The organism is Alcanivorax nanhaiticus (assembly GCF_000756665.1).
GTDB lineage: Bacteria > Pseudomonadota > Gammaproteobacteria > Pseudomonadales > Alcanivoracaceae > Alcanivorax > Alcanivorax nanhaiticus.
This window is the reverse complement of the sequence record NZ_ARXV01000007.1, coordinates 1-115,343: the sequence shown is the minus strand read 5'-3', so window position 1 is coordinate 115,343 and position 115,343 is coordinate 1. Positions and strand designations below refer to the sequence as shown.

Below are 115,343 nucleotides of genomic sequence, written 5' to 3'. Positions count from 1 at the left end.
TACGCAATGCCAGCCGGTTGATCAGCGGTCTCGCCCCCATGCTGCCCTGGTTTCTGCTCTGGTTTGCCCTCACCCAGTTGCACCCTTTTCTGAATAGTCCATCCACACGAGTGCTGCATTGGCTACTGCCGTTCGCGTACCTATATGTCATTTATGGCCTGCTCACACTGATCGGTGAGTGGTTAATTAGCCGGGTGGCCCAGAGTGCAGGCACCTACCTGAGCGCCGAACAAACCCGCCAGATTCTGACGCATTCACGCAACACCGCACGTTGGCTGATGCCGATCTGGTTCCTGGTTCTTGCCGTATGGGAAATTCTGGGACCGTCACTGGTATACAGCCTGCTTCTCATTTTTCTGGCCATCAGCCTGTTCCGGGCACTGGGTCATTTGCTGTCTCTGCGCAGCAAAGATTACCTGCTTTGCCTCCAGGCAATTCTTCCCTCCTACCTGGATCCAACCGCGGAGCGTCTGCTCACGCCGCGGCTTTTCTGGCTGTTTGCGCCACTTCTGCTTCCTATTGCGCTTATCAGTTTTCTCACCAACTTTATCAACCAGGTATTAACCGATTTCGACTGGTATACCCGCCTCAAGGCTCGCTGGTTCCGACTGCGAACCCGTATCGCCACAGAAGAAAATGACGACACAGAAGGCAGCCAAAACGACGTTCCCGTCAAGGAACACTACGAACGCTGGTTTGCCCAGGATGTTCCGGAAGGCACCACACTGCCCTTTATCAACACCGGGCTTGTGGCCGCCATGGAAAAGAATATCCAGCGCTGGCATGAGAACAAGACAGACGAAAATTCGCTGGTAGTGGCCGGAGGCAAAGGCAGCGGCAAGACCATTTCTATTGGCAAGCTTCAACAAACCCTGGCAGACAGCTGCAGTGAGCTGGAAGTCAAAACGCTCAAAGTACCGGCCAAAACCTGTGAGCCAGAGGCTATCCTGTCGCTGGTCGGCGACGCGCTCGGTACTGATCTCAGCGAACACGGCCCGGCAGCTCTGGTCAAAACTGACGAAAACCGTAAACCCGTGCTACTGGTACTTGATGACGCCCAGAACTTCTTCCTTGCCCGACAGGGAGGCCTGGAAGGATGGCGAACCGTTCTCAGCCTGGTCAATGCCAAACTGGACCATGTTTTCTGGTTGCTGATGATCAATAGCCAGAGCTGGGCCTACCTCTGTAACGTGTTTGGCAGGGAGTACCAGTTCCGCAATGTGGTACGCGTCAAACACTGGGCCCAGTCTGATATACGCTCACTGATTCTTTCCCGTAATCACCTTAGCGGCTATCAGGTACGCTACGATGAAGTATTACTGTCATCCCGCGGGCCAGAAGCTGGCAATGTCCGCAACGCCGAACAACGTTATTTCAGCTTGTTGTGGGATGCCTGCCGAGGAAATCCCATGGTCGCGTTGCGACTGTGGCTGACCTCCATCAAGGTTCAGGGCAAGCAGGTAACCGTAGGCTTGCCCATGCCACCCGCGTCAGGTGTGCTCGATACCATGGGGGAGAATGCCCTGTTCGTTTATGCGGCCATTACCACTCATGGGGACCTGACCAGCAGTGAAATCAGTGAGGTTACCTGCCTGCCAGAAAATGTGGTTCGCTTTGCCCTCAAGGGGGGCCAGGACGCAGGCTTCCTGCAACGCGCTGAAGACGGCCGCTATCGCCTGGTACCCCTGTGGTATCAGCCGGTGATCAGTTATCTGACAAGGAAGAATTTGCTCAATGAATGATGGCAATATCGTCAACGATCTGGCGGTGGTAGTTGAGCTATTCAACATCTACGCCCTGGTGCTGCTGTTTATTGGCGGCTTCGTGTTATGGGCCCTGAACTGGGGTATCAGCAAGGCCAGCCAGAAGATCACCGAAAAGCTGCCCACGCGCCGCTTCCTGATTCTGCAGATCACCACCCTGATCGGCTTTGTGCTCTATACCGTGGGCACCATTGCCCTGGTAGTAGGGGTACTGCAACCACCAAAAGAATTCATGCTGGCCGCCGGCGGCTCGATTGCGGTCGCTCTTGGTTTCGCTCTAAAGGATATTGCCGCCTCGCTGGTCGCGGGCTTGTTGCTGCTTTTCGACCGCCCCTTCCGGGTAGGCGACAGGGTCAGCTTTGATAACGTTTACGGGGAAATCATTTCCATCGGCTTGCGTACAGTACGACTGCAAACGCTGGACGACAATCTGGTCACCATTCCCAACTCCCGGTTTATTACCGACGTTGTCGCCTCCGGCAACGCCGGCGAACTGGACATGATGGTCGTCACCGATTTCCACGTGGGTCTGGAAGCAAACTTGCAAGAAGCCAAAGCGATAATAGAGGAAGTGATTTTCACCAGCCGATTCGCCTATCTGAAAAAGCCGGTCACCTTTGCCATCGAGGAAGTCGAGGTGGGCTACCGTCTGGCGATCCGTTTACGGGCCAAGGCTTATGTGCTGGACGTGCATTACGAAAAAGCCTTCCAGAGCGATATCGTGGTGCGAGTTTCCAAACGATTTGCTGAAGCTGGCGTCATTCGCCCAGCCTGAACCAAAAGCATTTTTCGCCACAGAGATCACCGGCACACAGAGTTTAAATACCCTGTTTTCCCTTTGCCTCGGTGCACTCAGTGATCTCTGTGGTAAAAATCGTCTTCGGGAGTTTAGCGCCCGGATTTTTTCTGTTTTTCCAGCAGAGCCTCAACCTCTTCCCGCGGCAGGTAATCCAGGTCCCAATGATTGGTGAAAGTTTCCTTGAGACGACGGCGTCCACGATGCAAATTTTCCGGCGTATCGCCCTCATGGGCCGGATGGTATTCCTGATGATCGGGCTCAGAGGGAACGTCCTCTGAGCGTGCAGAAGAAGGAAACAATCGCCGCTTCAGTGATGTTAACCAACCCATAACCACCTCCACATACTACCTTGATACAACAGTAGCACGGGGGGCGTGAACGCTGCATTGCCATGCGCCCGAAACAGATGGAAGGGAAAGATCAGGCCACCAGATCCGGGCGATCCATCATGTTGGCAAGACGAATCAAGGCTCGCTGGCGCAGGTGTTTGCTATCCCGTTTTGACGGATGGAAGTCGCGCTTGTAATAGGCCAGGTAAGACTTGCCAAGTTTTCGCAACCAACCTGGATTTCCCATCAACCAGTTGAAGCCATTTCGTACCGATTTCCAGTCAGTGGGATCATCCATTTCATTACGCAGCTGCCAGTAGTGGACGAAAGTGAAACCAATAAATTCCACCGTGGTAAACGCCATCTCTGAACTGCGCACCCAATAGCTATCCACCTGATCCTTGTAGACATCAAAGGCCACCGACTTGTGCTCGCTTTCTTCAATGGCATGCCATAACCACAGCGGCACCATTCGCTCATCCATGCCCTTGATGAATTCCGGATGCTCGAGAATCATTTCTGCCAACATGGCGGTGAAGTGCTCCAGCGCACAGGTCTTGGCCAACTGCCGTTCCGGGGTCAGCCATTTCGCCAGGAACTTCATGCCATCCTTCACAAAGGCATCCACTTTGCGTGCAGGCACGCCCTTGGATTCCATAAAGTCATTAAACGCATCATGCTCATTGCCATGATGTGCTTCCTGGCCAATAAATCCCTTTACCTGCTCTCGCAGCAACGGATCCTGGATATTTTTCTGAAAATGACGAACGGAGCGAACAAAGAATCGCTCACCTTCAGGGAAGGTACATGACAGCGAGGTCAGCAGAATCGACTTGAATTGGTCGTTATCGAACCAGTACACCGGTATGGAGGGATCAAATTCAAAATCCATCCGGCGGGGCTGAATATCGCTCTGGTTGATTTTTTTCTTGGCTGACGCATGCGTGGTGACGTGGGCGGTCATAGGTTTTCTCCTGTCGTCCGCCCAATATGTGGCAGCCATTGATGGTACGCTAGTGCAGGTTGTGCCATTTTCGGTCACTCACCTGGCTCAATGGCCCGCTCTCAGCAACACCGCCTGGTCCCGCCCCTGCCCTTTGGCGCAGTAAAGTGCCTCATCCGCCTCGCGCATCAACGCAGAGGAGGATAGCGGCTGCCCGGGCAGCCAGCTGGCCGCCCCGATAGACAGCGTGACAGGCACCCATGTTGATGCCTCTCCTGCACTTTGGGCGCGCTTGTTGGCGCTTCGCAAGGCCGTCACCAGACGCCAGGCCACATCCTCAGCCCCCCTGTGATCGGTGTTGGGCAGTAACACGGCGAATTCCTCGCCGCCGATTCTGGCTACCTGATCCCCCTTGCGAACCAGCGAGGCCGTCAGCAGAGAGGCCACCGCACACAACACCTTGTCTCCCGCTTCGTGGCCGTAGTTGTCATTGATCTGTTTGAAAAAATCCAGGTCGATCAACAATAGCGAAAACGGAAAGGCATTTTGCCTGGATTCCTTGCACAGCTGGTCAAGCCACAGGTCAAAAGCACGGCGGTTGGCGATCCCGGTCAGCGGATCCTGGCTGGCTTGCGATAAGGCAACGCGGGCGGTTTCCCGGGCCCGGACATAATTGCGCTGCAAGGAGGCTTCGCGGCGGCGACTCTCGGAAAGACGACTCATGCCGCCCACCGCCAGATCCCGGGGAAACAATTCGACCAGGTAACAATCCTGCCATTCATCACCATGGCAAACCCGGGAGCTGGCCGGATAGTAGTCCGCCAGAGCACCCACCAACCGAGTGGTCAAATGGGCGCAGTGTCGATTACGGCGTACCGCCTTGAGAAAGGCAAGCTGATCGCTGGCCAGCAGGGCAGCGATGTGCGCGGGCTCCTCCCCCTGTAACAAAGCGCGGGCATGGGCATTTATGACCTTGATCCGACCCTCTCCATCCATCAACACAACCGGCAGGGAGATCGCATTCAGAATGGCAAGGCATTCCCGGGTGACCATCTCAGCCATCCGCCGAAAAATATTCGCGCCCCGAGGCCCCTTCCTCAGGGGTTAAACTAACGGTCACCCGACACTGGGAATCGCCATGGGCTATGGCTTCGGTGATTTCCACTCGTGCATATCCGGTATTTTCCGCTGCAATCACGCCAAAGACATTGGACGTCATCATGCACAGGGCAGGCCTGCCCTCCACATAGCGACCAAAAGGACAGCGCCAATTGCCCAGAACAATGCGTTCCTCATCCTGCTCAATGACGTAGAAATCACCGCCAATACGGCGTTTGAGATCCACCATCACCGCACTGATTTGATTCTTGTCGAGCCCCGATACATTTAGCGCAGAGCGATAGCTGGCATTGATCTCATCACCAATTTTCTGGCCGACAATGGAAACCAGCCCTTCTGCCTGCTCCAACCCGGCCACATCCTGTATCGACTCGGCCAGATAGCCGAGCAACTCACGCAGAAAGCGATCTCCATTAAGCGGGATCCGGGCGTTTTTGATCTCATCCATGATCGCTCCTCCCCGGGCACGTTGCCCTGAAGGTTCTCCAGCACCATGCCGGCCATATGTGACATGTGTCACACTATCCCGATTCTGAATGAAAGAGGCCCGAAAAACGCCGAACCGTTGCCAATAATGGATGAATTACCTTCGGCTAGCGCCGAAACAGGCGGGCATGAATCTCACCGGCCAGCTTCTCCCGATGCAACTGCCAGTTATCCGGTACCGCTGGGACCGCCCCCTGACGACGGGACTCCACATAGATCCAGGCCTCATCCGACAACCAGCCACGGGCTTCAAGGTCGGCACAGGCCGGCTCCGCCAGCCCCAGGTCGTAAGGCGGATCCACAAACACCAAATCAAAGGGGTCAGCAGGCTGCTGCAGCCATCGCAGGGCATCTTCCGTCTGCACAACCAGACGCTCACCGAACAGCGGCTGCAATTGCCGCTGCAAATCCGCTGCACGATCCCTTTTCTTCTCGATCAATACCGCTTGCGCGGCCCCGCGACTGAGTGCTTCGGCACCCAGCACGCCGGAACCGGCGAACAGATCCAGCACCCGCAAGCCGGGCAGCTCAAACTGCAGCCAGTTGAACAGGGTCTCGCGCAACCGATCCGAGGACGGCCGCAGATCGCCACCATGATCCACAAACTGCAGCCGTAGCCCTCGCTGCTCTCCGCCGATAATGCGCACCTGGCCTTTACTGACAGGGCTGTTTGTCCGGCCCTTATTCTTCGCCACGGCTTGCCTCGTTAGCGACCGTCACCGCCCCGCTATCCTCACCTCCCTCCGCAGGCAAATCTGCCACCGGCACAATCTCAGGTGCTTGCGGACCGATGCTGACGATAGCCAGATTGCCGGCGTCGAGAGTGCGCTGGAAGGCCAGACGAATATCTTCGGCTGTCACCTCACGGACCTGCTGACTGAACTGTTGCAGGTAATCCAGCGGCAAATCGTAGAAGCCAATGGCCCCCAGCTGGCCAATGATGTCACTGTTATCAGCCGTGCCCAGTGCAAAACTGCCAAGGATGCTGGTTTTGGCTTCCTCAAGCTGCGTATCCGTGGGGCCCTGCTGCACAAACTGGTCAATCAGTGACAGGGTCAGGCTAAGCGCCTGATCCGCGTTCTCGCTGGCAGTTTTGAAAGAGACCTTGAACGGCCCGCCTGATGCCATGGCAGAAAAGCCACTGCCAATGCCGTACACGTAGCCGCGCTTCTGGCGCACCTCATCGGTCAGAATGGAGGCGAAGCCGCCACCGCCCAGCACCATATTGCCCACATACAGGGCCACATGATCCGGGTTGCCGCGCCAGGTGCTTTGATTGCCCAGCAAGATGCTGGTCTGGGCAGACGGGAAGGTAATGTGCTCTCGCTGACGCTGCTCCAGAGGCCGGGCGCGATCCAGCTTTGCGGCACCGGGGCCGGCCGGCAAGGCCTGGCTGATCTGGCTGGCGATGGCCTCGGCCTGCTGCCGATCGACTGCCCCCACCATGGCAATCACCGCATTCCCTGCAGCATAGTAGGTCTGATAGAACTGCTGCAGCTGGCTTCTCTGGATCGGCGGCAGGCTCTCCAGGGCGCCCCCGCTGGCCCCACCGTAGGGATGCCCTTTGTACAGCGTTGCCATGAACGCTTTTTCTACCTGCGGGCCAGGCACCTGCTGCTGCATGCGCAGCCCTTGCAGCATCTGGGTACGAATCCGCTCCAGCGCCTCTTGCGGGAAAGACGGCGTACCGATTACCTGACCAAACAGCGCCAGCACCGGATCACGAAACTCCGGATCGGATAACGTGCGCAGGCTGATAATCCCCATGTCACGGTAGCTACTGGAGGAAAACGCTGCACCACGATCTTCAAAACCACGGGCAATATCATCCACATTCAGGTTGTCTGCCCCTTCACCCAGCAACGCACTGGTCAGGGACGCCAGCCCCTCCACGCCATCATCACGGGCACTGCCCGCATCCATGACCAGACGGATATCCAGCATGGGCAGCGCATCGCTGGGCACAAACAACACCTTTGCCCCTTCTGCGGTCTGCCAGGACTGAATATCCAGTACCGGTGCCCCCGGCTCACTGGCCGCCACCTGCGCTTCAGTGGTGGGAAAATCTGCCGAGGGTTTCAGCGAGGCACAGGCGCCCAGCAACACCACAGACACCACTGTGACTGCACGAATCAACAACCCGCTACACCACATCACGCCTTGCGTTGCGCTGTGCTTTTCGAAACTCGTTACTCGCAACTCGCGACTCATTTTTCTTCCCCCTGCTCCGGCTGCACATGACCCACTGCCAACCGCTCCGGCACCAGCCATTCCTGCGCCACTCGCTGCACATCTTCCGCTGTCACCTTTGACAACTCTTCAGCAAACCGTTCTGACAAGTCCAGATCCAGGCCGAGGGTGCTGAGCGTACCCAGCTCCATGGCCTGCCCCATAACGGAATCTTTCTCATAAACCTGGCTAGCCAGCACGCCTGCACGCACACGTGCCATTTCAGCCTCGCTGGGCAAGGTGGTCTGAAGTTTTTCTATCTGTTCGCGAAGCCCTGCCTCCACTTGATCCAGGGTGACACCCGGATTCGGCGCGGCCTGAATCGTAAAGGTGCCATTACCACGCTGAATCCCGCTGTAGGACGCTCCTGCACCGGCAACCAGCTTCTGCCCACGCACCAGATCCGTTTCGATACGCGCGCTCATACCGCCATCCAGCACACCCGCCAGCATGGTCAGGGCGTAGAAATCCCGCTTGTCTTCTGCAGTCACCAGGGACGGTACGTTGTACATCATGAACAGGGTAGGGACCTTCACCGGCAAGGCCAGATCCAGGCGACGCTCTCCGGCGGGAGGGTTGATCGTCTGTCGGGGGCGTGGCGGCGTGTGGCCTGCCGGCAATTCGGCAAAGAAACGCTCCACCAGAGGCTCGACCTGCTCACGGGTCACATCGCCAGCGATCACCAGCGTCGCATTGCCCGGCACATAAAAGCGCTGGAACCAGCTACGCGCCTGCTCCGGCTGCAACTGAGCCAGTAACGAACGCCAACCGATCACCGGGTGGGCGTAACCCGTGCCAGGACGGGCAATCGCCTGAAATTTTTCCCATGCCAGCGCGGTGGGACTGTCATCGGTACGCATGCGGCGCTCTTCCAGCACCACCTGCAACTCTCGATGAAACTCCTCATCCTCGATCTTGAGGTTGGCCAGTCGATCCGCCTCCAACTCCAGCGCCAGCGGCAACCGGGACACTTCATACTGCTGGTAATAGCCGGTGTAGTCATAACTGGTAAAGGCATTAGAGAGGCCACCATAGCGGGCCACCAGCTTGGAAAAATCCCCCGGCCCCAACCGCTCGGTTCCCTTGAACATCATGTGCTCCAGCACATGGGCAAGGCCGGTTTCATAGGGCGCCTCATCGATACTGCCGGCCTTGAACCACACCATGACCGTGACCACGGGAGCGCGATGATCCTCGCGCACCAGCACCTTGAGACCGTTATCCAGGGTAAAACTGTGGGTCGGCAACGCCGCCCCGGCCACACCCGCCCACAGGGCCAGCAGAGAGCCCAACATCCATTTTTTCATCTTGTATCCCATCGTTATACGCGCCAGCAAAAGCCTGAGCAGCCCCCGGAAAACACCATCAAGGCAGCCCCTCCCTTTACCTTTTGGCCCCGGAGGGGGCGAGCCAGCCTGAAAGACTGGGCATGCAAGGAGTTATTCAGAGGCTCCCTAAGTGTTAGGATAGCCACCCCGCTCGCCCGGCGAGCGGCCAACCTGCAAGCAGGCGCCCTTTTCTTTTTGCCGGCATAGCATACCTGCACTTGCAGCCCGATTGTTGAGGAAGGGATGACGTTTCCCTTCACCAGTGGATACGACTGATCATGAGCGACGAAGTTTCCCGCGACGACGATAACAACCCGCAGGAACCGAAAAAAACCGGTTTCTGGAAGCGTATGTTTGTGGGGGTAGAGGAAGAAACCACCCCGGAGAATCCGCAGACCAGCGAACCCGCCACGGTCACAGAGCCACCCGCTGCGGTCGAACCGCCGCCGGCCCCTGAAGCCACTCCGGCACCCGCCCCCGCAGAAACCGCGCCGGTGGCAGCCACCCCTGAGAACAATGACGATGGTGGCAACTTCTGGACCCGCATGAAGCAGGGCATGAGCAAGACTCGCAAGGGCCTGGGCAAGGGGCTTGCAGATCTTCTGGTGGGTGCCAAGGAAATCGATGACGAGATTTTCGAAGAAATCGAGACCCAGCTACTGGTAGCCGATGTGGGCGTGGAAGCCACTGACGTGATTATTGAGGCGCTCACCGACCAGGTCAGCCGTGAAGAGCTGGTGGACGCCGACGCTCTGTACGAGTCACTGCAGAATGAATTGCGCAAACTGCTGGTGCCAGTGGACCAGCCGCTGGAAATCGACGCCAACAAGAAGCCTTACGTGATTCTGATGGTAGGCGTAAACGGGGTCGGCAAGACCACCACCATCGGCAAGCTGGCCTGCCGCTTCAAGGCCGAAGGCAAGAACGTGATGCTGGCTGCCGGCGACACTTTCCGCGCTGCGGCAGTAGAGCAGCTGCAGGTGTGGGGCGAGCGCAACGACATTCCCGTGGTCGCCCAGCATACCGGTGCGGACTCAGCCTCGGTGGTCTATGACGCGGTGCAGGCAGCCCAGTCCCGCAACGCCGACGTGCTGATCGCCGACACCGCCGGCCGTCTGCACACCCGCGGCAACCTGATGGACGAACTGACCAAGGTCACCCGGGTGATGAAGAAACTGATCCCGGATGCCCCCCACGAAGTCCTGCTGGTACTGGACGCCGGCACCGGCCAGAATGCTATCCAGCAAGCCGAGCAGTTCCGTGATGCCGCCGGCGTGACAGGGTTGGCACTCACCAAGCTCGACGGCACCGCCAAAGGCGGTATCCTGTTTGCCTTGGCCAAACGTACTGGTTTGCCGATTCGTTTTATCGGTGTAGGGGAACGCCTGGAAGACCTGCGACCATTCCACGCAGAAGAATTCGTCCAGGCGCTGTTTGAAGATGTGACGGGGTAAAACCAGTTTCGAGTGACGAGTGACGAGTTGCGAAGAGCGAAAATCCTTTGCCTTTCGAGACTTTCAACTCGCTACTCGAAACTAAAGCGGTTGCCCCCCTGCCACGCCCAGAATAAACACGACGTTCTTGCACAAGGACTTCCATGATTCAGTTCGACCGGGTCAGCAAACGCTACCCGAATGGCAAAGACGCACTCAGCAAGGTGAGCTTTACCCTCCCTGCCGGGCAGCTCACTTTTCTCACCGGACACTCCGGGGCGGGCAAGTCGACCCTGTTGAAACTGATCATGATGATCGAACGCCCCACCCAGGGGCAGGTGTTCGTGGACAACCAGAACCTGAACGGCTTTGGCAATCGTCATATCCCCCTGCTGCGCCGCAAGATCGGCATGGTGCATCAGAATCACCAACTGCTGTTCGACCGCAGCGTGTTCGAGAACGTCGCCCTGCCGCTGATCATTGCCGGTTATTCCCGCGCCGATATAGGCAAACGGGTGCGTGCCGCGCTGGACAAGGTCGGCCTGCTGGAAAAAGAGAATCTCAACCCGATCATGCTCTCCGGCGGGGAACAGCAACGCGTGGGGATTGCCCGTGCCGTGGTCAACAAGCCGCCGCTGCTGCTGGCCGACGAACCCACCGGCAACCTGGACCCGGCCCTGTCCGAGGAAATCATGGACCTGTTCCAGGATTTCGCCCGTGTCGGCGTGGCCGTCCTGATTGCCACCCATGACCTGAGCCTGATCGCCCGCTACAACCACCGTCTGCTGACCCTGCGCGAAGGGCGCTTGATTCACGATGGCGATGAAGGGGAAATGCATGGCTCGTAACGCGACCCCAATCAAACCTCAGCGTCAGAGAACAGAGAAACCCCGCCGGGTCGCAGGTGCCCAGAGCGCCAACACCTCCCTGGCGGATCGCTTCCGCAGCTGGCGAGCCCATCACCGCGATTCATTCCGGGATGCACTGCAGCGGCTTAATGCCAGTCGTGCCAGCAGCGCCATGACCATTCTGGTGATTGCCATCGCCCTGTCATTACCTGCTGGCCTGGCGGTGCTGCTGGACAATGCCCGGGCTATCACCCGTGGCTGGGATGGCAATGCACACCTTTCTGTATTCCTGGAAATGGAGGTCAGTGAACAGCGCCAGCAGGAACTCGCCCGCGAATGGCTGAAGATTGATCATATTGAAAGCACCAAGGTCATTACCCGCCAGCAGGCCCTTGAAGAGTTTCAGGCCCTTTCCGGTTTCGGTGACGTACTCCAGGCCTTACCGGATAACCCGTTACCGCCACTGATCGTGGTATTCCCGGACAGTACCGACCCGGTCACGTTGCGTGCGCTGGAAAATCGCCTGGCAGGGCAAGATCAGGTGGATCTGGTACAACTGGATGTGGAATGGGTGCGTCGTCTGCATGCCTTGATCGAACTGGGTGAACGCCTGATTTCCGCCCTGACGCTGGCGCTGGCCGCGGCCGTGGTACTGGTAGTGGTCAACACCATTCGCCTGGGCATCGAAAGTCGCCGGGATGAAATCATGGTGGTGAAGATTGTCGGTGGCACCGACGGTTTCGTACGCCGCCCCTTCTTGTACACCGGCTTCAGCTACGGTTTTGCTGGCGGTCTGGTCGCCGTGATCCTGGTGCAGAGCGCTCTGTGGTGGCTGGGGGGGCCCATTGATGAATTGCTCAGCCTCTATAATAGTGATGACTCACTTACTTCCATGGCCGCATCCAGCCTGATCATCATGCCGTTATTCAGTGGCACACTGGGGCTGCTGGGCGCTTGGCTTGCTGTCGGGCGGCACTTGGGCGAGATCGAGCCGAATTTCTAACGGCAGTAGCGAGTTGCGAGTAACGAGTTTCGAAAGACAAACCTCTTAATCTGCGGGGTTTGCGATTTTCGAAACTCGTTACTCGCAACTCGTATTGTCAGCCCCTCTTGTTGCGGAACTTACCCTGCCCCGGGAACTCATATCTGGTGACTGCCCGCAGTCGATTCTGCAGCCCGGTTCACAGCCTGTTCACCAAACCCCGCTATGCTCGGTATACCCATCAAATGAGTCGATTAAAGGGAACTTTTCTGCCTATTAGCACTCTATGAATTCGAGTGCTAATATCGAGTACAGAATGGAATTACAGATGGTCTTCACGAGGAGACATTGCGCATGACTAACCCTTCAAACCCCGCACAGGCGCTCACTCTGGCGGTACCAGGCAATGACCTGGATGCCTACATGCGAGCCGTTAATGCCGTGCCGGTGCTCAGCGCAGACGACGAACAACAGCTGGCCGAGCGCCTCTACTACGAACAGGATCTGGATGCTGCCCGGAATCTGGTACTGGCCCATCTTCGCTTCGTGGTACACATCGCCCGCAGCTACAGCGGCTATGGCCTGCCCCTGGGTGATCTGGTGCAGGAAGGTAATGTAGGGCTGATGAAAGCGGTCAAACGTTTCGACCCTACCAAGGGCGTACGCCTGGTGAGCTTCGCAGTGCACTGGATCAAGGCCGAGATTCACGAGTACGTAATCAAGAACTGGCGCATCGTGAAAGTGGCTACCACCAAGGCCCAGCGCAAGCTGTTCTTTAATCTGCGCGGCCAGAAGAAACGTCTGGGCCGGCTGACGCTGGAAGAAGCACAGCGGGTAGCGGACGATCTGGGTGTCACCGCCGAACAGGTGAAGGAAATGGAAGGTCGTCTGGGCGCTTATGACGCCAGCTTTGACGGCCCCGCCAACGATGACGAAGACAGCACCGTAGTATCTCCTGCTGCGTACCTGCACAGCGACAACAGCGACCCCGCTGACCTGATCGCCGAACAGGATCAGCAAGATCGGGAAACTCGCCAGCTGGGCTCCGCGCTGATGGCACTGGACGACCGCAGCCGTGACATCCTGGAACGCCGCTGGCTGGCGGACCAGAAGTCCACCCTGCAGGAACTGGCTGACGAGTATGGTGTGTCTGCCGAGCGCATTCGTCAGCTGGAAAACAACGCCATCAAGAAGCTGCGCAACGCCATGGCGGCATAACCAACGCCGCAAGCAACAGGCAACAAATAAAAAGCCCCTCCTGGAGGGGCTTTTTTGCGTCGGCAAAGCACTCGCTATACCCCGCTGTGAGAGCGAGCCTGGGCGAGGTAATCCGTTTCGAGTCACGAGAAGCGAGTTTCGAAAACCAACACATCCAACCCGGAAAGGTTTTGCCTTTGACTTTCGAAACTCGCTTCTCGTACCTCGCCACAGCCCCCCACTGCTCCCCCCCGGAAAACCAGTCCCCTGTCGCAACGAAGGTACCCCGCACCCCTGATATTCCGGTACACTGTGCAACCCGAGGCGGCACCTGTTCTGACCGCCACTGCGGAGCCCTGAATGAAAATCCTGCTTGTTCTTGGCGCCATCAACGGCGCGCTGGCCGTGATCCTAGGCGCCTTTGGTGCCCATGGCCTGAAAGCCCGTGTGGATGAATCCCTGCTGGCCACCTGGGCCACCGCCAGTGAATATCACTTCTACCATGCGCTTGCCCTGTTACTCACCGGCTTGCTGGCCAAGACATTCGGTGCTTCCAGCATGATCGCCGCCGGCTGGGTGATATTTGCTGGCATGCTGGTATTCAGTGGTAGCCTGTACATACTGGTACTCAGCGGACAGAAGTGGCTTGGCGCCATTACCCCGCTGGGCGGTACTGCCCTGATCATTGGCTGGCTGATGCTGGCCTGGTCCCTTTTCAAACACGCTTGATCAAGATCATGAAACTCACCGTAAATGGCGATACGCTCACCCTGACCGGCACCACCGTTGCCGATCTGGTGGCCCAGCTGGAACTCACCGGCCGCCGTCTGGCAGTAGAAGTGAATCGGGAGATCATCCCCAAGAGCCAGCATGGCGACTTCACCCTGAACGACAATGACGTGGTGGAAATTGTCCACGCCATCGGTGGAGGCTGATTGCCCCGGTCTGCTCTACCGTTACTGAAAGACTGTTAACCACCCACCGAATTGATAGAGGCCAGAATGTCCGATCTGCTCACCATTGCCGGAAAAACCTACTCCTCCCGCCTGCTGATCGGCACCGGCAAGTACAAGGATTTTGACGAAACCCGCGACGCCATCGAAACCAGCGGCGCAGAGATTGTCACCGTGGCCATTCGCCGTACCAATATTGGCCAGAACGCCGGCGAACCCAACCTGCTGGATTACATAACCCCGGACAAGTACACCATCCTGCCCAACACCGCCGGATGTTACACGGCCGAAGAAGCCGTGCGCTGCTGCAAGCTGGCCCGGGAACTGCTGGATGGTCATGACCTGGTAAAACTGGAAGTGCTGGGTGACCAGAAAACCCTGTACCCGCACATTCCCCACACCCTCACCGCTGCCCGCGAACTGATCGACGACGGCTTCAAGGTGATGGTTTACACCAACGACGACCCCATCGTGGCAAAAGAACTGGAAGACATGGGCTGCGTTGCGGTGATGCCGCTGGGTTCCCTGATCGGTTCCGGTCTGGGCATCCTCAACCCGCACAACATCCGCCTGATCATGGAAGAAGCCCAGGTGCCGATCATCGTCGACGCCGGCGTGGGCACCGCCTCCGATGCCGCCATCGCCATGGAAATGGGCTGTGACGGGGTACTGCTTAACTCCGCCGTGGCTCATGCCCAGAAACCGGTTCTGATGGCCTCCGCCATGAAGAAAGCCATCGAAGCCGGCCGCGAATCCTTCCTCGCCGGCCGCATGCCGCGCAAGGCCTACGCCTCAGCCTCTTCACCGCTGGACGGGCTGAGCAGATAAAAGACGCCTGACGAGTTACGAGTTACGAGTTACAAATATCAAAATCCAAACCAGGCTCCACAAGGCTGGTTGCCTTTCGAAACTCGTGTCTCGCAACTCGCTTCTTGCCCTTACTGTCGCTCGGATCGCTTGCCGCCAAGCTGCCACAGCAACCTCTTGATCCGGCCTTCCGCACAGCGGCAAAAAAAAGGCACTGCCGGGGGAGGTCAGTGCCAGGGGTAAGTATTGGGGAAGAGTGATCTTCCATGAAAAGTATCAGGCCCACCCAATGAACAGCGCGTGAACAGGCCTTTTGTGCGCTTTCTGCTACAATCGCGACCCAATACCTGAGTACTCCGCAGTGCGGAGTACTGGTCTAGACAGCGGTTTCATGGTCCGTCTCCATGGCTGCGAGCCTTCCACTTTCAACATGTAGCTGAATTTCCCATGCTCGATTTCATCAAACAGGACAAGGACCCGGAAACCGGCAAGGTCATGCGCAAAGTCCGCAGCTTTGTGCTGCGCGAAGGTCGCCTGACCACCGGACAGCGCAACGCCCTGGACACACTCTGGCCCACCTTTGGACTGGAGCGGGATCAGGGCATGCTGGATCCGCAAACGGTTTTCGGTCGCGATGCAGAGCGGGTACTGGAAATCGGTTACGGCATGGGCCAATCCCTGGCAGCCATGGCCAAGGCAGATCCGGACAAGGATTTTATCGGTATCGAGGTCCACCGACCCGGAGTCGGGGCATTACTGATGGAGATAGAACAACAGGGGCTCTCCAACCTGCGCAGTTATTGTGATGATGCAGTAGAAATTCTCGAGCTATGCATCCCGGATAACAGCCTGTCGCGGGTGCAGTTGTATTTTCCTGATCCCTGGCACAAGAAGAAGCACCACAAACGTCGCATTGTTCAACCCGCCTGGGTAGAACGGGTACGCCAGAAACTGCAACCGGGTGGCATTCTGCACATGGCGACTGATTGGGAAAACTATGCCGAGCACATGATGGAGATCATGCAGGACGCGGAGGGCTTCACCAATCAGGCGGGCACCGGCCAATTTTCTCCGCGTCCGGCCTGGCGGCCCGAGACCAAATTCGAACGTCGCGGCGAAAAACTGGGGCACGGCGTCTGGGATTTGTTGTTTGAAAAGCGGCTTTAACCCGATGAGCGGGCCATATACCCCATATTGGGTATTGCCGCCCCAAGGATCGGCTGGTATCAATTAGGCAGTACTGAAATGGGAACAACTTCACACTTCGGTATACAAAATCCAGCATTTATTACTGAAAGGGAACGACAATGATCGAATTCAAAGACGACATCGAAGCCGAACTGAACTCCGCCAAAGCCATCGACGAGCAGGCTGAGCAAACCGTAGACAGCAAACTGCTGGAAAGCGTTTTCACCCCGGTAATGGGCAGCGAAAATGCTTACTGCAAAAACCAGTCTCGCAATATCGCTTGTAACTAAGCAATTGTCTGACGACCAGCAGGCACCCTTTCCGGGTGCCTGCTTGTTTTCTGCCAACGGCCCATGCTCGCCTATCGCCTGATCAGGGAAACCCTGCAATCCCATCTTGCGGCTTCCGCATCCACGCTGTCACTGCTAGGCGTATCCCGTGTCATTCAGGCCTGTATTCCCATTTTGTTTGCCACCCTTGTGGCACGATTTGAACAGCAGCAAGGCACAGATGTGGCTTTGTGGCTGCTGGCCGGTTATGTCCTGGCCTCATTATTCGTGGTGGTTGCAGACGAGGCTCGCCTTGTCCTTTTCCTGCCCTTGATACAACGCACCCAGCAACGCTTCCTGAGCCTGGCGCTCACCGCCTTGCATGCCAAGACCAACGGATTTCATTCCCGTCATGCCTCGCCGAAACTGACCCAGATGATGACCCGCGCCGCGTGGAGCCTGGAGTCCCTGAGCAGCGTGGCGCTATTCAACCTCCTACCCAATGCCCTGTTCTGCCTGATCGCCGCCATTGTGCTGGGCGTGACCCAAAGCCTGGCCTTCGCCGCTATTCTGATCCTCACACTGTTTGTCTATGTGCGCTTCACCATCCACATGGCGCAAAAGCAGAAAACGCTCTACGCAAACCGGATCAGAACCGATAACGATGTCCATGCCGTGATCGGCGACAGCCTCGCCAACTATGAAGTAGTGCAGCAGTTCGATAACGCGGCCAGCGAACGCCAGCGACTTGAAGACAGGCAGTCCCTGATGCATCGCGACTGGCAGCTGCAGCAACGGCACCTGTCCCGGAGCAAGGTCATCCAGTCCCTCATTGTCCATACCGGGCTGGGGATGATGCTTTACCTGACAGTGCGGGACATACAGGCCAATCAGGCTGGCGTCGCGGACCTGGTAATGGTCAACATGTACATGCTTCAGGTATTCACCCCACTGCAGGCCGTAGGGCTGCTGTACACCGCCTTCATCCAGTCCCGCTCGGATATCCAGAATCTTGAGGAATTGGGCCTTGAGCCAGCTCGGGAAAGCGAGAGCACAACCGCAGCGCCCCGCACCCGCCTTTCCCTGGATCAGGTCTGCGTGGTGAGTCCGGAAGGAGAGACCCTGCTCGATGCTGTAAGCCTGGATATCCCGGTGGGCAGCACCGTTGCCATTATCGGCCAGAGCGGTGCCGGCAAGTCCATGCTGATGAAAGTGCTGGGCGGACTGATTCGCCCTGATGCAGGCACACTACGCTATGACGGCGAACCGGTGGATGAGGCCAGCAGGCAGCATCACACCCTCTACGTGTCGCAGCGCACGGGCATTTTTGATGACACCCTGGACTACAACATCCGCTTTGCGGACGCCGACTGCAGCGCAGACAGACTCAGTGAGGCCGTTCAGGCCAGCCAGCTGGAACCGGTGATCGCCCAGCGGGAAACAGGACTGGCTACGCCCTGTGGCGAAGGAGGAGAACTCCTTTCCGGCGGGGAGCGCCAGCGGGTAGCCCTCGCCAGAGCATGGTTAAGCCACAAACCCATCCTGATTCTGGATGAAGCCACCTCCCAACTGGATCGTCTTAATGAAAGCCTGATCCTGGAGAACGTGCACCAGCGTCATGCCAGCATCACCCGTTTTATCATTACCCACCGACTGGACAGCATCGTCAGTGCGGACTGGATCATCCTGCTGGAACGAGGCCGTCTGGTAGCTCAGGGCTCCCATGACACCCTGATGGAACAATCCACCCTTTACCGAACCCTGCGCGATAATCAGGAACACCCTGCTTCGCCCTCCGGAAGCCGGACGCATGCAATCTGATACCTTCAAGCACACCCTTGCCGCCCGTTCCTTGTCTCTTGCTGACCATCTCTCCGGGGAGTTCCTGCACCCGACATCTGGCGAGGCAGCAATGCAAATCGCACAGCGACGCCTGACCCGGTGGAAGGAGGTGCTTAATCGTTTCCAGCCAGACAGCCTGCACAAGCGTCTGGCATGGGATCACATTGCACTGGATGAGCCCACACTGCTGGAGCGTCTACGCCCCGGCACCCTCAAGGAGAACGCCCCCCTTCCCGCCTGGCTGGACACTGCCTGGGCGCTGCAACACTGCCTGCAACAGGGAACAACCTCATCCGACAACCAGGGCTACCTGCAGCGCGATGACCCCATTCCGTTCGAACACCTTTTTGTCCCCCTGATTGCGCAGCAGAATGCCCAACTCGTGCAGGAATGCCCGGAGTGGACGGCACAGCTTTCGGAAGGTGCCCGGAACACCTTGTGCCGGGATTTGCTCAGTCGCCTGTCCGCAGTGCTGGGTCGCTGTCTTGAGCATGAATTTTCCCTGTTCCGGGTAAGTCAGCAGCAGGGTTCCGGCACCGACGGCAATGCCCTTTACCAGACGTTCATCCAGAATCTGGTCAACGGTGACATCGCACCGTTTTTGCTCAAGTACGCCTACGCCACCCGGCTGGCCAGCCTGAGTCTGACTCAATGGCAATGTGCCCAACGTCGCTTTGCCAGACACCTGTCAGAAGACAGGGCGGCACTGGCCAGCCAGTTTGGCCTGCCGAAAACCGGCCCGGTCTGCGCGGTCAGCACCGGCCTGTCGGACCGACACCATGGTGGCCTGACCGTGATCCGCACCGAATTTGCCGATGGCAACACGGTTTACTACAAGCCCCGCGGCATGGCACTGGAAAGTCGCGCCGCCGATCTGATGAGCCTGCTGGACCCTGGTCTGAAATCCATGGTGCCCGCCGTGTTAAGTCGTGACGATCATGGCTGGGCCAAAGAGGTGGTGGCCAACCCGGGCGACCCGGAACCCTATTACCACCAGGCAGGCAAAGTGGTTTTTGCGGCCTGGGTGTTTGCCGGCACAGATCTGCATGATGAAAATGTCTTGCCGTCATCACAGGGCCCGGTGGTGATTGATGCCGAAATGCTCGCCTCTCCCCTGCCGCTTTTCGAGAATGGCCCGGCAGCAGGCAAACCAGGGAAAAGCCTCTACAACCGGGCAGAGGACAACACTGTCCTGCGCTCATCATTGCTGCCCAGCTGGGAATCCTACGGCAACGATACGCTTGTCCAGATCAGCGGCATGTCCGCTGGCAAACAGTACCAAACCGGCCTGAAGACCTCAGGGTGGAGCCAGATCAACACCGACAGGATGGCTCTGAAATCCGAGTGGGTCTGCGTCGAAAATGCCACCCAGATCGCCTCACTGCCCGAGCCCTCGGACTATACCAACGCCGTTATTGAGGGCTTCCAGTCACTGGTAGATCCTGCCCGCGCCCTCGCCGCCCAACCCGCCTGGCACAACGCTCTCGCCACACAGCTTGCCGATTGCGAGGTCCGCTTTCTGGTTCGGGATACCAGCCTGTACACCTCACTGGAATACGCCATCCGTCATCCTCGCCATTCGCTGACCACCCTGGATGCCGAGATTGAGCAGGAGTGTCTGGCGTCGACCTTCCTGAGTCATGACACCTGTCCGCATGTGTGGCCGTTTCTGGAGGAAGAGAAGCGCGCGTTGCAGCAAGGCGATGTACCCCACTTTACCGCCAGGGCCGACAGCACAGACTGGGTATCCCCTGACGGTGACACCGTTGCCATTTTTTCCAGTTCCGGCCTGGACACGATCCGCGAGCGTTTTGCCGAGCTCGATGACAGCAATATTGCCTTCCAGCTCGGATTGATCCGCACCAGCCTGTTCACCACCAGAGAGCCCTCCCCATCACTGAACCGTACGGCAGGCATCACTGATGCGCCGCTACAGGCCGCTACCCGCATCGGCGATATGCTGTTGCAGATGGCATGGTCAGAAGGGGAAGCAGGGCAACTCAACTGGGCTGCCCCGCAATCACAAGGTCCCAATACGCCGCGCACGGTGCGCAAGCTTGGCTACAGTATGTATAACGGCCTGGCCGGCCTTGGCCTGTTTTTCGCGGCGCTTGCCAGAAACACAGGGGCCGAGCGTTTTCTGGATGCCAGCAAGAGCAGCTTCGCCCATCTGCAAACACTGGCCGGCGACTGGCACCACGAAATCGATGACCAGCACGGCGCCTGCCTGGGACGCAGCTCGGTTCTGTTTACGCTTGATCACGCGTCCAGGCTCACTGAAGACACCGCCTTGATCCAGATCCGGGATACCCTCCTGACCCCGCTACTCGACGGCACCGTCAAACCGAACCAGGCCAACGATATGGACTGGATTGCCGGTGTCGCGGGCCGCAGCGCAGCCCTGGATCGCTGGCTCACGAATCAGGACCGACAACATAGCGCGCAGAGCCTGCTCCAACACTTTGTCGCCTACGATCAGCCTTCTCTGCTGGCGGGGTGGCCATCCACCCCCTCAGCGCAACCTGCCGACTTCCAGAGCGGTGCCGGGCACGGTATTGCCGGCCCCATGTTGCGCCTGTGCCAACTGGCAAGCCAGGACAGCAGCATCCGTGACGACGCCACCATCAAAGCGACACTGGAAACCTGTCGCCGTTTTCTGCAATCACTCTGGGTGGCTGACAAGAGCAACTGGCGCATCGCCGCCGCCCCGGAATCCAGGTCCGACATCGACGGCTGGGCCCATGGGCCATATGGCATCGTTCTCGCCCTGCAGGCACATGAGGCGCTTTATGGCAGCACCAACCCACAGCGGGAGGCAGTGATCGAGCGCCTGTACCAACGCGACCTGATGCAGTGGGATCACCTTCCCATGGGTAACTGCGGACTGATCGAGCTGTGGCTGAATCTGGGTAAAGCCGAGCAGGCCGCCGCCCTGGCCCAGAGGATGCTGGACAGACAACGCTCAATACAGCGCTGGGCAATCCCCGGGGGAGAGCTGATGAAACCGGGCATGATGACGGGTCTGGCCGGTATCGGTTATACCCTGCTAAGGCTGGAAAGCGGTGAGCAGCTTCCCTCACTGCTGACCATGCAATAAGGTAACGGCCCATGCAGGACTATCTGACTTATTCCCCTGACCAGCTACTGGTATCCATCCACATTCCCAAATGTGGCGGCACCAGTTTCACCCGCTGCCTGGAAAGCTACTTCAACGACCGGCTGCACCTGCACTATCCAGACGAACCGGACAATCCCGGCCCCCCGGAAAAAACCGCATTAACAGAAAACGCCTGCGTGCATGGCCACTTCTTCCATCATCGCTGGCCCATCGGCGCACTGGATTATTATCCCGATGCCCGTCAGTTCATTACCCTGCTGCGTGATCCGTTCGAAATGACCCTGTCCGGCTATTACTTCCAACGTCGCCTGGGCGACCTTGGTGACGTTCCCGTCACCCGGTATCTGGATGAACAACTGCAATCCCATCGGCTACTCAATTTCCTTGGGCTTCCCTTTGACCTGTGGAAAAGCACTAGCGCTGAAATCCAGCAGTGGCTCAGCCAACGTTTTCTGTTCATTGGCATTACCGAACGATTTGAAGAATCCGTGCAATTGTTAAGCCGCAAGCTGAACCGCCCCATGCCCGCCATCACCGTGGAAAATGCCAGCCCGCGCACTGATGACGATCTGGACATGAGCGCCTATCGGCAAGCCTTTCAGCAGCGCTATTCTCGCGAATATGCCCTGTACCACTACGCCAACCAGAGACTGACACAGGAGCTGGAGGGATGAAGATCAATCTGGATCAGGCCACCGAACATTTGCGACGCGATGGCGTCGTCATCTTTCCCGGCCTGTATGCTGATCAGTGTGAACCCCTGATGCAGGAACACAAACGCTGTTTTTCAGCGCCCCTCAAAGGTGCTGAACTGGCACCGCCCATGGAGGGAGAGCAGATCCTGCCGGCCCGAGCCGTTGACCTGCCGGAAAACGGATTGCACACCCTGCATCAATGCCTCTTCGCAAACTGGTTTCATGAGCTTGGCAGTCGTTATTTTCGCAGCCCCATCGCCAGCAACCAGTTTGCCTCCATCTGCTACGACACCCCCAAACGTCACCTGGATGGCCCCGGTAATCATCACACCCACTGGGACCCAACCCTGTCACTGCGACTGATGATTCTGATCTCCGACGCCAGCGTAGAAAATGGTGCCATCGAAGTGAAACGCGGCACCCATTACCGCAACCATGCAACACGGCTGCAGCTCTGGGAAAACCACATCGAGTATCAGGATCCTTGCCCCTGTGCTGGAGAAGAACTGCCCTTCACCCCCATTGAAGGACGGGCCGGCACTGCCATCGTTTTCGATGTGTCGCTGACTCACCGCAAGGGCATCGTTGGCCCCGGACAGGATCGCCGCGTTGCGTTTTCTCACGTTCATTCGCCACTGGCGCAATACCAGCAGGCTGGCCAGTCTCTGGCAGACGTTCCAGCCTCCCTGCATTGGCCACATGGAACTCCCCTATGATTACTGACGAACAAAAACTGAATCGGCTGAAACAACTGGCCAGCTTCGCGGACTGGCTGCACCCGGAAGAATTATCGCTCTCTGCCTTTGGTGGCAATCATCAGCATGCCTGTTTTCTGGAACACGAAAGCGTGATCAGCGATACCTTCCAGCCATTCAACCTGTTGATGGGCCGCAACAGCTATTACCAGTGCAGCACCCAGATGCCCAGCAATCTTGTCGTCGGGCGAAGCACTTCCATCAGCGCTCTGGCCACTCTTGGCTCTGTGAGCCATAACGTTAATCAGCTCACCACCGGCATGCTGAATCTGAAAGAGGAGATGGGTGGCGAGATGACCGCCGAGGAAATCTATCAGAGCGGCGTCTATCCCACTGTCATCGGCAGCGACGTGTGGATTGGACACAATGTGGTCGTCCTGCAAGGCGTCTGTGTTGGCCATGGGGCCTGCATTGCTGCAGGCGCTATCGTGACCGAGAACGTACCGCCATTCGCCATTGTCGGCGGCGTGCCGGCCAAGGTAATCAAATACCGTTTCGATGAGGCCACTCGCCATGCACTATTGGCCAGCCGCTGGTGGGAATTACCACAAGATATTACCCGCACCCTGCCCCGAAATGATGTCGCCGCCGCCATCGCTATCGCCAATGACTACTGGAAAACGTCGAGCAGGTAACCGGCCCATGCACACTGAACAACAGCGATTTCTCCAGGCCATTCGTGACAGCGAAGTGATTCACGCCCCGTTTCCCCATGCGTCTATTGATGGGGGCCTCTCCGGGGCGTTCCTGCAAACACTATACGCACACCTCCCCGCACCGCAGGAGTTCAACGATGAGGGTTATGGACTAAAGACTTTCCAGATATGGGATGAAAGCGAGGAACTACTCAACTGGCGACCCGCTGAGCGCCACTTCTGGCAGGACTGCAATGCGGCACTGTTCAGTGAAGAGGTGGCTGAGGCTATCCACACGCTCTTCAGACCGGCCATGGAAAACCTCTATCGCGACCTGTTTTCCAGCCCGGAATCACAGCTCGCCAAAGTGGAGCTACAGCCCTGGTCTACCAGTGGCGCTCTCAACATCCGCGCACCCGGCAACTGCCTGCCCACGCACATGGACTGGCCCAACCGGCTGTACAGCCTGATTCTGTATCTGGACCCGGATCAGCATTTTCAGGAAGACTGGGGAACCCGGCTATTCCATGGCCCAAAGATCTGCGGCCCGCAGGGGGTGGAGGTGATGGCCAAACGGGCCAGGGATCATGTCCGCGATTGCACCGCTGAGGCCTCCACATTGGTGCCGTTCAAACCTGGCAGGGTCACCATTTTCATGAACACGCCCTGGTCCTATCACGGTGCCAATGTGGCGGCCAATGCCGCCGGATCACGCTGGTGCCTGGTCAAAGGCATCAACATGACACTGGCCGCCACCGAACAGCTTTTTGGGCTTCCTCCAGAACTCCGCTAACAAACGACCAGACGGCGACTCAGACATCATCCAGCAACAGCGCACTAACGACCCCAGTTGCCGCCAGCACACCCAGCACCAGCAATGCCCAGTCATTGCCCAGCGTTGCCACCGCCGCGCTAAATGCCCCTACCACCAACAGCAGCACGCCAATGACCGTATTGCTCACCGACGTATAGTCGGTTCGTTTGGTCCCGCCGGCCATATCCACCAGATAGGTTTTACGTCCAATGCGAATCCCCGCATGGGCAATGGCAAGTACGAAATAGGCCACCGGGAATAGCCAATGCAGCCAGGACACTTCCGGTGCCCACAGGGCAAACGCACCGGCAAGCATGCAGATCATCGCTGCCAGCCCCCCGCCCCGAATCATCACGTTGCGGCTTGAGGTATCCGCCATATATCCCCAGAAGGTAGCGCTCACGGTACTGGCCAGGCTGGAAGCAAGAACAAAGCTACCCAGCAGCAAAGGCAATGAGGATTGATCCTGTGCCAGCAGTACCAGAAACGGCGAAGCCAAAGATGACGACATCAGTAATGCGCGAGTAACCACAAAGCGGCGAAAAGGCACATCGGTTTTCAGCAGACGCAAACTGGCCAACGCCTCGCGGAACGCATTATGGCCACCCTCGCTGGCCCCGGGGTATTCATCCACCGTGAGAAACACCCAGGCAGCCGCGAGCCAGGCCACTCCCGCTCCTGCCAAAAGCGCAGTGTAAAATGCCCGACCGGGATCTGCATCGCCATGGAAGATCAGTAACGACAGCGCGAAGGTGATCCCCCCTGAGAGCGTCGCAGACAGTCCGGTCAAACGCCCCCGGCGGGCTTTGGGAATGCATTTGCCCTGCACGTCCTTCATGGCCACGGAACAGAAGCCCCGGCTGATACTGAACAGGATCAACAGGCCAATAATCGCCATACCCGCCTGCATCCCTTCCAGCCACCACACAGCCACGGCCATGCCCAGTACTGCCACCCCCTGTAACGCGGCCCCCAACACCCAAAACCCTTTTCGCACGGGATAGCGACGCACCCATGCCCCAATCATCAGCTGCGGGATAAGCGAGCCCGATTCGCGAATGGGAACCAAAAACCCGACCAACCAGGCGGGAGCCCCCACTGCCGTGATCAACCAGGCAAGCACCGTCTTCGGATTGATGAGCAGGTCGCCCATCTTGGTGAGCGCATTGGCAGTAATGATCCGGAAAAAATTGCCGGGGACTTCTCGACAGGCTTCCTCGCTAATGTCCTTGCAGGTACGGGCATCCTCATCGTTAGCCACCTGAGCGTACAACCGGTCCAGTAATTCACGATTTGCCATCTTTCACCTGTTGCTGATCATGTTTTGATCAATTCTTCACTTGTCCACGCCTAGCGTGATGGCATCTATTACGAAGGAGGGAATCGCGTATGTACAGGATCTACTATCTCGTCCCCACTCTTCAGCAGGTACGCAATGCTATTGGCCGACTTGACGATGCCGGCTTTGGCGGAGACCGGGTGCATGTCATGGCCCGTGATAACGGCGAACTGGAACGCCTCGGAATCAATAGTACTACCCCCTGGGAAGATACCGATCTGATGGCGGATGGTTACAGCGGTGCGACCCGTGGTTTCATGATTGGCCTGATTGCAGGCTATGCCGTGGCGTTTGCAGATCCCTGGGGTACTGATGCCCATTTGGGCATCTGGGCGCTCACCGCGCTTTTCTTTACCTGCTTTGGTGCCTGGGTTGGCGGCTTGCGGGGTATTTCTCACCCCAATCACCACCTGCTGCCCTATATCCGGTCGGTAAGAAGTGGCAACTACCTGCTTATTATCGATGTAGACCGGAAGGTACAACGCAATCAGGTCCATCGTGCACTGGATGACTACATCGATATCCGCCAGCACCACGAAGAAGCCGACTACAGCCCGCTAACCTGAGATAACACCACCTTCTCGCCGGTGGCCGATTGCACGGCCACCGGACGGGCTTTAGACTTTGCGGCAACAGACGCAAGCGAGTCATCATGCCGCAACAGATTCCTGCCGATTCCGTCGGACTGGTCGAGCCGAAAAACCATCATTTCGATACTCCACTCGAACTGGAGTGCGGGCGCACGCTGCCGGCCTACGACCTGGTGTACGAAACCTATGGCACCTTGAACAGCAATGCTTCCAATGCAGTGCTGATCTGTCATGCCCTGTCCGGTCATCACCACGCTGCCGGCTACCACAGTATGGCCGACAAGCGTCCCGGCTGGTGGGATACCTGTATTGGCCCTGGAAAGGTCATCGATACCAACCGTTTCTTCGTGGTGTGCCTGAACAATCTGGGCGGTTGCCATGGCTCCTCCGGCCCGTCCTCCATCAATCCGGAGACGGGACAGCCCTGGGGCCCGGATTTCCCCATGATGACCATCAAGGACTGGGTCAACAGCCAGGTCCGGCTGGCCGATGTACTGGGCATCCAGCGCTGGGCGGCTGTGATTGGCGGCAGCATGGGTGGTATGCAGGCCCTGCAATGGTCAATCGATTATCCCGAGCGGCTCAGCCATTGCGTGGTGATTGCGGCGGCGCCCAAACTGTCGGCACAGAATATTGCCTTCAATGAAGTGGCCCGCCAGTCGATCCTGACCGATCCGAATTTCCATGGTGGTCGCTATTACCTCCACGATACCTACCCTCGTCAGGGCCTGATTCTGGCGCGCATGGTCGGACATATCACTTATCTCAGTGACGACGCCATGCGCATGAAGTTCGGCCGCGACCTGCGTGCCGGGCGCTTTCATTACGGGTTTGACGTTGAATTCCAGGTAGAGTCCTACCTGCGCCATCAGGGCGAGGTGTTTTCGCGCAACTTCGACGCCAACACCTACCTGCTGATGACCAAGGCGCTGGATTACTTCGATCCGGCCCGGGAATTCGAAGACAACCTGGAAACCGCGCTGGCCCAGCCCAGCTGCAAGTTCCTGGTCATGTCCTTCACCTCGGATTGGCGCTTTGCGCCGGAGCGCAGCCGCGAAATTGTTGACGGCCTGGTACATGCCGGCCGCGACGTGAGCTATGCGGAAATCGACACCCCCAAGGGGCATGACGCCTTCCTGCTGGATATCCCTGAATACGTAAAGCTGTTCGGTGCCTATATGCATCGGGTCGCCAATGAAGTGGAGAACAGCATCAACAGTGTGGAGAACACCAATGCGTGATGACCTGCAACTGATCAGCGACTGGATTCCACAAGGTGCCACCCTGCTCGATCTGGGCTGCGGTGACGGCACCCTGCTGGCCTGGCTGGGCGAGCACAAGCAAACCCGTGGCTATGGCCTGGAGATCAATCAGGACAACCTGGCCGCCTGCTTTGAGAAAGGCGTCAATGTACTGGAACAGGATCTCGATGCCGGCCTTGGCAATTTTCAGGATGGCCGATTTGATTATGTGGTGATGACCCAGGCACTGCAGGCCGTTCTGCGCCCCGACCAGATCCTTAACGAAATGGTGCGGGTCGGCCGTGAGGCCATTATCACCTTCCCGAATTTCGGCCACTGGTGGGTAAGAAGCTACCTGGCACTGAGGGGCCGCATGCCGGTATCTTCCACATTGCCCTACGAATGGTACAACACCCCCAACATCCACTTGTGTACCGTGCAGGACTTCGAAACCCACTGCTACAAACACAATGTGCGCATCCTTGAACGTCAGGTAATCAACCGTCACCACCGCAGCGGCTTCCTCGCCAAACTGTGGCCAAACCTGTTCGGGGAGATCGCAATCTACCGGGTCAAAGCATAACGACAGCTACGAGCTACGAGCTACGAGCTACGAGCTACGAGCTACGAGCTACGAGCTACGAGCTACGAGCTACGAGCTACGAGCTACGAGCTACGAGCTACGAGCTACGAGCTACGAGCTACGAGCTACGAGCTACGAGCTACGAGCTACGAGCTACGAGCTACGAGCTACGAGCTACGAGCTACGAGCTACGAGCTACGAGCTACGAGCTACGAGCTACGAGCTACGAGCTACGAGCTACGAGCTACGAGCTACGAGCTACGAGCTACGAGCTACGAGCTACGAGCTACGAGCTACGAGCTACGAGCTAAACAGTTAGACAACGAAGAGTCGGGAATTTGAGTTCCCGATTTCTGTTTTCCTCGTAGCTCGTAGCTCGACGCTCGCAGCTCACGACGTCAGGAGTTACCCATGGAAAAAATCGTCCTTGCCTCCGGCAACAAGAAAAAACTCGCTGAACTGCAGAACCTGTTAATGCCGCTGAATATCGAAGTGGTAGCCCAGAGCGAGTTTGACGTACCGGAAGCGGATGAGACCGGCACCACTTTTGTGGAGAACGCCATCATCAAGGCTCGCAACGCCTGCAAGCACACAGGCCTGCCTGCCATTGCGGATGATTCCGGTATTCAGGTTTCCGCCCTGAGAGGCGCTCCCGGCGTGTTTTCTGCCCGCTTTGCCGGTGTGGATGCCAGCGATGACAAGAACAACAAGCTATTGGTTGAACTGCTCTCCGACATGCCCGACGTGAATCGTGATGCCCGCTACGTGGCCGTACTGGTGCTCATGCAGCACGAGGACGACGCCACGCCCATCATTTGCCAGGGCACCTGGGAAGGAGAAATTGTGCTGGAACCGCAAGGTGATCAAGGCTTCGGTTACGACCCCCACTTCCTGGTACCGGAAAAAGGCTGCACCGCCGCCCAACTCCCCCCTCAAGAAAAGAACGCCATCAGTCACCGAGGCAAGGCAATGGCGGTGCTATTGGAGCAGTTGAACAGTGAACAGCGCCATCAGTCACCGAGGCAAGGCAATGGCGGTGCTATTGGAGCAGTTGAACAGTGAACAGTTGAACAGTGAACAGTGAACAGTGAAGGCTGCCCGGCCGGCATATCACGTCAAGAATCTTGCTGCATTTTCTCTGTTTTTTAACGCATGAGGCCGCACCCAAATCGGGGCGCGGCCTCATGCATTGACGTCACAACAACGTGCTATCGCGCCACTGTTAACTATTCACTGTTAACTATTAACTGCCTTTGCGCGCCAACCAGCGGTCCAGCGCATTGGCGAATCGCCCCTTGTCCTGTGCTGAAAAACTCTTCGGCCCGCCAGTTTCCATACCCGCCGAGCGCATCTCTTCCATGAAATCCCGCATATTGAGACGCTCCCGCACGGTGTCCTTGTCCAGCCAGTGCCCCCGAGGCGTTACCGCTTCGCACCCCTTGGCCACCACCTCGGCAGCCAGCGGAATATCCTGTGTCACCACCAGATCCCCGGCTTCGCAGCGCTGTACAATTTCATTGTCCGCCACATCAAAACCCTGCCCCACCTGAATGGCACGAATCAGCGCCGAACGCGGCACCGCAATCGGCTGATTGGCCACCAGCGTACAGGGCACCTGCACCCGCTGCGCGGCCTTGAACAACACTTCCTTAATCGGCCGAGGACAGGCGTCGGCATCAACCCAGATATGCATAAAAGACAATGAACAGTTAACAGTGAACAGCGAAGGCAAAACACACACTTCGCCTGGACGGTTTGCTACCATACCGCAAGCCGGTGAATTTAGCTGTTCACTGTTCACTATTCACTGTTAACTGATACCCATGCCTCCCCTCTCCCTCTACATCCACACCCCCTGGTGCGTGCGCAAGTGCCCCTACTGCGATTTCAATTCCCATGAGCGGGGAGAACTACCCGAGCAGGCCTATCTGGAAGCACTACTGCTCGATCTGGAGAAGGATCTTCTCATCACCGGTGAACGCACCGTGGAAACCATCTTCATTGGCGGTGGCACCCCCAGCCTGATGTCAGCGGATTTTTATCAGCAGCTGTTTGCCGGTATCCGGGCCCGGCTCCCGCTCGCTGACAAGGCTGAAATCACGCTGGAAGCCAACCCCGGCACCACCGAAGCGGCCCGCTTCGAAGGGTTTCGTGCCGCCGGGATCAACCGGCTCTCCATTGGTGTGCAAAGCTTCAACGATGGTCACCTGCAAGCCCTGGGACGCATTCACGATGCCCAGGCCGCCATCACCGCGGCGAATCAAGCTCGATCAGCGGGGTTTGATAACCTGAATCTGGACATCATGCACGCACTGCCCGCTCAAACCCCTGAGCAGGCTATCGCTGATCTGGAACAGGCTATCGCCCTCAAACCCACACATTTGAGTTGGTATGAGCTAACCATTGAACCCAACACGGTCTTCTACCGGTCCCCTCCCTCGCAGCCGGACAGCGACAGCATGGCTGACACCGAGCAAGCGGGCTTTGCCCTGCTGAATCAGGCCGGGTTCGAGCGTTACGAAATTTCGGCATTTTCCCAACCCGGCATGGCCTGTCGTCATAACATGAACTATTGGCAATTTGGTGATTACCTTGGCATCGGTGCCGGCGCCCACAGCAAGCTATCCAGCCATGACACGCATGGCAATCTGGTCATTACTCGCTACCAGAAAACCCGTAAGCCAGAGGACTATCTGGCCGCACCGGCCCAGGCCCGCCGTAACCCACAGTTTATAGATGGCAAAGACCGGCTCTTTGAGGCGCTGCTCAATGGCCTTCGGCTGGTGGATGGAATCTCGTTACAAACCCTGAAACGAACTACCGGCCTGAATCCGGCACAATGGTCCCCTCAACTTGCTCCATTGCAGCAACAGGGGCTACTAACAACTAACGATGAGCGGCTTCGATGTACGCCGAACGGCCTACAACATCTTAACGGCGTGCTGGAAACCCTAGCCGAGACATTGTAAAACGGGGGCATAAGGCTCACGCTAGCAACCAGACGAATCAGGGATAGAAGAAACACACATGATCAAAACACGAAGCGGCCGGGAACAGGCCCTCGCTGAACGGGAAAAACTCTTTATCGAAGCCACCCGCCAGCAACTTTGCAATGAAGGGCTTCTCGGGATTCAGATGGCAGCCATCGCCCGCAGCTGCAACTTCGCCACCGGCACCCTCTATCACCATTTCGCCTCCAAGGAAGACCTGCTCATTGCCGTATGCACCGAGCTGACAGGCACGCGGCGTGAATATTTCCGCCGTGTGGTCGAGTCCGATCTGAATACCCGCGACAAAATGGTCGGCTTTGCGGTGGCATATACCCTGTTTGCCCAGCATCACCCTGAACATTTCCGCCTTGAGCAGTATGTAATGACCGAAGTAGTCTGGCAGGCTTCCTCCACCCATCGCCGGGAACAACTGATGGAAGCGACCATGCCTATCGGGCGCATGGTGGAAGAAGTGGTCAGCGCCGCCATCGCCCAGGGCGATCTGGAAAGTCATGATCATGCCCCTCTCACTTTCAGCTCAGGCCAATGGGCCATGAGCATGGGCATGCATACCCTGATCCACGCGGAAGGGGTGCTGGACATGTACGCACTGAACGACCCCTACCGGATGCTGCTGCGCCACATTCAATTACAACTGAATGGCATGAACTGGCAGCCACTGGTTGAGCAACCGTTTGATGACGCAGCGCTCGACAGCAAGGTGCGCCAACTTTGCGAGTCCCTGTTTGGGGATTTATGCAGCGAACACAGTTGCATCAAGTTGGAAAGACGCAAGGTTGAAGCGGAGTAGCCGGACACCATCTCCGGTGCCGCCAGAAACGAAAACGCCCTGCTTGGCAGGGCGTTTTCGTTTCTACAATCGTTTCTCTTGTGCAACCGTAGCGACTTGACGTCACATTACTCAGTGGTCGCGACCGCCTCTTCCGGCTCTTCCTTGGTCGCCTTTTCCGCTTTCAGACTTTCGTGCTGAGCCGGGGTACAACCCAGGCAGCGGATGAAGGTGCTCTTGCCAGGATTCAGCACCAGTACCTCACCGGCTTCCCCGATATTGCCGCCTAGCAAGCTGAACGGCGAGGTGACCAGCCACAGGCCGGCACCAACCACGGTTGAGGCAAACAGCACCGGACGCGCGATCAGTGAATCCGCGATCATCGCAATTTCCCCCGGACGATCCTGTGCCGAAGAGCCTGCTACTGCCGGCAACGGTGCCACAGCAGTGAGCATCATGGCGGAGGCGAGAACAGATGCCAGTACCGGGCGCTTTGCTCGCTTCATGGTCAGTCCCTCTTAGAAGTTCTTATAGTTAAAGTATCGCTGACATTGTTTCAGCTAAGTCGTTAATATTCCGACAATTGCATCACAATCTACACCTTTGCAGTCAACCCGGCAACACGCAAATTGGTCATTCCCTGATCAGCGCTGGCATTGTGGGCAATAACTGGTACTGCGCTGACCATGGCGGTCAGCCTTAAGCAAGGCCTTGCACTTCAAACAGGGCTGGCCCGCCCGCCCATAGACACTCAGTGACTGGGCAAAATACCCTGGCTGACCATCCGCTTTGGTAAAGTCCTTCAGCGTTGTCCCGCCCGCCTCAATAGCTTTGGCCAACACCGTCTTGATGGCATCCGCGAATCGCTCATAGCGCTCCCGGGAAATTTTCCCGGCCGCCCGCGAAGGATGAATACCCGCCAGGAACAGGCTTTCCTGGGCGTAGATATTCCCCACGCCCACCACTGTGGCGTTATCCATGATAAAGCTCTTCACCGCCACCTTTCGGCCCCGGGAACGCTCGAACAACCATTCGCCATTGAACTCATCATCAAGCGGCTCCGGCCCCAGCTTCGCCAGCAGCCCGTGAGCCTCGCCGGCGGGCTCAAACAACACGGTGCCAAAACGGCGCGGATCGTTAAAGCGCAGCACCTTGCCACTGCCCAATCGCAAATCCACATGATCGTGCTTACGTAGCGGCACCGTTTCATCGACCACCCTCAAGGTGCCGGACATACCCAGATGAATCAGCAGCTCGCCGCCATCCAGTTCGATCAACAGATACTTGGCCCGCCGCCGCAGCCCCAGCACCCGGCTATCCTTCAGCGTCAGCAACGCCTCACTCACCGGCCACCGCAGACGCCGCTCACGCACCACAACATCACGCAGCGTCTGGCCTTCAAGGTGAGGCCGAATGCCTCGCAATGTGGTTTCTACTTCGGGTAATTCGGGCATGGGAAAAAGCAGTGAACAGTTAATAGTTAACAGTGGATAGTTAAAATCCACTCGCTTCCGGTATGGTAGCACCAGCGGGCATCGACGTTGCCCCTGTTTTCGCTGTTCACTATTCACTATTAACTGTTCACTGATATGCCTCTCACTCACTGGCTCGGCGTCGATACCGGCGGCACCTTTACCGATTTTGTTTTGCTTGGCGACGGTGAGCCGCGCATTCACAAGGTGCTTTCCACTCCCTCCGCCCCTGAGCAAGCCATCTTGCAGGGTATTAGAGAGCTGGGGCTGACAAGTGCCATGGCGGACGGCGCGCTGGCGATTGTGCACGGCACCACGGTGGCCACCAATGCTGCCCTGGAGGGCAAGGGTGCCCACACCGTGTTCGTCACCAACGCCGGCATTGAGGACATGCTACGTATTGGCCGCCAGAATCGGGCCGAGCTGTACAACCTGACGCCCGCGCCGGCCAACCCCACCCTCACACAATTACCCTGCGAGGGTGTTCAGTGCCGCCTGGATTCGGAAGGCAATATCATCCAGCCTCTGAGTGATACCGCGCTGGAAGACCTTATCGACCGCATCCAGGCCCTGCAGCCGGAATCTGTGGCTATCTGCCTGTTGTTCGCCTACCTCAACGGTCAGCAGGAGCAGCGCATTGCCGATGCCTTAGAACAATCGGGCCTGACCGTCAGCACCTCACACCGCATTATCCCCACCCGCGGCGAATACGAACGCGGCATGGCGACGTGGCTGAACGCCTGGCTATCACCCAAGGTGGCGGCCTACTTGCAGCGACTCGAAAACGCCACTGCCCCTGCCCCGCTTGCCATCATGCAGTCCAATGGCGGCACCATAGCTGCCAACCAGGCACGGGAGCTGGCCGTCAACCTGCTCCTGTCCGGCCCTGCCGGCGGATTGGCCGCCGCCCAACGGCTGGGAGAACAACTGCAGCAACGCCGATTGATGACCTTCGACATGGGCGGCACGTCCACCGATGTGGCACTGCTGGATGGCGAAATCCGTCTTACCCAGCACGGCCATATCGGCCCTTACCCGGTGGCGGTGCCCATGGTGGACATGCACACCATCGGCGCTGGAGGCGGCTCACTGGCCTATGTAGATGAAGCCGGTCTGCTGCATGTGGGCCCGGAATCGGCCGGGGCAGACCCTGGACCCGCCAGCTATGGACGCGGCGGACGGCAGGTCACGGTAACCGATGCCAATGTGGTCTTGGGGCGGCTGCAGCCGGATTTCGCCTTGGGAGGCTCCCTGACTCTGGACGTGGCTGCTGCCGAGCAAGCCATGGCCACCCTCGGCTCGCAGCTGGGGATGGATGCACAGGCGGCAGCGGAAGGTGTGCTCGCGCTGGCCAACGAGCACATGACCCAGGCCCTGCGGGTGATCTCCATCCAGAAAGGCCATGATCCAGAAGACTTTGCGCTAATGAGTTTTGGTGGTGCCGGGGGGTTACATGTATGCGCCCTGGCCGACAATCTCGGCATGCACAGGGCCATCGTCCCGCAGCGCGCCGGGGTGCTGTCCGCAGAGGGACTGGTATATGCGCCGCGCAAGCGGGAGTTGCTCAAGGCCCTGCCGCCAGCCCTGTCCGATAGCACCTGCCAGAACGAAATCCTGACCCTGCAGCAGCAAGGGTTGAGTGAATTACAGGCGGAGGGCGTCCCCTCCGGGCAAGTTCACTTCCAGGTCTATCTGGACATGTGCTACCGGGGGCAATCCTCGGTACTGCAAATCCCCTGGCATGATGACAGCAATGCACGTGTACAGGCCTTCCACCGGGCCCATGAGCAGCGTTTTGGGCATCGCCTGGGCCTCCCCGTGCAACAGGTCAACCTGCGCGTCCAGTGTCTGGCGGAGCAGCACACCCCCGCCCCTCCAACCCTGCCCGAACAGGAGGGGACAGCAGTGAGACACGCCAAACTACCGGGAATTGCCAGCAAGGTAAGGATTTACCAACGCTCCGATCTGGGCAGCAATCAACGGCTCAGTGGGCCCGCACTGATCGTCGAAGCCGTGGGTACCACCTGGCTGGCACCAGGCTGGACCACCCAGGTCAGCCCGCAAGGCCACCTGCTACTGGAACGCCAAATCAGCAACCCCTGACACCTTGCCAGATGCGGCGGTTCCGCCGTGATGTACCCTGCGCGCTCCGCGCACGGCCCGGATACGGAACCCCGCAACTACCGCTTATCCGCCCCCGGCCAACTTCTGATCCGAAAGTCCGAATTTGACCCATCTGGCGTCTTCTTACCGTCACCACGACTGGGCACAATAGCCTTTCCGAATTCTATGTGTACAAATCTGATGCTTGATTACATTGAACACGGCCTGCTGGCCCCGAGTCTGGGCGCACTGGTGCTGATTACTCTTGCCATGACCCACGCCACCATCGTTAGCGTGACGGTCTATCTGCACCGCTATTCCGCTCACCGGGCGCTGGAACTGAGCCCCATCCTGAAACATTTCTTCCGCCTCTGGCTGTGGCTGAGCACAGGCCAGAACACCCTGGAATGGACCGCTATCCACCGCAAACACCACGCCAAGTGCGAGACGGAAGAAGACCCGCACAGCCCACAGGTGAAAGGTATCAAGAAGGTCCTGCGTGAAGGGGCCGAACTGTACCGTGAAGAAGCCGAAAACGAAGAAACCCTGAAGAAGTATGGTGCAGGCTGCCCGGACGACTGGATTGAGCGCAACGTCTACTCCCGCTTCCCCATGGGCGGCGTGGCCCTGATGGCCGTGATCGACCTGATGTTGTTCGGGGTGTACGGCATCACCATCTGGGCAGTGCAAATGATGTGGATTCCGGTATTTGCTGCCGGCGTTATCAACGGCATCGGCCACTATTGGGGTTACCGCAACTTTGAATGCGCCGACGCCAGCCGCAACATTTCGCCCTGGGGCATCCTGATTGGCGGTGAAGAACTGCATAACAACCACCACACCTACCCGAACTCCGCCAAGCTGTCCGTCCGCCGTTTCGAGTTTGATGCTGGCTGGGCATGGATCCGTTTGTTCGAAATGCTCGGGCTGGCCAAGGTAAAGAAAGTGGCGCCCAAGCCCATCATCGATCGGGAGGCCAAAGGGATCGATCTGGAGGCATTACGTGGTGTCATGCAACACCGCTTCCAGGTCATGGCCAATTACCGCAAGACAGTGATTGCCCCCGTATTCAAGCAGGAACAAGAGCGTGCCTGTGAAGCCACCCGGGACCTCTATGCTCGCGCCAAAGCCCTGTTCCACAAAGACCTGTCGCTGATCAAACCCAAGCAGCAGGAACGTCTGGCCAACCTGACCCAGAGCAACGAAACCCTGGAAGCCATTTATCAGTACCGCCTGCGCCTTCAGGATATCTGGTCGCAGACCAGCCGCAACTCGGCAGAGATGGTCGAAGCCCTTGAGCAGTGGTACCACGATGCCCGCGAGTCTGGCATCGCTGCCTTGCAGGACTTCGCCGACCAGCTTACCCGCTACCGGCACGCAGCAGCGTGACCACGGATTGAAACCTGCAAAAAAACGGCCGCTCCAGCGGCCGTTTTTTTTGGCCACTCTGCGGCTGCTACACTATTCACGCAACATGCGGCACGCAAAGATCAAAAGCGAATTCACCACAGAGGGGACAGAGCTCACTGAGGGAGGCTGCGGAGTGTTGTTCTTGCGGCAGGAGCCCCATCTTAGGGGCAAATCTGGAAGACTGACCTCGCGGAGGTGCGAACCGAGAGCAGCGAAACGACCGAAGGGAGATCCTTCTTCAGGGATCTGTCGAGCCCGGGAACTTTCCGGATTTCTTCATCCCACCCAGCGTAGCTTGTAGCCAATCAGTTCCCCGCCACGACAGGGACATTCTCGATCACTTGACTGCCGCCCTGAGTCGCGCTGGAGAGTGTAACAGTAACACCGCCAAGCCCAACCCCCAGCGCCTCCAGCAGCGGGTTTATCAACGCTGTTGCAAGCCCTTCAACCACGTCACCCAACACACTTTCGAGCAGGTTTTCCAGCGGCCCCAGAAGCACACCCACCGGCAAGGTCCCGGCCTCAACATTGCTGAGACTCACATCCAGATCCAGTCCACCAATGCCGTCCCCGGTGTCCGCATACACATCGTTGCTGCAACCGCTCACCGCATCACAGTACAGCGGATAATCATCACTGATGACCACATTGCGCTCCGTGACACCGGGCACTTCCCCGCTCACCTGCACATCCGCTTCCAGCACGGTGATGGGCAACAGCACGCCGCTCAGCACCGTAAGCGACACCGATTGCGGGACCACCTCGCCGTTATCCGGATCAATCGTGCCTGACCCCAGCCGCGCAATACTTCGCTCCAGATCCAGAATTACCGCCACATCATTACGCGTGCCGGTGGCACAACGGGCACCCACAAAAGCGCCTTCCGCCCCTCCGGCGTTCACTGCCAGCGGCAATGACAGAGTGGCGACGTTGACCAGACCAAGGGGTAATAATTCTATCTCGGCATTCAGCCTCAAGCTCACATCAGGGGAATAGAAGCGGGTACGCCAGTTGCCATCCGCATCCTGACGGGCAGGCCCCACCACCACTCGGGGCGGCTCACCAACGCGCAGATCCGTGGTCGCCACAACATTGGCGAGGCCAGTATTGAGATTCAAATCCAGTGGCACACCCAGGAAGCCACCCGCCGCATCCTGCTGGGTCTCGGCTACATTCAGCACCAGACTGATCAGCATGTCATACAGGGGGAACTGGCTATCCGTCGGCACCTGGGTCCCCTCCACCACATCCAGCACCTCGCTGACTTGCACGGTACTGATGCCATTGGCAGCCAGCAGATCATCCAACACCTGCCCGACCGGGGAAGCCACACCGGCCACATCACGCAAGCCTGCTGCAAGCTCCTGGCCGTCCAGTGTCAGCAGCTCAGCCACATCTGCCACCCCTACCGCAGTCAGCAATTCACCCAGCTCTACCGTGGTATTGCGCAAGCTGCTCAAGTCAGTGGGGTCCAGGACATAGGCGGGATCACCCAGCACAGCGCCCAGAAGGGAACCGACTACGCCGGCATCAACACTGGCAGTGCTGCCTGCGGCACTCAGTGTCGCGGTCACTTCCTTGCGCGCAGCGGCATTCACTGTGATATCAATGCTGCCGAAAACGCTCTCCGGCAATAACAGTGAGATCGGCTCGCTGCGGCTGTAGGACACCAATACCGCATTGCTCTCTTCGATAAAATTGACTGGGCGAAACCCCAGGACATTGGTGTTCGCTGCCGCCTCGATAACTCCGGTACTGATGGTGAGTGCGTCTGCCTCCGCACTGAAGCCCTGAGCCTGAGCTGCCGCCAGTGCCCGCTGACTAATCAGGGCGGTAGACGGTGCCAGCCCACCACAACTTTGCGTCGCTGAGGCCCCAGCTTGAGCCGCCACATTCACCTGCGCCTGCATCTCCCCGCGCAGGCTATAGAGACGAGCCCCATCCAGAGCCATCACGGACAGGATAATTACCACCAACAGCAGCATGGGGGTGATGATGGTCAGCGCCCCTCGCTGATGGCGGCGCTCAGTTGTCGTCCCGAGTCTGCTCACCGAAGCTTTCCGGAATGGCGGTACGGAAGGAATCCGCCAGACGACGCTGGCTATCCACATAAAGGGGTGCAGACAACTCACTCTCCCCGGCAGGGCGCGAGTGACGCTGCTGATTCAGCAGCCAGTCTGTCTCGGTGCGTGGCGGTTTGCTGGCCACCTGATCAGATACGCCAAAGGCATAGTGTTCTTTCGGTGCTTCCGCCAATGCCACCAGCGGCAAGGCCAGACCCACCCAGATCCATCCTGTTTTCATCGCTCTCTCCTATTCCTTCACCCTGCCAAACTGCTGCTGCAGCGCTTTGGCATAGTTCAGTTCATCTTCGGAAAAGCCATAATCCAATTTCAACGCTTCCAGCCCCTGCTCGTCACCCGTCAACAGATAGGCCACCGCCACATTCTGACGAACCGGGCCCTGACCATTGGCCAGCTCCAGTGCCGTGCGCAGCTCAAAGGCCGCCTCCTGATAGCGACCCACCAGCAACAGGGCATAACCGTAATCGTTACGCACCTGCGCCGAAGCCGGGGCCAGACTACGCGCAGCCTCCAAATGTGCGAGGGCCGCATTCACCTGATTGCGCTTGAGCAGCACCATCCCCAGGCCATGCCGGCTTCGACCATCCTCACACTCCTCCACCATATCCCGGAACACCTGCTCCGCCGCATCCAGCTTGCCAGCAGAGGCCAGCAACTGGCCATAACGGAGCCAGTAATCGATCGCGTTCATCGGCTTGCTTTCCAGCCGAGCCAATGCCGCATGATTACGCCCTTTCGCCATCAACGTATCGATCATCTCCAGATCTACACGCTGCTCGGGCTGCAACGCTTCCTGGCAAGCAATATCGCTGGTATCCACCGCATCGACAGAGGTCGGTTCCGTGGGCTGACTGGCACAGCCCCCCAACATCGCCACCGCTACCCACACCCAGCCTCGCATTGGCATCATTCCCGTTCCCTTCCAGTCTTTTCTATTAACTAACGTGCCAGCGCATCAGCAATGGACATCACTGCTGGCCCGCCGATCAGAATAAACAATGCCGGCAGCATGAATGCCATCATCACCACCGTCATTTTGGCTCCAATCCGGTTTGTCTCTTCCCGGATACGGTTACGTTCCACGTTCTGGGCTTCCGCAATAATCTGATCCAGGCTGTTCGATACCCCGGAGCCCAGCAAACTGCTCTGTTTCATCAGCACCACATAACTGCGCAGCACAGGAATCCGCTTGTTCTCACCCAGTTCATCCAGTGCCTGACTGCGCTCAGCACCGGACTGCATAAGACGATTGAATCGGTCAATCCGCGGGATCAATACCGGCAGCAGCGGCCGCCCCTGCACACCGATAATGCGCATCACCCGCTCCAGTGACAGCCCCGCCTCCATCAGCATGCGGGTCATGTGACACAGCTCCACAGCTTCCAGGTTCTGACGCATCTCCGCGTGCGCCCCCATGCTGCGAATGGTGCGCCGGGGCAGAATAAACCCGGCCACCGAAATCAGCACACCGCCCACCGCACCAAAGAACAGAAAGCCCACCAGGGCCACCAACACCGGCAGCACCCAACAGGCCAGCAGATAGATCACCTGGGACTGCTCGCGACTCTTGCCCATACCGACCATGGCCTGACGAATTTCCTGATAGTCGCTGGCCGCCAGGGATGATTCCGTCAGTGCAGCGGACAGCTTCCATAACCAGAAACGCCCACTTTCATTTTCACCACTACGGCTACCCTTTTCACTCAAACGCTCACTGACCCGAGCCTGCAGTTCCCAATGTCGGGCACGAAACAGCAGCCAGACAGACAGCGCCGCCAGCACCAGCGCCAACAGCAGCCAGACACTATTCACGGCCCACCCCCTGCACCATGCGCCAGATCACTATCACCCCCAGCCCTTGCAGAATACCCGCCACGATCAACATGGTATGGCCAGTATCCGTGTGTAACAGGACCTCAGCATACTTCTCGTTGATCAGCATCATGTAGGCCGCCATGCCCAGGGGCAACAAGGTAAAGGCGCCGGCAGTAAAGCGGGTTTCGGCGGTGGACGCCATGAACTCACGGCGCAGTTCCTGCTGTGAGCGCAGCGAGCTGGCCACCTGTTGCAGCACCGGCCGCACCGATGAACCAAACCGGGAAGACGTGCGCAATGCGATGGATACCATCACCAGAGACGGCACCTGATAAAGGCGGGAAAAGTCATCGAACAGACCGGTGTAATCACGGCCCGCATCAATGGCGCTGCGCAGGCGAAATGTCAGGGGGGCGAATACCGTGGGCGCATCATTGAATGATTCCTGCAGCGAGGCTTCCAGCGAGCGCCCCGCATCCATATAGCGCAGGGTGGAATCCATAATGCCGGGCAGAGATTCAAAAATGGTGCGGCGTTGCTGCTGGAAACGAAAACGCCAATACAACCAGGCGCTGGCGATGATCAGGGCCAACACTACTAGCGAGGGAATCACCCCGCTACTGGCCAATACCAGCGCCACGAGAATAAAGGTTACCACCGCCAGCAACGTCAGCTGGACTCGGGAAAGTCTGATATCCGCTCGCAGCAGCACTCTATCCAGCGGGCTGCTGGCCACTTTTGCCATGGCCGGCTCTACAGCGATTTCGGTACGCTGCTGTAAACGTTGGCGCACCCGATCATTGAGCAACACTTTCTGCCGCCGACGAAACCACAACACCTGCACCAGCACCGTCATCACCGCGATGATGCCCAATGTTTGGGCCATGCCGAGCAACGCCACGGCACTCATGCTTCACTCCGGTAGAGATAATCCAGGTTGTACTGCTCGTCCTCAGTAGGCGACAGCGACACCACCTCACTAACCCGACGGCGGCCGTCCGGTAAACGCTCCAGCTGGATAATCACATCGAGTGCCGAACCAATCAGACGACCGATAGCCTTTTCACTGGCCTCATAGCCGCTTACTGCCAGCAGGGTCTCAATCCGCACCAGCGCATCGCGGGTACTGTTGGCGTGAATGGTACTCATGGAGCCTTCGTGGCCGGTGTTCATGGCCTGCAGCAGTTCGATGATTTCGTTGGAACGCACCTCGCCCAGAATTACCCGATCAGGGCGCATTCGCAGGGAATTGATCACCAGCTCGCGAGCGGTGACCTTGCCTTTCCCCTCGGTATTCGCCGGGCGAGTTTCCAGTGACACCACATGGGGGTGGTTAAGCACCAGCTCGGCAGAATCCTCGATGGTAAGGATGCGCTCTTCCCTCGGGATGTACTGGCTGATCAGGTTGAGCATGGTGGTTTTACCGGTACCGGTACCGCCACTGATGATGATATTGCGACGGGTTTCCACCGCCTTGATCAGAGTATCGAGACAAGCCTGAGTCAGCGATCCAGAGCGGATCATCTCTTCGGCACTAAGGTGGTTACGGGTAAACTTACGAATGCTGATGCTGGGGCCATTCAGTGCCAGTGGCGGGATGATGGCATTGACCCGCGAGCCATCTGGCAGACGGGCATCCACCATTGGGCTGGCTTCATCCAGGCGCCGTCCCAAGGGAGCCAGCATGCGCCGAATTACCCGGATCACATGATCATCATTGATAAAACGGACCTGCGCTTTCTGCAGCACACCCGCCACTTCAATAAAGACGTTGTCCGGCCCATTTACCAGAATATCGTTGATACGCGGATCTGCCAGCAAGGGTTCCAGTGGACCAAAGCCCAGCACTTCATCCAGCGTATCCTTGACCAGTTGATTCAGATCCTGAGTCGACAGCGGCACCCGGTTCAGGGCGATATGCTGACCCACCGCACTGCGGATAAATTCAGACAATAGCTCGCGGTTGGCATTGCTGACCTCAATGCCTTCCTCATCCAGCCGCTCTACCACCCAGCGATGGGCACGATCCTTGAGCTGCTGATACTCCGCGTCTATGCGTCCTGCCACCCTTTACTCCCTCTACTTCAACGCCCACCTCGCCGTATACCGGCGGGCACACCTTTAACCCTGGCGAATCCGCTGCCACCAGCTGTCAGCATTCAGTGACGACTCCGGCTGCATTTCCAACTTGTTGATCAACCGGTTCAGCGCACGGCTGTAATGACTGCGTGGACTCTGCTCCTGAATCGGCAGTCCTGCATTCATGGCCAGCAAGCGGTGCTGCCAATCCATAGGCAGCTCACCCACTACACTGGCTCCAGCCGTTTCCGCCAACTCATCCGTCGCGGGGGGCACCTTGTTGTCTGCACCGTCCACCACCAACCCCACCTGACTCTCACGACCCAGATGGGCTCGCCATTCATTACCCAAGGTGCGCACTGCATGGGCCTGATCCACCAGCGGGTGCATGGCAATCAACAAGTGGCGGGCATGAATCCCCAGCGCCCTTACCCAATGGCGGCGCTGCATGGTGCCCACATTGATGATGATGCGATCAAACATCTGCATCAGATGATTCAGGGCAATAAACAAATCTGCGCTGCGATCGCCCTCAAGGTCCTCCCTATTGATGCCCCCTGCCAACAGCCGCAGACCCGGCCTATATTCTTCCAGGGCCGTACCGATAAGGGTGTCATCCAGGGTTTCCGGGCTGGCCAGCAGGTTTTCCAGGGTGTATTCGTTATGCACATCCAGATAGAAAATACCCCGCTCGGAGGGCTGGGTATCAATGGCCAAAGTACGCTCCCCCGGATACATCTGATTCAGGCCAAGCGCGATATTCTGGGTCAGGAAACGGGTATCCACTGTGGGGCTGGCGGAGGCGACCAACACCAGGTTATTGGTGGCGGACTGCACCCGATCATCATAATGCCCCACCCGCAGCAACTGGTGGCGGCGCAACCGTTCTCGCACATCACCGGCATCGCTACCGGCCACAAAACAATCACGGGCACCGGCACGCATGGATTGCAGCAGCAGCTCCTGATTAGCACGGGCACACACGGTAATCACCGTGACCCAGGGGCGGGCACTGGTCAGGGCAGTGATAATCGCCAACGACTGATCCAGATCCGCATCAGAAATCTCCACCATCACCACATGGGCAGTGGTCGCTTCCAGCAAACGCAACACCCGGGTCAGATCCGTGCGACTAACCTGCTCCAGGCGAAAGGGCTCTTCCACCACCCGTTCCAGCCAGGTTTCCAAACCACTGTCGTCAACCACGGAAAGTACAATGTCGTGATCACTCATGAGGTCACCAGCTCAGGCCATGGCGAATAGGCTGGGAACCACGACGCACCTGGGTGGCCATATCCAGCCACCCCATACTGCTGATGTGGTAACCCGCCCCGGGCAGGGTGGTTGGCATATCGATCTGTTTCTGCGGCGTCACCAGATGTGGCGTCACCACCATAACCAGTTCCTTGTCGTTCTTCTCAATCCGGGAAGAACGGAAGAACGCCCCCAGAATCGGCAGATTGCCAATCCCGGGAAGGCGGTCGCTATTACTCACCGTATTGCGGCTCACCAGACCACTGATGATGAAGGTCTCCCCTGGTGCCAGGGAGACAGTGGTTTCCGCACGGCGCACGCGCAAACCGGGCACCGCCACTCCTCCGGTTTCTACCCCGGCCGAAAAATCCAGCTCCGACACTTCCGGTGCCACCTTGAGGATAATCTGACTTTCATCGATTACCGTGGGCGTCAGGCTCAGCCCAATACCGAATTCCTTGAACTCAATCTGCACGCCGTCCGTGGTACTGCGGGTAGGAATCGGAAACTCCCCACCCGAAAGGAAGCTGGCACTCTGTCCGGACAAGCTGGTCAGTGACGGCTCGGCCAGAGTATAAGCAAACCCTCCCGCTTCCAGCGCATTGATGGCCAACACAGAGTTGGAACCAAAGCGGAACAAATTAAAGCCTTCATTACTGAGCGGGGTCGGGAAGGTGCCCGGCACCTGAAAGCCCGTGCCCGGTGCAGCAATGCCCGCCGCAGTATTGCCGCCATCCCATATATTGCTGTAGCTCATACCCAACTGATTCAGCTCGGCCCGACTCACTTCCAGTACCCGGATGTCGGTCTGCACCTGGGTACCAAAAGGCAATGAGGAACCCAGCGTAGTGGCCACCACCACCGTGCTGCGCAGCGGTTTGCTATCCCCTCGCAACCAGATTGACAGCACCGCCGAACCTTCAGCCTTGGCCGTCAGCAACAGTTCCTGGCCCCCGGTGACGGTCAGAGCAGCCACCTCGGGATCCGAGGTCGCCACCTTGGCGACCGGTGAAGGGAAGGTCAGCACCTTCTGGTCGCCAGGAGCCACCCGCATGGAACCTGCCAATTCTTCTGCATGAGCCGGCATCAACCAGCCGCAAGCCAGCACCACCATCGCCCATCTCAACAGCCTGCTAACGCACATAGGTGCTCCTTGAATCCGATCCCTCGTAAACTTCCACCCGCTGCCCTGGTGCCGCCTTGCGAACCGGAGCCGCCTTACCCGGGAACAGATCCCGGTAGTACACCGGTTTACTGCCCTTACCGGCACCTGTCGCCGCCAGACTCTTGTCTTCGCTGGCCACCACAGCAAGCCGCAATGCCCCCTCTTCCTCTGCCAGCAGCACCGCCGGCATCTTGTCGGCAGGTACCGCCAGCACCACCGTGTTATTGCGCCGCTGCTGTTCACGATCCTGGCCGGACTGCGCCTCTGCCATAGCGCCTTTCACCGCCAGCACCTGCACATTGCTCAGCAACACCATGGCCGCCGGGTTGTCTCGCTCACCATCGCCTTTGCGGAAAGCCACCACCACATCCACCAGGTCGCCAGGCGACACCAGACCACCGGCCATGACCACATCATCCACCGCCACTGCCAAAGCGCGATAACCCGCTGGCAAGGTACCAGGCAAGGTGCCACCAGATTCCAGATGATTACGGGAAAGCAGTTCGCCCGGACGGGCAAATTGACGCAGAGCTTTGCCGACCACGTCTTGATCCGCAGTCAGCACGTTGGCGATGGGGGCTGGCGAGGACACCACCGCCAGCGATTCTTCATCCAGCTCATCGCCAATATTCAGGCTACGGGTAACCACCCAATAGCGAAATGCGGGAGCCTGCTGCTCCTGACGGGCATCATCCTTGTCTGCCTGGGACACACTCAGTGAGGAATCCGGATGACGACTTAATCCCACCACCGCCAATATCAGAGCAAGCAATGCCACCGTCAGTGCTGGCAGCATGTACAACAGTCTTGATCCCATGTTCTCTCCGGAACATCCGTGTCGGTCTGTTTCTTATGTTGCGGCTACCAACCCTCAGAAAGCCGCTCTTGCATTCACATCCAGCTGTGCAGGTAATGGAGGGAATGCTCCCAGCATGCCGAAATCAAGCGCAGGCGCAATGGGATTTTCCGCATAATTGTTATACACCAGCTGACAACGCAGCATTTCAATGCCCGCCACTGCTTCCAGCGAGCAAGCCGCATCGGTGTTCAGATTTCTCAAGCTCTGAGGCAATTCCGCCACCAGCCCCGCCAGAGCGGTGTTTGCGCGCTGAGTCACGGCAGCAGACAGCGCCTCACTTTCTTCATAGGCAGAGCGATCCAGATACAGGGCTGTCGCCACCGCCGTATCCACGGCGTTCTGCATCCGGTATTGAGCAAAAAAGGTAAGGCCGTACACCGCTGCGCCATACAACATGGCAACCACAAACGGAAACAGCATGATGAATTCCAGCGCAACCGCGCCGAATTGCAGGTGACGACCCTTCACGAGGAAACTTCCAGCCGGCTCAGGCTTCAGCCGCCGCCTGCCGCCGCATCAGAGAACAGGTTCTCGAATGCGCCTTCCAGCGCCGTCGACACGGTATCATTGGTGGCAAGCCCCCCAATGATGATAATCAGGGCCGCCGCCAGCACGATATATTCCAGCGCACTGGCGCCGCGCTGCCCACGAGAGCGACCAGGCATTCGAGTAAACAGCCGGGCCAACAGGGAATGATAAAACCGGGAAATACTACTCATCACGACTCTCCAAAGACATCCTTGTATGCATACCTAGCTGACATATCCATCCTTTTGGATATGCTAGGCATCCTGAGAAAAAGCCTCAATAAACACTGCGTATGCATTGTGTTAATCAACTTTCCCACACCGTAAACGCTAACACTGGCGTACCAGAAATGTCGTCTCACCAGCTTCTCACCGGCCAGATAACAACGACAAACGGACAGGGGTGCATTTTTGTGACCAGAATCACAAAACAAAAAACACCAAATAGGCTCACTGCAGAAAGTTGAATTTGGTTCCAGCAAGCAGACTCAGCAACCGAAAGCGGCACCGCGCTATCCCCCAAAAGCGGAAAGAATGCATCGCGGCAGCCTCCTGCGGGCACAAAAAAACCCGGCATGGCCGGGTTTTTTCTGTCCGTATTGCCAGGCAGCAGGATTAAGGGTTACTTAATCTTGGCTTCCTTGTAGGCAACGTGCTTGCGCACAACCGGATCGTACTTCTTGGTTTCCATCTTTTCAGGATGGAGACGCTTGTTCTTGGTCGTGGTGTAGAAGTGACCAGTGCCAGCAGAGGACACCAGACGGATCTTTTCACGAATCGGACCAGCCATGGGTTAACTCCTTAATTCAGTCTTAAACGCGTTCGCCGCGGGAACGGATATCGGCCAGAACGGTATCAATACCTTTCTTGTCGATGATGCGCATGCCCTTGGAGCTGACGCGCAGGCGAACAAAACGCTTCTCGGACTCAACCCAGAAACGGTGGTGGTGCAGATTCGGCTCAAAACGACGCTTGGTCTTGATGTGCGAATGCGAAATATTGTTGCCCGTTACAGGGCGCTTACCGGTAACCTGGCAAACTTTGGACATTGTCTTGCTCCGTAATTCTTCTTGCGGGGGAAAGGTAGAGCCCCGGAAAAGGCGCGTTTTATACCAGTGGGCCGCTCAAGATTCAAGCACAATCTTGGAATCCGATCCCGATTCACCAACATTCAAGGAGTTAGCGGCGGGCAAAGATGGTGACTATGGCCTTCGGCCATTTCCACCCTACGCAACAAACTCCGCCCCATGAAATTCGGCACGACACCGTAGGGTGGAAATGGCCGAAGGCCATCTCCACCATTATCCGCCAGCCTCCCCCATCCAATCCAGCGAATAAATCCCGTTCTCCACATACTGATGGAACGTGGAATACGGCCAATCCCTCGCCCTGGTCACCCACCCATGCTTAACCGGATTCAAATGCACATAATTCACATGCCGCCGATAACTGGTCTCATCCTTCAGCGTATGCTCCCAGAAACGTCGTTGCCAGACCGGCCCATCCAGAGCCAGAGACTTGCTGAAACGGCTCTTAATGCCCCGCCAACGGCTCGAAAAATCCGCCTCACCCTCCGGCAAGGTCCAGACCGCATGCAGATGATCCGGCAGTACCACCAGCGCCTCCAGCCGGAAAGGCCGCTCTGAGCGCACCCTGCGGATTGCCTGCCGCAATTGGGGCCAGTGCCGGGTCAGCAGGTCCTGACTGCGGTCATGCAGATTGACGGTAAAGAAATAGCACCCTCCAGGCACATAGTTCCTGCGATAATTCGGCATCCTTGCCTCCAAAATGGCGGAGATGGGCTGACGCCCATTTCCGCCCTACACGACCAACCAGCTCCAGCAGAACAGCCGCGGGCTGGCCCCGAAGGGGTGAACGCGGCGAACAATTTCCACCCTGCGGGCCGCAGAACTTTTCGTAGGGCGGAAATCGGCGAAGGCCGATCTCCGCCGCACACCACCTGGCTACACCGCCCCACGCGCCGCCAGAGACACCCACCCTCCGTCACCTATCACCAGATGATCCAGTACACGGATATCCACCAACCCCAGCGTCTCCACCAATCGCCGGGTGATGGCATGATCGGACTGACTCGGCTCGGCCACCCCAGAGGGATGGTTATGGGCCAGAATCACCGCCGCCGCATTGTGATCCATGGCCCGGCGCAACACCTCACGGGGATAGACCGCCGCCGCATCGATGGTGCCCTGAAAAAGCTGCTCATAGGCAATCAGCCGATGCTTGTTATCCAGAAACAGGCAGGCAAACACTTCATAGGGCAGCCCGCGCAACCGAGCCGTGAGCAGCTGCCCAGCCTTGTCCGGATTATCCAGCGGCAACCCTCGCTCCAGCGGCTCGGCCAGATAGCGCCGCCCCAATTCCAGTGCCGCCAGCAACAAGGCACGCCGCGCCGCCCCCATACCCGGCAACCGGGCCATGGCTTCAGGACTGCTGTCCAGCATGGCCCTTAACCCGCCCCCGGCGGTCAACTGCTGACGGGCCAGATCCACCGCTGTCAGACCCTGCTGGCCAGTGCGCAGAAAGATCGCCAGTAGCTCCGCATCGCTGAGTGCGCCCGCCCCCCGCGCCAGCAGTTTTTCCCGGGGCCGCTCATCCACCGGCCAATCAGTAATCGCCATGACTCTCCCTGTCTTCACTATGAAAAGGCACCTTTGCCGCAACTCGTTGTGTGCAGCGTGCCGCGTCTCTCTTACAGTGCTACCCTATGCGCCTGAAATTAGTAGCAGTTCTGGGGCAGCGCCGGCAGAAGAGATTTGCCATGATTGCCGTCAGCCATTGAAGGGTTTTCGCATGCAACGACTGGTCAACAAACGCATCCTGCTGGGTGTCACCGGCGGCATTGCTGCCTACAAGGCGGCGGATCTGGTGCGCCGCCTGCAGGACGCTGGCGCACAGGTCCGGGTCGTGATGACCCAGGGAGCCTGCGAGTTCATTACCCCGCTGACCATGCAGGCGCTTTCCGGCAACCCGGTGCACACCACCCTGCTGGACCCGGCCGCCGAAGCCGCCATGGGCCATATCGAACTGGCCCGCTGGGCGGATCTGGTGCTCATTGCCCCGGCTTCGGCCAACTTCATGGCACGACTGGCCCACGGCCACGGCAACGATCTGCTCAACACCCTGTGCCTTGCCACCGGCGCCCCCATCGCCATTGCCCCGGCCATGAATCAACAGATGTGGGCCGACAAGAGCACCCAGCAGAATTTGCTGATGCTGCAGGAAAAAGGCGTACATGTATTCGGCCCCGGCTCCGGCAGTCAGGCCTGTGGGGATGTGGGCGCAGGGCGTATGCTTGAGCCGCTGGAGATCATTGAACAGGCTGCCGACGTTTTCGATTACGAACTGCTCACCGGCAAACATGTAGTGATCACCGCAGGCCCCACCCGTGAGGCCATTGACCCGGTGCGCTACATCACCAACAAAAGCTCCGGCAAGATGGGCTTTGCTCTGGCGGAAGCTGCCGCTGAAGCCGGTGCCCGTGTCACCCTCATCGCCGGCCCGGTGAACCTGCCGACTCCCAATCGCGTTACCCGTATTGACGTGGTACGCGCCATCGACATGTTTGAAACCTGCATGGATGTAGTGAGCGATGGCTGCGATGTGTTCATCGCCACCGCCGCCGTGGCGGATTACCGCCCCACCGTCACCGCCGATCACAAGATCAAGAAATCCACCGAGGAAATTCACCTTACCCTGGTGAAAAACCCGGACATCGTCGCGTCCGTCGCCGGGCACGAAAAACGCCCCTTCACCGTGGGTTTCGCTGCCGAGACCCAGGACGTAATGGCCTACGCGGAAGGGAAACTGGTCAACAAGAAACTGGATATGATCGCCACCAACGACGTATCTGGCAGCAACGTGGGCTTCAACAGTGATAACAATGCCCTCACCGTCATCTGGCCCGGCGGCCACAAAGTATTGCCGCTGGCCTCCAAAACCCAGATTGCCAAACAGCTGATTGAGTTGATCGCGATAAGGTATAAAGATTGACACAAGATGCCGGACGGCCAATGCCGGACGCTAAAATATAGCGCCTCTGGAATCCGGCACTTCGCATTTAATAGCGGGTTGCAACTGCAACGGCGGTGACACAACCCCATAACCGTTCGGACAGATGACGTTTGTTGCGTCAGGCATCAAGCGTCACGCGTCCAGCAATCAGGAACTGATCCATGAAACTGCAGTACCGCGTACTCGACCCACGACTGGGTGACAACATTCCGCTGCCCCATTACGCCACCGACGGCTCCGCCGGGCTCGATCTGCGCGCCATGGTCAAAGAGCCACTCACCCTGGCTCCCGGCGACACCCAACTGCTGCCCACGGGCATGGCCATTCACATCAGCGATCCGGGCTACGCCGGCATGATCCTGCCTCGCTCCGGGCTCGGTCATAAACATGGCATCGTGCTGGGCAACCTGGTGGGGCTGATCGATTCCGACTATCAGGGGGAGCTGATGGTGTCCTGCTGGAACCGTGGCCAGCAACCCTTCACCATTGAGCCCGGTGAGCGAATCGCCCAGCTGGTCATCGTGCCGGTCATGCAAGTCCAACTGGAACAAGTGGATACTTTCACCAGCACCGAACGTGGGAGCGGCGGTTTCGGACACAGCGGCCGACAATAACACTGTAGACCGGCAATAAAAGCGCAACCGCTTTGCGGAGGGGATATGGGGAAAAACAACAAGAACAACGCCAACACCAGTGCCATGAAACAATTGCTGCCGCTGATGCTGGCCGGCATGTTGGCCGTCATCGGCAGCATTGCCTCACTCTACACTTGGCTGAATAGCAGCGAACTTCAGCAGCAACAACAGAATCAGGCCACCATGGTGGCCAGCGCACTGGCACAGCAGGTCAATGGCTACCTTGTTGACACTCAGCACCAGCTGACTCTGATCAGTGAGCGGCCGGATGTAGAAAGCGCCCTCATTAACGGCACCGAAGCCAGCTTCAACGCCAGCCCCCACCTGTGGTTATCCAATGCCACGCTGACCCTGATTCCGCGGCGCGGCAACAACACCGACGCCCTCAGCTATACCGCCCAGGAACTACTCAAGCAAATTCGTCTGGGCAACCAGCCGTCACCCGCATTGATTGCCGGCAGCCCCCCGGAACTGGTCATAGCCCAGGCAACCAAGAATAAAAATGGCGTGCTTCTGCTGACCCGCTCACTGGCATCCCTGAACACCCTGATCCAAGCCAGCGTGCCCGCCGGCACCCAGGTCACCATCAAACACGGCAGCACCACCCTCTTTACCAGCACACAACAAGTCACGGGGGCCACCGCCACCGCGACGGCAGGCCCCATCTCTGTCAATTTCACCTTGCCCACCCCCAACAGCAGCCTATCCCTGCTGGCCGGCGTGGCGCTTGGTCTGTCCCTGGTCGTTCTGCTGGGGGCCACCTTGCTGGTCAACCGCTTGCTGGTTCGCGCACTACGTCAGGATGCCGCCGAGCTGATCCGCTATAACGATGAACTGGCTCGCCAGCCCGGCGTCACCGCCCGTAACCGTTTCCACTTTCCATTGTTCCAGACCGTTACCGATGCCCAGGCGAAATCTGCCGAAAAGCTGCGCAGCCGTAATGCCCCGGCTACCACCAAGGCCAAACCCAGCCAGGCAGTGGAAATCGAAGAGAGCGATGATGACGGCATCCTGCTGGTGGATGAACGTCAGGGCGAGAGTCTGCCGGAAGAAATTTTCCGCGCTTACGACATTCGTGGTGTTGCTGGCGTGACGCTCACCGCCCAGGGTGCTTACCTGCTCGGTCGCGCCATTGGCACCGAAGCCAGCGAAGCTGGCCAACAAACGGTGCTTGTGGCTCGCGACGGCCGCCTCTCAAGCCCGGAACTGACCCGCTCACTGATCAAGGGGTTGCTGGAATCCGGCCGTGATGTGATCAACCTGGGGCTGGTACCCAGCCCGGTGCTCTACTACGCCACCGAAGTCCTGGAGACACAAACCGGCGTCATGGTCACTGGCAGTCACAACCCGCCCACCCATAACGGCATGAAAATCGTTATCAAGGGCGAAACCCTGTATGGCGATCGCATTCAGGCCATCAGGACGCGTATCAGCACTGGCGATTTCAATGAAGGCCAGGGGCGCGAGCAAGAACTGGATATCAACGATCGCTACCTTGCGGATGTGACCAATGACATCGTACTGGCCCGGCCCCTGAAAATTGGCATCGACTGCGGCAACGGTGCCACTGGCGAGCTGGCTCCCAAAATGTTCACCCAACTGGGCTGTGAAGTGTCCGCCCTTTATACCGAAATTGATGGCAACTTCCCCAATCATGCCCCCGATCCCGGCAACCCGGAGAATCTGGCCGACCTGATTCGTCTGGTGGATCAGGAAAAGCTGGATCTGGGTCTGGCCTTCGATGGCGATGGCGATCGCGTGGCCGTCGTCACCAACCGGGGGGAGATCATCTGGCCAGACCGGCTGATGATGTTGTTCGCGCGCGATGTGTTGAGCCGCTCCCCCGGTGCCGACATTCTGTTTGATGTGAAATGCACACGCGCCCTCCCTGCCATTATCCGCAAGAGTGGCGGGCGCCCATTGATGTACAAGACCGGCCACTCCCTGATCAAAGCCAAAATGAAGGAAACCGGCGCCCCACTGGCCGGAGAAATCAGCGGCCACATCTTCTTTGCTGATCGCTGGCACGGCTGCGATGACGGCATGTATGCAGGGGCCCGCCTACTGGAAATCCTTTCGCTGCTGGACGATCCAGCCAGCCAGATTTTCAGCGGCCTGAAAACCGGCATCACCACTCCGGCCCTGTATATCGAGGTAGACGAAAGCCAGAAATTTACCCTGGTGGATGCGCTCAGCGCCCGCGCAGAACAGTTTGCCGGAGGACGACCCACTACCATTGATGGCCTGCGGGTAGACTTCCCCGATGGCTGGGGGCTGGTTCGCGCCTCCAACACAACCGCCTCATTGGTAGCCCGCTTTGAAGGGCGTGACGAAGAAGCTCTGCAGCGCGTAAAAACCCAGTTCCGCAATCACCTCAAAGCGGTAGATGAGAGCCTGACTCTGCCGTTTTGAGGTAGAATTGCCAGCGAACTAGTTGCAAGGGACAAGTTTCAAGTTGCAAAGCGCGTCCGGGCAGCTCATAACATCAGCGCCCTGCCCGCGCACCCGGTTTCAGCGCGGGCACCAGCAGCAACCATGACTACCGACATCGCTCGCGTTGTAACTTGCAACTTGAAACTTGCCGCACCAATCATTTCCAGGAGTACCAATGGACACCACCAGCGCGCATGACATTGCCCGCGTTCTGATCGAAGCGCTGCCCTACATCCAGCGTTTTGCCGGCACCACCGTCGTCATCAAATACGGCGGCAACGCCATGGAGAACGAAGAGCTGAAGAACAGCTTTGCCCGCGATGTGGTGATGATGAAACAAGTGGGCATCAATCCGGTCATCGTCCACGGTGGTGGCCCACAGATTGGCAGCCTGCTGGAGCGCCTCGGCAAGGAATCCAAATTCATCCAGGGCATGCGCGTCACCGATCGGGAAACCATGGACGTGGTGCAGATGGTGCTTGGCGGCCTGGTCAACAAGGACATCGTCAACCTGATCCAGCATAACGGTGGCCAGGCCATCGGCCTCACCGGCAAAGACGGTCGCCTGATCAAGGCCCGCAAGATGCTGCTCAAGGCACAGGACCAGGACAACCCGGCCCTGAAAACGTCCGAAATCATCGACATCGGCCATGTGGGCGAAGTGCAGGGCATCGACACCCGCGTGATTGACCTCTTCGCCGGCAGCGATTTCATTCCGGTGATCGCACCCATCGGCGTAGATGACAACGGCGTCAGCTATAACATCAATGCCGACCTGGTGGCCGGCAAAGTGGCCGAAGTCCTGCGCGCCGAAAAACTGATCCTGCTCACCAACGTGGCCGGCCTGAAAGACAAGCAAGGCAAGGTACTCACCGGCCTCACCGCCGACCGCGTCAACGAACTGATCAACGACGGCACCATCCACGGCGGCATGCTGCCCAAGATCGGCTGCGCCCTGGAAGCGGTCCAGAATGGCGTGCACACCTCGCACATTATTGATGGCCGAGTCTCCCACGCGGTACTGCTGGAGATTCTCACCGACAAGGGCATCGGGACGCTGATCAGCAAGGACTGAAAAAAACAGCTGCGAGCTACGAGCTGTCAGCTGTGAGAAAAAGCAACACCACGCTCCTGTGGGAGCCCATGCTTGCATGGCGATGAACGACGGGTTGCAAGTTACAAGTTTCAAGCTGCAAAGCGCGGGACAGGTTTTCATGTAGTACCAGGCCCCGCCCACGCAAACATCCCGCCGCGGACACAGACCATCACAACCGTGTGGACTGTACCGCGTTGCAACTTGAAACTTGAAACTTGCAACTTGCTTCTCACCCGCGGCAAAGGGGATTGCCGCATGAACAGACAGCGAACCGCTACAACTCGCAACAACAAACCGCAACAACAAGCCTGCAATCGTTGGGCGCGAACACAGCATGTGATATACCTCACAGCCACACTTGCGTTACAGATTGAAGCTTGTTGCTTGCAGCAAAAAACGGGAACGACATTTCATGACTGAAAAAAAACCGTCGCGTAAAGAGCAGATCCTGCAGTCGCTCGCCCACATGCTCGAAGCCGCACCCGGTGGCCGCATCACCACCGCCGGGCTGGCGCGGGAAGTAGGGGTATCCGAGGCGGCACTGTATCGGCACTTTCCCAGCAAAGCGAAAATGTTCGAAGGGCTGATCAGCTTTATCGAAGATGCCATTTTTTCACGCATCAATCGCATCACGGAAGAAGGTAGCGCAGCGGCCCAGGTGGAACAAATCCTGACGCTGATGCTGGCGTTCACTGAACGCAACCCTGGCATCACTCGTCTACTCACAGGTGACGCGCTCACCGGTGAAAACGAACGCCTGCACCAGCGCATCCAGCAGTTCTACGACCGGGTAGAAAACCAGGTCAAACAAGTACTCCGCGATGCCGAATTCAAGGAAGGCCTGCGCACTATCTCCACCCCCACCATCACCGCCAACTTGTTACTGGCCGTGGTAGAGGGCCGCATCGCCCAGTTCGTCCGATCCGGCTTCAAGCAAAAGCCCAGCCAGGACTGGCCTGCCCAGTGGGAACTGCTGGCACCAACCCTGTTCCGATAAGCCGTTGTGTAAAGAGTATCAGGAGTGCATCAACGCCCTGAATGCAAGAGGCCGCGCCAGACAACTCTGACGCGGCCTCTTGTTATTCGGCTTACCGTAGCCCGCAGCTACACAGCGCTCTATTCCTTGCTCGCTTTAATCTCGTTCAGCCGTTTGATGATCGGGCTGTATTCCTTGTTCACTTCACCAATCTCACGTTCGAAGCTCTCCAGCTTTTGCTGTGATGTGGCAATCTGACGCTTGAGTCGCTCCATCGCTTCCAGCACCACATCGGGAACCGGCTTACCTGCACGCTCACTGCGCGCCGCGGTAGAAATTTCGTCGTCCAGCTTCATCTCCAGCTGAGAAAGATTGTTATCCTCGTAGCTGATGCTCAACTTCAACGCATCGATTTTCCTGTCCCGGGCCCGCTCTGCATCATCCGGACCGGCATACAGTCGCAGCAGCTCTTCATCCTCACGCGCCTGCTGCGCTTGCTGAATTCTCCGCTGTCTGGCCTCTTCATCGTTGAGGTTAACCCCTTCCACCTCTTTCAGCACCCGTCCCTGGGCATCCAGCAGTTGATAACCACTGCGGATCGCATCATCAGTCAGAATACGGTTAAGGTGCACCACTCCATCCGGAGCGATGTGGCGGATATAGGTACCTTCTGGTCCCGCATCACTACCCTGCTTTCCTGACCAGGCCCACAACGGAACCGACACAGCCAGCGCCAGCACCAGGACAAGTTTCTTCATTATTATTCCACTCCGTAGCGCTCCCGGTAGGCACGCATCTGCGCGACTCGTGTTTCGCTATCCGGTTGTTGCTTCAGCCAGTCAATAATATCGCCCATACAAACGATACTGCCCACCGGCACCCCCAATGTTTTTTCGACCTCCTGAATCGCAGAAAGCTCCCCATTGCCTTTCTCCTGACGATCCAGCGCCACCATGACCCCCGCCATGGTCGCCTCTGTCTTCTCGAACATGGCCGCCACCTCACGGATGGCGGTGCCTGCCGTAATCACATCATCAATCACCAGCGCCCGTCCCTGCAAGGGCGCCCCGACCAACCAGCCCCCTTCCCCGTGATCCTTGGCTTCCTTGCGGTTGAAGGCCCAGGGCAAGTCCATGCCATGATGCTCAGCCAGCGCTACGGACACCGCCGCCACCAGCGGGATGCCCTTGTATGCCGGGCCAAACAGCATGTCGAACTGGATACCGGAGGCCACAATGGCGTCCGCGTAATAACGACCCAGCCGCGCCAGCGCCTCACCGGTATTGAACGTACCTGCATTGAAGAAATACGGGCTGGTACGCCCTGACTTGAGGGTGAACTCGCCAAATTTGAGCGCCTCGCGCTCCTCGGCAAAACGCAGAAAATGCTTCTTGTAGTTCTTCATGCTCATGACTTACCAACCCAGCGCGTCTTGTTGTGCCTTGATGATCTCGTTGATGCCTTTCTCAGCCAGGCCAAGCAGTGTATCGGACTGCTCACGGGTGAAGGGCGCGCCCTCCGCAGAGCCCTGGATCTCGATGAAGCCACCTTGCTGGGTCATCACCACGTTCATATCGGTGCCCGCATTGGAGTCTTCCGCATAGTCCAGATCCAGCACCGGGGTGTCTTTATATACGCCCACGGATACCGCACCCACCAGACCATTGAGCGGGTCATCCTTGATCTTCTTGGTTTCCAGCAGATGGGTAAAGGCATCCACCAGCGCCACACAGGCTCCCGAAATGGACGCGGTACGGGTACCACCATCTGCCTGAAGCACATCACAATCCAGATAAATGGTGCGCTCGCCCAGTTTGCTCAGGTCCACCGCCGCACGCAGGGAGCGGCCGATCAGACGCTGGATCTCCAGGGTACGACCACCCTGCTTGCCACGGGAGGCTTCACGGCCGGAACGGGTATGGGTAGAGCGCGGCAGCATGCCGTATTCCGCAGTCAGCCAGCCCTGACCTTTGCCCTTCAGGAAGCGCGGCACACCTTCTTCCACAGAGGCCGTGCACAGCACCTTGGTATTCCCGAACGCCACCAGCACGCTGCCTTCGGCATGAACGGTGTAATTGCGGGTAAAGCTCAGTTCACGCAGCTCATCATTGGCTCGACCGGAAGGACGCATGGGATCTCCTGAATCTGTGAAAAACGAAAGGTCGGCCATTGTAGCAAACACCGGCGCCAATGCCTTCCTTGCACCCACCTCTGTTACGACTAGACTAGAGACCCGGCACCGCCCACGGCACCAAGCGCCGTAGGAGCCTGCCTGCAGGCGAAAAACAAGACCAGAAGCGAGTAACGAGTTTCGAGTTGCGAAAACCGGGCTTTCCGACCGCCGGGTTTTGCCTTTCGAAACTCGCTTCTCGAGACTCGAAACTGCCTTTCGCCTGCAGGCAGGCTCCTACAGCGAAAGCCCAGGCGCCCCATTCCAAGCATAACAACGAGGTTCATCCATGATCTGCAGCATGACCGCCTTTGCCCGCGCCGACCGTCACCTGGAAGGCTTCAGCCTGGCCTGGGAGATCAAATCCGTGAACCACCGCTACCTGGAAGTGAGCCCGCGCCTGCCCGACACCCTGCGCGCCCTGGAGAACGGCGCCCGCGACAAGTGCCGCCAGGCCCTTGCCCGCGGCAAGGTGGAAATTACCCTGCGCTACCAGCAGATCGACAGCGACGTGGAGCTGGAGCTCAACGAGCCGCTGGTGAAAAAGCTCTCCGACGTCTCCCGCCGGGTCGGCGACCTGGTGCAGCACTCCGGCCAGGTGAACCCCATGGAAATCCTGCGCTACCCGGGCGTGCTCAGCAGCCAGGAACTGGATGTGGAACTGCTGCAAAAAGAAGCCCTCACCCTGCTCGACGAGGCCCTCAAGGCCCTCATCGACACCCGTGCCCGGGAAGGCGAGCAGCTCGGCAACCTGATCCTCGATCGTCTGGACGGCATCATGACTCAGGTTGAGATCGTCAAGGCCGCCATCCCGCGCATCAAAGAGGCTCAGCGTGAGCGCCTGCGCAAGCGCATTCAGGACGTAGTGGAGTCCCCGGACCCGGATCGTCTGGAGCAGGAACTGGTGATGCAGGCCCAGAAAATGGACGTGGACGAAGAGCTGGATCGTCTCGTCACCCACGTCAGCGAAGTGCGCCGCATCGTCAAGAAAGGCGGTCACATCGGCCGCCGCCTGGACTTCCTCATGCAGGAACTCAACCGCGAAGCCAACACCCTGGCCAGTAAGTCCGTGGACAGCGAAACCACCGCCGCCGCCGTGGAACTCAAGGTTCTCATCGAGCAGATGAGGGAACAGATCCAAAACATCGAATAACCCCCTCTCTCCCCCTGCCTGGGCGAACCACCCAACCCTGCCGGCAGCAGCGCCTTCGCCCAGGCAAGCTGGGCTCCTACAGAATCATCCCGGCCCACAACCCCCTTGGAGCCCCCCGCCCAACCTGATTAAATGGCCTATTACCCCGACGCCTCCCAACACCAGAAAGCGAGCCATGTTTTTCAGCGACGAGCGCGCCCAATTCTTCAAGCCCCTCACCGGCAAGTACCGCGAACAGGTGGTCGAATGCCTGCGCCTGCTGCACGAGCGGCTGTACAGCGCCAAGGCGGATTACGGCGAATCGCTCAAGCGCGACCAGGTGCTGGATGTGTTCAGCGAAGCCCTGGAACGGGCGCCGCTGCTGGACGGCGACGAAGACGGCGGCCGCTTTCGCAATAACCGCGAACAGGCCGGCTGGATCCTCAACCTGCTGGTGGAGCATGGCTGGCTGAAGCGGGACAAGGACGAGGCCTCCTTCCAGTCCACCTACCCGTTCAGCCGCACCGGCCGCCTGTTCACCCAGACCCTGGCCGAAGTGGACGGGCGCAGCGTGCGCACCCGCCACCGCAACACCCGCAACACCCTCAATGCCCTGGCCGCCTTCGTGGATCGCGGCGAGGTCTACGACCTGCTCGACGCCCACGAACATTCCGAGCGCATCATCGCCGACTTCACCGACATCATCGCCGAGCTGGAAGAACGAAAACGGGAACTGGTGAAAGAGGTGGAATCACAACAACTGGTCCAGCAGGCCAGCGACCAGTTCTTCGACTTCATGGAGAAACGCTTCCAACCAGACGTGGCCATCCGCATGTCCGCGGACAGCGTGGAAAAGCACCGCGACCGCATTCAGAACACCATCGAACAGATCAAACGCAAACCGAAAGCCTGGAAAGGCAATGCCGAAAACGAACTGCGCCGGCTCGCCCCGGACCTGATCGTCAGCCAGGATGCCTCGGTACTGTTCCAGCTGCTGGACAGCATCGAGATGCGCATGCGCAACGCCTCGGAAATCATGCTGCCGGCCCTGCGCCGCACCCTGCAGGGCTTCACCCGCCGCGCCGACATCATCATCCGCCAGCTCAGCTACCTGCACAGCCAGAAGCACAACGATATCGTCGGCCTGTGCAAGGAACTGTCCGAGCTGGATGAAGCCACTTACAACGAACGACTGCAGCAGGCCGGCGATGCCCTCGCCAGCCTGCACCTGGGCTTTGTGGACCCCGCCCAGGTCCGCCTGCGCGAACAGCGCAGCCAGCGCGTGGTGCACAGCCGCATGGTGGAACTGGATGACCCGGATGCCGACACCCTGCGCGAACTGGCTACCCAGCAATTGCTGGAAAAGGCCTTCAACATCAATGGTGGCGCCCTGCGCGATTACCTGCGCGATGCCCTCGGCGCCAGCCGCCGCATCGACAACCGCGACCTGCCCATCAACAACGCCCGCGACCTGCTGGCCCTGAGCCACGTGATCGAACTGGGCAGCGCCGACCACGCCGCCAACGGCTTCCGCCTGCGCATTACCCCCACCGACCCCATCACCGACGAACACTACTTTGTGCGACGTGATGGTTTCCTGCTGGAACTGGAGCACGATGAGCCAAGCACCGCTACAACACGCCCTGAGTGAAGCCCTCAACGCCCGTGGCGTCACTCAGGCGCAATTCTCGGAACTGATGATCCGCCTGCTGGATCACGGCGTGCTGTGCCGCAGCGAAAGCAAAAAGGAAGCGGAACTCTACGACCGCTACCTGCAGATTCCCGAACTGGTGGAAGACTACCTGAGCGTGCTGCACATCCGCCTGCATCATGAACGCCGCTTCACCTCCCTGCGCCTGTTCCCGCCCGGCGCCGAGATCCCCGGCGAAGCGGACAGCGACGACGGCTTCAACAGCGGCCTGCGCAACCGCCTCAGCCAGCAGGAAGTGGCCCTGATCCTGGTGCTGCGCGCCGAATACGACAAATCCCTGCGTGACGGCCAGATCGACGAACACGGCCAGGCCACCCTGCCCCTGGAAGCCATCAACCTGGCCAGCAAAAACCTGCTCGGTCGCCCGCTCCCGGAAGGCCGCACCGAACGCGACGCCCTGTTCCGCCGCATGCGCCAACTACGCCTGATCCGCAGCGACGGCGACAACAGCCTGGAAGACAACGAAACCTGGCTCACCATCCGCCCGGACATCACCAGCCTGGTCACCGACACCGTCCTCTCCCAACTCCTCGGCGAAGGCGCACGCCCAGCCAGCAACGACGACGCCGAAGAGCCCTCAGAAAAAGACGAGGGCGAACAATGATCACCCCCAACGCGCCTACAAACACAACCAACACCCCACCGTGGGAGCGGTGGTTCCGCCGCGAAAGCCCAGCCTTTCCCTGTGGGAGCCTGCCTGCAGGCGATCTTTACTCCAACACCTCCCGTAGGAGCGTCGCTCGCGGCGCGATTCCCAACGCCAAAAATCGCGCCGCCAGCGACGCTCCTACAAGAAAAACGATCACCTGTGGGAGCTCTCTGTGCCCTTGCGGTATGCCTGCAAGCGATTCCTCCCCCCATCGCCAGCAGGCTAGCTCCCACACAAAACCAAACAACCCAACAACGCACCCCACACTCATTCTGACTGTGGGAGCTTGCTTGCAAGCGAATAACGCCCAATTCGCGTGCAAGCACGCTCCCACAAAAAATCGCAAACAGGTCCACCCATGTATTTAAAACGCTCCATCACCGTCAACTGGGGCAACCTGCCCCCCGGCGAACTGGAATACGGCCCGGTGAACCTGTTCTCCGGCGGCAACGGCTCCGGCAAGACCACCGCCGCCGACGCCCTGCAAACCCTGATGACCGCCGCCCACGACAACCTGTTCAACTACAACCCGGGGCAGGACGAAACCACCCAGCGCGGCCGCGGCGGCAAACAGGTACGCACCCTGGCCTCCTATGTGCTCGGCTGTGACGACGGCGCCTACGCCCGCCCGTATGACAGCGACGGCTACATCGCCGGGGTCTTCCACCCCACCAAGGGCGAAACCGCCGAACCCTTCACCGCCGTCATCGGCGTGCGCGCCCACCTGGACAAGGCCGGCAGCACCAGCCAGGCCCGGCAGCAGGAACTGCTGCTGATGATCGTCCCCGGCGAAATGCTCAACCTGTCCCACTTCGTACGCGAATACGGCGGCGAAAAAGCCACGGTGCCGATCACCGAGATCGCCAACCAGCTGCGCCAGCAGTTCGGCAAAAAAAACGTGGAAACCTACGACAAGAAAGGCCAGTACCTGGCGCGCCTGTACGGTGCCCTGCGCGGCAAACGCGATGCCGTCTCCCAACAGGAAGCCAAGAACGCCGCCCGAACCTTCGCCCGGTTCATGGCCTACAAACCGGTGGAATCCATCAACCAGTTTGTCGCCAGCGAAGTGCTCGAACCCCACGACATGGGCGACACCCTGCGCCGCATCCGCGATCTCATGCGCACCGTCCACGGCATGGCCGAAGAAGCCGAACAACTTCAGCAGAACGTGAACCTGCTCGCCCAGGCACAGAGCCACACCGACACCTACCTGGACACCTGGCTGGAACGCACCACCCAGGCCTACGGCGCCGCCGCTCAACAATTTCAGCGCAACCAGAAACAATATCTGGAAAAGAAAGAAGAGCAGAACAGCCTTAGACAACAGCAGGAAGGCAACCGCGAAGAAGCCGAACAGGTACAGCAGCGCCTCGACCAGGCTCACGCGGAACTGGTGGAGCTGCAAGCGCGCATCCTCGGCATCCCTGCCCTGCGCGACAAACAGCAACTGGAAAAGCAGCTGGCCGACCTGACCCAACAACTCCAGCAAGGCGCTCGCCCGCTCCTTGAACAAGATCAGCAACGCAACAAAAACCTGGAAGCCCTGCGCAACATCCAGGGCCTGCTGGCCCGCCACAGCATCGAACTGGAACTGCCCAGCTTCGCCAGCAAACACTGGCGCAACACCAGCAAGGCGCTGCTCACCGAACAGAGCAACGCTCTGCCGGACCTGAACCAGATGCTGGCGCGGGACTGGATCGACCTGTCCCCACTGGAAGACGGCCTCACCCGGGTGCGCAGCGAACAGCAGCTGCACAACCAGCTGGCCGAACAACTGCACAGCGAACGGGAAGACAAACCCGGCCAGGAAGCACTCTCCGTTGCCCAGCGACTGGACCGCATCGTCAACAAGCGCGGCCAGGCCCTGGAAACCCTGGACCAGCAGCAAAAGAAAATCGAACAACAGATCCGCAACCTGGAATCCAAACGGGTGAACTACCCGCAGGATGTGGAGATCGCCATCCACGCCATCCGCCAGGAATGTCCCCAGGCAGAACCGCGCGTGCTATGCGATCACGTGGAAGTGCAGGACCCGGACTGGCAGATGGCCATCGAAGGCTACATCGGCGGCGCCCGCTTCGGCATTCTGGTGGAACCCGACCATGAAGCCGAAGCCATCCGCATCGTCCGCCGACTCAGCGGCAAACAACGCAACCGCGCCCGCGTGATTCAAGGCGAACAGGCCCGCCGCGATGCAGAACGGGTGCAGTTGCCCGACGACTCCCTGTTCCACGCCCTGCGCTTCAGCCACCGTACCGCCGAGCACTACCTGAAAGCCTCCTACGGCAGCGTGGTGTGTGTGGAAGACGCCGAAGCGCTACGCCGCACCCGACGCGGCATCACCGCCGATGGCCTCGGCTCCGGCGGTTACGCCATGTTCCGCTGCGACCTGCCCGATAGCGATCTGGTATTCGGCGAAGCCGCCCGCGAACGCAACCTGCACGCCCAGCGCAACGCGCTCATGGAACTGCAGGATAACTACCAGCGCGCCGCTGACGATTATCAGTCCGTGCGCCAACTGCACACCCAGGTCAAAGCCTTCCAGCCCCTGCACTGGGTCAACGCCGCCACGCAATTGCTCGACGCCCAGCGCCAGCTACAGGAAAACGAAAAGGCCCTGGCCACCCTGGACCTGAGCGATCACGAAGCACTGGAAGAAAAGCAGCAACAGGCCAAGACCCTGCATCAGGAACTGGAAGCCAAACAGAAGCAGCTCACCGAAGAGAACGGCAAGCTCAGCGAAAAACTCAGCGCCTGCCGCAAGATCATCAGCACCCTGGCCGACCAGAGCGAACGCTTTCAGGAAGCCCAGGAAGAAGCCGAAGCCAACCTGCACGGCTGCACAAAATACTGGCCGGGGCTCGATGTGGAACCGCGCATCGAAGCCATGGATGAGCGGCTGCAAAACGCCCACGGCGACATCGACTTTATTGCCGAAGAAGAAGCGCTCACCGGGCAGCTCAGCAGAACCTTCATTGCACTGGAAAAAACCCTGGACCACTACAACCAACAGGCCCAGCCCGCCGACCAGATCCTGGCAGACAGCGCCGACGCCCTGCACAGCGCCCCGTTCTTCGGCCATGTGCAAAGCCTGCACCAGCAACTGGACAACCTGCACAACCGCCTGCGCAACAACGTGCTGCTGGAAAAGCAGGAAAAACTCACCAGCCTGCGCGACACCTTCAACACCACCTTCGTCAGCGACCTGTGCAGCCAGATCCACCAGGCCATCCAGGACGGCGAACGTATCCTCAAGAGCCTCAACAGCGAACTGGAACACCACCAGTTCGGCGCCGACCGCGAGCGCTTTGAATTCGACTGGCAGTGGATACCGGAATACAAGGAATACTGGAACTTCTTCAAGGAAGTCATCGACATTCCCAACCTGGGCGACGGCACCAGCCTGTTCGACACCCCCCTGTCCGCCAAGGCCGAAGCGGTGCGCGACCGCCTGCTCAACCTGCTGCTGGACGGCGACGAACAACAGGCCCTTCGCGAACTGGAACGGATCAGCGACTACCGCCGCTACCGCCAGTACGACATCCTCAAACACCCGCAGGGCAAACAGCCCATCAGCCTCAGCCAGTACGGCACCGGCTCCGGCGGGCAACTGGAAACCCCGGCCTACATCATCCGCGCCGCCGCCATCACCAGCGCCTTCCGCTTCAACGAAGGCGACAGCCACCTGCGCATGGTCATCGTCGACGAAGCCTTCATGCACATGGACGAAAGCCGCTCCAAGAGCGTCATCAACTACCTCACCAACACCCTGGGCCTACAACTCATCTTCATCATGCCCACCAGCAAGGCCGGCCCCTTCCTGGACCTGATCAGCAACCAGTTCGTATTCAGCAAAGTCCCCAGCCCCATGGCCGTGGGCGAACTCAACACCCGGGTGCTGGTAGACAGACAACAACTCAACCAGGAACGCATCAGTGAACTGTGGGAGCAACACAGAAGAGTGATTCGCCAGCAAGGGGCACTGGACTTCATGGATGAGATCAGCCCATGACCACGCCCATCTGGCTCAAGGACGAGCCCTGGCTGGCCAAGTGGCTAGGCTGGTTTCTGGACAAGCTGGATAACCGTGATGGCGAGCCATCCCAGCGCGCCATCACCCGCCGTATCAAGAAAAGCACTCTGCCGGCACTCTACGACTTCAACGAAGACACCCAAGGCCGCTGGCAACTGCTACAACACATCGCCCGCGAGCACCGCATATTCGAGATCGTTCTCGACAACAAACGCAGCGCCTTCCAGGAACCCTACGAAAACGCCCAGTGCCGCCTGAACCCGGACTGCGAAGCACTACTAAGAGAATGGCTGAACCGCCCCCAACAAGACCCGCTGGCACAGGCATGGCAACAGGCCATCAACGAGCACGCCGCCACCTTCACCGACAACGGCGAAGCCCTGCTAAACCAAAAGCCACAGATTCCCGGCCTCACCCCGGCAGAGATCGTCAGCGCCTTCGCCAGCGTCGAGCCCTACCTTAACCAGAACTTAACCCTGCGAGAAATCGCCGCCCGCTGTTTCAACGGCGACTCAAAGACGCTGGACAACCGCTTTGAGCTACTGCTCAAACTCTACCGCGACAACGCCAACGGCATCCAACCCCGGCCACTGCTCCTCACCGCCTGGGCGCCACCCGGCTTCACTAAACTACTCATCGTCGAAAACCAGGACAGCTTCCTCCGCCTGGTCGAAAACCCACCCGAAGACTACGCCCTGCTCTATAGCGGCGGCTTCCGCGCCAGCGCCACCCGCCTGAGCAGCGAACACACCCGCTTCGCCTTCCTCCCCGGCAGCGACCCGAAGCGGTTCAAACAACGCTGGCTGGATAAACGAACGCAATGCTACTTCTGGGGCGACCTGGACTTCGCCGGCATGGGCATCCTGAAAGCATTAAGAAACAGCCTCCCCAACCTGCAAGCCTGGCAACCGGGCTACCAACCCATGCTGGAAATCCTCAATACCGGCGGCGGCCACACCCCACAACAAACCGGCAAAACCGCCCAAACCGACCCCGGCACCACCGGCTGCCCCTACACCGACACCATCTTGCTCCCCGCCCTCAGGCAACACGGAAAATCCGTAGACCAGGAAGCCATCCACATCCAGTAGGGCACTCCGCCGTAGGAGCTTGCCTGCAAGCGAAACAGCCTCGACTTACACACCAATCGCCAGCAGGCTAGCTCCTACGGCGCGGCAAGCCCGAAAGAGTTACGAAGAAGAAGCCCAGGAAGGCAGCGTATAGGGCGAAGGGGCAGAAATAGATATCCCAGCGAAAATGGCTAAAGGTCATCTCTGCCGGGAATGAAAACGTACCGCTTCTTGCTTCGATGAAAATCGTGGTTCAGGCGCCTTTTCGGGAACATCAAAACCTTCCAGCCTCAAGCTCGCTGCATAATTGCGACGGCGAACGCTGGCGAAATAGGCTTTTTTGGTTTTTAAAGAGGGAGAAATCATCACGTCACCTCGGACAAATTCATCATGTTGTTGAGTGGCTTTTACAACACAACCATCACATGCCCATTCCGCTTCAGCCAGTCTCGGCATTCTTCAAAATCCGGTAAGACTCTGCCCACCTCGCCCCAGAACTGCGGCGAGTGATCATGGCGAATCAAATGACACAGCTCATGTACCACCACGTAATCCACCATCCGATTCGGGGCCATCATGATCTGCCAGTTGAATTGCAGCTCGCCTTTTGCGGTACAGCTACCCCAGCGGGATTTGAAGGTTTTGATAGACACATTGGGGACAGTGACGCCCACCTGCGGTGCCCAGCGGATGACTTTTTCTTTTAGCTTCGTTTCGGCCTGGCGCTTGTACCAGCGAATCAGGGCGTTGCGAATCATGTGGGGTTGTTCCGCGCCCTGGGGCAAGGACACCAGCAAACGCCCCTGCACCAGCTTCACGGGAGCAAAGTGGCCTTTTTCCACTTTCAGGCGGTAGTTACGGCCCAGGTAGGAGAAGGACTCACCGGACACGTAACGTTTTCTGCCGGGCGGCGTCATCTCCTGGTGAAGCGCGATCTTTTCCTTGATCCAGCGACGTTTGGAAGCCAGAAACTCGCTGACCCGCTCTGGTGAGGTGTCTACCGGCACCACCACGCTCACCGCGCCGTCCTCCACACGAATATCTGCAGACTTGCGCCGGTTGGTGCGGATCACTTCGGCAATGAAACCATTGCCATCGATAAATTCGGGACGCTTCAAGCTACAGCTCTCTGATCCAGTCCAGGGTTTCCGGGTGGCGCTGAATCAGTCGCATCAGGGTGGCCGAGCCCTGGTCTGGCTTGCCACGGTCCTGCTCCCAGCGCTCCAGTGTGCGCACACTCATGCGCAGCATGTTGGCGAAGATCGGGCGGGACACTTTCAGGCTTTCCCGCAGTGAACGAATTTCTGCGGCGGTAATTTCCAACGGGTCTTTCAATTCCAGTTCGGTGGTCTGCAGGGTTTGCTTGCCCTGCCGGGCATCCTGCAACGCCTCAAAGCCTTCGGTCAGTTCACCGAAGATATCGCGTTTTTTGTCAGTCTTCTTTGCCATGACGTCTTGCCTCCACCTCTCGCGCCAGCAGCGCCTTGAGGGCTTTCTTCTGGTCGGCGGTTAAATCGGCTGCCTCATCCTTGTCATACAGGGTGAACAACCAGAACTGCGCGCCACCGGCATACCAGTAATAGATGATCCGCACCCCGCCACGTTTACCCTTGTTGCGCTTCTTGTCTACCCAGCGCACCTTGCGCAGCCCGCCCGTGCCCTGAATCACATCGCCCATGTGGGGCGATTCCAGCAACATGGCCTGGAGCAACCGGTATTCCTCGTCTTTCAGGTAGTCCGCCCGGAGGCGGCTGAAGGGCGGCAGCTCGACAAACAGCGCCTTCATGGGGTGCTCGGCTCAAAGTATACGCGATTCGCGTATATCAACAAGTCACCGACTGTCTCCGACAGCCCATCAGCATACAAAGCCATCCTTGGCTCCTTGTATTTCAATCAGTTAGCAAGACCTTTCCCTGTGGGAGCTTGCCTGCAAGCGAATGTCCTTTTCGCGTGCAGGCACGCTCCCACAGTGGAGCACTTCCCCGGCGCCTACCGAAACTTGGTCTTCGCCAGATCCATAAACCGCTCCTGCACCACATTCACAATCGCCTTGTCGCCGAAGCTGCAGTCCAGGATCGCCCGCTTGATGGCTTTCTTCATGCGCTTGATCTCTTCGCCTTTCTTGAAGAAATCCACGATCTGGGTGGCTTCGTCGAACATCTCCACCAGCGCCTGGGTGGTGGTCTTGATCTCGTCCTCGACGCTTTCGCTCACCACCTCATCTCCGGTGTGGCGCACCACTTCCGACATCAGGATGCGGAAGAAGGCCATCTCGGTTTCATCCAGCCCCTTCTCGTTCCCTTCCTGCTTGCGGGTACTTTCAATGGAGCCAACCATATCCAGCAGCAGCTCCAGCTGCTGATCCCACTTACCGTTGGTCTTCTCGATAATGTCGCGTAGGCGCAGGCTCAGGGACTTGTAGTATTCCGGGTCTTCGTCGAGCTTTACGGTAATGTGGTGCCTGATGGCGCTCTCGATTTCGGAGGCGCGGGATTCCGGGGATTTGATCTGCTCCACAGATTCGCGGAAGTTGGCGGCCATCAAGTCCACCGGCGGGATCTTCGGGTCAACGCCGGTGCTTATGATGTGCTCATCCACCAATTGCCGCACCTTCTCGCCGGCATCGGCGATATTCAGGCCCGGGTCGCGGTAGCGGTTGCGGGCGGCGTTCTGCACCTTGCCCCACAGCTTCAAGTCGGAAATAAACGGCTTGGCCGCCGGGTCGGGCAGCACCACGTCCATCTGCCTGGCAAAGCGCTTGTAGGCCAGCTCGAACTGCTGGCGGGTATCTTCGTCCTTGAGGAACAGCACGTAGTCATCAATATCCGAGCCCTTAAGGCCACTGAACACCTGCGCCACCCGCGTATGCGCCGCCTTCAGCTTGGGGATCTCGTCCTTCAGGGTGACATAGGTGCCTTCCACGTCATCGCTGCTGAACTGCTCCAGCGCCTCGGTGAGGTAATCGGACAGGCCGTAGTAATCCACCACAAAGCCTGCCTGTTTGCCCTTGTAGGTTCTGTTCACCCGCGCAATGGCCTGCATCAGGGTGTGATCCTTCAGGCTGCGGTCGATGTACATCACCTGGGCAATGGGGGCATCGAAGCCGGTGAGCAGCATGTCTTTCACAATCAGGAAGGCCAGCGGGTTCTCGTTCAGGGGCTTCTTGAAGGCATCGATGGCCTGCTTCTGCTGGGCCTTGTCGGTGTACTTGGCAATGTAGCCCTCATCATTGTGGCTACCACTGATAATCACCTCGGACGGTGGCGCGCCCAGTTCATCCAGGGTCTTCTTGTACACCGTGGCCGCATGGCGGCTGCCCACCACCACCATGGCCTTGAAGCCATTGGGCTGGATATGCTCCCGGTAGTGCTTGAGCAGATCCAGGCACACCCAGCGAATCCGCGCCGGGGCTTCGCGCACCGCCCGCTCTACGCCGTACTTCTTCTTGATCTCGCGCTTCTCGTCGTCGCTCTTGTCCTTGAAGTATTCGTCGAACAGCTTGTCCAGGGATTCACCCACCACCTCGGTCTGGGCCTGGCGGCCTTCGTAGATGATGCGCACCGTAGCACCGTCTTCCACCGCCTCATTGATCTTGTACTGATCAATGTAGCCACCAAAGGCCTGATCCATCTTCTGGGTCTTCAGCAGCGGGGTGCCGGTAAAGCCGATCTTGGGGGCATTGGGCAGGGCCGCGTTGATGGTGGCGGCCAGGCCGCCGAACTGGGTACGGTGGGCCTCATCAGCCAGCACAATAATGTTTTCACTAGGATTCAGATCCGTGAAATCACCCTCAGCCTCCGCATCCTGAAACTTCTGCACCATGGCCGTGACAATGTCAGAGGCATCCTTGGTCAGCAGCTCCTTCAGTTTGGCCACTGAATTGGCGTTATGGATGGTTTCGTTCTGGGCAGCGCGGAAAGTGGCGGAGAGCTGAGTATCGAGCTGGGTACGGTCGGTGACGAACACCAGCTTGTACTTCTGCAATTCCGGGTCGCGGCGCATCTTCACCGCCAGCATGACCATGGTCAGCGACTTGCCCGAGCCCTGGGTGTGCCACACCACCCCGGATTTGTCTTTACGGGTAGTGCCGTTCTTCAGCCGCTCGATCACCTTGTTCACCGCCCGGTACTGCTGATAACGGGCCACCTTCTTGATCAGGCGGCCTTCCACCGGTTCGAACAGGATGAAGTTGCGGATCAGATCGAGGAAGGTGTCGCGGCTGAACATACCCATGAGCAGGCGCTGCTGGGCGGAGATATCGCTCTGACCGGCTTCGCCTGCACCACTGGCCGCAGCCATCGCTTTCGCCTGCTCCAGATACGCTGTGGAAGGCACATCTTCAATCTTGCTGGCCGCATTTCCGCCAGTCGTTACGCTCCCTGCCTCCGGTTTCTTCAACAACCCACGGATATCCGTATCCGTATAGGGGTAAGCATCCTTCCAGTCGCCGTAATGCTGTGCCATGGAACTGATGGTGCCGACCCGGGCCTGATCCCGGCAGGTGGACACCATCAACTGGTTATACCAGAACAGCTTCTGCGCCCCTTCGTCATCTTCCGGGCGGCGCAGGTTGGCGTAGCGGCGCAGCTGGTTAATGCCCTCGCCAATGGCATCGGCCACATAGGGCGATTTGCACTCGATCACGGCCAGCGGCAGGCCATTCACGAAGCAGACAATATCCGGAATGATGTTCTGGTTGAGCCCTTCCACCTTGAACTGGCTGGTGCAGAGGAAGTCATTGTTGGCGGGGTTGTCGAAATCGATAACGGTGACGGTCTGGCCCTTGCGGCCGGCACCCAGATCCTGCTCCACCGAAATGGCGTGATCGCCAGTGCAGCAGAGCATTTCCCACAAGGCCTGGTTGTATTCAATCAGACCGGCAAAATTCGGGTGAGTGAACTCACGCAGCACCTTGCGCAGGTTTTCCTCACTGATCCACGGGTTCAGGCGGCGCAGGGCAGCCTCCAGCCGTTTCCCCAGCACCACATCCCGGTAATAGCTGCGCTCATCCCCCGGCTGCCCCGGCGCCAGCTCGGCACCGGGCACAAAGGCCCAACCCTGCTGCTTTAGCTGCGCAATGGCAGGGATTTCGACTTTTTCGGCTTCGTCCTGAAACATAACGGGCAGTCACACCGATCAGGCAACTGCGTTCTCCTTGTTATCGACGTTGACTCTGACCTTGCCGGTGAGCAGGTCTTGCATTAGGGCTTTTTTGAGAGAGGAAAATTGATTTAGCTTGCTATTCCTCTGACAAATTCCCTTATCTATTTCCGCCAAAATTCCTGCTATTTTTCTTTGCTCTTTTTTAGGTGGCAGGGGAATGGGCGTATTTTTTACTGAGCGAAGAGAAAGGTTATTGATGGTTGACCCTGTTAGCTCCAATTCATAGAAAGTCTTAACCGCCTGAGACTGCAGTACGAAATACACAAATTCTTTAGATTGACCTTCATTCAACGAAATATATGCAGCGCTTTTTCCTAAAACAACCTCTTCACCCCGATAGAATGCGAGATTACCAATTGTCCCGTTTATCGACATCAATATAGTACCGTTCGTTAATGCCTTCTTATGCTTATTATATTCATCTAGAGGTACATATTTCGCTGAATCACCATAGACTATGTGACCACCTTTTAGGTTGTTTCCATTGACAAACCGATAGTCAGATTTTTCCGCATATTTTGGCGTGGAATGGATTCCATCACTGATCTTTTCTGAAATATTTTCAAGGCACTCAACATTCCACCCCTCCGGAATCCGCCCCACCGGCGAATCCTTGAACGCGGTATGCCCAATGCCTTTGGTCAACAGCTCCTGCATCATGCCGGTTTTCAGGTCTTTCAGCTTGTCGATCTGTGCGCGTGTTTTTTCGATCACGTCATCGACGGAGGACAGGATGGCTGCGATTTTTTGTTGTTCGGGGAGAGGGGGGATGACCAGCGGAAACTCCCTCATTTCGCTACCATTAACTGCTTCAAAGGTACTCCCTTGAGAGAGAAGCCCAAATTTCGGCTTTACGAATTGTAGCTTTTGGAAAAGATACTCTTGGTCGGCAGACTCAGCCTTAATCCCAGCCAACCCTCGCCCTATACAACATTCATAAGGAGTAAGATTCACTTCACCAACTGGAGCTCGAACGGAAAAAAGTATCGAGTTTGCTTCCGCGACCTTTGATGGCTGACTACACCAGTAGCGGACTTTGGGCGTCCGAGAACCAAAGTCCGCTTTTCCCTGGAAGAAAGGAAGACCAACCCCTTGATCGTTGTATGTATCTGAAGATGGTGACTGCCCCATTGTGAGCTTGGCGATGGAACCAAGCTTAGATTCAGCCCACCCCTCAGGAACCGAATTACTCATACCCCAGCTCCTGCAGATACCCCTTCATCACGCTTTCCGCTTCCCCCACCTGGGCATCCAGCTCACTCAGCGATACCCGATACTTGTCCCACCAGTGCTCCAGCTGGGTAATGACTTTGGCATCCGCCTCACCCACGGCCTCCCGAATGGCTTCCTTGCTGTCGATCTCCGGCTTGAAGTCATAATACCCTTCACCCGCTGAGGGCTCTTCATCCCACTTCACAAACACCGCAGACACATCAAAGTCTTCCAGTATCTCTTCACGGATATACTCGCTTTCCACTTCCCGCACCGGGATGCCACCGTGGAGAATGGCGCGCACGTCGAAGATTTCCGGGGGCGGGCTGGTGTCGGCGTAGCGGCGGATGTTGAGGTTGAAGTCGTTTTCCTCGATCTCGGCCAGCGGCACCACTTTGGAGTAGCGTTTGATCTCTTCGAAGTTCTCGAAGGTTTGAACGATCTTGGCGATGTCCTGCTGGCGCAGCTTGTTCTGGTTCTTGCCTTCCTCGTATTCCAATTCGCTGTTGATAAACAGCACCTTGCCCTTGCGCTCGGCAGGCTTGTCTTTATTGATGATCAACAGGCAGGCGGGGATGCCGGTGCCGTAGAACAGGGCGGCGGGCAGACCGATGACGGCTTCCAGCAGGTCGTCATTGAGGATGCCCTGGCGGATGGCCTTCTCGCTGGAGCCCCGGAACAGCACGCCGTGGGGCATGACCACGCCCATCATGCCCTCGGCATTGAGGCTGGCGATCATGTGCTGGACAAAGGCCAGGTCGCCGGCGTCCTTGGGCGGGGTGCCGTAGGGGAAGCGGCCATAGGCATCACTGTCGGCTTCTTCCTTGCCCCACTTCTTCAGGCTGAAGGGGGGATTGGCGATCACCCGGTCGAAGGTCATCAGTGCACCGGCTTCGGTGTGCTGCGGCTCGCGCAGGGTGTCGCCCTTCTTGATGTCGGCGCTGTAGACCCCGTGCAGGAACATGTTCATCTTGCAGATGGCCCAGGTGTTCAGGTTCATCTCCTGCCCGTAGAGGGACAGGTTGGACGGGTTCTCGCCGTGTTTAGCCAGGTAGTTGCGGGTTTGCACCAGCATACCGCCGGAACCGGCGGTGGGGTCGTAGATGCGCATGCCGGCGTGGGGCTTGAGCAGGGACACTAGCAGTTGCACCACTTCCGAGGGGGTATAGAACTCCCCGCCCTTCTTGCCGGCGCTGTCGGCGAACATCTTGATCAGGTATTCGTAGGCGGTGCCGAGCAGATCCGGGCGCTCGAAGTCTTCATTGCGCAGGCGATGCTGGCTGAAGTGGCTGAGCAGGTCACGCAGCTTCTTGTCGGTGAGCTTGTTCTTGATGTTGAAGTCGATGGACACCAGCACCCCTTCCAGGGAGCCGTTGTGCTCTTCAATGGCTTCCATGGCCTGGTTCAGCTCGGAACCGATATCGTGCTTCAGGTCTTTGAGCGCATCCCAGCGGGCGTTGGCCGGGATGTAGAAGGTCTTGTCGTACTCATCCTCATCATCGGCCAGGGCTTCTGCCTGTTGCTGGGTCTTGCCCTTGTCCAGGTAGTACTGCACCACGGTTTCTCGGGCCTCCTCGAAGGCATCGGACAGGCGCTTGAGGAACATCATGCCGAAGATGTAATCCTTGAACTCGGAGGCATCCATATTGCCGCGCAGGATATCGGCGGTTTCCCAGAGGAAGGATTCGAGTTGTTGCAGGGTGAGCTTTTGGGTCATCAGGTCTGTCTCGGTGTTGTCTTTGTCGCCCGGCGGCCCGTCTGGCAGGCACCGTGGCCGGTTATTCTTCGTTGAAGTAGTCGCTGTCGATCTGCTTCACGGCGTAGGTTTCCTTGATCCCCACGCCCAGGTTGTACTGTATCATCAGTTTGGCCAGTTCCTGGCCGTCGATAAGCACGATCTTCTTCTCGATCAGGCCCACGTATTCACGGGCATCGCCGCTGAACTTGGAGGTGGTGATAAACACGCCCTTGCGGGCCCGCTGCATGTCCAGCGCCCCGGCGAAGCCCTGCACCTCGGGCCGGCCCACCACTTTCTCGGTATAGCGCTTGGCCTGCAGGTAGATCACATCCAGGCCCAGCGGGTCTTCCTTGATGATGCCATCGATGCCGCCATCGCTGGTGTAGCGAGTGGCTTGCCCGGCATCTTCCCGGGAGCCCCCGTAGCCCATGGCCAGCATCAGATCCACCACCAGTTTCTCGAAAAAGGCCGGGGTGGCGGCGGTGATGGTGTCCAACAGTTCATCGGCCAGGGAGTCCATGAGCGAGGCGTGGGCCTGCTGCAGCTGTTCATCCGGCGTGTCGTTACTGGTCTCGGCCTCGGGCTGCTCGGTCTTGTCTTCGCTGGGAGTATGGGTGTGGAAATCCACAAACTCCTGATAATTCTTCAGGTAGCGCACGGTCACCCGCTCCGGACAGTCCTGCATGGCCTGGCGGCCCCGATCAGTAATCTGGATCAGCCCCTTGCCCGGACTGGTCACCAACCCGGCCTTCTTCATATAAGTGCGCGCCCAACCTACCCGGTTCTTGATATAAGTCTGCTTGCCAGAAGGCAGACGCTGGGCGCGCTCTTCCTCGGAGAGTTGAAAGTGCCGGCACACCTCTTCCAGCACATCGGCCATGAGCTTCGGGCTGCCATCGTTGATGGCAACGAGCATGGGGCGCATGACGGATTGGAAATCGGGAATTGGCATGGGGAAATCCTTATTCTTGGCTTAGGCTCACCGGAGAGTCATTGGGCACCGGCAGGCTCGGCACTCCAGCCTGCGGAGATCCATTGCATCTGATCCGGCAGTAATGCCTGGGTGCTTTGCTGTGCGATGAACTGTTCCACCCGGCTGCCAGCTTGATCCAGGATGGCTTTACGCTCTGCCTTCTCTGTTTCCACCGCATCACAAGGTGTTTTACGCTCAATCAGCCAGTGCCCGAACCACACGGGATTCAGGGTTGTTGCGCCATTCTCCAGGGCAACGATGGCAAGCTCCTGCCTTGCACGACGTCCACGGTCGTTCTGCCAGCGCGCGACCGCAGCAACAATAGCCTGTGAATGGTATTCCTTGCCAAACACAGTGACTCCACCAAAATCATACTGTCTCGCCCGTTTGAGTAGAGACTTAAACAGCCAATTATCCATATTCATTGGTAGCCATTCTGGCTTCTTTGCCGCCAATATACGGTCGAAGGTTAATGTGTAACGCGTTCGCGAGACACCAAGCTCGTCCATTGCCCGATCAGACAGCCGGATCTGCCAAACCAGCCCTTTGTGTGTCTTCTCCAGGATCTGATATCCAATAATGTTACCCATACCCTCTACAAAGGCCTGCAGGTGATCCAGGGTAATTTCCAGCTCACCAGCCACTTCCGCACTATCGAAGCTGGCCGCATGTTCAAATAGTTCTTTCTGTGCTGATGCGGCACTTCTGGCACGCTCAAGCGCTTCGTTGATTCGCTCACTGGTCCTTTCGAGCTTATTGTTCGCCGCTTCTGCCAGCACACCTTCAATATCGACCAGGTCCGCCAATTCTCCGAGCACATCCTCCTTCATGGCATCGTTGAACTCATACTGCTGAACGCTTGCCATGTCTTGCGCTACGGATTCCAGGCGGTCATAGAGAATATTAAGCACCTGCTCATCAGCACTGTCCGATTGGTGAACATTGAAGACCACGACCCTTTTCTGTTGACCATAGCGATACAGGCGCCCCACACGCTGCACCAACCTCATGGGATTCCAGGGCAGGTCGTAGTTGACCATGATATGGCAGCGATGCTGCAAGTTGATGCCTTCGCCACCCGCTTCTGTGGACACGAGGAACTGGGCACCATCCTCTTCCTCGAAGGAGGCAATGGCATCACGGCGCTCCTGCATATCCATGCCACCATGGATCAGCACACAGCTGCCGGGACCGAAGCGATCATCGAGTGCCGCCTTGATCCACTGCTGGGTGCTGCGATACTCAGTGAATACCAGTATTTTTTCCTTGGGGTTTTCCTTGATAACGGTTTCCACCAGGCCGTCCATGAAAGCATGTAGCTTTGTATCATTCGCCTCCAGGCTGGCAGCTTTCTCAATAAGCCCTTGCAGAATGCCTTCTTCCCCGGGAAAGAAGGGGGAGGCTTGGGTCTTCTGAATATCCGCTTCTTCCTGCTCCCCCTGATAACGCTCATCATCAAGGGAATTGAACGACTGACTTTCCTGACCTCGCAGCCGCTCCAAACGTCGCTGTAATGCCGTATGGATGGCCGCCACGCTTGAGGCAGCCAACTTCCGGTATACAGTCATAACAAAGCCAATGGCACGCCCTGTGGTTTTCCCGGTGTCAGCCTGCGCTGAATAGCCTTTACGGAGGTACTCACGGAGCTGTTTATCAAATTCGACCGCTTCTTGCGAAAGCGGCACCTCAATTTGCCTTACCGTTTTGCCATGGAACAGAAAGTTGCCGTCCATGTCGGTCACATCCGCTTTATAGTTACGGATTACCATGTCACCAATAATCTCAGGATTGAGTGCCAGCGTCCTAATTTCACTTTTTCTTTCCGGGGAGAGAAGCTCAAGCAGTCCCGAGAAGCTGTCTTGTTTTCCCTGGTGAGGCGTGGCGGTAAGCAGAAGAATTGACTGTGTGCGCCGACGAAGCTTATGGAGCATGGCGTAGCGCTGACTGGCATCCAGTTTATTCCCGTATTGGCGTCGGGATAGCCGGTGCGCTTCGTCAACAATGACCAGATCCCAATCATCCGCCCGCAGCAAAGTATCCAGGTTATCGCCTTGCTTCATTCGGTCCATTGACCCGATGACGTAGTCCTCTTTCTTCCAGTCTCTTGGGTCGTTTATATGAAAATCATCCCCATAAATCCGAAAACCCTCAAACCCGAACTTTGCAAACAGCTCTTCTTTCCACTGACGAGTGAGCCCTGCAGGAGTGATGATCAATACTCTATTTGCTTCATTCCTTGCCATTGCAGCATGCAGGAGCAACCCTACCTCGATGGTTTTACCTAGCCCTACATCGTCAGCAATTAACCAGTTGTAATGGCCTGATGCGATAATGTGATGCACCAAATGGATCTGATGAGGCAAGGGATCCACATCGAAGGTGGCTAGCGCGCCGGTATTCTCGTTCCATAGTTGTATCGCCCAGGAAAGCAAACGCAGTCTTTGCCGCTCCTCACCGCTTTCTTTTTCAAAACGCCCCAGATTGAACGCATGCTGAACACCACGGACTTGTCGAAGCCGCTGCCAAGGCAGCCATAGCCTCTGATTGCTCTCCTGAAATTCAATCAATGCCTGCGCTTGCCCACTCACATCCCTGGTGGCCCTAACTACCCCCCAGCCTAGCGATGGTTGCGTGGACCTTACCGGGCAATGCTCAACCTCCATATTGATGATCAGCCCCGAGGTCAAGTCTTCTACGGGATGCCAAACTGAAGATTTCCTTTTTACCCAGTAAACTTTTACTCGTTCATGAGAATCTGGTGAGATCTGTTCGACGATCCCTAACGCGCCTTTACCATCACCAGCCTTAAGACTGACAAAAGCACCCACTGTTATTGGCAACGGCATTATATCCTCTCTTCCCTGAACATCATTTTATTACCAAGTAATCATGGGTGAGCCTGTGCTCGAACCAATCATCGAGACCATCATCATTTTCTTCAAAAAAATCATAGTCGATATACGCAGGCATCGACTGGCCGCAACTTAGCGATACCCTTTCCATATGCTCAATCACATAGCCCAAGTAATTGACAAATATCGGAAAAGAAGACAACTGCTTGGGGGATTCACTCCACTCCTCAAAGCAATCCTCAACAAACAACAATATCTCTTCTGCTGAGTCGGTTCGGAGCTGCCTTACCAGAGAAAGCGCCAGCGGCCAGGACACCATGGACCAGCCATCTTTCGCTTTGACTCCGTAATAGCTGCGGTTATAGCCTCCACCGCCCCAAAGTTGACGAATCTCATGGAGCGTCATCAATTCACCTGGCGTTACTTCTTTATCTACTAGAAGGTGGCGCAATGCCGCTATGGTTTTACCGTGACTCTTGTGGTGCGCCAGAACCTCCGTTAATACACCCATGTCTTTGCGAAGCCAGTCAGCTTCATGGGCCAGGCCAGCCGCCACCCCTTCTGCCTTCTCCTGTACTGTTAATCTGGCATCAGGCTCTTCATCTTCCGGAGTTACTCGATGTGGCTCACGGGGAACCTCAATGAAGCCATAGTCCCCTTCTTCCTCATCCTCTTCAGCGTCTCGGAAATCCAGTTCCGGGATATCGTCCAGCAGCTCAGAAAGCTCCTCAATCGTTGGGGCATCATCTTGATCTTCGCTTTCAAGGTTTTGCTCTTCGAAATCCTCTTGAATTTCTTCGGGGACATCCCAGAGAGGGTCATTTATATCCCTATTTACATCCTGGGCCACGCTCTGATCGGTGATGACATCGTTCAGGCCTTCTAGATCGTCATCATTGGCTGCAGGTGAGCTTTCCGTAGCAACACCAAACTCACTATCTACATCCAACGCGCTGCTTTCCGGGTTTTCCTCAATAAGATATTCAACATCCTCTTGATCCAAATCCGGCAGGGCATAACGGCTCTGTAATGAATACCGCAACCAATACGCAGCTTTTTCCGGGAGTTTCAGCCTCATATAAAGCCGCCCAAGCGCAGCAGCTACCGTCAAGTCATTGGGCAGGCTGGCCATGTGCTCTTCAAGCAGCGCAACGGCCTTATTGAGATTCCCGTCCCGGGATAACGATTTAGCTAGCTGCAGCACCTCCATGGCTAGACCTGAACCACCGGATAACTCGCCTCTCCCCACAGGGTGTTCGGGCTATCCATCATGATTTCGATTACCGCTGGCACCAGCTCGCCCATGATGTTCACGCAGTCACGAATCTGGTCGCGGTTGACGCGGCTATCCCAGGTGGCACCGCCGTGGATAAGCTGGTTGCGCAGGGTGTAGATACGGCTGAGGACGATGGCCAGCAGGCGTGGTGTGTCCTGTTTGGCCAGGGCGGTGTTGGCGGCTTTTTTGGCGGCGTCGAAGCTGTGTTTCCACTGGTCTTCGGTTTTCTGGCCTTTCTGGTAATCCCAGAAGCAGGAAAAAACGTAGGGGTTATCCAGCAGCACCCGAATGGCGTTGGGGTAGGCATCCCAGACCAAATTATTAAGGCGATGTGTAGTATCCAGTGCCTGAAGCTTTTCCAGGAAGGCATTGAAGGTGCGCTGTTCACTGAGGCCTTCGCGGTGATCAATATCCGTAGCGTAGGCCGCGTTGAAGGCGATCCACAGGAAGATAAAGCGGCTGTCCGGGTCGGCTTCCTGCTCGGCGCGGTTGAGCCAGCTGAGGGCGCGGTGGAGGCGCAGGGCCAGGTTGTCGGGGTAGTTAACCCTTTCCTGTCGCTGACGGTTCTTGAGTGTGTTGTAGTCGATCCCCATGATTCTTCCTTTCCCCTGAATGACATCAAAACGATGCCATCGCCGCCTTCCTGGCTAGCCGTGAAGCTTGTTCATTGTTTTTGTGGACAGTATCACATTCGGGTGTGAGGTCTAGTGTCCTTTGGTACTTTTTCATGAACGGGTCCGTCAGGTTTGAGGATCGCCCGCAGGCATACCCTAAAGGACATGCAGGGCTCCTACGGGCGAGTGGTCCGCACCTCGACAAGCACTCCTACCTGTCAGGGCCCTGCCTCAAACTGGCGAGCGTCCTTCTCCAGGGGCGCCTGGTGGTAGCCGAATGTCATGACCTGCTCGAGGTACACATCCATGAAGGCACCGATGGAGCCGAGCACTTCGTATTGGTGAACGTGGCGGAATTCGTGGCTGTAGAGCCGGGCGGACTGGCACGCTTTGACGATGTAGATGGAGTGGCCGAAAGTGATGCCCGAGACCTGGCCGCTGAGCATGCCGACGCTCTTTGCCAGGCTGTAGACCACCGGATCTTCCTGGAAGGGAATCTCGTCCACCAGCATGATGCGAATGCGTTCGGGCTCTGCCACCCCAACGCTTCTGGCCATTTCCATGCCTTCTTCGTTCAGCTCGGCGCCCTGCTCCTGGATCAGGTCGTGGTGCTTTTTGGCCCACAGGACGACCAGGTGAAGATAAGAGTTCAGATCTTTCATCTGTCGCCTCCAGCTAGCCGCATTGAGAATTGATTAACGCCTGCGCCTCTCGCACCAACTCAGGCTTCGCATGGCCAAAAACCAACTGGCAGGCAGTGAACGGATCAGAAGTGGTTTTGCCGGTGCGATATAGGTCCAGCAGGACGCCGGGGCTGACCATCTCCAGCGGTATCACCTCGGCGACACAGTCGGCCATTGCGATCCAGCACTCCTGGCAATACACCAAAACACGGCCACTCCCCATCCCTTCTTCACAGGAAAGCGTAACCAGACTGAGTCCTTTGCCTGAGACCTGTTCTTTACCGCCTGTCTTCCCGCACCGAGAACAACTCACCATAGCCTGCAACTTCCTTTTTGCTGAATGTGCAGCATCCCTGCTGCGGTCTCATCAAACCCTTGATGACAGCTCCACATTATGCATTTACTATCGTCATGCCAATACTGACTACATGAACATGTCGCCTTTCGGCATGTGTCGCTTTTTGGAGCACAACATGGCGCGTACAGCGGGGAAGAATGCGGCGGACTGGCCGCTGCGCTGGGATTTGCTATTGCGGTACCGGTTGATCGAGGTGATTGCCCTGTGGGAAGGGCGACTGACGACCAATCATCTGGTGCGCGCCTTCGGCATTGGGCGCCAGCAGGCCAGTAAAGATATCAATCTTTATCTGAATGAGTATGCGCCGGGCAATCTGGAGTATGACCTGTCACTCAAAGGCTATAAGCCAGCCACCGGTTTCAAACCGGTATTCACTCGCGGCCAAGCCGATGAGTATCTTCAGATGATGCATGCCCGGGAAGATCTGAGCTGCGCCTTCGAGGCACTGGACGTACGCGAGCTGAATACCGAAGTGTTGCGGCCACCCTCACGGGATCTTCGCCCAGCGGTGTTACGTCCCATCCTACAGGCCTGTCGGGAAGGGTTGCGGGTGGAGATTGAATACACCTCCCTGAACAATCCCGAGCCTGAATACCGGATGATTCAGCCCCATACCGTGGTACATAACGGCATGCGCTGGCATGTGCGAGCCTGGTGTGAAAAGAACAGCGATTACCGGGATTTTGTACTGAGCCGGATTATGGACAAGCCGGAGATCACCCTGCCCGGCGAGCAGGATGCAGACCAGGACAAAGCCTGGCAAAAATCACTGACCTTGAAGGTGGTGCCCGATCCGCGCCTTTCTGATGCACAGCAGAAAGTCATTGCCCGTGATTACGGAATGACGCGAGGCGCATTATCCATCCCCTGCCGGGCCGCCATGGCGAATTACATTGTTCAGCTGCTGCGGCTGGATGATCAGGACCATCGTGGGCCGGAGGCGCAGCAGGTGGTGCTGGGGAATTTTGATGTGGTTAAGAAGTGGTTGTGGAAGTGAACGCTTCTGGGTATGCCGCATCCATTCATTCTGCTGGCCTGTTGCTCGACGGCAATCATGAAGGGCCGCATCTCTGCGGCCTTCTTCGCAATGGAAGCACCGCGAAAAATCGCCAGCAGGCTGACTCCCACAGAGACTCGATAGCTCTGAGCTCTGAGCAGCTTTCTGCAGCAGAGCGAGAAGCTGTCATGGCATGACGTCCTCGCCGCAACCGGAGGAGCCATGCAGATTTGGGGTTAATTCTTATCCCGGTACTCGCTGGGAGAACAGCCCTGCCAGCGGCGAAAAGCGCGGACGAAGCCGCCGGCGTCGGTGTAGGCGAGGTGGGCGGCGACTTCTTCAATTTTCATGGTGGTGCTGGTGAGCAGTTGCAGGGCCAGTTGGCGGCGCTCTTCTTCTACCAGATCGCGGTAGCTGGTGCCTTCCTGTTCCAGTTTACGGCGCAGGCTACGTGAGGACAGGGCCAGGGCGCTGGCCATGTCGTTGAGGGTGGCGCCGAGGCCCAGTTCGCCCAGTAGTTGCTGGCGCACTTTGCCGGCGATGCCGCTGTTTTCTACGGTGTCCATGCGCTGCTGGCATTGCTGTTCGAGCATGCGGGTGAGCACCGGGTCATAGCCAGGGAAGGGCTGGCTGGCGCCGGCGCGGTTCACCAGGATGCGGTTGCTGCGGGCGGCGAAGGTGGGTTGCACGCCACATTCTTCCTGGATGGCCAGGGCACTGACATCGGGCTGACCGGTCAGGTCGATGGCGCGAAAGTCCACGCCTTGCAGGGTGATTTCCCGCACCAGATTCAGGGCCGTGGCCATGTCTCGCTCGAGCAGAAACTGGCGCAGGTGCGGCGGGATGGGGTCCGGATCAAAGGTGATGCCAAAGGTGTCGTCGTCTTCCACCAGTTCGATGCGGCAGTAGGCGGTGCTGAGTGGAAGATAGCGCACCCCCAGGATGGCCGCTTCACGCAGGGTCTTGCAGGTGCGCAGGGCGAAGCCCCACACCCCGAAGGTCGCCAAATTGTATTGCAGGCCCAGTTCGAAGCCCCAGGCGCCGTCGTCCGGCAGGGCCAGCATCAGGTTTTCGATCAGGCGCATTTCCTGGGTGCGGGTGACCAATCCTTCTCCGCTGGAAAGGGCGTCATCGGCTATGCCGGTGCCGAGCAGGCAGGTCTGCCTGTCGATGCCATGGCGTTGGGCAAAGTTGAGCATCACCTGGCTGATGGCCACCGGGTGGAGGGTGTCGTCGCTGTGTTGCATTGCCCGTTCCGCTGTTCCGCCGTTAGCGCTGGCCACTTCTGCAGGGTGATTGGCCACGGCGGCTATTCTGATTGTGGGGGTGCCGGCCTAGTCTGAAACCATAATAACCACGAGAGGCAGCACCATGGACCCGGCAACCTTGAACAAGCAGGCCATTGCCTGCGCGAAACACTATATGGGCAAAACCGCGTGGCCGACAATTGCGCTCACGTTGGCCGTGGTGGTGGCCTTTGTTGCCACGCTGTTACTGTTTGCCAATGGCTCCCTGCCTGCCTTACCTGCCTTCCTGCTGGTGGCGGCGCTGACGTATATGTCCTACACGCCTTTACACGAAGCAGCCCACGGCAATATTCATGGCCAGGACGATCGCCGCAAGTGGATCAACGACCTGTGCGGCTATCTGGTGGCGCCGATCATTGCGATTCCTTATGCCTCGCACCGCATTGAGCACTTCACGCACCACCGCTATACCAACCAGCCGGACAAGGACCCGGATTTTGTGGTCAGCGGCATGCAGAAAAACCCCTTGGCGATGATCATCGCCGGGCTGCGTTTTCAGTGGATTCAGAATACGTTCTTTGTGCAGCACAGCTGGGGCAGCGCCTCGCTGAAAGAGAAACTGATTTACTGCACTGAGTTGGCCGTGTCGCTGGGGTGGCGGATTGCCTTTCTGGTGATGGTGGATCAACCGGGTACGGCGGTGGTGTTGCTGCTGGGCTACTACACGGGTGGGCTGTTCACTGCCTACTGGTTTGCCTACCGCCCGCACCACCCGCACAAGGTGAGCGAGCGTTACCGCAATACCAACAGCCTGATCATGCCGCGCTGGATGAAACCGCTGGAGTGGTTCTGGCTGGGTCAGAACCTGCATTCGATTCACCATCTTTTTCCGCGCGTGCCGTTTTACCAGTACCACGCCCTGCACCGGGATATCGAACCCATTCTGCAGGCCCAGGGCACCCCGATTATCGGCATTTTTTCGCGTGAGCCGGTGGTGGCGACCACCAGCAGTGAGAGCAGAGACTGACCCCTGCGACGACAGTTCAACACCCTGTTTAACGGAACAGCTACCGGGATCCTCCCTGAAAACTGTGACCGCCTCGTTGGCGAGCCTTTACTCACCGCTTTACGGTGGAGAAAGGCAATACCACAAGCCAAGGAAACCCACGGGGGCATCATGAAACGATATCCAGGCAAACGCGCCGGTTTGACCGGCGTGCTCTGTACTTTTCTGTTTTTGCTAAACGGATGCGGAGGCTCATCCAGTTCCGATTCACCACCGCCGGCATCTTCCGGCACACCGGACACCAGCACCGAAGTGGAATGGAATAACGCAAATTGGAATGAGGGGGAATGGCAATGAGTTCGCGTCGATATTTTTATGCCGTTAACGGTTCGCTGGCACTGCTGGCGATTTCTCTTTCGGCTCCTGTTACAGCTTCGGAGGTGACCGGGCTGACGACATTTGTGCCGAACACTCCGGCATTGGCGGAAGAGGTGAACGGGAATTTCGATTCGGTAAAGACCGCGGTAGATGATAATGATCAGCGGATTACGGATCTGGAAGCGAAGCTGCTGGATGGGGCGGTGTCGCTTTCGGCGTTTGCGTTTTCTGAGTGGCGGGCCAATACCAACCCCAGTTCGGCTTGTCAGATGAGCCGCCTTGGGACCTACGCGTATTTTGATCTTTTCTGGGCGAAGTCGGTTGGCTGCCAGATGTCCGCGCCGCTTCATTTACCTCAAGGGGCAACCGTCAGTGGTCTGTCCTGCCTGGTAAATGACAACATCTACGGCACCACCGAGGACACCTTCTTTTCCAATGTATCCTTACGACGCCTGGACCTGAGCACGGCGAATCTGGATGTGATTTACCGTATTTCTCAGAACTCTATTAACGTAGGCCTGCAGACCATCACAGGCGCACCAAACACACCGGAGCCGAATGATCTGATCATCGACAATTCTCAGTTTGCCTATACGCTGATGGTGAGTTCCGATTATGCATCTGACGTGGATGCAGGTGATGTTCTGAAACTGCACGGCTGCAAGGTGGAATACAGCTTGCCGTAGCCCCCTCAAGATCCCTGCCTATCCGGCAGGGATCATCATGATGGTCATGGTCATCCCTTGCCATTCTCTGTCCGCGCAAAGTAATCCCGAATCCGATCAGTCACGACGTCAGCGGTGACCCCTCTGATGCCCAGGCTTTTTAACCGACCGTCATTGATTTGCGGCCCCGCCTGATCAAGAAAACGCGCCAGGTCATTCTCTATGGAGGCAGGCAGTTCGATACGCGTGTCTGGCGTCAGCAGCTGGAAGAGTCTTAACACATCACTGCAATGTTTTTTGATATTGCGACTATCCACGTTTTCACCTTTGGCCTTGCGTTCGGTCAGGTCTAACCAGGCTTTAGCCTTGAGGGGGATCAGGCAGCGCTCATCGATTACCGACACGCCACCCTGCTCTGTCACGTTAGCGTGCAGCCAGTGATAGTAGTCATCATCCAGAAGAATGGCAGACAGGCTGGAGACGTCGTCTTCCACCGGGATTGGGGTCAGATGACTGTCATCACCAAGCACCAGTTCATCCGGTTTGCGGGAGAACAGTTCCAGCATGTCGGGATAGTCGCCCTGACCAGGGCGACTGAAGCGATAGAACACTCTACCGCCCCCTGATTTTTCCTGTATCGCGTATTCCCCGTCTCGGATGAAGGCCCAGAAGTGCTCTGCAAATTCCGCATCGAGCGCTTCGATGCAAAGCACGATATCCAGATCGCGGGTGGCGCGGGCGTCGAGACCAGCTTCATCCAGCGCCAGCCAGGTAGCGACACCGCCGATCAGGACGTAACGATCCTTGTAGCTTTCAAAGTGCTCACGAAAGCGGTCCAGTCCTTTGACCATGAATCTCCTCCATCATGGCATCCAGTTCCATCTGGATGCGTTCATCGCGGGTTTCTCGTAAATTCAGATAAAGGGAAAAGGGATCGACGACACCATCGCTCGCCAGTACCCCCGGCTCATAGCGCCAGAGTTGCAGCTGCACCGCTCCCGGTTCCGGGATGGGAATCGGTTCGAGTGTTTTGGCCAACGGTTTCCACGCGTGGCGGCCGATGGCCCACACCGGTTCGTTGGGTGCGGCCAGCAGGGTTCGCCTGGCCAGCGCCGACTCGCCAGCACAATACAGCGCCTGCTCAGGCAATGCCTCTTTCCAGACCCTGACGGTATCGCGCACAGGATCTCGCATCAGCGGCTGGGCACGCTGCCAGAGTGCCGGCAGGCCATCCGGAAAATCCAGCTGCCGCTCCCGCCCCACACGAGTAACTCGCCCCAGATTATTGGCTTCGATGTCATCCAGAGCGCGGCTCATGGTCATGGGGGTATAGCCCAGGGTCTGCGTTAGTGCTCTGGCTGTCACCGGCTGTGTCTCGCCACTATTAAGGGCATGAAGGATAACAAGCTGGGTGGCAGGCTTGAGCGGATCACCAGGAACCGGCAACGGCTTGTCGCTGCTACGCGGTTCGACCACAGCACCCAGCATGGGCCAGTTGATCTGCCGCCCCGGAATCACCATGGGAATACGCCGTGCTATCAAGCGTTGCCGGACGTAGCCAGACAGCGCAGAGGCGATGACACAGTAGCCATCCACCGGCCCGGATACGTTCAGTAGTCGGGGAAGCTGCTTTTCAAACTGAGCGGGCTGGAAGCCCTCCGGTTCGCGCAGCGCAATACCCAACACCGAACGGCCTTCGATCTCAAGGGCATACAGCGCATAAGCCTGCCCCAGATAGTGAGGCAGACCTGCCGCCGTCAATGGCCGCCCCTCAACTTGCAATCCGGTCATGCTGTTGAGATAAGTCTGAAATTGGGTAAGTAGCGTCTTCATGAGTTCATGATAACATTTTTAGCAACGATAACATTTAAAATGTTATCGTCTTTATTTATTCATAACAATCTGATATTTAATCATTATTTTTTCTTTCCGCAGACACCTGCACAGCAGGGGACAACTTCCTGTCGACGCATTGCAGACCAAAACGAGCACGTCGCCTGCGCTCTTTATTACGACGAAAAGGCTGCTTGCTGCCACATTCAATAGTTTACGCACAACATGGTGACGCCGCGCATCAGGCATTCGCCATGCAAGCATGTGCTCCCACAAAGAAAGCCGTTTGGTATTTAATGATCACTCAACGTTGATTGGGCGCTAGTGGTGCTATGCGAACTCCTGTGTGGACGGATGAGAATCAGGCGGTGCTGGATCGGCGGCGGGCGGTGTTTGCCGGGCTGGGCATTGATGTTCGGCTGAACAAGCGCACTCAGGTGGTGAGAGTGCCCTGCCCCTGTTGCGGTTATCCAACGCTGGAGCGGCGGGATGCCTATGAGATCTGTCATTTGTGTATCTGGGAAGATGATGGCGAAGACGACGCCAATACCCAGGGCTGGGGCGGTGGGCCGAACGGGGCATATTCGCTGACCGAGGCGCGGGCGAATGTGGTGGCGTTCGGGACCATGTATCACCCGGAGAATAATACGACGGTGACGGGGAATGATTCGGCGGAGATTGTTGCGTTGAAGCAGGAATTGATCGGGTTGTATGAGGCGTTGCCTTCGGTGGGCGAGGATGGATTGGTGGCGCATTGGAAGGGGATTCTGGACCAGGAGCGCGCGCTGCGGAAGGCGGAGGAGAAACGCTGGAAGGATTTGAATCGGTAAAAGAATAGTTGCGAGTGACGAGAAGCGAGTTTCGAAGATTAAAGATCGCCTGCAGGCAGGCTCGTACGGCGAATTTATCTTTGTGGGAGCGGTCGTCCGACCGCGATAGCTGCGACGCGGCGCTTTTATCGCGGTGGAACCACCGCTCCCACGGTTAGTCCCCGCTGTCGGCGGATCGCCGGCTCCTTCGGAAAAGATCGCGTGCAGGCACGCTCCTACAGCGGGTTAGCCCGCCTGTTCGTGGAAGCTGGCGGCGATTTGTTTGAGGTTTTGACGGACGTAGTCCACGAAAGCGGACATGGCGGGGGTGGGGTATTTACTTTTGGGATAGACCACGCACCAGGAACGGCGCAGCGGAAATCCTTTCACTGGCAACGGCACCAGCTGCCCCAGTTGCAGCTCGGCGCGCAGGCTGAGCCGGGGCAAGACGGCGACCCCAAGGCCCGCCATGGCCGCATGCTTGATGGCGTCATTCGCGCCCAATTCCATGAATGGAGTCACGCTCAAACGGCGCTCCTGACAGAACAGCTCCAGCGCCAGACGACTGCCCGAGCCTGACTCCCGCAATAACAGTTGCTCCTTGAGGAAACGCTCCGCTGTAATACTCTCCGCATTCGCCAGCGGGTGCGCTTTCGTGGCGACGGCAATCAGTTCATTGTCCAGAAACGGTAGCACATTGAGAGGCTTATCTTCCGGAACGATCCCCATGATCATCAGATGATCTTCGTTGTCGTCCAACCGGCGCAGGGCTTCCGCGCGATTCACCACCCGCAAGTTCACTGTGACATCCGGGTGAGCCGCTACAAACCCTTTCAACAAATAGGGCACCACGTACTGGGCGGTATTCACCGCCACAAGTTTTAGTTCTCCGGCCACCCGGCCCTGCTGGGCGGCGAGATCGGTTTGCAGGTTTTTCAGGGATTCGAAGATGCCGGCTGCCGTCACGGCCAGGCGCTCGCCGGCGGCGGTGGTGTAGAGCTTGCGGCCCACGTATTCGAATACCGGCAGTTCCAGTGCCGCTTCCAGCTGACGGATCTGACTACTGACGGCGGGCTGGGTGAGGCCCAGCTGTTCGCCCGCACGGCTGTAGCTGCGGCATTCGTGCACCGTCAGAAACACCTGTAACTGGCGGAAGGTGAGGCGACTGAGGAGCTGGTGAAGGGTGTGCGGCATGGTGTCTCTGGCAATGATTTGAGTCGGACGTCTGACGTCGGATGTCGGACGACAGAAGCAACACTGCCGTCTTTTATGTTTAGCGTCCGACATCAGATCTCCGACGTCCGACCGCCCTGCAGCGCCGATATAACCTGGCCTCGACGCCAACCCATAAGCAATACCTTATATTCACCTAACCAGATTCTAATTTCTACTTATGGATTGACCGGAATAGCCTCCAGACCCTCGATGGAGGAGCTTTACATGCTAAAGAAAGTCCTGATTGCCAACCGGGGCGAGATCGCGGTGCGGATCATTCGCGCCTGTGCCGAGATGGGTATCCGCTCGGTGGCGATCTACACCGAGCCCGACCGCTATGGCCTGCACGTGAAGCGCGCGGACGAGGCCTATTCCCTGGGCGACGACCCCATTGCCGGGTATCTGGACCCGCAGAAGATTGTCAGCCTGGCCAAGCAGGTGGGCTGCGATGCAATTCATCCGGGGTACGGGTTCCTGTCGGAGAACGCCGAGTTCGCCCGCCTGTGTGAAGAACAGGGTGTGCGCTTTATCGGCCCGAAATCCGAGGTCATCCACAAGATGGGCGACAAGACCCAGGCCCGCGACAGCATGCGCGCCGCCGGGGTGCCGGTGACGCCGGGCTCGGAAGGCAACCTGAAGGATCTGGACGATGCGCTGGCGCTGGCCGGCGAGATTGGCTACCCGGTGATGCTGAAAGCCACCTCCGGTGGTGGCGGCCGCGGCATCCGGCGCTGCGACAGCGCCGACGAGTTGCGCACCCAGTACCCGCGGGTGATCAGTGAGGCCACCAAGGCCTTCGGCAGTGCGGAAGTGTTCCTGGAAAAGTGCATCGTCAATCCGCGCCATATCGAGGTGCAGATTCTCGCCGACAGCCAGGGCAATGTGATTCACCTGTACGAGCGCGACTGCTCCATCCAGCGTCGTAACCAGAAGCTGATCGAGATTGCCCCCAGCCCGCAGCTCACCCCTGAGCAGCGTAACTATATTGGCGGTCTGGCGGTGACTGCCGCCGAGGCGGTGGGCTACGAGAATGCCGGCACGGTGGAATTCCTGCTCACCGGCAACGAAGTCTACTTCATGGAAATGAACACCCGGGTGCAGGTGGAGCACACCATCACCGAGCAAATCACCGGGGTGGATATTGTCCGCGAGCAGCTGCGCGTGGCCGCCGGCCTGCCGCTGAGCTATCGCCAGCAGGACATCAGCTATCGCGGCTTCGCCCTGCAGTTCCGTATCAATGCGGAAGATCCGAAGAACGACTTCCTGCCCAGCTTTGGCCGGGTGAGTCATTACTACGCGCCGGGCGGCCCGGGGGTGCGGGTGGATACTGCCATCTATACCGGTTACGAGATTCCGCCCTACTACGATTCCATGTGCCTGAAGCTGGTGGTGTGGGCATTGCAGTGGGAAGACGTGATCGCCCGCGGTGAACGCGCCCTGGATGACATGCGCCTGCACGGCATCCGCACCACTGCCAGCTACTACAAGCAGATTCTCCAGCACCCGGATTTCCGCGCCGCGGATTTCAACACCAGCTTTGTGCCCGAGCATCCGGAACTGCTGCAGTACTCGGAGAAGAAACATCCCACGGAAATGGCGCTTGCCATCGCCACCGCCCTGGCCGCCCACGCCGGCTGGTAATCCGTCGCCGAAAACAGGAATTGATCATGAGCAACAGCAACGCCAAGAAAGTGGAAATTACCGATGTGATCCTGCGCGACGCCCACCAGTCGCTGATCGCTACCCGCATGCGCACCGAAGACATGCTGCCTATCTGCGAGAAGCTGGATAAGGTCGGCTACTGGTCACTGGAAGCCTGGGGCGGCGCCACCTTTGATGCCTGCGTGCGCTTCCTCAAGGAAGATCCGTGGGAGCGTCTGCGCAAGCTGCGCGAAGCGCTGCCCAACACCCGCCTGCAGATGCTGCTGCGCGGCCAGAACCTGCTGGGCTATCGCCATTACGCCGACGATGTGGTGGAAGCGTTCGTACAGAAATCTGCCGACAACGGCATGGACGTGTTCCGGGTGTTCGACGCCCTGAACGATGTGCGCAACCTGGAAACCGCCATGAAGGCGGTGAACAAATCCGGCAAGCATGCCCAGGGCACCCTGTGCTATACCACCAGCCCGGTGCACACCCCGGAGCTGTTCGTGACCATGGCCAAGCAGCTGCGTGACATGGGCGCGCACTCCATCGCCATCAAGGATATGGCCGGCCTGCTGACTCCCTACGCCACCTACGACCTGGTGAAGGCGCTGAAGGAAGCCGTGGATCTGCCGCTGGTGCTGCACAGCCACTCTACTGCCGGTCTCGCGCCGCTGTGTCAGATGAAGGCCATCGAAGCCGGCGTGGATCGGATTGACACCGCCATCTCCGCCTTCGCCAGCGGCACCAGCCACCCGGCCACGGAAGCCATGGTGGCAGCGCTGGCGGGCACCGGGCATGACACGGGCCTGGACCTGACTTTGCTGTCCGAAATCGCCGATTACTTCCACGAGGTGCGCAAGAAGTACCACCAGTTCGAAAGCGAATTTACTCGCGAAGACGTGTCCGTTCAGATCAACCAGGTACCGGGCGGCATGATGTCCAACCTGGCTAACCAGCTGAAAGAGCAGAACGCGCTGGACCGCATCCGCGAGGTGTTCGACGAGATTCCCCGTGTGCGTGCCGACCTGGGTTACCCGCCGCTGGTAACACCCTCTTCGCAGATCGTCGGCACCCAGGCGGTGTATAACGTGCTCTCCGGTGAGCGTTACAAGACCATCACCAATGAAGTGAAGCGTTACTTCCAGGGTGGCTACGGCCAGGCGCCGGCGCCGGTAAATCCGGACGTGCAGAAGAAGGCCATCGGCAACGAGAGTCCCATGGAAGGTCGTCCTGCGGATCTGCTGTCACCGGAACTGAGCAAGCTGCGTAGCGAGATCGGCGAGCTGGCCGGTAACGAGGAAGACGTACTGACCTTTGCCATGTTCCCGGAGCTGGGCCGTGAGTTCCTGCAGCAGCGTGCCGACGGCACCCTGAAGCCGGAAGCCCTGCTGCCCGAGCCGGTCCCCGGCAAGCAGAAGGGCAGCGAAGGCACGCCCACCGAGTTCATCATCGATGTGCATGGCGAAACCTATGAAGTGGCCATCACCGGTGTCGGTGAAGCCGGTAGCGGCAAGCGCAAGCTGTACCTGTCTCTCGATGGCATGCCGGAAGAGACCGTGTTCGAACCGCTCAACGAATACGCCGCCGAAGGCGGTGGCAGCAAGCGTCGCCGGGCCACCGATCCGGGCCATGTGACCACGGCCATGCCCGGCAATGTGGTGGAGGTATTGGTGAAAGAAGGCGACGTGGTGAAAGCCGGCCAGGGTGTGATGGTGACCGAAGCCATGAAGATGGAAAACGAGATCCAGGCCAACATCGCCGGCACCGTGAAAGCGGTGTACGTGGAGAAAGGCGATCGGGTGACGCCGGGTGAGGTGTTGATCGAGATTGAGGCGTAAGAGAAACAGTTTCGAGTTGCGAGGAGCGAGTTTCGAAAATCTTTAGACCGCAAAGGCGCTATGTCTGTGCCTTTCGAAACTCGTGACTCGCTTCTGGAATCATTATCTCGCTCAGGCTCGGATCGCCAGCAGGCTGGCTCCACAGAATTAATCTCGATCAGAACCTTGTGGGAGCGGTGGTTCCACCGCGATGGATTTTGATCCAGCCTTGGCATCGCGGTCGAACGACCGCTCCCACAACACCCCCTCTACACACCTGTGGGAGCTCTCCGTGCTCGTCAGGTTATGCCTGCAAGCGATAGCGATAAGGCATCTCCAATCGCAAAATCGTTTGCAGGCAAACTCCCACAGGTTCAACAGCAGAGGCTAGCGTGGCACCGCCAGCACCGCGAATGTGTCACCTATATTAACCAGGGCAGGATGGCGGCGACCGATTAGCAGGGCGTCGTAGGGGGCGCGGTATTCCTGTGGGGTGGTGCCGGTGCGATGCATGTCATGGATTCGCGCGATGACTTCCCCTTCCTTTACCCAATCCCCCAGTGCCACGGTGAACTCCAGGATCCCGGCATGCTCGCTGACCCGGTAGGCGTCGCCATCAGGAATTTCCAGCGCCTGTGATGGCAGGGTTTCCACTTCGCCGCCCAACACGCCGGCATAACGCAGCACGTTGTCGATTCCACGCTCGGCAATGGCGATAGTCTCTGGCGTGGTGGTGCCGCCGCCGCGCAGTTCGGTGCTGATAAAGACTTTGCCCTGCCCTTCCACCGCGCTGTCGAACAACACATCCCCTTCCAGCTCCGCCATAAATAAGGTGTACGGCGCACCAAAGGCCGCGGCGCCGGCCAGGCAGCGGGCTTCAAATTCCTTGTCGTCCATGCGGTGGGTAGCCGCGAAAGGCAGCAGATCGAGGGTCTTGCCGCCGGAATGGATATCCAGCACCACATCACTGATCGGCACCAGGTAACGGGTGAGATAGTCCGCCAGTTTTTCGGTGAGGGTACCGGCCGGGTTGCCGGGGAAGCAGCGATTCAGGTTGCCGCCATCTAGCGGTGAGGTGCGCGTGCCATTCAACACCGCCGGGTGGTTGAGCATGGGCACGATAATCACCCGGCCGGATATCTGCTCCGGCTGCACACGGCTGGCCAGCTTCAGCAAGGCAGTGATGCCTTCATATTCGTCGCCATGATTGCCACCGGTGAGCAGCACGGTAGGGCCCTCACCGTTACGCACCACGGTGATGGGCGTCATTACATGGCCCCAGGCGGAACCGTCATGGGAATGGGGCAGTTTGAGAAAACCGTGCTGAATACCATCGCGCTGATAATCCACGCTGGCGCTGATCGGGCTTTCGCTCATACAGGCTGAACACTCGCTGAGAAGAGGATGCCGCCATATTGCGCCTTTGCCTGTTTACTTGCACTGGCTATTCACGTCGCCACGAAGTCGAAATTTGTTTCCAATGCTCGCCCTGAGACAAAGAAATTGATCTGCATCAAAAGTCCGCCAACCCCACCTCTCTAGGCTGACCCCAATAAAGGAGGACAGCTCATGCAGACTCAAACCAACAACAATTATGAAAGTAGCCAAACCCTGAACCAGGCCGTCACCAAGGAGGCCCTGCACCAACAGCTGGAGGTCATGACGCGCCGGGTGTTGGATCCGAATGTGGGCCTGTACGGTCCCGGCTCCATGGCCTGGAAGGTCCATGGCAATATCTCGGTGATGTTCGGTGCCGGCGCCGCCAACCTGTTACAGCTGGCGCACCCGTGGGTCTCCCAGGCCATCGACCAGCATTCCCAGACCCAGACCGATCCCATGGGCCGTCTGCAGCGCACCTTCCTGAATGTACACTCCATGGTATTTGGCAATCTGGATCAGGTGCTGGAATCCGCGGTGCGGGTGCACAACATCCACGCGAAAATTACCGGCCAAGTGTCCGAGTCCACCGGGCGCACCAAGAAAAAATCCGAGTACTTCGCCAATCAGGTAGAAGCCCTGCTGTGGGTCCATGCCACCCTGTGGATTATCGCCCTGCGGGTACATGAGCTGTTCTATGGGGAAGTGAGTCAGGCCGAACGCGAACAGTATTACGAAGAGTCCAAACTGTTTGCCTTCCTGTTCGGCATCCCGGAAGACGCCATGCCGGAAAACTGGGACGCCTATGTGGCCTGGTTCAATGACGTGGTGGATTCCGATTTGCTTGCCGTGGGCAAGGTCGGCCGTGAGCTGGTGGACTACCTGTTCACCATGCGTAGCTGGCTGATGCCGTTGCTCAATCGCCACCGCATTCACACTGCCGTGCTGCTACCGGAATCACTGCGTGCGCCCTTCGGCATGCCGGCGGTCACGCCAGAGGTCCAGGCCAAGTTTGATTTCGACATCAAGCTGATCCGCAACGTAATGAAGCTGGTGCCAGTGCACCTGCGCTGGATTCCGTCGCAGATCGAAGCGCGCCGCCGCCTCAAGGGGAAGCGCGCCGATCTCATCACCCGCATGACCAACAAGCTGGTGTACGGCCAACCCCTGCTGGTGCCGTAACCGACACCTCTCAAGGTTCTGCCTGAACCGTTGTTATCCCGGTATTTCAGCCCGTCATTGGCGGGCTTTTTTGCTTTCTTCCCCTTCCATCCTGCCTGCCCGGCAGTAACATAAGCCCGCCGCAGTACTGCTTTTTGCATATTCCTTATTTCCACCAGCTCGGATGCATCATGAAAAAAGGCATTTTCGTTCTCCTGATTGGCGTCTTTCTGCTGATCGGCATCAGCAAGATTGGTCATCAACTCAAGACCACCTGGGACACCCATCAACGCCTGTATGCGGGCCTGCTTGAGAACATCGCCAAGCAACAAGCGTCCGTGGCTGAACTCCAGGCACGCATTGATGCTACCGAGGCCAAAGCAGTACTGTCAGATCATGATCGCTGGCTGATTGCGCATCTGGGCAAGGTCCGGGACGGGCAGGCAAAACTGCTCCAGGGCCTTCAAGCACAGTCACAACATTTTTTCCGGCCGCTCTACCGCACCTGGTTCGGCAATGGTTTCATGCTGGTCATTTTTGCCCTGACTGCTGCCATGGCTGTGCTGGGAAAACCGGGCCGGCTAAGCAAAGAGGAACAGGACTGGTTACAACGGCCGCCGCATGAGATATCCGACCTGCGGGTGGATCCGGGCGCGCGTCGCGGCCAGCTTGCTCCTCACGGATCGGCCAGTAATTTCATTACTGTACGGTTAAAGCCCCGCAACGCCCACCAACTTGGCATTGTGCGCAGCCGCACGCTGACCGCCATGGGCCTGGCTTTCCTGCTCGCTCCCCAGGGCGGGCTGCTGTTTGACCTGTTTACCCTGGCCGATACCTTGCTTCACACCAACACCTCGTTCTTCGAGCTTCCCTGGAACACGCTGAGCAACAGTCTGATGGTATCCATCCCCTTTGCCATCGTGGGTTTGTATTTGCTGTTCAACACCGGCCACGACGTGCGGATTGATCGCCGCGAACAGGTGATTGATCTGGGTGACCGCACCCTGCCGTTCCGAGACGTGGAATCACTGCAGTTGAATCAGATACTCGCTACCGGTGAGCGCACCTATCCCAACAGCCAGATCCAGCTGAACCTGAATAACGGGGAGTGCCTGTCTTTGATGAATCACGCTGGTGACGACGCCATGTATGTGGACCTGGTCCGCCTGGCGCGCTTCATGGGCAAGCCGGTGGCACTGGAGCGTTAAGGAGCCTCTGAATAATTCCTTAATGACCACATGGCGTCGCCAGCACCCGCATTTCCATTCCCCGACTGTCGATAAATGACGGGCCGCGACCTTCTCCCTATAATGCGGCCTTTACCCGGGATCACAGGACACTGCTCGTTATGGCCGACAAAGGCACGCTCTATATTGTTTCCGCCCCTTCTGGTGCCGGCAAAACCAGCCTGGTGGCCGCGCTGGTCGACAAACTGGCCCGGTTGCGCCCTTCTGTGTCCCATACCACCCGCCCCATCCGCCCCGGCGAACAGGATGGCGTGAACTATCACTTCACTGACCGGGATGCCTTTGTGCGTCAGGTGGAGCAGGGCCGTTTTCTGGAGCATGCCGAGGTGTTCGGCAACCTTTACGGCACCAGCGCCGACTGGGTGAAACAGACCCTGAACGGTGGCGAGGATGTAGTGCTTGAGATCGACTGGCAGGGTGCCACCCAGATCCGCAAGCAACTGCCTGACGCCGTCAGCATCTTTATTCTGCCGCCCTCTCTGGAAGTACTGGCCGAGCGTTTGCGAGGGCGGGAAACCGATGACGAAGCAGTGATTCAGCGTCGTCTGGATGGTGCCCAGGAAGAAATGAGCCACTATGGTGAGTTCGATTTTCTGATCGTTAATGATGACTTCAACCGCGCCTTGTACGAGCTGGAAGCCATCGTCGAGGCTCGTCGCCTGGACACGAGTCGCCAGAGCGTGCGGCTGGAGCCGGTGCTGGAGAATCTGCTGGCCAGCAGGCGGTAAGGATCGCCTGCTGTAGGAGTTCCTCTTGAGGGACGAAGGCTCTTGTGATTTCGGGCCGTGGTGTTCGCCCCTCGAGAGGGGCTCCTACAAAAGGCGGCGGCTCTGGTTTGTATGTGGGAGCGTGCCTGCACGCGATAGGGCATATCCAACCGCACCATCGTCTGCAGGCAGACTCCCACAGCCTCGCTGTCGATCGGATCGCCATGCAAGCATGGGCTCCTGCGAAGCCTGTGGCCCGCCGGCACTGGACTGATCAGCTTTTGCCCATTAAAATCCCCGCCTTGCGAATTTTTGTTGGTGTTGCCCTCTGGTGGCACCCGCCTGTAGGAGAACAGCATGGCACGTGTAACCGTTGAAGATTGCCTGGAACAACTGGATAACCGCTTCGAGCTGGTACTGGTGGCAGGCAAGCGCGCCCGTCAATTGCAGACGGGTGGCAAGGAGCCGCGTGTGGCCTGGGAAAACGACAAGCCCACCGTAGTGGCCCTGCGTGAAATCGCTGAAGGTCACGTGACCGCCGATTCCGTCGACAGCCCCCTGGCTGACCGCAACGCCGACGTGGACGAGCTGGCCCTGCTGACCCAGTCTTTCGGCGAGTAATTCCTGCCGGTTTGGCGGAGATACCCCCGGGTATTTCCGCCTGACATTCCCATAGCTTTCCCCCTGGTGTGCCGATAGGCACAACCTGCCTCCTTGTCATAGACAAAGCCCGCCCTCAAATTTAAGCTAAGAGTGAATCTCACTAGCTAACCCGCCAAGGGCGTGACGAGGACTTTTGCCCACGATTCATAATCTGGAAAAACGGCTACGCAGTTACCTGGACGACGAGCAGATCGACCAGGTCGTACGCGCTTACCATTTTGCCGAGAAGGCACATGAAGGCCAGTACCGCCGTACCGGCGATCCTTACATCACCCACCCGCTGGCGGTCGCCAATATCCTCACCGACATGCACATGGATCACGCCTCCCTGATGGCGGCCATGCTCCATGACGTGATCGAGGACACCAGTATCAGCAAGGAACAGCTTGCCGAAGAGTTCAGCGAGGAAGTGGCTGAGCTGGTGGATGGCGTCTCCAAGATTGCCCAGATCAAGTTCGAATCCAAGGCCGAGCAGCAGGCGGAAAACCTGCGCAAGATGATGCTGGCCATGACCCGGGACATCCGCGTCATCCTCATCAAGCTGGCAGATCGCCTGCACAACATGCGCACCCTGCATGTAATGCGCGCGGAAAAGCGCCGTCGTATCGCCACCGAAACCCTGGAACTGTACGCCCCCATCGCTTTCCGGCTGGGCATGTACAACATGCGGGTGGAATACGAAGACCTGGCCTTCCACGCCATCTACCCCATGCGCGCCAAGCTGATTGGCCAGGCGGTAAAAAAGGCTCGCGGCAACCGCAAGGAAATCCTCACTACCATCAAGACCAGCCTGGAACACTGCCTGGAAGAAGAAGGCATCGAGGCGCGGGTACTGGGGCGTGAGAAGCACCTTTACAGCATCTATAACAAGATGAAGGAACAGCACAAACCGTTCGCCGATATCATGGACGTGTTTGGTTTCCGCATCATTGTGGACCGGGTAGACACCTGCTACCGGGTACTGGGAGCAACCCACAACTATTTCACTCCGATCCCCGGCCGCTTCAAGGATTACATCGCCATTCCCAAGGCCAACGGCTACCAGAGCCTGCACACCACCCTCAAGGCGCGCTCCGGCATTCCCCTGGAAATGCAGATCCGCACCGAGGAAATGGAAGCCATGGCCAACAACGGCATCGCCGCTCACTGGCTGTACAAGGCCGATGGCGAGCCGGGCACCCCCACCCACAGCCGCACCCAGAGCTGGATGCAGCGCCTGCTGGAACTGCAGCAGAAGACCGGTAACTCCATGGAGTTTATCGAGAACGTGAAGGTGGATCTGTTCCCCGACGAGGCCTATGTGTTTACGCCCAAGGGGGACATCAAGGAATTGCCCGGCGGTGCCACGGCAGTGGATTTTGCCTACGCGGTACACACCAAGGTGGGCAACAAGTGCGTGGCCGCCCGTATCGACGGCAAGCTGGCCGCCCTGTCCACGCCGCTGGAATCCGGGCAGACGGTGAAGATCATTACCGCCCCCAACGCCACCCCCAATCCGGCCTGGCTCAACTTCGTGGTCACCGGCAAGGCGCGCACCAACATTCGTCACTTCCTCAAGCATCAGCAGCGCGAAGATGCGGTGGAGCTGGGCCAGCGCCTGCTGGAAAAAGCCCTGCACAGCTACGACATGGGCCTGGACGACCTGCCCATCGAGCGAGTGGTCAGTGAACTGGCCGGTAACGGCTACTTCGAACTGGATGACTTGCTGGAAGACATCGGCATCGGCAACCGACTGGCCCCGTTGGTAGCACGCAAACTGGCCGGTGCCCGGGATGACGACGAGCGCCATGAAGACGATCGCAAACCGCTGGCCATCCGCGGCAGTGAAGGCCTGATGGTGAGTTATGCCAAGTGCTGCTATGCGCTGCCCGGCGACACCATCATCGGCCACCTCAGCGCCGGCCGGGGCATCATGGTGCACCGTGACACCTGTAAAAACCTGCTGGCTGAAATGCGCAATGCGCCGGAAAAATGTATCGCGCTCAGCTGGGACAAGGATGTGGAGCAGGAATACACCGCCGCTCTGCGTATCGAGCTGATCAACAAGCGTGGCGTGCTGGCGATTCTCGCCAACAGTGTGTCCGAGCTGGGCTCCAACATCGACACCATCGACATGGCCGAGAAAGACCCCACTCTCACCATCCTGAACGTGACCATGACGGTAAAAGACCGTATCCATCTGGCCCGCATCATCAAGAAGCTGCGTACCCTGGACAGCATTGTGCGGATTCACCGGCTTTAAAAAACCGCCTATTCTCTAGCCGGCAGCGCGGGGGATTGGCCCTCCCCCTATTGAGCAAACCCCGCCTGAGAAGGTCATCTAGACTGGCCACCCTGGCCAACGAGTAGCAAAGGACACTCGCACCCCACCCTGCGCCGTCGGCACCAACAAACGGTTTTCGATACGGCTTCCAGTGACTTCCAGCAATCCCATATTGCTGCTGGGCTCGATCAGGTTCGGGGCGACGGCATTGACTATCGCCTGCTGCACCGAGGATGCCGACCCCCTGCGGTTCATCAGCGCGTACCGCTCGGTAATGTGTGCCCCCCCCATATTATTGGGCAGTGTCTGTCCGGCTGCTGCCAGGTAAGACGTTGCCCCATTCCGCCACCAGCGTAACTCATGGGGTCCTCCCAACCCGCCAACGTTTCGCTGCAACAGCTCAAGCAACTGCCCCAACGTGCCTCTGGTCTCGTTGCGTGAGGCGCTGCTGGTAAACTGGGCAATACGCAAACGCCGCCCGCCGACACTCACCGACGACGCTACCGAAAAACCATAGTGCACATCCCCAGCCAACAAAACGGCTCGACTGGCCCCCGTAGCCGCCAGGGACTGCAACAAATCCAGATGACTGTTTGGGTCCGCATGAAAGGATTCATTATCCACCGCCGCCGCACGAATCAAGGCCAGCTCATCCACTTGCTGCAATGCCAACTGGAAGGTGGTGCCCAGCCAGGCCTGCACCGCATCAATGGCAGCTTGCCACTGCGCGGCAAGCTGATCATTGACCAGTGCCACAAGCGTGGCGATGTTGGAGGCGTCCTCGAGCATTTCGCCCACATCCCGACTCAACTGGACTCGCCACTGCTCCAGCTGCTCAATGTAACGGTGCACGGCACGATACACGGCCAGACGCCGCGCCTCGTCCCGCAACCGCTGTGTCATCAAGCCCGCCATGCTGGACAGCGCACTGGCCATGGCCCGCAAGCGCGCCAGCCAGCGCTGCATTTGCTGTAGCCATTGGCGCATCCATTCGAACGGCAGCGTCATTTCATCCAGCGCCTGCACCAGAGGCGAAAGCTGGCGGATTTGCTGTTCCAGCCAGCGACGCAATTCGCCGATCTGGTCTACCCCTACATCCTGCACCCATTCCAGTGACCCCAGGCCATAAGCCGGCGTCGGCACCACCACAATGACAGGCAAATTATTGCCCGCGGACTGTGACTGGCCGAGCAATGAGCGAAAAAGGTTACGTTCAGGCCGGTTCATCAACCTTGGCGCATCAGACACATCCCGACGCTCCCAGCGTGCATCACCCGGCTCGCCCCTGGCGATGCGCTGATCATTTCGGGTATGGCCTCGACGGGTGCGCAGATTGGCAAACACCACCGAAGGGTTACCCGGTGTGCGGAAAGCCCAGTCATGAAAGTTAAGGTAACTTTGCTCCAGGGCATTACCGTTACCCCGCAGGTAGCGGGGAATTGCCTCCCTCATCGTACGTTCAGAAAATCGGTCAGGCTCGTTCCCCCATGCCTGAAACAGCCAGTAGGCGGCCAACCCGTTGGACAGGATCCGCTTTCCTGTGGCGTTCCGCCTCACCTTGCTTTCCCAGGTACGATTAAGATTCCAGTCGTCCGTTACTTCATGGTCATCAAAAATCATGTAGGTGGGAATATTGGCCAAGGCACGCCGGGCAGACCGGGCGGTATGCTTGAACGCTTCCACCCGCTGCCGCTCACGGCCGATTTCTTCCATGCGCGAGAGTATCTCGTCTTGCGAGGAGGGAGGTTCATGCAATTGTCTCAGGACCTGCGATACCGAAGGCATCGAAAGTCCGCCGTTCAACCCCTGCCAAAGATTCGGATTCCACGCCAGCACATAGGTGGCTACAAACTCCCCGAAGGTCAACAGATGGTTTGCAGCATGGCCACTGGTAAGGTCGGCCACATCCTTGGTGACGCTCTGCCGTTCACCAATGGCCAGCGAAGCAGGGTTGCTGATACCCGGTAGCTGTTCATTATTGGCCACCAACTGACCGGCCAACGCCTGGATAAGCCGAATCATGGTATCCGGCACATCATCGGCATAAATCTGATCCCCCCCCAGCAACAACGCAGTGGGGCGATTACGCACATCTCCACCCTGGAGGTTAAGCTGCTGCTCGGCAGCCAACATACCGTCGCGGCCATGGCCATGGGCCTTTCGGCAACTGCCATAAAGCGCACGAAAACGCCCGGCGCGGCTATCACCCACCAGCACCGTGGGCATATCAAAATGGCTCAGCAGCAAGTCACCATAGCCATCAAGGTCAGAGAGCCCCTTTGTACCATCGCCGCCGCCCTGCCAACGAATGTCATAGCCCAGCGGCTTGTCCGTGGGCAAGGCAATCGATGGCGACAGCGTATGCGGTATGGGACTTTCTGTTGCATCCGCAACAACCGCTGCCGATGCGGCAATAAGGTAAACATGCAGATTCTGTCCCGCCTGCACATGGTGGTAGCCGGACCAAAGCGCCAGCGGGGTTGAGAGACGGCGCCAGCGCCCCCTTTGTGACCTCTCATGGGGATAAACCAGGCAGCGGGGATTATCCAGCGGTTCTTTTGTGGCCAGCCAGACCCACAGTGCGTTTTCGGATGTAGCGCGCACGATGGGCCCAGCAATGATTTGCTGAGCCATAACGCACTCCCTACTCCTTGTTGAGAATCAACTTGTCGTAAACAAAACCTGCCGTCGGCACAGTGACATCAAATTCATCAACGATGGGGTAGATGTCTTGCGGCGTCGCCGCTTCATCAGGGGCACCCGGTGTGCCGCTAACAACAGCATAGTCCGGCCCATCCGGCACACTCTCCTCGTCATTGCGACGTGACTCAATGGACTCCAGCACCGCCTTAAGCGGGCCACTCTCGATGTCATACCCCCTGTCACCTTCGATATGCTCTGCCAGCCACTGAATCGCATCCCGTTCGTTACCTGGGTTGATCGGAACGCAGACTCTCACCCAGGGGCTGTTGAGAAATTCGTTACGTCGATTGTCGCCGTCCAGCTGGATCGCCCATTTCAAAGAGCTGCCCAGTGGGGCAGGGTCACTCTCAGCAGTAATTTCATAGGGTGGCCGCTCCAGCCCTGTTGCGGAAGCGGCGTAACGTGGCCGCCACCAGGAAGGGTGCATGTAGAGAAAAATACCGTTGAGATCAAAATAGCGGTGAAAATACTCTAGTTCTGTCGGCGTTGGTTCTGACGGGTTGGCCGGATTGGCAAAAAGATGCGAAACCATCCGGTTCATGATTTCATAGCGCTCCTCCTGGCGCAGATCGGCTGCCGGGCGCTTGGGGATTTTGCTTCTCTCCGTGATCAGGGTCCTTTCCCGTTCGAACTTTTTCTGTAACGACTCTTCCCGAATTTCTTCTCTTAACTGCTCCTTCGTTGCCTCCCACTCCAATATCGCCTGACTGGATGGTGACCAAGAGTAGGTATAACTCACATTGACGTTATGACTGTCACCAGGTGAAACGCCGACCGCCACAACAAACAAGCCGCTATCCGGATCCTCCCCTTCATGCCAGCTGATATCATTACGGGGGGAAGGCGCATGATCTTCCTTACCACCGCTTTCAAGATCCGTAATGCTGTCGATCGCAACCGAATCAATGCTTCTTCCTGAAGGAACAACTACACCAATCGGCACATACCAGGTTCCACGGGAATCACTCCACTCCAGCGTTGCAGATGTGGTACCGGTTTCCTGCCCGCCTTCCGGTTTGGGAGGTGTGCCCGGCGGCACATCCGGAATGGAAATATCCTGTCCTTCCCGAAAATGAACAAATTTGCTTCTTGCCAACCCTGCACCTGGGTTACGGACATATAACTGCCAGACCATCCTTGGCCCGAGATCCTGAACCTTGACCCTTACCTTTCTCAACACCCGTCTCAATCCGTAATTAACCGGTGTATCACCGTTATTCTGTATCAAGCGTCGTGATGAATTCGTTGTTGTGGTTTCTTCAAAGGAACGGGTACGAACCGAAACGGATTTTCGGATTCTCTCCGAAGCTCGAAAGGTTGTTTCCTTGAGACGTTTCTTGGTTCGTTCTGTATTTCGCTCCCGCGAACTATTAAAGTTCGTCGATACATCTGCGCCAAACTGGTACACCCCGACCTGACCACTGAAGTTCGCCGAAATCGCCACTTCAGAGCTGTTTCTCACCATCGTCGCAGTGCGATCAGACACCTCATCCAGATTACGCTGCTCACGGGCTTGTTCGGATTCAGTCACCAGGCCGACTTCATTGATTTCCTCGAATGACTGACGACGAACCGTTTCGGTGATAACTTCCAGAGTTTCCGCCGGCGCCACCGTGAACGACTCTTCAATTGGCCCAAACCCTTCTTCCGTATTGAAAAATAGCTGGCGGTAATAATGAGCGATACCGATTGGTGACAATGCTTCCTCCACTCGCCCGGGGAAAAAGCCAAATGCCTTGCCAAGCACATCCTTTTTTATGGCTTCATCCAGGGAACTCCGGCCCTCCAGCCAGCGACCGATTGCACCGTCAAAACCTTTCAAAATTTCCAGCCTGGCCTGGTGGAAATCCAGCGAATCATCCGCGCCAATAGCCATACCACTGAATACAACAGCAGGCGTTTTTCGTTGCTGCAGTGTTTTTCGGCTGTTACCAACAGGTTTACGCACCATTCTGAATGCGCGCCTGATCAAACCGGGATTATTACTGTCTGTTACCCCTTCGTTTCCGGGCACATCGAGATTCATGGGACGCAACCGATCCACGCCATTGAGGAGAATTCGATCGCCTACCTGTACAGCATCAGGAAACGCCTTCAGCTTGAGGCGACGCGGGCTCAGACTGCTTATATCCATAGGATCGATGGATTCTTTCGCCAATTCTTTATCAATGGCTGCTGACAACATTTGCCTGCTGGGCAACTTTTGCCTGTTCCAGTTATTACTTAGACTTAACGCCGCAACCGTCGAGATATCACCCAGCTCTGAAAGGTGAGCAGTGGCTGACATGCGATTCGCCATTACGGCACTGAGGTTGAGCAAGGCACCGCCAGAAATCCAGCGCAGAAAAAGGGGCTCATAGGATGCGACTGTCAGGGTCGCGTAGGCATCTGAAAAGGGCTTCAGCGTCGTGGTCATGGTTACCTCCTTGTTACCGTTATCCACGCCATTAACATTAGCAACTCCTCAATGGCATGGAACGAGCAACCACCGATAACGTGGAGAGGTTCGCACTTTGCCCTCCGACAGACGGTTTATCTGTACGTCCGCACCAAATTCACGAGACCCGGTCGCCCTTTGTTGCGTCCCAACGTCTACCATGCAAGCATAACGGCCTTTAATTACCCTGCCGGCCAAATAACGTTGCCGACAGCTCAACAAATGAAGAAACGACCATGTCCAACCATTCCGTTATCAGCACCGACAAGGCCCCGCAGGCCATTGGCACTTATTCCCAAGCCATCAAGGCTGGCTCCACCGTTTATCTGTCTGGTCAGATTCCGTTGGTACCGGCCACCATGGAGATGGTTGAGGGGGACATGGAGGCACAGATCGAGCAGGTATTCAGCAACCTGACCGCCGTTTGTGAAGCCGCTGGCGGTACCCTGCAGGACATCGTCAAACTGAACATTTTTCTCACCGACCTGAGCCACTTTGCCTTGGTCAACGAAGTGATGGCCCGCCACTTCACCCAGCCCTACCCGGCCCGCGCCGCCATTGGTGTGGCAGCGCTTCCCAAGGGCGCCGGCGTGGAAATGGACGGCATTATGGACATTGCCTGAGCGCCGCAGCACGCAGCCTGCTTCAGGCAACCAACGCCCGCTTCTCAGCGGGCGTTTTTGTTTTAGCCGCCGGCGGCCATGCTTCCCATCCCAAAGGAGGGGAGACAGATGGGTTGAAAAAGCGCAGGATCATACTCAGGTAACCGGAAGAACCTTCTGCAATACATTCAAGGGAGTGCGATATGGATACCGCGACCCACGATCTCCAAACCCTGTTTGCCCAGCTTGGCCTGGACAACAGCGACGCCGACATCGAAGAGTTTATTCACCAACACGCTGGCACCCTCAGCGACAGCATGCACCTGCACCAGGCACCGTTCTGGTCAGAATCTCAAGCAAAGTTTCTGGCAGAGTCTGTTCGCGAAGATGCGGACTGGGCGGAAGTGGTGGATTCGTTGAGTGCGTTGTTAAGGCATTAAGCCAGCTTCGAGCTTCGAGCTTCGAGCTTCGAGCTTCGAGCTTCGAGCTTCGAGCTTCGAGCTTCGAGCTTCGAGCTTCGAGCTTCGAGCTTCGAGCTTCGAGCTTCGAGCTTCGAGCTTCGAGCTTCGAGCTTCGAGCTTCGAGCTTCGAGCTTCGAGCTTCGAGCTTCGAGCTTCGAGCTTCGAGCTTCGAGCTTCGAGCTTCGAGCTTCGAGCTTCGAGCTTCGAGCTTCGAGCTTCGAGCTTCGAGCTTCGAGCTTCGAGCTTCGAGCTTCGAGCTTCGAGCTTTCAACAGAATCCCGCTGTAGGAGCTTGCCTGCAAGCGATCCGAGCCTTGGTTAGGCAAAAGGTTCAAGTTACGAGTAACGAGTTGCGAAAGGCAAAACCCCAACCCTAGGGCTCGGCCGCCGGTTTTGGATTTTCGAAACTCGTTACTCGAAACTCGCTTCTGGAATCCCTACCTCGCTTAGGCCGGATCGCTGCAGGCATACCCTGACGAACACAGAGAGCTCCTACGGTGCCCCTGAAACGCGAGGGCTTGCTACCCGATCGGCAGCAGCATGAGAATCCGGTCGAAGAACAGGCAGTAGACCATGATCGGCAGCGGCAAGCCGATCAAGGTGCCGATCAGGTAGGGGCGCAGCGGGACACCACTAAGCGCCAGGGTATAGTTCAGTGCTGGCATGGTTTGGAATACGACCCGCAGCAAGGCAACACTTTGCACCGGATGAGTATCCAGGCGAGCCAGAATTTTTTGTGCCCACGGATTATTGATTTCCCGCAGGGCATTGCCACCCAAGCCGCGCACCAAGGCAAACGTGACGATACAGGAGGTTGCCGCTGCCAGATAGGTAACCAATCCGCCAAGGACCGTACCCAATGCCAGAATGGCAGCCACCAGAAAAAGCCAACCCGGCAACTGAATCAGATTGCCCACAACAAACACCAGCACAAAGATGACCACACCGGTGATCGGGTTGGCTTCAAGCTGCTCGCGCAGGAATGACACCGACAGCTGCTCACGCAGCCCGGTCATTTCCACCGCAATCAACACTAGCGCAATGATCATGACGAGCATGATCAGGCGACGATAGCGGGTAAGAGAGAGGGCAAGCGACACGGCGACAAATCCTGGAAACACTCAAAGGGTAAGTCTAGACCATTTGCACCGGGAAAGAATGTGAAGGGGCGCGGTTTAGCTTTTTGCAGAAGTCCAGCTTGCCAGGGCGAAAGTCAGCGTGGCGAGTTTTGAGTCACGAGTTTCGAAAGGCGGCAAAACATCCGGGCCTTCGATATTGGATTTTCGCAACTCGAAACTCGTCACTCGCTTCTCAGCTCTTTCTCCCAGCCAAGCTGGGCTCCAGCAAAACCGGCGGATTCAGCCCAGCTTGAGCTCGGACTCAAGCACGGCCTGATAGCCTTCAGGCAGCACATCTGCCCAGGCATCCAGCCCTTCGCGCAAACCTTCCAGGGTATCGGCTACCAAATTGGCGTGACCCACCTTGCGGCCCGGACGCACGCTTTTGCCATACCAGTGCACCACACCAGGGTGTTGCAGCCAGGCGTTTTCGAACGGGGTACCGATCAGGTTGACCATGGCGGAAGGGCCATGAACATTGAGGGCATGCAGCGGGACACCGGCGAGGGCATGAACGTGCAGATCGAACTGGGACCAGTCAGCACCTTCGTGGGTCCAGTGACCGGAGTTGTGCACCCGCGGGGCGATCTCGTTGACCATCAGCTGGCCATCCACCTCGAAGAACTCCACCGCCATGACGCCAGCGTAATCGAGCTCTTCCATGATGCCCTTGAGCATCTGCTCTGCCGGCTTCTGCAGATCGGCACAGGCATTGGCCGGGGCCAGGCTCAGGCGCAGGATGCCATCCACGTGCCAGTTGCGGGTAAGCGGGTAGAACAGGGTTTCACCGCTGATGCTGCGCGCACCGACGATGGACAACTCACGGCGGAACGGGATCTTTTTCTCGATGATCGCCTTGCCTGCCAGCTCGGCGGCGGGCACAGCGGACAGGTCGCCACCCTCGCCCACAATCCATGTACCACGGCCATCGTAGCCACCTGAGCGAGCCTTCACGACGACACCGCCGAACTGCTCCACGGCCGCCGGCAGGTCTTCTTCCTTGTCCAGCAACACCCAGGGCGCGGTAGGGATACCCAGCTTGTCGAGCATGGACTTCTGGGTGAAACGATCGGGGATGACCTGCAGGGCACCGCGGGCCACGCAGCGGTCACTTTTCGCCAGATCCGCAGACAGGCCTTCTTCCGGGAACGCTTCCCGCTCCACGGTGATCACCGGATAACGCTCCTGGCACTCTTCCCAGCTGATCGGCACAGCCAGATCCGATGTGCCGGGCAGCAGCAGGGCTCGCTCCGGATCGTAGCGATCCACCACCAGGCCCAACCGCGCTGCGGCTTCCGCCATCATCAGGCCAAGCTGGCCACCACCAAGAACGAGTACACGATTCATAGCAGATCCGTCAGGGTCACACAGGGACAGGAGAGAAAAGGAGCCTCGCCGGGCATTAGCCCTGGCCCAGCTCCGCGTTGGCCAGCACTTCGTCAGCGCGGGACGCTTTCCAGTCCGCGATCTTGTTGAGCAGTTCGGGATTCTCGGCTGCCAGCATTTGCGAGGCCAGCAGGCCTGCGTTCCAGGCGCCGGCCGCGCCGATGGCCAGGGTGCCCACGGCCACGCCCTTGGGCATCTGCACGATGGACAGCAGGCTGTCCCAGCCTGACAGGGTGCGGCTTTTCACCGGCACGCCGAGCACCGGCAGCGGGGTCAGGGCAGCAATCATGCCCGGCAGGTGAGCGGCGCCGCCAGCACCGGCGATGATCACCTTGTAGCCGTTTTCGTGGGCGCTTTTGGCGAAGTCATACATGCGCTGGGGGGTACGGTGGGCAGAGACCACCTCGGCCTTCCAGCCAACACCAAACTGGGTCAGGGCGTCACAGGCTTCTTTCATGGTTTCCCAATCGGACTGGGACCCCATTACCACGGCAACCGGTGTGCTCATTCACTTCACTCCATTGCGCCCACCACGGGCATTTGCGGCGCATCAGGCTAACCCGGCACCGCCACAGACAAAATTTGAGGCGCACACTTTACTAATGCCTGCGCCGGAGGCAAGCCTATCGGCGAAAAAACAACCAATTCTTCGGCCATTCTCCGACAGGAGGGGGATTTTAGCGTGAAAATGCCGAAAATGCGCTTTAAAGGCAGTGACAAGCTGCAACGCGCGGATGGGGCCCGAATGAATCCAGCGCCCTGCCCGCACACCTTTTCGATTCGGGGGAGGCCAGCGAGTTGCGAGTTTCGAGTTGCGAAGATCAAAACACGGTAATCGACTTTACAGTTGAGGGTGTCAGCCTGCTGGCGATTGCCCGCCTTACAAGGCTCCAATCGCTTGCAGGCATACCCTGACGAGCACAGAGAGCTCCCACGGCAGGCAGTTAACGGTTAGGGTTTGATCTTCGCAACTCGAAACTCGTACCTCGTCACTCCATCGCCATGCGAGCATGCGCTCCCACAGGTCAATCTGCCTTTTCCGCGAGCACCTGAGCGTAGCCATCCTGATAGCCAGGATATTGAAGAGTGTAATGCCCTTGGGAGATGTAGAGGCTCTTGACCTGTTTACCAGCGGGGGCGTCATCGGGCACTTCGAGGGTGAGGCCCTGTTGCTCGGCCAACCACTGCAGTACGTCCAGATTGCGGCCACCCACGTTGTCGGTACCCACCACCAAGGGTGGCATCTCACGGCCTGCCAGCCAACCGTTGACCACACTGTGCAACAGGCCAACACAGTCATCACGGTGGATGCGGTTAGTCCATTGGGCCGCCGGCAGGGTTTCCTCGCCGCGAGCCAGCCGGGCAGCCTTGTCGATTTGGCGATGACGCCCCGGCCCATAGATGCCGGTAAAGCGCACCACCGTGCTCATGGCGCGAATACTGATTTCCTCTTCCGCCGCCAGTAGCACCTTACCGTTGTAACGCTCCGGCTTTGGCGGGGTCGCTTCATCCACTGCGCCACTGAGCTCACCGAACACGGCACTGCTGGAGACGAACACCACTGGTGGCAACGGCTGCTGTTGCGCCAGCGCATCGAGCAGCGTCAGCGGCGCGCGCACATAGGCTTTCAGATAAGCCTCTTCACTGTATTCGGCAGGAGTCATGATGATCACCACCACATCCACCTGATCCGGAGGCAGCATCGCCGCGCCATCGGTGAGATCCTGGCTGTACAGCTCCACGCCGGCCGGGCAGACATCACCACGGCGAATGCCACTGACGCGATGGCCTTCAGCCAGCAATGTTTCCGCCAGCGCCGTACCCAGATCACCCAGACCAGCAATCAAGATGTGAGACATAGCAAACCATTTGATAGTTAGAGTCTTAGGAAGCAAGTCACTCGGTTGGACGAGCCCTTAGCTGTTTCAGTAATCGCCTGCAGATAGATACGCCTGACAAGATGATCTTGCCGCTTGCGCTCCTGCCTCTCTTGCCCCTAATTCGCCTAGGGCCGAAACAGGGTCTGGTGACTCGCCCGCGAATTTTGAGGTAAATGGCGCAAAGCTCTAGCGGTCAGCCTGGCCACATCGAATTCTGTTAAGCCCACCATAACCCCCTCAGGAGACGTCGAATACGAGCCCCACTGATTTTGACATATTTGTAGTAGCGGCTTTGAGCGTATCCATACGCATAATGCACATTTTTAATTTCAATTTTATGCACAACTTCTGATTCATAACACTCGAGTAAGACAAGGGCAGCTCTGGCAATAATGCTCACGGCTCGGCCCGAGTGCGCGGCCCGTCACCGCAAAGAAACTCGCAGCTATTAATAATCCATCAACTAATCAGCGGCAGGCGATGCTCCAGCGTCGCCGCAATCACCTCGTCCGGGACGATGATTTCGGTGGCCAGAGGAAGGTGATCCGAGAGGCGGCAGTCTTCCAGCACACGAGTGTGCTGGCTGGTCAGTTCTGGCGACAGCAGGATGTGATCGATATGCCGGTCCGGCGCCCAGCTTGGGTAGGTGTTCAGGTTTTCCGCCACTACCGTGCTCAGCCCCAGATCCGCCAGCGGCGACGCTTCCAGATGTTCGAGACGGCAATTGAAGTCACCCATCATCACCACATACTTGTAGTCATGCAGCAGGCGGCGCAGATAGGCCAGCTGGGCATTGCGGATCTTCTCCCCCAATGCCAGATGCGCCACCACCACTACCAGCGGCTGAATCGGGTGCCCGTATTTGATCACGATCGCGCCCCGCCCGGGCAGACCCGGCAGGCGGTGATCGGTCACTTCATAGGGGTGCAAACGGCTGAGAAAGCCATTGCTGAACTGGCCAAGGCGGCCAAGGTTACGGTTGAGTTGCTGGTGCCAGAAGGCAAAATCGCCCAGTGAAGCCAACCGCACCAGCTGGTTCATATTGCGCGAACGCAGGCTGCCGCCATCTACCTCTTGCAGCCCTACCACGTCGAAATGGCTGACCACTTCGGCAATCTGCTCGATGTTTTCCACGCTGCGCGGGTGCGCCACCAGATGCTTCCAGCTACCGGTTATGTAGTCGCCAAACTTCTGCGAGCCGATCCCGGCCTGAATATTGAAACTGAGGAGCTTGAGGGTATTTTCCGGCAACACCACTTCACGGGTCTGGCGAGTCTTCCTCACCCCTTCCCGGGCAAAGGAAAAGCCCGCCGGGCGGGCTTTCCAGTCACGATACGCAGTGCGAGCCTTGTCGAGCAGCATGGTTTAGCCGTTGCTCTTTTCCTTGCTGGCCAGATATTCGATCACTTCGAACAACTCTTCGTTGCTCTTCAGGTTCTGGCGCAGAATCAGATATTTGCCGTTCACCACAAAGTTGGGAACACCCGGAATCTTGTAATCGCGGCTCAGGGCATCAGCCTGACGAATCTTGGTGGACACACCGAAAGAGCTGTACAGCTTGGTGAACTGCTCCGGCTCAACCCCGTACTTGCGGAAGAAGTTGGCCAGTGCCGGCTCACTGAACAGCGGCTCACGATGCTTGTGGATAGCATCGAACAGCGGTGCGTGGATCTCGTCCACTTTGCCCAGGGCTTCTTCCACATAGTAGGCGCGGGCCAGCGGCTCGGCATTACGCAGGAACAATACCGGGGTACGTACATAGTCGATGAACTCCGGCTTCTCTTTCAGCCAGGCAGTCACCGCAGGCTCCAGCGAGTAACAGTGCGGGCAGCCATAAGAAAAGAATTCCCGAACTTCCACCTTGCCAGGATCGTCAACAGAGCCCTGCACATCCAGAATCTTGTAGTGGGTATCCAGCGCAAAGCGGGAATGTTCTTGTTCAGCGCAGGCCGTGGTGGCCAGTCCCAGGGTCAGCAGCAAAGCCGTCACAATGCGAAGCATCGAATTCTCTCCTTCTTGTTAGTGTCTGGTGGTGTGACCACCACCCAGTCGTTTTTCTCCCTGCAAGGGATACTATCTTTTCATGATAGTAATAAAAAAGGCAGCCCGAAGGCTGCCTTTTCTACAAACCGTAACCGATCAGACTTATTTGGACAGCCCGGAAATGAAGCTGGCCACCGCCTTGATCTGGGTATCGCTCATTTCTGCAGCAATAGTCTGCATCATGCCCGGCTCATCAACACGACCAGCAGCACGGAAGGCTTTCAGCTGATCTTCGGTGTACTGGGCATTCTGGCCAGCCAGGTGCGGGTACTGGGCTGCGTCCATGCCCTGACCGGCAGGGCCGTGACAACCGGAGCAGGCCGGGATGTTGTTGGCCATATCACCACCGCGGTACAAACGCTCACCCAGCTCAACCAGATCAGGGTTGGCCTGACCCGCTTCAGTGGACTGCTTGGCATAGTAAGCCGCGATGTCCTGCATGTCCTGCTCGCTCATGTTGGCCACCTGGCCAGCCATGATGGCGTTGTTGCGCGCGCCGGACTTGAAGTCCTGCAGCTGCTTGACCAGATACTCTTCACCCTGACCCGCCAGTTTCGGGTACGTGGGGATGGTGGCATTACCGCCTTGACCGTGACAGGCAGCACAGGGAGCGGCCTTGGCTTCACCGGCTTCTGCGTCACCGGCAGCCATGGCCGGGGTGGCGACGGCGGCAACCGCCATCAGCACGAACAGTTTTACAAACTTCATGACCTATCCTTTGTACAGCGTCTTATTTGCTATTTGCCATGTACTCGATCAGAGCACGGTATTCGTCGTCGCTACAGTCGTTGCACATGCCTTTCGGCGGCATGGCATTAAACCCTTCCCGGACATGCTTCACCATGGTGTCCATGCCTTTTTCCATGCGCGGCTTCCAGGCAGCTTCATCATGAGATTTTGGCGCACCGGCGGCACCGGTGGAATGACAGAAAGTACAACTGGCGTTGTAACGTTCCTCAACCGTTGCTGCGTGGGCGGCAGAGCCCATCACCAAAGCCAATGCAATACCTGCAACCATACCCTTCATAAACGCTACCTCTGCTAAGCTGGCGTCACCGCTGGCGAAGTCGTTTGCCTTTCCGGGCAAACCCTTGTAGAACGTCCGCGGCCCCCCAGTGGGACCGGCGGTCGCGATTATATACCAGACTAACCCGCGCCGTCATATTCCATGTGAATGGTAAGGAAAATACCGAGGACCCCGTCAATGGCTCAGCATCCCGTGGAAACCCTGCTGCATCAGGCCAGCTTCCTGCAAAGCGCCCAGCGGCTGGATCAGTGCCCCCCGGACGAGGGCCTCGAAGTGGCTTTTGCCGGTCGTTCCAATGCTGGCAAATCCAGTGCCATCAACCGGCTGACCAGCCAGCGCACCCTGGCCCGCACCTCCAAGACACCGGGCCGCACCCAGCTGATCAACTTCTTCGAGCTGGATGAACAGCGCCGCCTGGTGGATCTGCCCGGCTATGGCTACGCCAAGGTAGCCAAGACCAAACGCAACGAATGGCAACAGCATCTGGATCACTATCTGGCCGAACGCCAGGCCCTGATTGGCCTGGTCTTGATGATGGACATCCGCCATCCACTCAAGGAATTCGATCTGCTGATGCTGGAGTGGTCTGCACAGGCCAACATGCCCATCCATATCCTCATGACCAAGGCCGACAAGCTGAAGTTCGGTGCCGCCAAGAGCACCCTGCTCAAGGTCAAGAGCCAGCTTAAAAATCACCCTGCCCCGCTCAGCCTGCAACTCTTCTCCGCCACCAATGGTACCGGCTGCGAAGACGCCTGGAACAAACTGGGGGAATGGCTCCAGGTAGACGGGTTTGGGGCAGAGACGCCCGAAGGGCCTGAAACGCCTGACGCCTGACGAAACGACAGGTACGAGTTTCGAGACGCGAGTTTCGAAGATCAAAACCCGGGAAACCAGCGATCAGCCGCGTAGCAGAGGAGGTAAGGGCTGTGCCCGGGGAAAGAAGTGTTTTGCCTTTCGCTACTCGAAACTCGGTACTCGCCACTTTCTCCAGGCAAAAAAAATCCCTGGCAGCA

General features: G+C 58.0%; 106 protein-coding genes (1 of these 106 running past the window's edge). 49 read left to right on the top strand and 57 right to left on the bottom strand.

Annotated elements, in window-relative coordinates; translation table 11 throughout:
• Positions 1-1,742, top strand: partial view of an AAA family ATPase gene (locus tag Y5S_RS10365; RefSeq protein WP_052041525.1) — the 3' portion only. 1,009 nt of this gene lie to the left of the window's left edge; the window shows 1,742 of its 2,751 coding nt (coding positions 1,010-2,751); its start codon lies beyond the left edge, outside the window; it ends in the stop codon at positions 1,740-1,742.
• Positions 1,735-2,538, top strand: a complete 804-nt coding sequence (locus Y5S_RS10360) for a mechanosensitive ion channel family protein (RefSeq protein ID WP_035232783.1) — start codon at positions 1,735-1,737, stop codon at positions 2,536-2,538. Before Y5S_RS10365 ends, Y5S_RS10360 begins: the two co-directional genes overlap by 8 nt.
• A 113-nt stretch (positions 2,539-2,651) precedes the next feature.
• On the opposite strand, the gene Y5S_RS10355 is transcribed toward Y5S_RS10360, so the two are convergent.
• The 7 genes from Y5S_RS10355 to Y5S_RS10325 form a co-directional block, all read right to left on the bottom strand.
• The gene (locus Y5S_RS10355; RefSeq protein ID WP_035232781.1) at positions 2,652-2,891 is read right to left on the bottom strand and encodes a hypothetical protein; all 240 of its coding nucleotides are present in this window, start codon (positions 2,889-2,891) and stop codon (positions 2,652-2,654) included.
• A gap of 91 nt (positions 2,892-2,982) precedes the next feature.
• Complete coding sequence (locus Y5S_RS10350) at positions 2,983-3,855, bottom strand: metal-dependent hydrolase (RefSeq protein WP_035232780.1); 873 nt, start codon at positions 3,853-3,855, stop codon at positions 2,983-2,985.
• Positions 3,856-3,942: 87 nt separating this feature from the next.
• Entirely contained in the window at positions 3,943-4,896 is a 954-nt protein-coding gene (locus Y5S_RS19155; RefSeq protein WP_052041524.1) for a GGDEF domain-containing protein, read from the bottom strand.
• Positions 4,889-5,401 (bottom strand): methanogen output domain 1-containing protein, encoded by a 513-nt coding sequence (locus tag Y5S_RS10340; protein WP_035232779.1) that lies wholly within the window; start codon positions 5,399-5,401, stop codon positions 4,889-4,891. Before Y5S_RS10340 ends, Y5S_RS19155 begins: the two co-directional genes overlap by 8 nt.
• Before the next feature lie 145 nt (positions 5,402-5,546).
• The gene (gene rsmD / locus Y5S_RS10335; protein ID WP_035232778.1) at positions 5,547-6,134 is read right to left on the bottom strand and encodes a 16S rRNA (guanine(966)-N(2))-methyltransferase RsmD; all 588 of its coding nucleotides are present in this window, start codon (positions 6,132-6,134) and stop codon (positions 5,547-5,549) included.
• Positions 6,121-7,650 (bottom strand): M16 family metallopeptidase, encoded by a 1,530-nt coding sequence (locus Y5S_RS10330; RefSeq protein ID WP_231552666.1) that lies wholly within the window; start codon positions 7,648-7,650, stop codon positions 6,121-6,123. Before Y5S_RS10330 ends, rsmD begins: the two co-directional genes overlap by 14 nt.
• A complete protein-coding gene (locus Y5S_RS10325; protein WP_052041523.1) occupies positions 7,647-8,975 on the bottom strand; it encodes a M16 family metallopeptidase in 1,329 nt (442 codons plus the stop codon). Before Y5S_RS10325 ends, Y5S_RS10330 begins: the two co-directional genes overlap by 4 nt.
• A gap of 299 nt (positions 8,976-9,274) precedes the next feature.
• On the opposite strand from Y5S_RS10325, the gene ftsY reads away from it, so the two are divergent.
• The 15 genes from ftsY to Y5S_RS10255 all read left to right on the top strand — a co-directional run bounded on the left by ftsY (position 9,275) and on the right by Y5S_RS10255 (position 24,511).
• Positions 9,275-10,450 (top strand): signal recognition particle-docking protein FtsY, encoded by a 1,176-nt coding sequence (ftsY, locus tag Y5S_RS10320; RefSeq protein WP_035232776.1) that lies wholly within the window; start codon positions 9,275-9,277, stop codon positions 10,448-10,450.
• 143 nt (positions 10,451-10,593) lie between these two features.
• Complete coding sequence (gene ftsE, locus Y5S_RS10315) at positions 10,594-11,277, top strand: cell division ATP-binding protein FtsE (RefSeq protein ID WP_035232775.1); 684 nt, start codon at positions 10,594-10,596, stop codon at positions 11,275-11,277.
• The gene (gene ftsX / locus Y5S_RS10310) at positions 11,267-12,280 is read left to right on the top strand and encodes a permease-like cell division protein FtsX (protein WP_197055132.1); all 1,014 of its coding nucleotides are present in this window, start codon (positions 11,267-11,269) and stop codon (positions 12,278-12,280) included. The genes ftsE and ftsX overlap by 11 nt, the downstream gene beginning before the upstream one ends.
• A gap of 333 nt (positions 12,281-12,613) precedes the next feature.
• A complete protein-coding gene (gene rpoH / locus Y5S_RS10305) occupies positions 12,614-13,477 on the top strand; it encodes an RNA polymerase sigma factor RpoH (RefSeq protein ID WP_035232773.1) in 864 nt (287 codons plus the stop codon).
• A gap of 339 nt (positions 13,478-13,816) precedes the next feature.
• On the top strand, positions 13,817-14,185 hold the full coding sequence (locus tag Y5S_RS10300; protein ID WP_035232772.1) for a DUF423 domain-containing protein: 369 nt from the start codon (positions 13,817-13,819) through the stop codon (positions 14,183-14,185).
• An 8-nt stretch (positions 14,186-14,193) separates the two neighbouring features.
• On the top strand, positions 14,194-14,391 hold the full coding sequence (gene thiS, locus Y5S_RS10295) for a sulfur carrier protein ThiS (protein ID WP_035232771.1): 198 nt from the start codon (positions 14,194-14,196) through the stop codon (positions 14,389-14,391).
• A gap of 66 nt (positions 14,392-14,457) precedes the next feature.
• Complete coding sequence (locus tag Y5S_RS10290; RefSeq protein WP_035232770.1) at positions 14,458-15,237, top strand: thiazole synthase; 780 nt, start codon at positions 14,458-14,460, stop codon at positions 15,235-15,237.
• 426 nt (positions 15,238-15,663) lie between these two features.
• Entirely contained in the window at positions 15,664-16,383 is a 720-nt protein-coding gene (gene trmB, locus Y5S_RS10285; RefSeq protein ID WP_035232769.1) for a tRNA (guanosine(46)-N7)-methyltransferase TrmB, read from the top strand.
• Positions 16,384-16,523: 140 nt separating this feature from the next.
• On the top strand, positions 16,524-16,694 hold the full coding sequence (locus tag Y5S_RS19710; protein ID WP_156107713.1) for a hypothetical protein: 171 nt from the start codon (positions 16,524-16,526) through the stop codon (positions 16,692-16,694).
• 63 nt (positions 16,695-16,757) lie between these two features.
• Positions 16,758-18,494 (top strand): ABC transporter ATP-binding protein, encoded by a 1,737-nt coding sequence (locus tag Y5S_RS10280; protein ID WP_035232768.1) that lies wholly within the window; start codon positions 16,758-16,760, stop codon positions 18,492-18,494.
• Positions 18,484-21,612, top strand: coding sequence for a type 2 lanthipeptide synthetase LanM (gene lanM, locus Y5S_RS10275; protein ID WP_035232767.1), 3,129 nt, complete (start codon positions 18,484-18,486; stop codon positions 21,610-21,612). Before Y5S_RS10280 ends, lanM begins: the two co-directional genes overlap by 11 nt.
• Before the next feature lie 11 nt (positions 21,613-21,623).
• Complete coding sequence (locus Y5S_RS10270; protein WP_035232766.1) at positions 21,624-22,307, top strand: sulfotransferase family protein; 684 nt, start codon at positions 21,624-21,626, stop codon at positions 22,305-22,307.
• Positions 22,304-23,044: a phytanoyl-CoA dioxygenase family protein gene (locus Y5S_RS10265; protein ID WP_035232765.1), complete on the top strand. Its 741-nt coding sequence runs from the start codon at positions 22,304-22,306 to the stop codon at positions 23,042-23,044. Before Y5S_RS10270 ends, Y5S_RS10265 begins: the two co-directional genes overlap by 4 nt.
• Positions 23,041-23,718, top strand: coding sequence for a CatB-related O-acetyltransferase (locus Y5S_RS19150; protein ID WP_052041522.1), 678 nt, complete (start codon positions 23,041-23,043; stop codon positions 23,716-23,718). Before Y5S_RS10265 ends, Y5S_RS19150 begins: the two co-directional genes overlap by 4 nt.
• 7 nt (positions 23,719-23,725) lie before the next feature.
• The gene (locus Y5S_RS10255; RefSeq protein WP_035232764.1) at positions 23,726-24,511 is read left to right on the top strand and encodes a hypothetical protein; all 786 of its coding nucleotides are present in this window, start codon (positions 23,726-23,728) and stop codon (positions 24,509-24,511) included.
• A 19-nt stretch (positions 24,512-24,530) separates the two neighbouring features.
• Here the strand turns inward: Y5S_RS10255 and Y5S_RS10250 are convergent, their stop codons facing one another.
• Positions 24,531-25,832 (bottom strand): MFS transporter, encoded by a 1,302-nt coding sequence (locus Y5S_RS10250; protein WP_035232763.1) that lies wholly within the window; start codon positions 25,830-25,832, stop codon positions 24,531-24,533.
• 89 nt (positions 25,833-25,921) lie between these two features.
• On the opposite strand from Y5S_RS10250, the gene Y5S_RS10245 reads away from it, so the two are divergent.
• The 4 genes from Y5S_RS10245 to rdgB all read left to right on the top strand — a co-directional run bounded on the left by Y5S_RS10245 (position 25,922) and on the right by rdgB (position 29,347).
• Positions 25,922-26,437 (top strand): hypothetical protein, encoded by a 516-nt coding sequence (locus Y5S_RS10245; protein ID WP_035232762.1) that lies wholly within the window; start codon positions 25,922-25,924, stop codon positions 26,435-26,437.
• 86 nt (positions 26,438-26,523) lie between these two features.
• Positions 26,524-27,702 (top strand): homoserine O-succinyltransferase MetX, encoded by a 1,179-nt coding sequence (gene metX, locus Y5S_RS10240; protein ID WP_035232761.1) that lies wholly within the window; start codon positions 26,524-26,526, stop codon positions 27,700-27,702.
• The gene (gene metW / locus Y5S_RS10235) at positions 27,695-28,285 is read left to right on the top strand and encodes a methionine biosynthesis protein MetW (RefSeq protein ID WP_035232760.1); all 591 of its coding nucleotides are present in this window, start codon (positions 27,695-27,697) and stop codon (positions 28,283-28,285) included. Before metX ends, metW begins: the two co-directional genes overlap by 8 nt.
• Before the next feature lie 411 nt (positions 28,286-28,696).
• Complete coding sequence (gene rdgB, locus Y5S_RS10230; RefSeq protein WP_052041521.1) at positions 28,697-29,347, top strand: RdgB/HAM1 family non-canonical purine NTP pyrophosphatase; 651 nt, start codon at positions 28,697-28,699, stop codon at positions 29,345-29,347.
• A 181-nt stretch (positions 29,348-29,528) separates the two neighbouring features.
• Here rdgB and Y5S_RS10225 read toward each other — a convergent pair whose 3' ends face one another.
• Positions 29,529-29,978: a YaiI/YqxD family protein gene (locus tag Y5S_RS10225; RefSeq protein ID WP_035232955.1), complete on the bottom strand. Its 450-nt coding sequence runs from the start codon at positions 29,976-29,978 to the stop codon at positions 29,529-29,531.
• 130 nt (positions 29,979-30,108) lie between these two features.
• On the opposite strand from Y5S_RS10225, the gene hemW reads away from it, so the two are divergent.
• Positions 30,109-31,254 carry a radical SAM family heme chaperone HemW gene (gene hemW / locus Y5S_RS10220; protein WP_035232759.1) on the top strand — a complete coding sequence of 382 codons (1,146 nt, stop codon included), beginning with the start codon at positions 30,109-30,111 and terminating at the stop codon, positions 31,252-31,254.
• 58 nt (positions 31,255-31,312) lie between these two features.
• Positions 31,313-32,086, top strand: coding sequence for a TetR/AcrR family transcriptional regulator (locus Y5S_RS10215; RefSeq protein ID WP_052041520.1), 774 nt, complete (start codon positions 31,313-31,315; stop codon positions 32,084-32,086).
• 107 nt (positions 32,087-32,193) lie between these two features.
• Here Y5S_RS10215 and Y5S_RS10210 read toward each other — a convergent pair whose 3' ends face one another.
• Positions 32,194-32,571: a hypothetical protein gene (locus Y5S_RS10210; protein ID WP_035232758.1), complete on the bottom strand. Its 378-nt coding sequence runs from the start codon at positions 32,569-32,571 to the stop codon at positions 32,194-32,196.
• Between the two features lie 138 nt (positions 32,572-32,709).
• Complete coding sequence (mutM, locus tag Y5S_RS10205; RefSeq protein ID WP_035232953.1) at positions 32,710-33,519, bottom strand: bifunctional DNA-formamidopyrimidine glycosylase/DNA-(apurinic or apyrimidinic site) lyase; 810 nt, start codon at positions 33,517-33,519, stop codon at positions 32,710-32,712.
• A 135-nt stretch (positions 33,520-33,654) separates the two neighbouring features.
• On the opposite strand from mutM, the gene Y5S_RS10200 reads away from it, so the two are divergent.
• Both Y5S_RS10200 and Y5S_RS10195 read left to right on the top strand, forming a co-directional pair.
• A complete protein-coding gene (locus Y5S_RS10200) occupies positions 33,655-35,640 on the top strand; it encodes a hydantoinase/oxoprolinase family protein (protein WP_035232757.1) in 1,986 nt (661 codons plus the stop codon).
• 201 nt (positions 35,641-35,841) lie between these two features.
• On the top strand, positions 35,842-37,029 hold the full coding sequence (locus tag Y5S_RS10195) for a DesA family fatty acid desaturase (RefSeq protein WP_035232755.1): 1,188 nt from the start codon (positions 35,842-35,844) through the stop codon (positions 37,027-37,029).
• A gap of 326 nt (positions 37,030-37,355) precedes the next feature.
• Here the strand turns inward: Y5S_RS10195 and Y5S_RS10190 are convergent, their stop codons facing one another.
• The 15 genes from Y5S_RS10190 to radC form a co-directional block, all read right to left on the bottom strand.
• Complete coding sequence (locus Y5S_RS10190) at positions 37,356-39,101, bottom strand: hypothetical protein (RefSeq protein WP_156107711.1); 1,746 nt, start codon at positions 39,099-39,101, stop codon at positions 37,356-37,358.
• Positions 39,076-39,354 (bottom strand): hypothetical protein, encoded by a 279-nt coding sequence (locus Y5S_RS10185; RefSeq protein ID WP_035232751.1) that lies wholly within the window; start codon positions 39,352-39,354, stop codon positions 39,076-39,078. Before Y5S_RS10185 ends, Y5S_RS10190 begins: the two co-directional genes overlap by 26 nt.
• 9 nt (positions 39,355-39,363) lie before the next feature.
• Positions 39,364-40,044: a tetratricopeptide repeat protein gene (locus Y5S_RS10180; protein ID WP_052041519.1), complete on the bottom strand. Its 681-nt coding sequence runs from the start codon at positions 40,042-40,044 to the stop codon at positions 39,364-39,366.
• A gap of 29 nt (positions 40,045-40,073) precedes the next feature.
• On the bottom strand, positions 40,074-40,946 hold the full coding sequence (locus Y5S_RS10175) for a type II secretion system F family protein (protein ID WP_035232748.1): 873 nt from the start codon (positions 40,944-40,946) through the stop codon (positions 40,074-40,076).
• A complete protein-coding gene (locus Y5S_RS10170; protein ID WP_035232746.1) occupies positions 40,939-41,859 on the bottom strand; it encodes a type II secretion system F family protein in 921 nt (306 codons plus the stop codon). Before Y5S_RS10170 ends, Y5S_RS10175 begins: the two co-directional genes overlap by 8 nt.
• Positions 41,856-43,016 (bottom strand): CpaF family protein, encoded by a 1,161-nt coding sequence (locus Y5S_RS10165; RefSeq protein ID WP_035232744.1) that lies wholly within the window; start codon positions 43,014-43,016, stop codon positions 41,856-41,858. Before Y5S_RS10165 ends, Y5S_RS10170 begins: the two co-directional genes overlap by 4 nt.
• 54 nt (positions 43,017-43,070) lie before the next feature.
• Complete coding sequence (locus Y5S_RS10160) at positions 43,071-44,261, bottom strand: AAA family ATPase (protein ID WP_035232742.1); 1,191 nt, start codon at positions 44,259-44,261, stop codon at positions 43,071-43,073.
• A 4-nt stretch (positions 44,262-44,265) separates the two neighbouring features.
• Positions 44,266-45,426, bottom strand: a complete 1,161-nt coding sequence (locus Y5S_RS10155; protein WP_197055131.1) for a type II and III secretion system protein family protein — start codon at positions 45,424-45,426, stop codon at positions 44,266-44,268.
• Positions 45,416-46,264, bottom strand: coding sequence for a Flp pilus assembly protein CpaB (gene cpaB / locus Y5S_RS10150; RefSeq protein ID WP_035232739.1), 849 nt, complete (start codon positions 46,262-46,264; stop codon positions 45,416-45,418). Before cpaB ends, Y5S_RS10155 begins: the two co-directional genes overlap by 11 nt.
• A 54-nt stretch (positions 46,265-46,318) precedes the next feature.
• Positions 46,319-46,774: a TadE/TadG family type IV pilus assembly protein gene (locus Y5S_RS10145; RefSeq protein WP_035232737.1), complete on the bottom strand. Its 456-nt coding sequence runs from the start codon at positions 46,772-46,774 to the stop codon at positions 46,319-46,321.
• Between the two features lie 26 nt (positions 46,775-46,800).
• A complete protein-coding gene (locus tag Y5S_RS10140) occupies positions 46,801-47,025 on the bottom strand; it encodes a Flp family type IVb pilin (protein WP_035232735.1) in 225 nt (74 codons plus the stop codon).
• A gap of 430 nt (positions 47,026-47,455) precedes the next feature.
• The gene (gene rpmG / locus Y5S_RS10135; RefSeq protein WP_007151127.1) at positions 47,456-47,623 is read right to left on the bottom strand and encodes a 50S ribosomal protein L33; all 168 of its coding nucleotides are present in this window, start codon (positions 47,621-47,623) and stop codon (positions 47,456-47,458) included.
• A gap of 22 nt (positions 47,624-47,645) precedes the next feature.
• The gene (rpmB, locus tag Y5S_RS10130) at positions 47,646-47,882 is read right to left on the bottom strand and encodes a 50S ribosomal protein L28 (RefSeq protein WP_035232732.1); all 237 of its coding nucleotides are present in this window, start codon (positions 47,880-47,882) and stop codon (positions 47,646-47,648) included.
• A gap of 252 nt (positions 47,883-48,134) precedes the next feature.
• Positions 48,135-48,608: an REP-associated tyrosine transposase gene (locus tag Y5S_RS10125; protein ID WP_035232731.1), complete on the bottom strand. Its 474-nt coding sequence runs from the start codon at positions 48,606-48,608 to the stop codon at positions 48,135-48,137.
• A 189-nt stretch (positions 48,609-48,797) separates the two neighbouring features.
• Positions 48,798-49,472 carry a RadC family protein gene (gene radC / locus Y5S_RS10120; protein WP_035232728.1) on the bottom strand — a complete coding sequence of 225 codons (675 nt, stop codon included), beginning with the start codon at positions 49,470-49,472 and terminating at the stop codon, positions 48,798-48,800.
• Positions 49,473-49,644: 172 nt separating this feature from the next.
• Between radC and coaBC the strand changes: the two genes are divergently transcribed.
• The 5 genes from coaBC (at position 49,645) to slmA (ending at position 56,026) form a co-directional block, all read left to right on the top strand.
• Entirely contained in the window at positions 49,645-50,844 is a 1,200-nt protein-coding gene (gene coaBC, locus Y5S_RS10115; RefSeq protein ID WP_035232727.1) for a bifunctional phosphopantothenoylcysteine decarboxylase/phosphopantothenate--cysteine ligase CoaBC, read from the top strand.
• Between the two features lie 182 nt (positions 50,845-51,026).
• Positions 51,027-51,479 carry a dUTP diphosphatase gene (dut, locus tag Y5S_RS10110; protein ID WP_035232725.1) on the top strand — a complete coding sequence of 151 codons (453 nt, stop codon included), beginning with the start codon at positions 51,027-51,029 and terminating at the stop codon, positions 51,477-51,479.
• 45 nt (positions 51,480-51,524) lie between these two features.
• A complete protein-coding gene (locus Y5S_RS20110) occupies positions 51,525-53,912 on the top strand; it encodes a phosphomannomutase/phosphoglucomutase (protein ID WP_035232723.1) in 2,388 nt (795 codons plus the stop codon).
• 196 nt (positions 53,913-54,108) lie between these two features.
• A complete protein-coding gene (gene argB, locus Y5S_RS10100; RefSeq protein ID WP_035232722.1) occupies positions 54,109-55,008 on the top strand; it encodes an acetylglutamate kinase in 900 nt (299 codons plus the stop codon).
• Between the two features lie 433 nt (positions 55,009-55,441).
• Positions 55,442-56,026, top strand: a complete 585-nt coding sequence (gene slmA / locus Y5S_RS10095; protein ID WP_035232721.1) for a nucleoid occlusion factor SlmA — start codon at positions 55,442-55,444, stop codon at positions 56,024-56,026.
• Between the two features lie 119 nt (positions 56,027-56,145).
• Here the strand turns inward: slmA and Y5S_RS10090 are convergent, their stop codons facing one another.
• The 3 genes from Y5S_RS10090 to rph are packed head-to-tail and all read right to left on the bottom strand — an operon-like array spanning position 56,146 to position 58,136.
• A complete protein-coding gene (locus Y5S_RS10090; RefSeq protein WP_035232718.1) occupies positions 56,146-56,763 on the bottom strand; it encodes a hypothetical protein in 618 nt (205 codons plus the stop codon).
• A 2-nt stretch (positions 56,764-56,765) separates the two neighbouring features.
• Positions 56,766-57,410 carry an orotate phosphoribosyltransferase gene (pyrE, locus tag Y5S_RS10085; RefSeq protein ID WP_035232951.1) on the bottom strand — a complete coding sequence of 215 codons (645 nt, stop codon included), beginning with the start codon at positions 57,408-57,410 and terminating at the stop codon, positions 56,766-56,768.
• A 9-nt stretch (positions 57,411-57,419) separates the two neighbouring features.
• Positions 57,420-58,136, bottom strand: a complete 717-nt coding sequence (gene rph, locus Y5S_RS10080; protein ID WP_035232715.1) for a ribonuclease PH — start codon at positions 58,134-58,136, stop codon at positions 57,420-57,422.
• Positions 58,137-58,464: 328 nt separating this feature from the next.
• Here rph and Y5S_RS10070 point away from each other — a divergent pair, with 328 nt between their 5' ends.
• From Y5S_RS10070 to Y5S_RS10050, 5 genes are all read left to right on the top strand, one after another.
• Entirely contained in the window at positions 58,465-59,328 is an 864-nt protein-coding gene (locus tag Y5S_RS10070; protein ID WP_035232711.1) for a YicC/YloC family endoribonuclease, read from the top strand.
• A 175-nt stretch (positions 59,329-59,503) separates the two neighbouring features.
• On the top strand, positions 59,504-60,958 hold the full coding sequence (locus Y5S_RS10065; protein ID WP_035232709.1) for a Wadjet anti-phage system protein JetA family protein: 1,455 nt from the start codon (positions 59,504-59,506) through the stop codon (positions 60,956-60,958).
• Positions 60,924-61,622, top strand: a complete 699-nt coding sequence (locus Y5S_RS10060; RefSeq protein ID WP_035232706.1) for a DUF4194 domain-containing protein — start codon at positions 60,924-60,926, stop codon at positions 61,620-61,622. The genes Y5S_RS10065 and Y5S_RS10060 overlap by 35 nt, the downstream gene beginning before the upstream one ends.
• Before the next feature lie 403 nt (positions 61,623-62,025).
• Entirely contained in the window at positions 62,026-65,679 is a 3,654-nt protein-coding gene (locus tag Y5S_RS10055) for an ATP-binding protein (protein ID WP_035232704.1), read from the top strand.
• Positions 65,676-66,791, top strand: a complete 1,116-nt coding sequence (locus Y5S_RS10050) for a Wadjet anti-phage system protein JetD domain-containing protein (protein ID WP_035232702.1) — start codon at positions 65,676-65,678, stop codon at positions 66,789-66,791. The genes Y5S_RS10055 and Y5S_RS10050 overlap by 4 nt, the downstream gene beginning before the upstream one ends.
• A 177-nt stretch (positions 66,792-66,968) precedes the next feature.
• Here Y5S_RS10050 and Y5S_RS19480 read toward each other — a convergent pair whose 3' ends face one another.
• The 13 genes from Y5S_RS19480 to Y5S_RS09990 all read right to left on the bottom strand — a co-directional run bounded on the left by Y5S_RS19480 (position 66,969) and on the right by Y5S_RS09990 (position 81,456).
• Positions 66,969-67,226: a YhfG family protein gene (locus tag Y5S_RS19480; protein ID WP_197055130.1), complete on the bottom strand. Its 258-nt coding sequence runs from the start codon at positions 67,224-67,226 to the stop codon at positions 66,969-66,971.
• Positions 67,178-67,888: a M48 family metallopeptidase gene (locus tag Y5S_RS10045; RefSeq protein WP_035232700.1), complete on the bottom strand. Its 711-nt coding sequence runs from the start codon at positions 67,886-67,888 to the stop codon at positions 67,178-67,180. Before Y5S_RS10045 ends, Y5S_RS19480 begins: the two co-directional genes overlap by 49 nt.
• Before the next feature lies 1 nt (position 67,889).
• On the bottom strand, positions 67,890-68,219 hold the full coding sequence (locus Y5S_RS10040; RefSeq protein WP_035232698.1) for a helix-turn-helix domain-containing protein: 330 nt from the start codon (positions 68,217-68,219) through the stop codon (positions 67,890-67,892).
• Positions 68,203-68,556: a toxin gene (locus tag Y5S_RS10035; RefSeq protein ID WP_035232695.1), complete on the bottom strand. Its 354-nt coding sequence runs from the start codon at positions 68,554-68,556 to the stop codon at positions 68,203-68,205. The genes Y5S_RS10040 and Y5S_RS10035 overlap by 17 nt, the downstream gene beginning before the upstream one ends.
• A 203-nt stretch (positions 68,557-68,759) precedes the next feature.
• On the bottom strand, positions 68,760-71,888 hold the full coding sequence (locus Y5S_RS10030; RefSeq protein WP_035232694.1) for a type I restriction endonuclease subunit R: 3,129 nt from the start codon (positions 71,886-71,888) through the stop codon (positions 68,760-68,762).
• Positions 71,889-71,906: 18 nt separating this feature from the next.
• Positions 71,907-73,127 carry a restriction endonuclease subunit S gene (locus Y5S_RS19865; RefSeq protein WP_052041516.1) on the bottom strand — a complete coding sequence of 407 codons (1,221 nt, stop codon included), beginning with the start codon at positions 73,125-73,127 and terminating at the stop codon, positions 71,907-71,909.
• Positions 73,120-74,862, bottom strand: coding sequence for a type I restriction-modification system subunit M (locus Y5S_RS10020; protein ID WP_035232693.1), 1,743 nt, complete (start codon positions 74,860-74,862; stop codon positions 73,120-73,122). The genes Y5S_RS19865 and Y5S_RS10020 overlap by 8 nt, the downstream gene beginning before the upstream one ends.
• Positions 74,863-74,923: 61 nt before the next feature.
• Positions 74,924-75,835, bottom strand: coding sequence for a restriction endonuclease (locus Y5S_RS10015; RefSeq protein ID WP_035232692.1), 912 nt, complete (start codon positions 75,833-75,835; stop codon positions 74,924-74,926).
• Between the two features lie 38 nt (positions 75,836-75,873).
• Positions 75,874-78,444: a helicase-related protein gene (locus Y5S_RS10010; RefSeq protein WP_197055129.1), complete on the bottom strand. Its 2,571-nt coding sequence runs from the start codon at positions 78,442-78,444 to the stop codon at positions 75,874-75,876.
• Positions 78,445-78,724: 280 nt separating this feature from the next.
• Positions 78,725-79,918 (bottom strand): tetratricopeptide repeat protein, encoded by a 1,194-nt coding sequence (locus Y5S_RS10005; RefSeq protein WP_035232690.1) that lies wholly within the window; start codon positions 79,916-79,918, stop codon positions 78,725-78,727.
• Between the two features lie 2 nt (positions 79,919-79,920).
• Complete coding sequence (locus tag Y5S_RS10000) at positions 79,921-80,577, bottom strand: HEPN domain-containing protein (RefSeq protein ID WP_197055128.1); 657 nt, start codon at positions 80,575-80,577, stop codon at positions 79,921-79,923.
• A gap of 239 nt (positions 80,578-80,816) precedes the next feature.
• Positions 80,817-81,260: a hypothetical protein gene (locus Y5S_RS09995; RefSeq protein WP_035232689.1), complete on the bottom strand. Its 444-nt coding sequence runs from the start codon at positions 81,258-81,260 to the stop codon at positions 80,817-80,819.
• Positions 81,261-81,273: 13 nt separating this feature from the next.
• A complete protein-coding gene (locus tag Y5S_RS09990) occupies positions 81,274-81,456 on the bottom strand; it encodes a hypothetical protein (protein ID WP_156107709.1) in 183 nt (60 codons plus the stop codon).
• A gap of 298 nt (positions 81,457-81,754) precedes the next feature.
• Between Y5S_RS09990 and Y5S_RS09985 the strand changes: the two genes are divergently transcribed.
• Positions 81,755-82,636: a helix-turn-helix transcriptional regulator gene (locus Y5S_RS09985; RefSeq protein ID WP_035232688.1), complete on the top strand. Its 882-nt coding sequence runs from the start codon at positions 81,755-81,757 to the stop codon at positions 82,634-82,636.
• A gap of 236 nt (positions 82,637-82,872) precedes the next feature.
• Here Y5S_RS09985 and Y5S_RS09980 read toward each other — a convergent pair whose 3' ends face one another.
• Positions 82,873-83,883 (bottom strand): AraC family transcriptional regulator, encoded by a 1,011-nt coding sequence (locus tag Y5S_RS09980; RefSeq protein WP_035232687.1) that lies wholly within the window; start codon positions 83,881-83,883, stop codon positions 82,873-82,875.
• Positions 83,884-84,007: 124 nt separating this feature from the next.
• Here Y5S_RS09980 and Y5S_RS09975 point away from each other — a divergent pair, with 124 nt between their 5' ends.
• Both Y5S_RS09975 and Y5S_RS09970 read left to right on the top strand, forming a co-directional pair.
• A complete protein-coding gene (locus tag Y5S_RS09975) occupies positions 84,008-84,910 on the top strand; it encodes a fatty acid desaturase family protein (RefSeq protein ID WP_035232686.1) in 903 nt (300 codons plus the stop codon).
• Positions 84,911-85,236: 326 nt separating this feature from the next.
• On the top strand, positions 85,237-85,953 hold the full coding sequence (locus tag Y5S_RS09970) for a hypothetical protein (protein WP_035232685.1): 717 nt from the start codon (positions 85,237-85,239) through the stop codon (positions 85,951-85,953).
• Between the two features lie 50 nt (positions 85,954-86,003).
• Here Y5S_RS09970 and Y5S_RS09965 read toward each other — a convergent pair whose 3' ends face one another.
• Positions 86,004-86,783, bottom strand: coding sequence for a hypothetical protein (locus Y5S_RS09965; protein ID WP_052041515.1), 780 nt, complete (start codon positions 86,781-86,783; stop codon positions 86,004-86,006).
• Positions 86,755-87,765 carry a hypothetical protein gene (locus Y5S_RS09960; protein ID WP_052041514.1) on the bottom strand — a complete coding sequence of 337 codons (1,011 nt, stop codon included), beginning with the start codon at positions 87,763-87,765 and terminating at the stop codon, positions 86,755-86,757. The genes Y5S_RS09965 and Y5S_RS09960 overlap by 29 nt, the downstream gene beginning before the upstream one ends.
• 332 nt (positions 87,766-88,097) lie before the next feature.
• Between Y5S_RS09960 and Y5S_RS09955 the strand changes: the two genes are divergently transcribed.
• Positions 88,098-88,595 (top strand): CPCC family cysteine-rich protein, encoded by a 498-nt coding sequence (locus Y5S_RS09955; protein ID WP_035232683.1) that lies wholly within the window; start codon positions 88,098-88,100, stop codon positions 88,593-88,595.
• 225 nt (positions 88,596-88,820) lie between these two features.
• Here the strand turns inward: Y5S_RS09955 and Y5S_RS09950 are convergent, their stop codons facing one another.
• Entirely contained in the window at positions 88,821-89,768 is a 948-nt protein-coding gene (locus tag Y5S_RS09950; protein ID WP_035232681.1) for a LysR family transcriptional regulator, read from the bottom strand.
• A gap of 246 nt (positions 89,769-90,014) precedes the next feature.
• On the opposite strand from Y5S_RS09950, the gene Y5S_RS09945 reads away from it, so the two are divergent.
• Together Y5S_RS09945 and oadA are read left to right on the top strand one after the other, a co-directional pair.
• Positions 90,015-91,430, top strand: coding sequence for an acetyl-CoA carboxylase biotin carboxylase subunit (locus Y5S_RS09945; RefSeq protein WP_035232680.1), 1,416 nt, complete (start codon positions 90,015-90,017; stop codon positions 91,428-91,430).
• 26 nt (positions 91,431-91,456) lie between these two features.
• The gene (oadA, locus tag Y5S_RS09940) at positions 91,457-93,274 is read left to right on the top strand and encodes a sodium-extruding oxaloacetate decarboxylase subunit alpha (RefSeq protein WP_035232678.1); all 1,818 of its coding nucleotides are present in this window, start codon (positions 91,457-91,459) and stop codon (positions 93,272-93,274) included.
• Positions 93,275-93,640: 366 nt separating this feature from the next.
• Here the strand turns inward: oadA and doeB are convergent, their stop codons facing one another.
• The gene (doeB, locus tag Y5S_RS09935) at positions 93,641-94,630 is read right to left on the bottom strand and encodes a N(2)-acetyl-L-2,4-diaminobutanoate deacetylase DoeB (RefSeq protein ID WP_035232676.1); all 990 of its coding nucleotides are present in this window, start codon (positions 94,628-94,630) and stop codon (positions 93,641-93,643) included.
• A gap of 192 nt (positions 94,631-94,822) precedes the next feature.
• On the opposite strand from doeB, the gene Y5S_RS09930 reads away from it, so the two are divergent.
• The 5 genes from Y5S_RS09930 (at position 94,823) to Y5S_RS09910 (ending at position 100,650) form a co-directional block, all read left to right on the top strand.
• Positions 94,823-95,812: an oxygenase MpaB family protein gene (locus Y5S_RS09930; RefSeq protein WP_052041513.1), complete on the top strand. Its 990-nt coding sequence runs from the start codon at positions 94,823-94,825 to the stop codon at positions 95,810-95,812.
• A 170-nt stretch (positions 95,813-95,982) separates the two neighbouring features.
• Entirely contained in the window at positions 95,983-96,999 is a 1,017-nt protein-coding gene (locus Y5S_RS09925; protein ID WP_035232674.1) for a hypothetical protein, read from the top strand.
• Positions 97,000-97,139: 140 nt separating this feature from the next.
• Positions 97,140-97,766, top strand: a complete 627-nt coding sequence (gmk, locus tag Y5S_RS09920) for a guanylate kinase (RefSeq protein WP_035232671.1) — start codon at positions 97,140-97,142, stop codon at positions 97,764-97,766.
• Between the two features lie 336 nt (positions 97,767-98,102).
• On the top strand, positions 98,103-98,366 hold the full coding sequence (gene rpoZ / locus Y5S_RS09915; RefSeq protein ID WP_035232669.1) for a DNA-directed RNA polymerase subunit omega: 264 nt from the start codon (positions 98,103-98,105) through the stop codon (positions 98,364-98,366).
• A gap of 175 nt (positions 98,367-98,541) precedes the next feature.
• Positions 98,542-100,650 carry a RelA/SpoT family protein gene (locus tag Y5S_RS09910; protein WP_035232667.1) on the top strand — a complete coding sequence of 703 codons (2,109 nt, stop codon included), beginning with the start codon at positions 98,542-98,544 and terminating at the stop codon, positions 100,648-100,650.
• A 78-nt stretch (positions 100,651-100,728) separates the two neighbouring features.
• Here the strand turns inward: Y5S_RS09910 and Y5S_RS09905 are convergent, their stop codons facing one another.
• Together Y5S_RS09905 and Y5S_RS09900 are read right to left on the bottom strand one after the other, a co-directional pair.
• Positions 100,729-103,305, bottom strand: a complete 2,577-nt coding sequence (locus Y5S_RS09905; RefSeq protein ID WP_035232665.1) for a metallophosphoesterase family protein — start codon at positions 103,303-103,305, stop codon at positions 100,729-100,731.
• A 10-nt stretch (positions 103,306-103,315) separates the two neighbouring features.
• The gene (locus Y5S_RS09900; RefSeq protein WP_035232663.1) at positions 103,316-105,790 is read right to left on the bottom strand and encodes a hypothetical protein; all 2,475 of its coding nucleotides are present in this window, start codon (positions 105,788-105,790) and stop codon (positions 103,316-103,318) included.
• A gap of 257 nt (positions 105,791-106,047) precedes the next feature.
• Between Y5S_RS09900 and Y5S_RS09895 the strand changes: the two genes are divergently transcribed.
• Positions 106,048-106,434 (top strand): RidA family protein, encoded by a 387-nt coding sequence (locus tag Y5S_RS09895; protein ID WP_035232661.1) that lies wholly within the window; start codon positions 106,048-106,050, stop codon positions 106,432-106,434.
• A gap of 182 nt (positions 106,435-106,616) precedes the next feature.
• Entirely contained in the window at positions 106,617-106,853 is a 237-nt protein-coding gene (locus tag Y5S_RS09890) for a DUF2789 domain-containing protein (protein ID WP_035232659.1), read from the top strand.
• 541 nt (positions 106,854-107,394) lie between these two features.
• Here Y5S_RS09890 and Y5S_RS09885 read toward each other — a convergent pair.
• The 8 genes from Y5S_RS09885 to Y5S_RS09850 form a co-directional block, all read right to left on the bottom strand.
• A complete protein-coding gene (locus Y5S_RS09885; protein WP_035232657.1) occupies positions 107,395-107,973 on the bottom strand; it encodes a TVP38/TMEM64 family protein in 579 nt (192 codons plus the stop codon).
• A 258-nt stretch (positions 107,974-108,231) separates the two neighbouring features.
• Entirely contained in the window at positions 108,232-109,338 is a 1,107-nt protein-coding gene (locus tag Y5S_RS09880; RefSeq protein ID WP_035232655.1) for a 5-(carboxyamino)imidazole ribonucleotide synthase, read from the bottom strand.
• Positions 109,339-109,393: 55 nt separating this feature from the next.
• A complete protein-coding gene (gene purE, locus Y5S_RS09875) occupies positions 109,394-109,885 on the bottom strand; it encodes a 5-(carboxyamino)imidazole ribonucleotide mutase (protein WP_035232652.1) in 492 nt (163 codons plus the stop codon).
• A 517-nt stretch (positions 109,886-110,402) separates the two neighbouring features.
• Positions 110,403-111,236, bottom strand: a complete 834-nt coding sequence (locus Y5S_RS09870; RefSeq protein ID WP_035232650.1) for an NAD-dependent epimerase/dehydratase family protein — start codon at positions 111,234-111,236, stop codon at positions 110,403-110,405.
• Positions 111,237-111,716: 480 nt separating this feature from the next.
• Positions 111,717-112,619 carry an endonuclease/exonuclease/phosphatase family protein gene (locus tag Y5S_RS09865; protein ID WP_035232647.1) on the bottom strand — a complete coding sequence of 301 codons (903 nt, stop codon included), beginning with the start codon at positions 112,617-112,619 and terminating at the stop codon, positions 111,717-111,719.
• 3 nt (positions 112,620-112,622) lie between these two features.
• Positions 112,623-113,258: a thiol:disulfide interchange protein DsbA/DsbL gene (locus Y5S_RS09860; protein ID WP_035232646.1), complete on the bottom strand. Its 636-nt coding sequence runs from the start codon at positions 113,256-113,258 to the stop codon at positions 112,623-112,625.
• 144 nt (positions 113,259-113,402) lie between these two features.
• A complete protein-coding gene (locus tag Y5S_RS09855; protein ID WP_035232644.1) occupies positions 113,403-114,008 on the bottom strand; it encodes a c-type cytochrome in 606 nt (201 codons plus the stop codon).
• A 22-nt stretch (positions 114,009-114,030) separates the two neighbouring features.
• A complete protein-coding gene (locus tag Y5S_RS09850; RefSeq protein ID WP_035232642.1) occupies positions 114,031-114,327 on the bottom strand; it encodes a c-type cytochrome in 297 nt (98 codons plus the stop codon).
• 177 nt (positions 114,328-114,504) lie between these two features.
• Between Y5S_RS09850 and yihA the strand changes: the two genes are divergently transcribed.
• Entirely contained in the window at positions 114,505-115,164 is a 660-nt protein-coding gene (gene yihA, locus Y5S_RS09845) for a ribosome biogenesis GTP-binding protein YihA/YsxC (protein WP_035232640.1), read from the top strand.
• The last annotated feature ends 179 nt before the right edge of the window (positions 115,165-115,343 follow it).

Excerpts from the sequence above, each read along its gene's own strand:
- Y5S_RS10270 (WP_035232766.1), top strand. The coding sequence starts at position 21,624 with ATGCAGGACTATCTGACTTATTCCCCTGACCAGCTACTGGTATCCATC.
- Y5S_RS10065 (WP_035232709.1), top strand. The coding sequence starts at position 59,504 with ATGTTTTTCAGCGACGAGCGCGCCCAATTCTTCAAGCCCCTCACCGGC.
- Y5S_RS09890 (WP_035232659.1), top strand. The coding sequence starts at position 106,617 with ATGGATACCGCGACCCACGATCTCCAAACCCTGTTTGCCCAGCTTGGC.
- Y5S_RS10060 (WP_035232706.1), top strand. The coding sequence starts at position 60,924 with ATGAGCCAAGCACCGCTACAACACGCCCTGAGTGAAGCCCTCAACGCC.
- Y5S_RS09960 (WP_052041514.1), bottom strand. The coding sequence starts at position 87,765 with ATGAAGACGCTACTTACCCAATTTCAGACTTATCTCAACAGCATGACC.
- Y5S_RS09975 (WP_035232686.1), top strand. The coding sequence starts at position 84,008 with ATGGACCCGGCAACCTTGAACAAGCAGGCCATTGCCTGCGCGAAACAC.
- Y5S_RS19865 (WP_052041516.1), bottom strand. The coding sequence starts at position 73,127 with ATGAGTAATTCGGTTCCTGAGGGGTGGGCTGAATCTAAGCTTGGTTCC.
- Y5S_RS20110 (WP_035232723.1), top strand. The coding sequence starts at position 51,525 with ATGGGGAAAAACAACAAGAACAACGCCAACACCAGTGCCATGAAACAA.
- Y5S_RS09980 (WP_035232687.1), bottom strand. The coding sequence starts at position 83,883 with ATGCAACACAGCGACGACACCCTCCACCCGGTGGCCATCAGCCAGGTG.
- Y5S_RS10125 (WP_035232731.1), bottom strand. The coding sequence starts at position 48,608 with ATGCCGAATTATCGCAGGAACTATGTGCCTGGAGGGTGCTATTTCTTT.
- radC (WP_035232728.1), bottom strand. The coding sequence starts at position 49,472 with ATGGCGATTACTGATTGGCCGGTGGATGAGCGGCCCCGGGAAAAACTG.
- purE (WP_035232652.1), bottom strand. The coding sequence starts at position 109,885 with ATGAGCACACCGGTTGCCGTGGTAATGGGGTCCCAGTCCGATTGGGAA.
- Y5S_RS10330 (WP_231552666.1), bottom strand. The coding sequence starts at position 7,650 with ATGAGTCGCGAGTTGCGAGTAACGAGTTTCGAAAAGCACAGCGCAACG.
- Y5S_RS10210 (WP_035232758.1), bottom strand. The coding sequence starts at position 32,571 with ATGAAGCGAGCAAAGCGCCCGGTACTGGCATCTGTTCTCGCCTCCGCC.
- Y5S_RS10290 (WP_035232770.1), top strand. The coding sequence starts at position 14,458 with ATGTCCGATCTGCTCACCATTGCCGGAAAAACCTACTCCTCCCGCCTG.
- coaBC (WP_035232727.1), top strand. The coding sequence starts at position 49,645 with ATGCAACGACTGGTCAACAAACGCATCCTGCTGGGTGTCACCGGCGGC.
- hemW (WP_035232759.1), top strand. The coding sequence starts at position 30,109 with ATGCCTCCCCTCTCCCTCTACATCCACACCCCCTGGTGCGTGCGCAAG.
- Y5S_RS09955 (WP_035232683.1), top strand. The coding sequence starts at position 88,098 with ATGCGAACTCCTGTGTGGACGGATGAGAATCAGGCGGTGCTGGATCGG.
- oadA (WP_035232678.1), top strand. The coding sequence starts at position 91,457 with ATGAGCAACAGCAACGCCAAGAAAGTGGAAATTACCGATGTGATCCTG.
- rdgB (WP_052041521.1), top strand. The coding sequence starts at position 28,697 with ATGGAAAAAATCGTCCTTGCCTCCGGCAACAAGAAAAAACTCGCTGAA.
- Y5S_RS19150 (WP_052041522.1), top strand. The coding sequence starts at position 23,041 with ATGATTACTGACGAACAAAAACTGAATCGGCTGAAACAACTGGCCAGC.
- argB (WP_035232722.1), top strand. The coding sequence starts at position 54,109 with ATGGACACCACCAGCGCGCATGACATTGCCCGCGTTCTGATCGAAGCG.
- Y5S_RS09865 (WP_035232647.1), bottom strand. The coding sequence starts at position 112,619 with ATGCTGCTCGACAAGGCTCGCACTGCGTATCGTGACTGGAAAGCCCGC.
- Y5S_RS10040 (WP_035232698.1), bottom strand. The coding sequence starts at position 68,219 with ATGGCAAAGAAGACTGACAAAAAACGCGATATCTTCGGTGAACTGACC.
- Y5S_RS09930 (WP_052041513.1), top strand. The coding sequence starts at position 94,823 with ATGCAGACTCAAACCAACAACAATTATGAAAGTAGCCAAACCCTGAAC.
- Y5S_RS10170 (WP_035232746.1), bottom strand. The coding sequence starts at position 41,859 with ATGAGTGCCGTGGCGTTGCTCGGCATGGCCCAAACATTGGGCATCATC.
- rpmG (WP_007151127.1), bottom strand. The coding sequence starts at position 47,623 with ATGGCTGGTCCGATTCGTGAAAAGATCCGTCTGGTGTCCTCTGCTGGC.
- Y5S_RS10255 (WP_035232764.1), top strand. The coding sequence starts at position 23,726 with ATGCACACTGAACAACAGCGATTTCTCCAGGCCATTCGTGACAGCGAA.
- mutM (WP_035232953.1), bottom strand. The coding sequence starts at position 33,519 with ATGCCCGAATTACCCGAAGTAGAAACCACATTGCGAGGCATTCGGCCT.
- Y5S_RS09950 (WP_035232681.1), bottom strand. The coding sequence starts at position 89,768 with ATGCCGCACACCCTTCACCAGCTCCTCAGTCGCCTCACCTTCCGCCAG.
- Y5S_RS10215 (WP_052041520.1), top strand. The coding sequence starts at position 31,313 with ATGATCAAAACACGAAGCGGCCGGGAACAGGCCCTCGCTGAACGGGAA.
- Y5S_RS19155 (WP_052041524.1), bottom strand. The coding sequence starts at position 4,896 with ATGGCTGAGATGGTCACCCGGGAATGCCTTGCCATTCTGAATGCGATC.
- Y5S_RS10000 (WP_197055128.1), bottom strand. The coding sequence starts at position 80,577 with ATGGGGATCGACTACAACACACTCAAGAACCGTCAGCGACAGGAAAGG.
- Y5S_RS10300 (WP_035232772.1), top strand. The coding sequence starts at position 13,817 with ATGAAAATCCTGCTTGTTCTTGGCGCCATCAACGGCGCGCTGGCCGTG.
- dut (WP_035232725.1), top strand. The coding sequence starts at position 51,027 with ATGAAACTGCAGTACCGCGTACTCGACCCACGACTGGGTGACAACATT.
- slmA (WP_035232721.1), top strand. The coding sequence starts at position 55,442 with ATGACTGAAAAAAAACCGTCGCGTAAAGAGCAGATCCTGCAGTCGCTC.
- Y5S_RS19480 (WP_197055130.1), bottom strand. The coding sequence starts at position 67,226 with ATGCCGAGACTGGCTGAAGCGGAATGGGCATGTGATGGTTGTGTTGTA.
- Y5S_RS10355 (WP_035232781.1), bottom strand. The coding sequence starts at position 2,891 with ATGGGTTGGTTAACATCACTGAAGCGGCGATTGTTTCCTTCTTCTGCA.
- yihA (WP_035232640.1), top strand. The coding sequence starts at position 114,505 with ATGGCTCAGCATCCCGTGGAAACCCTGCTGCATCAGGCCAGCTTCCTG.
- rpoZ (WP_035232669.1), top strand. The coding sequence starts at position 98,103 with ATGGCACGTGTAACCGTTGAAGATTGCCTGGAACAACTGGATAACCGC.
- Y5S_RS10055 (WP_035232704.1), top strand. The coding sequence starts at position 62,026 with ATGTATTTAAAACGCTCCATCACCGTCAACTGGGGCAACCTGCCCCCC.
- Y5S_RS19710 (WP_156107713.1), top strand. The coding sequence starts at position 16,524 with ATGATCGAATTCAAAGACGACATCGAAGCCGAACTGAACTCCGCCAAA.
- Y5S_RS10035 (WP_035232695.1), bottom strand. The coding sequence starts at position 68,556 with ATGAAGGCGCTGTTTGTCGAGCTGCCGCCCTTCAGCCGCCTCCGGGCG.
- metW (WP_035232760.1), top strand. The coding sequence starts at position 27,695 with ATGCGTGATGACCTGCAACTGATCAGCGACTGGATTCCACAAGGTGCC.
- Y5S_RS09925 (WP_035232674.1), top strand. The coding sequence starts at position 95,983 with ATGAAAAAAGGCATTTTCGTTCTCCTGATTGGCGTCTTTCTGCTGATC.
- thiS (WP_035232771.1), top strand. The coding sequence starts at position 14,194 with ATGAAACTCACCGTAAATGGCGATACGCTCACCCTGACCGGCACCACC.
- cpaB (WP_035232739.1), bottom strand. The coding sequence starts at position 46,264 with ATGGGATCAAGACTGTTGTACATGCTGCCAGCACTGACGGTGGCATTG.
- Y5S_RS10070 (WP_035232711.1), top strand. The coding sequence starts at position 58,465 with ATGATCTGCAGCATGACCGCCTTTGCCCGCGCCGACCGTCACCTGGAA.
- gmk (WP_035232671.1), top strand. The coding sequence starts at position 97,140 with ATGGCCGACAAAGGCACGCTCTATATTGTTTCCGCCCCTTCTGGTGCC.
- Y5S_RS09860 (WP_035232646.1), bottom strand. The coding sequence starts at position 113,258 with ATGCTTCGCATTGTGACGGCTTTGCTGCTGACCCTGGGACTGGCCACC.
- pyrE (WP_035232951.1), bottom strand. The coding sequence starts at position 57,410 with ATGAAGAACTACAAGAAGCATTTTCTGCGTTTTGCCGAGGAGCGCGAG.
- Y5S_RS09970 (WP_035232685.1), top strand. The coding sequence starts at position 85,237 with ATGGCAATGAGTTCGCGTCGATATTTTTATGCCGTTAACGGTTCGCTG.
- Y5S_RS09985 (WP_035232688.1), top strand. The coding sequence starts at position 81,755 with ATGGCGCGTACAGCGGGGAAGAATGCGGCGGACTGGCCGCTGCGCTGG.
- Y5S_RS10005 (WP_035232690.1), bottom strand. The coding sequence starts at position 79,918 with ATGGAGGTGCTGCAGCTAGCTAAATCGTTATCCCGGGACGGGAATCTC.
- Y5S_RS10340 (WP_035232779.1), bottom strand. The coding sequence starts at position 5,401 with ATGGATGAGATCAAAAACGCCCGGATCCCGCTTAATGGAGATCGCTTT.
- Y5S_RS09990 (WP_156107709.1), bottom strand. The coding sequence starts at position 81,456 with ATGGCCGACTGTGTCGCCGAGGTGATACCGCTGGAGATGGTCAGCCCC.
- Y5S_RS10160 (WP_035232742.1), bottom strand. The coding sequence starts at position 44,261 with ATGAGTGATCACGACATTGTACTTTCCGTGGTTGACGACAGTGGTTTG.
- Y5S_RS10200 (WP_035232757.1), top strand. The coding sequence starts at position 33,655 with ATGCCTCTCACTCACTGGCTCGGCGTCGATACCGGCGGCACCTTTACC.
- Y5S_RS10185 (WP_035232751.1), bottom strand. The coding sequence starts at position 39,354 with ATGAAAACAGGATGGATCTGGGTGGGTCTGGCCTTGCCGCTGGTGGCA.
- Y5S_RS10155 (WP_197055131.1), bottom strand. The coding sequence starts at position 45,426 with ATGTGCGTTAGCAGGCTGTTGAGATGGGCGATGGTGGTGCTGGCTTGC.
- Y5S_RS10350 (WP_035232780.1), bottom strand. The coding sequence starts at position 3,855 with ATGACCGCCCACGTCACCACGCATGCGTCAGCCAAGAAAAAAATCAAC.
- Y5S_RS09850 (WP_035232642.1), bottom strand. The coding sequence starts at position 114,327 with ATGAAGGGTATGGTTGCAGGTATTGCATTGGCTTTGGTGATGGGCTCT.
- Y5S_RS09880 (WP_035232655.1), bottom strand. The coding sequence starts at position 109,338 with ATGAATCGTGTACTCGTTCTTGGTGGTGGCCAGCTTGGCCTGATGATG.
- rpmB (WP_035232732.1), bottom strand. The coding sequence starts at position 47,882 with ATGTCCAAAGTTTGCCAGGTTACCGGTAAGCGCCCTGTAACGGGCAAC.
- Y5S_RS10325 (WP_052041523.1), bottom strand. The coding sequence starts at position 8,975 with ATGAAAAAATGGATGTTGGGCTCTCTGCTGGCCCTGTGGGCGGGTGTG.
- Y5S_RS10250 (WP_035232763.1), bottom strand. The coding sequence starts at position 25,832 with ATGGCAAATCGTGAATTACTGGACCGGTTGTACGCTCAGGTGGCTAAC.
- rph (WP_035232715.1), bottom strand. The coding sequence starts at position 58,136 with ATGCGTCCTTCCGGTCGAGCCAATGATGAGCTGCGTGAACTGAGCTTT.
- ftsE (WP_035232775.1), top strand. The coding sequence starts at position 10,594 with ATGATTCAGTTCGACCGGGTCAGCAAACGCTACCCGAATGGCAAAGAC.
- Y5S_RS10020 (WP_035232693.1), bottom strand. The coding sequence starts at position 74,862 with ATGACCCAAAAGCTCACCCTGCAACAACTCGAATCCTTCCTCTGGGAA.
- lanM (WP_035232767.1), top strand. The coding sequence starts at position 18,484 with ATGCAATCTGATACCTTCAAGCACACCCTTGCCGCCCGTTCCTTGTCT.
- doeB (WP_035232676.1), bottom strand. The coding sequence starts at position 94,630 with ATGAGCGAAAGCCCGATCAGCGCCAGCGTGGATTATCAGCGCGATGGT.
- Y5S_RS09870 (WP_035232650.1), bottom strand. The coding sequence starts at position 111,236 with ATGTCTCACATCTTGATTGCTGGTCTGGGTGATCTGGGTACGGCGCTG.
- Y5S_RS09965 (WP_052041515.1), bottom strand. The coding sequence starts at position 86,783 with ATGGTCAAAGGACTGGACCGCTTTCGTGAGCACTTTGAAAGCTACAAG.
- Y5S_RS10015 (WP_035232692.1), bottom strand. The coding sequence starts at position 75,835 with ATGCCAATTCCCGATTTCCAATCCGTCATGCGCCCCATGCTCGTTGCC.
- Y5S_RS09900 (WP_035232663.1), bottom strand. The coding sequence starts at position 105,790 with ATGACCACGACGCTGAAGCCCTTTTCAGATGCCTACGCGACCCTGACA.
- Y5S_RS09945 (WP_035232680.1), top strand. The coding sequence starts at position 90,015 with ATGCTAAAGAAAGTCCTGATTGCCAACCGGGGCGAGATCGCGGTGCGG.
- Y5S_RS10360 (WP_035232783.1), top strand. The coding sequence starts at position 1,735 with ATGAATGATGGCAATATCGTCAACGATCTGGCGGTGGTAGTTGAGCTA.
- Y5S_RS10180 (WP_052041519.1), bottom strand. The coding sequence starts at position 40,044 with ATGATGCCAATGCGAGGCTGGGTGTGGGTAGCGGTGGCGATGTTGGGG.
- Y5S_RS09995 (WP_035232689.1), bottom strand. The coding sequence starts at position 81,260 with ATGAAAGATCTGAACTCTTATCTTCACCTGGTCGTCCTGTGGGCCAAA.
- metX (WP_035232761.1), top strand. The coding sequence starts at position 26,524 with ATGCCGCAACAGATTCCTGCCGATTCCGTCGGACTGGTCGAGCCGAAA.
- Y5S_RS10090 (WP_035232718.1), bottom strand. The coding sequence starts at position 56,763 with ATGAAGAAACTTGTCCTGGTGCTGGCGCTGGCTGTGTCGGTTCCGTTG.
- Y5S_RS10050 (WP_035232702.1), top strand. The coding sequence starts at position 65,676 with ATGACCACGCCCATCTGGCTCAAGGACGAGCCCTGGCTGGCCAAGTGG.
- Y5S_RS09855 (WP_035232644.1), bottom strand. The coding sequence starts at position 114,008 with ATGAAGTTTGTAAAACTGTTCGTGCTGATGGCGGTTGCCGCCGTCGCC.
- Y5S_RS09895 (WP_035232661.1), top strand. The coding sequence starts at position 106,048 with ATGTCCAACCATTCCGTTATCAGCACCGACAAGGCCCCGCAGGCCATT.
- Y5S_RS10195 (WP_035232755.1), top strand. The coding sequence starts at position 35,842 with ATGCTTGATTACATTGAACACGGCCTGCTGGCCCCGAGTCTGGGCGCA.
- Y5S_RS10140 (WP_035232735.1), bottom strand. The coding sequence starts at position 47,025 with ATGAGTAGTATTTCCCGGTTTTATCATTCCCTGTTGGCCCGGCTGTTT.
- ftsX (WP_197055132.1), top strand. The coding sequence starts at position 11,267 with ATGGCTCGTAACGCGACCCCAATCAAACCTCAGCGTCAGAGAACAGAG.
- rpoH (WP_035232773.1), top strand. The coding sequence starts at position 12,614 with ATGACTAACCCTTCAAACCCCGCACAGGCGCTCACTCTGGCGGTACCA.
- Y5S_RS10265 (WP_035232765.1), top strand. The coding sequence starts at position 22,304 with ATGAAGATCAATCTGGATCAGGCCACCGAACATTTGCGACGCGATGGC.
- Y5S_RS10030 (WP_035232694.1), bottom strand. The coding sequence starts at position 71,888 with ATGTTTCAGGACGAAGCCGAAAAAGTCGAAATCCCTGCCATTGCGCAG.
- ftsY (WP_035232776.1), top strand. The coding sequence starts at position 9,275 with ATGAGCGACGAAGTTTCCCGCGACGACGATAACAACCCGCAGGAACCG.
- Y5S_RS10245 (WP_035232762.1), top strand. The coding sequence starts at position 25,922 with ATGTACAGGATCTACTATCTCGTCCCCACTCTTCAGCAGGTACGCAAT.
- Y5S_RS09905 (WP_035232665.1), bottom strand. The coding sequence starts at position 103,305 with ATGGCTCAGCAAATCATTGCTGGGCCCATCGTGCGCGCTACATCCGAA.
- Y5S_RS10225 (WP_035232955.1), bottom strand. The coding sequence starts at position 29,978 with ATGCATATCTGGGTTGATGCCGACGCCTGTCCTCGGCCGATTAAGGAA.
- trmB (WP_035232769.1), top strand. The coding sequence starts at position 15,664 with ATGCTCGATTTCATCAAACAGGACAAGGACCCGGAAACCGGCAAGGTC.
- Y5S_RS10280 (WP_035232768.1), top strand. The coding sequence starts at position 16,758 with ATGCTCGCCTATCGCCTGATCAGGGAAACCCTGCAATCCCATCTTGCG.